Source organism: Sediminicoccus sp. BL-A-41-H5 (genome assembly GCF_050632405.1).
GTDB lineage: Bacteria > Pseudomonadota > Alphaproteobacteria > Acetobacterales > Acetobacteraceae > Roseococcus.
Genome location: NZ_CP192601.1, coordinates 3,893,117 through 4,003,800, shown reverse-complemented (window position 1 = coordinate 4,003,800; position 110,684 = coordinate 3,893,117). Strand labels below are relative to the sequence as shown.

General features: G+C 70.8%; 107 protein-coding genes, 2 pseudogenes and 1 riboswitch (1 of these 110 cut by a window edge). Of the genes and pseudogenes, 49 read left to right on the top strand and 60 right to left on the bottom strand.

Features of this window, described 5'->3' with window-relative positions; genetic code table 11:
* Positions 1-339, bottom strand: the start of a protein-coding gene (locus ACQ860_RS19585; protein WP_431305012.1) for a hydroxymethylglutaryl-CoA lyase. Its footprint begins 618 nt before the window's first position; the window shows 339 of its 957 coding nt (coding positions 1-339); its start codon is at positions 337-339; its stop codon lies off the left edge, out of view.
* Positions 340-342: 3 nt separating this feature from the next.
* Complete coding sequence (locus ACQ860_RS19580) at positions 343-810, bottom strand: DUF3237 domain-containing protein (RefSeq protein ID WP_431305011.1); 468 nt, start codon at positions 808-810, stop codon at positions 343-345.
* A 125-nt stretch (positions 811-935) separates the two neighbouring features.
* Here ACQ860_RS19580 and ACQ860_RS19575 point away from each other — a divergent pair, with 125 nt between their 5' ends.
* The 4 genes from ACQ860_RS19575 to ACQ860_RS19560 all read left to right on the top strand — a co-directional run bounded on the left by ACQ860_RS19575 (position 936) and on the right by ACQ860_RS19560 (position 6,727).
* Positions 936-1,544 (top strand): TetR/AcrR family transcriptional regulator, encoded by a 609-nt coding sequence (locus tag ACQ860_RS19575; RefSeq protein ID WP_431305010.1) that lies wholly within the window; start codon positions 936-938, stop codon positions 1,542-1,544.
* Positions 1,545-1,608: 64 nt separating this feature from the next.
* Positions 1,609-2,685, top strand: coding sequence for an efflux RND transporter periplasmic adaptor subunit (locus ACQ860_RS19570; protein ID WP_431305009.1), 1,077 nt, complete (start codon positions 1,609-1,611; stop codon positions 2,683-2,685).
* On the top strand, positions 2,682-5,780 hold the full coding sequence (locus ACQ860_RS19565) for an efflux RND transporter permease subunit (protein WP_431305008.1): 3,099 nt from the start codon (positions 2,682-2,684) through the stop codon (positions 5,778-5,780). The genes ACQ860_RS19570 and ACQ860_RS19565 overlap by 4 nt, the downstream gene beginning before the upstream one ends.
* Positions 5,781-5,872: 92 nt before the next feature.
* Entirely contained in the window at positions 5,873-6,727 is an 855-nt protein-coding gene (locus tag ACQ860_RS19560) for a TauD/TfdA dioxygenase family protein (RefSeq protein WP_431305007.1), read from the top strand.
* Positions 6,728-6,862: 135 nt separating this feature from the next.
* On the opposite strand, the gene ACQ860_RS19555 is transcribed toward ACQ860_RS19560, so the two are convergent.
* Positions 6,863-7,543 carry an RMD1 family protein gene (locus ACQ860_RS19555; RefSeq protein ID WP_431305006.1) on the bottom strand — a complete coding sequence of 227 codons (681 nt, stop codon included), beginning with the start codon at positions 7,541-7,543 and terminating at the stop codon, positions 6,863-6,865.
* Between the two features lie 95 nt (positions 7,544-7,638).
* Positions 7,639-8,055, bottom strand: coding sequence for a rhodanese-like domain-containing protein (locus tag ACQ860_RS19550; protein ID WP_431305005.1), 417 nt, complete (start codon positions 8,053-8,055; stop codon positions 7,639-7,641).
* Between the two features lie 117 nt (positions 8,056-8,172).
* Here ACQ860_RS19550 and ACQ860_RS19545 point away from each other — a divergent pair, with 117 nt between their 5' ends.
* From ACQ860_RS19545 to ppdK, 12 genes are all read left to right on the top strand, one after another.
* Positions 8,173-9,204: an ABC transporter substrate-binding protein gene (locus ACQ860_RS19545; protein WP_431305004.1), complete on the top strand. Its 1,032-nt coding sequence runs from the start codon at positions 8,173-8,175 to the stop codon at positions 9,202-9,204.
* 142 nt (positions 9,205-9,346) lie between these two features.
* A complete protein-coding gene (locus tag ACQ860_RS19540; protein WP_431305003.1) occupies positions 9,347-10,147 on the top strand; it encodes an ABC transporter ATP-binding protein in 801 nt (266 codons plus the stop codon).
* On the top strand, positions 10,147-10,980 hold the full coding sequence (locus ACQ860_RS19535) for an ABC transporter permease (RefSeq protein WP_431305002.1): 834 nt from the start codon (positions 10,147-10,149) through the stop codon (positions 10,978-10,980). The genes ACQ860_RS19540 and ACQ860_RS19535 overlap by 1 nt, the downstream gene beginning before the upstream one ends.
* Positions 10,981-11,010: 30 nt before the next feature.
* Positions 11,011-11,721: a maleate cis-trans isomerase family protein gene (locus tag ACQ860_RS19530; protein WP_431305001.1), complete on the top strand. Its 711-nt coding sequence runs from the start codon at positions 11,011-11,013 to the stop codon at positions 11,719-11,721.
* Between the two features lie 66 nt (positions 11,722-11,787).
* Positions 11,788-12,267, top strand: coding sequence for a hypothetical protein (locus tag ACQ860_RS19525; protein WP_431305000.1), 480 nt, complete (start codon positions 11,788-11,790; stop codon positions 12,265-12,267).
* Between the two features lie 41 nt (positions 12,268-12,308).
* Positions 12,309-14,411 carry a TonB-dependent receptor gene (locus tag ACQ860_RS19520; protein ID WP_431304999.1) on the top strand — a complete coding sequence of 701 codons (2,103 nt, stop codon included), beginning with the start codon at positions 12,309-12,311 and terminating at the stop codon, positions 14,409-14,411.
* A 46-nt stretch (positions 14,412-14,457) separates the two neighbouring features.
* Positions 14,458-16,113: a gamma-glutamyltransferase gene (gene ggt, locus ACQ860_RS19515; protein ID WP_431304998.1), complete on the top strand. Its 1,656-nt coding sequence runs from the start codon at positions 14,458-14,460 to the stop codon at positions 16,111-16,113.
* Between the two features lie 183 nt (positions 16,114-16,296).
* Positions 16,297-17,154 carry a glycine--tRNA ligase subunit alpha gene (locus tag ACQ860_RS19510; protein WP_431304997.1) on the top strand — a complete coding sequence of 286 codons (858 nt, stop codon included), beginning with the start codon at positions 16,297-16,299 and terminating at the stop codon, positions 17,152-17,154.
* 26 nt (positions 17,155-17,180) lie between these two features.
* A complete protein-coding gene (locus ACQ860_RS19505; RefSeq protein ID WP_431304996.1) occupies positions 17,181-17,429 on the top strand; it encodes a type II toxin-antitoxin system VapB family antitoxin in 249 nt (82 codons plus the stop codon).
* A complete protein-coding gene (locus ACQ860_RS19500; RefSeq protein ID WP_431304995.1) occupies positions 17,426-17,815 on the top strand; it encodes a type II toxin-antitoxin system VapC family toxin in 390 nt (129 codons plus the stop codon). The genes ACQ860_RS19505 and ACQ860_RS19500 overlap by 4 nt, the downstream gene beginning before the upstream one ends.
* Positions 17,815-20,004, top strand: coding sequence for a glycine--tRNA ligase subunit beta (gene glyS, locus ACQ860_RS19495; RefSeq protein WP_431304994.1), 2,190 nt, complete (start codon positions 17,815-17,817; stop codon positions 20,002-20,004). The genes ACQ860_RS19500 and glyS overlap by 1 nt, the downstream gene beginning before the upstream one ends.
* Positions 20,005-20,015: 11 nt before the next feature.
* Positions 20,016-22,691 carry a pyruvate, phosphate dikinase gene (gene ppdK, locus ACQ860_RS19490; RefSeq protein WP_431304993.1) on the top strand — a complete coding sequence of 892 codons (2,676 nt, stop codon included), beginning with the start codon at positions 20,016-20,018 and terminating at the stop codon, positions 22,689-22,691.
* Between the two features lie 18 nt (positions 22,692-22,709).
* Here ppdK and ACQ860_RS19485 read toward each other — a convergent pair whose 3' ends face one another.
* Both ACQ860_RS19485 and ACQ860_RS19480 read right to left on the bottom strand, forming a co-directional pair.
* Positions 22,710-25,409: a response regulator gene (locus tag ACQ860_RS19485; RefSeq protein WP_431304992.1), complete on the bottom strand. Its 2,700-nt coding sequence runs from the start codon at positions 25,407-25,409 to the stop codon at positions 22,710-22,712.
* On the bottom strand, positions 25,325-26,929 hold the full coding sequence (locus ACQ860_RS19480) for a chemotaxis protein CheB (protein WP_431304991.1): 1,605 nt from the start codon (positions 26,927-26,929) through the stop codon (positions 25,325-25,327). The genes ACQ860_RS19485 and ACQ860_RS19480 overlap by 85 nt, the downstream gene beginning before the upstream one ends.
* A gap of 305 nt (positions 26,930-27,234) precedes the next feature.
* Between ACQ860_RS19480 and ACQ860_RS19475 the strand changes: the two genes are divergently transcribed.
* Complete coding sequence (locus tag ACQ860_RS19475) at positions 27,235-27,603, top strand: response regulator (protein WP_431304990.1); 369 nt, start codon at positions 27,235-27,237, stop codon at positions 27,601-27,603.
* A gap of 97 nt (positions 27,604-27,700) precedes the next feature.
* Here ACQ860_RS19475 and ACQ860_RS19470 read toward each other — a convergent pair whose 3' ends face one another.
* The 5 genes from ACQ860_RS19470 to sdhC all read right to left on the bottom strand — a co-directional run bounded on the left by ACQ860_RS19470 (position 27,701) and on the right by sdhC (position 32,952).
* The gene (locus ACQ860_RS19470; protein WP_431304989.1) at positions 27,701-29,284 is read right to left on the bottom strand and encodes an ABC transporter substrate-binding protein; all 1,584 of its coding nucleotides are present in this window, start codon (positions 29,282-29,284) and stop codon (positions 27,701-27,703) included.
* A 96-nt stretch (positions 29,285-29,380) separates the two neighbouring features.
* A complete protein-coding gene (locus ACQ860_RS19465; RefSeq protein WP_431304988.1) occupies positions 29,381-30,163 on the bottom strand; it encodes a succinate dehydrogenase iron-sulfur subunit in 783 nt (260 codons plus the stop codon).
* A gap of 2 nt (positions 30,164-30,165) precedes the next feature.
* A complete protein-coding gene (sdhA, locus tag ACQ860_RS19460) occupies positions 30,166-31,977 on the bottom strand; it encodes a succinate dehydrogenase flavoprotein subunit (RefSeq protein ID WP_431304987.1) in 1,812 nt (603 codons plus the stop codon).
* A gap of 127 nt (positions 31,978-32,104) precedes the next feature.
* Positions 32,105-32,509, bottom strand: coding sequence for a succinate dehydrogenase, hydrophobic membrane anchor protein (gene sdhD, locus ACQ860_RS19455; RefSeq protein ID WP_431304986.1), 405 nt, complete (start codon positions 32,507-32,509; stop codon positions 32,105-32,107).
* Positions 32,510-32,514: 5 nt separating this feature from the next.
* A complete protein-coding gene (gene sdhC, locus ACQ860_RS19450; RefSeq protein ID WP_431304985.1) occupies positions 32,515-32,952 on the bottom strand; it encodes a succinate dehydrogenase, cytochrome b556 subunit in 438 nt (145 codons plus the stop codon).
* A 258-nt stretch (positions 32,953-33,210) separates the two neighbouring features.
* On the opposite strand from sdhC, the gene ACQ860_RS19445 reads away from it, so the two are divergent.
* Positions 33,211-34,269, top strand: a complete 1,059-nt coding sequence (locus tag ACQ860_RS19445; RefSeq protein ID WP_431304984.1) for a Bug family tripartite tricarboxylate transporter substrate binding protein — start codon at positions 33,211-33,213, stop codon at positions 34,267-34,269.
* 61 nt (positions 34,270-34,330) lie between these two features.
* On the top strand, positions 34,331-34,660 hold the full coding sequence (locus ACQ860_RS19440) for a hypothetical protein (RefSeq protein WP_431304983.1): 330 nt from the start codon (positions 34,331-34,333) through the stop codon (positions 34,658-34,660).
* Between the two features lie 184 nt (positions 34,661-34,844).
* On the opposite strand, the gene ACQ860_RS19435 is transcribed toward ACQ860_RS19440, so the two are convergent.
* The 10 genes from ACQ860_RS19435 to ACQ860_RS19390 form a co-directional block, all read right to left on the bottom strand.
* A complete protein-coding gene (locus ACQ860_RS19435) occupies positions 34,845-35,105 on the bottom strand; it encodes a hypothetical protein (protein ID WP_431304982.1) in 261 nt (86 codons plus the stop codon).
* Positions 35,106-35,436: 331 nt separating this feature from the next.
* On the bottom strand, positions 35,437-35,793 hold the full coding sequence (locus ACQ860_RS19430; RefSeq protein ID WP_431304981.1) for a hypothetical protein: 357 nt from the start codon (positions 35,791-35,793) through the stop codon (positions 35,437-35,439).
* Positions 35,790-37,190 carry an amidase family protein gene (locus ACQ860_RS19425; RefSeq protein ID WP_431304980.1) on the bottom strand — a complete coding sequence of 467 codons (1,401 nt, stop codon included), beginning with the start codon at positions 37,188-37,190 and terminating at the stop codon, positions 35,790-35,792. The genes ACQ860_RS19430 and ACQ860_RS19425 overlap by 4 nt, the downstream gene beginning before the upstream one ends.
* A gap of 49 nt (positions 37,191-37,239) precedes the next feature.
* Positions 37,240-37,848: a 2-hydroxychromene-2-carboxylate isomerase gene (locus tag ACQ860_RS19420; RefSeq protein ID WP_431304979.1), complete on the bottom strand. Its 609-nt coding sequence runs from the start codon at positions 37,846-37,848 to the stop codon at positions 37,240-37,242.
* The gene (locus ACQ860_RS19415; RefSeq protein ID WP_431304978.1) at positions 37,845-39,014 is read right to left on the bottom strand and encodes an acyl-CoA dehydrogenase family protein; all 1,170 of its coding nucleotides are present in this window, start codon (positions 39,012-39,014) and stop codon (positions 37,845-37,847) included. Before ACQ860_RS19415 ends, ACQ860_RS19420 begins: the two co-directional genes overlap by 4 nt.
* A gap of 273 nt (positions 39,015-39,287) precedes the next feature.
* Positions 39,288-40,064, bottom strand: coding sequence for an enoyl-CoA hydratase/isomerase family protein (locus tag ACQ860_RS19410; RefSeq protein WP_431304977.1), 777 nt, complete (start codon positions 40,062-40,064; stop codon positions 39,288-39,290).
* Entirely contained in the window at positions 40,061-41,149 is a 1,089-nt protein-coding gene (locus ACQ860_RS19405; RefSeq protein WP_431304976.1) for an acyl-CoA dehydrogenase family protein, read from the bottom strand. Before ACQ860_RS19405 ends, ACQ860_RS19410 begins: the two co-directional genes overlap by 4 nt.
* Positions 41,146-41,790: a 3-oxoacid CoA-transferase subunit B gene (locus ACQ860_RS19400; RefSeq protein ID WP_431304975.1), complete on the bottom strand. Its 645-nt coding sequence runs from the start codon at positions 41,788-41,790 to the stop codon at positions 41,146-41,148. Before ACQ860_RS19400 ends, ACQ860_RS19405 begins: the two co-directional genes overlap by 4 nt.
* Positions 41,791-42,037: 247 nt before the next feature.
* Positions 42,038-42,718, bottom strand: coding sequence for a 3-oxoacid CoA-transferase subunit A (locus ACQ860_RS19395; protein ID WP_431304974.1), 681 nt, complete (start codon positions 42,716-42,718; stop codon positions 42,038-42,040).
* A 432-nt stretch (positions 42,719-43,150) separates the two neighbouring features.
* Positions 43,151-43,903, bottom strand: a complete 753-nt coding sequence (locus tag ACQ860_RS19390; RefSeq protein WP_431304973.1) for an isocitrate lyase/PEP mutase family protein — start codon at positions 43,901-43,903, stop codon at positions 43,151-43,153.
* 222 nt (positions 43,904-44,125) lie between these two features.
* Here ACQ860_RS19390 and ACQ860_RS19385 point away from each other — a divergent pair.
* Both ACQ860_RS19385 and ACQ860_RS19380 read left to right on the top strand, forming a co-directional pair.
* Positions 44,126-44,257, top strand: a pseudogene (locus ACQ860_RS19385) (hypothetical protein); the annotation flags it as partial.
* Between the two features lie 215 nt (positions 44,258-44,472).
* The gene (locus ACQ860_RS19380) at positions 44,473-44,718 is read left to right on the top strand and encodes a hypothetical protein (protein WP_431305813.1); all 246 of its coding nucleotides are present in this window, start codon (positions 44,473-44,475) and stop codon (positions 44,716-44,718) included.
* 8 nt (positions 44,719-44,726) lie between these two features.
* Here ACQ860_RS19380 and der read toward each other — a convergent pair whose 3' ends face one another.
* From der to ACQ860_RS19365, 3 genes are read right to left on the bottom strand one after another with little or no spacing between them, the layout of a single operon-like run.
* A complete protein-coding gene (gene der, locus ACQ860_RS19375; RefSeq protein ID WP_431304972.1) occupies positions 44,727-46,112 on the bottom strand; it encodes a ribosome biogenesis GTPase Der in 1,386 nt (461 codons plus the stop codon).
* Positions 46,113-46,127: 15 nt separating this feature from the next.
* Positions 46,128-47,498 (bottom strand): PQQ-binding-like beta-propeller repeat protein, encoded by a 1,371-nt coding sequence (locus ACQ860_RS19370; RefSeq protein WP_431304971.1) that lies wholly within the window; start codon positions 47,496-47,498, stop codon positions 46,128-46,130.
* Positions 47,499-48,149, bottom strand: a complete 651-nt coding sequence (locus ACQ860_RS19365; protein WP_431304970.1) for a tetratricopeptide repeat protein — start codon at positions 48,147-48,149, stop codon at positions 47,499-47,501. It lies immediately after the preceding gene.
* A gap of 148 nt (positions 48,150-48,297) precedes the next feature.
* On the opposite strand from ACQ860_RS19365, the gene ACQ860_RS19360 reads away from it, so the two are divergent.
* Positions 48,298-48,738 carry a hypothetical protein gene (locus ACQ860_RS19360; RefSeq protein WP_431304969.1) on the top strand — a complete coding sequence of 147 codons (441 nt, stop codon included), beginning with the start codon at positions 48,298-48,300 and terminating at the stop codon, positions 48,736-48,738.
* Here ACQ860_RS19360 and ACQ860_RS19355 read toward each other — a convergent pair.
* On the bottom strand, positions 48,735-49,415 hold the full coding sequence (locus ACQ860_RS19355) for a glutamine amidotransferase-related protein (RefSeq protein WP_431304968.1): 681 nt from the start codon (positions 49,413-49,415) through the stop codon (positions 48,735-48,737). The two genes, ACQ860_RS19360 and ACQ860_RS19355, sit on opposite strands and share 4 nt — an antisense overlap.
* Before the next feature lie 97 nt (positions 49,416-49,512).
* Between ACQ860_RS19355 and ACQ860_RS19350 the strand changes: the two genes are divergently transcribed.
* Entirely contained in the window at positions 49,513-50,046 is a 534-nt protein-coding gene (locus tag ACQ860_RS19350) for a hypothetical protein (RefSeq protein ID WP_431304967.1), read from the top strand.
* Positions 50,047-50,051: 5 nt separating this feature from the next.
* On the opposite strand, the gene ACQ860_RS19345 is transcribed toward ACQ860_RS19350, so the two are convergent.
* Positions 50,052-51,368, bottom strand: a complete 1,317-nt coding sequence (locus ACQ860_RS19345) for a dihydroorotase (RefSeq protein WP_431304966.1) — start codon at positions 51,366-51,368, stop codon at positions 50,052-50,054.
* Positions 51,369-51,527: 159 nt separating this feature from the next.
* On the opposite strand from ACQ860_RS19345, the gene ACQ860_RS19340 reads away from it, so the two are divergent.
* The 3 genes from ACQ860_RS19340 (at position 51,528) to metE (ending at position 54,725) form a co-directional block, all read left to right on the top strand.
* Positions 51,528-51,728: a DUF1289 domain-containing protein gene (locus ACQ860_RS19340; protein WP_431304965.1), complete on the top strand. Its 201-nt coding sequence runs from the start codon at positions 51,528-51,530 to the stop codon at positions 51,726-51,728.
* Positions 51,729-51,735: 7 nt separating this feature from the next.
* Positions 51,736-51,969: riboswitch (cobalamin riboswitch) on the top strand.
* A 125-nt stretch (positions 51,970-52,094) separates the two neighbouring features.
* On the top strand, positions 52,095-52,307 hold the full coding sequence (locus tag ACQ860_RS19335) for a DUF1289 domain-containing protein (RefSeq protein ID WP_431304964.1): 213 nt from the start codon (positions 52,095-52,097) through the stop codon (positions 52,305-52,307).
* A 114-nt stretch (positions 52,308-52,421) separates the two neighbouring features.
* The gene (gene metE, locus ACQ860_RS19330) at positions 52,422-54,725 is read left to right on the top strand and encodes a 5-methyltetrahydropteroyltriglutamate--homocysteine S-methyltransferase (protein ID WP_431304963.1); all 2,304 of its coding nucleotides are present in this window, start codon (positions 52,422-52,424) and stop codon (positions 54,723-54,725) included.
* A 24-nt stretch (positions 54,726-54,749) separates the two neighbouring features.
* Here metE and ACQ860_RS19325 read toward each other — a convergent pair whose 3' ends face one another.
* Positions 54,750-55,703 (bottom strand): Bug family tripartite tricarboxylate transporter substrate binding protein, encoded by a 954-nt coding sequence (locus tag ACQ860_RS19325; RefSeq protein ID WP_431304962.1) that lies wholly within the window; start codon positions 55,701-55,703, stop codon positions 54,750-54,752.
* Between the two features lie 127 nt (positions 55,704-55,830).
* On the opposite strand from ACQ860_RS19325, the gene ACQ860_RS19320 reads away from it, so the two are divergent.
* Positions 55,831-56,589, top strand: a complete 759-nt coding sequence (locus ACQ860_RS19320) for an ABC transporter ATP-binding protein (RefSeq protein WP_431304961.1) — start codon at positions 55,831-55,833, stop codon at positions 56,587-56,589.
* Positions 56,586-57,386 (top strand): ABC transporter permease, encoded by an 801-nt coding sequence (locus tag ACQ860_RS19315; RefSeq protein WP_431304960.1) that lies wholly within the window; start codon positions 56,586-56,588, stop codon positions 57,384-57,386. Before ACQ860_RS19320 ends, ACQ860_RS19315 begins: the two co-directional genes overlap by 4 nt.
* A 1-nt stretch (position 57,387) precedes the next feature.
* On the opposite strand, the gene asnB is transcribed toward ACQ860_RS19315, so the two are convergent.
* Genes asnB through ACQ860_RS19290 form a run of 5 tightly spaced genes read right to left on the bottom strand, consistent with a single transcriptional unit; the run spans position 57,388 to position 62,774 of the window.
* Positions 57,388-59,139, bottom strand: coding sequence for an asparagine synthase (glutamine-hydrolyzing) (asnB, locus tag ACQ860_RS19310; RefSeq protein WP_431304959.1), 1,752 nt, complete (start codon positions 59,137-59,139; stop codon positions 57,388-57,390).
* An 11-nt stretch (positions 59,140-59,150) separates the two neighbouring features.
* Complete coding sequence (locus tag ACQ860_RS19305; RefSeq protein WP_431304958.1) at positions 59,151-60,146, bottom strand: glycosyltransferase; 996 nt, start codon at positions 60,144-60,146, stop codon at positions 59,151-59,153.
* On the bottom strand, positions 60,143-61,102 hold the full coding sequence (locus ACQ860_RS19300; protein WP_431304957.1) for a glycosyltransferase: 960 nt from the start codon (positions 61,100-61,102) through the stop codon (positions 60,143-60,145). The genes ACQ860_RS19305 and ACQ860_RS19300 overlap by 4 nt, the downstream gene beginning before the upstream one ends.
* A complete protein-coding gene (locus ACQ860_RS19295; protein WP_431304956.1) occupies positions 61,099-61,863 on the bottom strand; it encodes a glycosyltransferase family 2 protein in 765 nt (254 codons plus the stop codon). Before ACQ860_RS19295 ends, ACQ860_RS19300 begins: the two co-directional genes overlap by 4 nt.
* Positions 61,860-62,774: a glycosyltransferase family 9 protein gene (locus tag ACQ860_RS19290; protein WP_431304955.1), complete on the bottom strand. Its 915-nt coding sequence runs from the start codon at positions 62,772-62,774 to the stop codon at positions 61,860-61,862. The genes ACQ860_RS19295 and ACQ860_RS19290 overlap by 4 nt, the downstream gene beginning before the upstream one ends.
* Positions 62,775-62,837: 63 nt before the next feature.
* On the opposite strand from ACQ860_RS19290, the gene ACQ860_RS19285 reads away from it, so the two are divergent.
* From ACQ860_RS19285 to ACQ860_RS19270, 4 genes and pseudogenes are all read left to right on the top strand, one after another.
* On the top strand, positions 62,838-63,653 hold the full coding sequence (locus tag ACQ860_RS19285; RefSeq protein WP_431304954.1) for a YgfZ/GcvT domain-containing protein: 816 nt from the start codon (positions 62,838-62,840) through the stop codon (positions 63,651-63,653).
* On the top strand, positions 63,646-64,107 hold the full coding sequence (locus ACQ860_RS19280; RefSeq protein WP_431304953.1) for a methyltransferase family protein: 462 nt from the start codon (positions 63,646-63,648) through the stop codon (positions 64,105-64,107). The genes ACQ860_RS19285 and ACQ860_RS19280 overlap by 8 nt, the downstream gene beginning before the upstream one ends.
* A gap of 75 nt (positions 64,108-64,182) precedes the next feature.
* Positions 64,183-64,353: pseudogene (locus ACQ860_RS19275) on the top strand (transposase); the annotation flags it as partial.
* Complete coding sequence (locus ACQ860_RS19270; RefSeq protein ID WP_431302837.1) at positions 64,332-64,934, top strand: IS5 family transposase; 603 nt, start codon at positions 64,332-64,334, stop codon at positions 64,932-64,934. The pseudogene ACQ860_RS19275 and the gene ACQ860_RS19270, both read left to right, overlap by 22 nt.
* Positions 64,935-65,039: 105 nt before the next feature.
* On the opposite strand, the gene ACQ860_RS19265 is transcribed toward ACQ860_RS19270, so the two are convergent.
* The 3 genes from ACQ860_RS19265 to ACQ860_RS19255 are packed head-to-tail and all read right to left on the bottom strand — an operon-like array spanning position 65,040 to position 71,048.
* Positions 65,040-68,189 carry an efflux RND transporter permease subunit gene (locus ACQ860_RS19265; protein WP_431304952.1) on the bottom strand — a complete coding sequence of 1,050 codons (3,150 nt, stop codon included), beginning with the start codon at positions 68,187-68,189 and terminating at the stop codon, positions 65,040-65,042.
* Complete coding sequence (locus ACQ860_RS19260; protein ID WP_431304951.1) at positions 68,186-69,400, bottom strand: efflux RND transporter periplasmic adaptor subunit; 1,215 nt, start codon at positions 69,398-69,400, stop codon at positions 68,186-68,188. Before ACQ860_RS19260 ends, ACQ860_RS19265 begins: the two co-directional genes overlap by 4 nt.
* A 13-nt stretch (positions 69,401-69,413) precedes the next feature.
* Positions 69,414-71,048 (bottom strand): efflux transporter outer membrane subunit, encoded by a 1,635-nt coding sequence (locus ACQ860_RS19255; protein WP_431304950.1) that lies wholly within the window; start codon positions 71,046-71,048, stop codon positions 69,414-69,416.
* Positions 71,049-71,195: 147 nt separating this feature from the next.
* Here ACQ860_RS19255 and ACQ860_RS19250 point away from each other — a divergent pair, with 147 nt between their 5' ends.
* Positions 71,196-71,951 carry a hypothetical protein gene (locus ACQ860_RS19250; protein ID WP_431304949.1) on the top strand — a complete coding sequence of 252 codons (756 nt, stop codon included), beginning with the start codon at positions 71,196-71,198 and terminating at the stop codon, positions 71,949-71,951.
* Between the two features lie 45 nt (positions 71,952-71,996).
* Positions 71,997-72,419: a DUF1489 family protein gene (locus tag ACQ860_RS19245; protein ID WP_431304948.1), complete on the top strand. Its 423-nt coding sequence runs from the start codon at positions 71,997-71,999 to the stop codon at positions 72,417-72,419.
* Between the two features lie 63 nt (positions 72,420-72,482).
* Here ACQ860_RS19245 and ACQ860_RS19240 read toward each other — a convergent pair whose 3' ends face one another.
* From ACQ860_RS19240 to mdh, 7 genes are all read right to left on the bottom strand, one after another.
* A complete protein-coding gene (locus ACQ860_RS19240) occupies positions 72,483-72,710 on the bottom strand; it encodes a hypothetical protein (RefSeq protein ID WP_213614316.1) in 228 nt (75 codons plus the stop codon).
* Positions 72,711-72,713: 3 nt separating this feature from the next.
* Complete coding sequence (gene odhB / locus ACQ860_RS19235; RefSeq protein ID WP_431304947.1) at positions 72,714-73,949, bottom strand: 2-oxoglutarate dehydrogenase complex dihydrolipoyllysine-residue succinyltransferase; 1,236 nt, start codon at positions 73,947-73,949, stop codon at positions 72,714-72,716.
* 78 nt (positions 73,950-74,027) lie between these two features.
* Entirely contained in the window at positions 74,028-76,907 is a 2,880-nt protein-coding gene (locus tag ACQ860_RS19230) for a 2-oxoglutarate dehydrogenase E1 component (RefSeq protein WP_431304946.1), read from the bottom strand.
* Positions 76,908-77,136: 229 nt separating this feature from the next.
* Positions 77,137-78,033, bottom strand: coding sequence for a succinate--CoA ligase subunit alpha (gene sucD / locus ACQ860_RS19225; RefSeq protein ID WP_431304945.1), 897 nt, complete (start codon positions 78,031-78,033; stop codon positions 77,137-77,139).
* A 4-nt stretch (positions 78,034-78,037) separates the two neighbouring features.
* Complete coding sequence (sucC, locus tag ACQ860_RS19220) at positions 78,038-79,231, bottom strand: ADP-forming succinate--CoA ligase subunit beta (RefSeq protein WP_431304944.1); 1,194 nt, start codon at positions 79,229-79,231, stop codon at positions 78,038-78,040.
* Positions 79,232-79,250: 19 nt separating this feature from the next.
* The gene (locus ACQ860_RS19215; protein ID WP_431304943.1) at positions 79,251-79,988 is read right to left on the bottom strand and encodes a metallophosphoesterase family protein; all 738 of its coding nucleotides are present in this window, start codon (positions 79,986-79,988) and stop codon (positions 79,251-79,253) included.
* A gap of 7 nt (positions 79,989-79,995) precedes the next feature.
* On the bottom strand, positions 79,996-80,949 hold the full coding sequence (gene mdh / locus ACQ860_RS19210; RefSeq protein WP_431304942.1) for a malate dehydrogenase: 954 nt from the start codon (positions 80,947-80,949) through the stop codon (positions 79,996-79,998).
* Positions 80,950-81,233: 284 nt separating this feature from the next.
* Between mdh and ACQ860_RS19205 the strand changes: the two genes are divergently transcribed.
* The 4 genes from ACQ860_RS19205 to ACQ860_RS19190 all read left to right on the top strand — a co-directional run bounded on the left by ACQ860_RS19205 (position 81,234) and on the right by ACQ860_RS19190 (position 83,353).
* Positions 81,234-81,692: a hypothetical protein gene (locus tag ACQ860_RS19205; protein ID WP_431304941.1), complete on the top strand. Its 459-nt coding sequence runs from the start codon at positions 81,234-81,236 to the stop codon at positions 81,690-81,692.
* Between the two features lie 72 nt (positions 81,693-81,764).
* Positions 81,765-82,211: a hypothetical protein gene (locus tag ACQ860_RS19200; protein ID WP_431304940.1), complete on the top strand. Its 447-nt coding sequence runs from the start codon at positions 81,765-81,767 to the stop codon at positions 82,209-82,211.
* A 94-nt stretch (positions 82,212-82,305) separates the two neighbouring features.
* Positions 82,306-82,752: a hypothetical protein gene (locus ACQ860_RS19195; protein ID WP_431304939.1), complete on the top strand. Its 447-nt coding sequence runs from the start codon at positions 82,306-82,308 to the stop codon at positions 82,750-82,752.
* 154 nt (positions 82,753-82,906) lie between these two features.
* A complete protein-coding gene (locus tag ACQ860_RS19190; RefSeq protein ID WP_431304938.1) occupies positions 82,907-83,353 on the top strand; it encodes a hypothetical protein in 447 nt (148 codons plus the stop codon).
* Here ACQ860_RS19190 and ACQ860_RS19185 read toward each other — a convergent pair.
* The 9 genes from ACQ860_RS19185 to pqqA all read right to left on the bottom strand — a co-directional run bounded on the left by ACQ860_RS19185 (position 83,341) and on the right by pqqA (position 90,287).
* The gene (locus ACQ860_RS19185; protein WP_431304937.1) at positions 83,341-84,075 is read right to left on the bottom strand and encodes an L-threonylcarbamoyladenylate synthase; all 735 of its coding nucleotides are present in this window, start codon (positions 84,073-84,075) and stop codon (positions 83,341-83,343) included. The two genes, ACQ860_RS19190 and ACQ860_RS19185, sit on opposite strands and share 13 nt — an antisense overlap.
* 4 nt (positions 84,076-84,079) lie before the next feature.
* Complete coding sequence (locus ACQ860_RS19180) at positions 84,080-85,036, bottom strand: Bug family tripartite tricarboxylate transporter substrate binding protein (RefSeq protein WP_431304936.1); 957 nt, start codon at positions 85,034-85,036, stop codon at positions 84,080-84,082.
* Positions 85,037-85,126: 90 nt separating this feature from the next.
* Complete coding sequence (locus ACQ860_RS19175) at positions 85,127-85,504, bottom strand: hypothetical protein (RefSeq protein ID WP_431304935.1); 378 nt, start codon at positions 85,502-85,504, stop codon at positions 85,127-85,129.
* 197 nt (positions 85,505-85,701) lie between these two features.
* Complete coding sequence (gene zapE, locus ACQ860_RS19170) at positions 85,702-86,865, bottom strand: cell division protein ZapE (protein WP_431304934.1); 1,164 nt, start codon at positions 86,863-86,865, stop codon at positions 85,702-85,704.
* Positions 86,866-86,898: 33 nt separating this feature from the next.
* Positions 86,899-88,026 (bottom strand): pyrroloquinoline quinone biosynthesis protein PqqE, encoded by a 1,128-nt coding sequence (pqqE, locus tag ACQ860_RS19165; RefSeq protein ID WP_431305785.1) that lies wholly within the window; start codon positions 88,024-88,026, stop codon positions 86,899-86,901.
* Between the two features lies 1 nt (position 88,027).
* Positions 88,028-88,288, bottom strand: coding sequence for a pyrroloquinoline quinone biosynthesis peptide chaperone PqqD (gene pqqD / locus ACQ860_RS19160; RefSeq protein WP_431304933.1), 261 nt, complete (start codon positions 88,286-88,288; stop codon positions 88,028-88,030).
* A 175-nt stretch (positions 88,289-88,463) separates the two neighbouring features.
* Positions 88,464-89,177 (bottom strand): pyrroloquinoline-quinone synthase PqqC, encoded by a 714-nt coding sequence (gene pqqC, locus ACQ860_RS19155; protein WP_431305784.1) that lies wholly within the window; start codon positions 89,175-89,177, stop codon positions 88,464-88,466.
* 5 nt (positions 89,178-89,182) lie between these two features.
* Positions 89,183-90,097, bottom strand: coding sequence for a pyrroloquinoline quinone biosynthesis protein PqqB (gene pqqB, locus ACQ860_RS19150; RefSeq protein ID WP_431304932.1), 915 nt, complete (start codon positions 90,095-90,097; stop codon positions 89,183-89,185).
* Positions 90,098-90,134: 37 nt separating this feature from the next.
* Positions 90,135-90,287, bottom strand: a complete 153-nt coding sequence (gene pqqA, locus ACQ860_RS19145) for a pyrroloquinoline quinone precursor peptide PqqA (protein ID WP_431304931.1) — start codon at positions 90,285-90,287, stop codon at positions 90,135-90,137.
* An 83-nt stretch (positions 90,288-90,370) separates the two neighbouring features.
* Here pqqA and ACQ860_RS19140 point away from each other — a divergent pair, with 83 nt between their 5' ends.
* The 9 genes from ACQ860_RS19140 to ACQ860_RS19100 all read left to right on the top strand — a co-directional run bounded on the left by ACQ860_RS19140 (position 90,371) and on the right by ACQ860_RS19100 (position 97,294).
* A complete protein-coding gene (locus ACQ860_RS19140) occupies positions 90,371-91,402 on the top strand; it encodes an aspartate-semialdehyde dehydrogenase (RefSeq protein ID WP_431304930.1) in 1,032 nt (343 codons plus the stop codon).
* 183 nt (positions 91,403-91,585) lie between these two features.
* Positions 91,586-91,732 carry a hypothetical protein gene (locus tag ACQ860_RS19135; RefSeq protein WP_431304929.1) on the top strand — a complete coding sequence of 49 codons (147 nt, stop codon included), beginning with the start codon at positions 91,586-91,588 and terminating at the stop codon, positions 91,730-91,732.
* Positions 91,733-91,836: 104 nt separating this feature from the next.
* Positions 91,837-93,195, top strand: coding sequence for a hypothetical protein (locus ACQ860_RS19130; protein ID WP_431304928.1), 1,359 nt, complete (start codon positions 91,837-91,839; stop codon positions 93,193-93,195).
* Positions 93,192-93,788: a hypothetical protein gene (locus tag ACQ860_RS19125; protein WP_431304927.1), complete on the top strand. Its 597-nt coding sequence runs from the start codon at positions 93,192-93,194 to the stop codon at positions 93,786-93,788. Before ACQ860_RS19130 ends, ACQ860_RS19125 begins: the two co-directional genes overlap by 4 nt.
* Complete coding sequence (locus ACQ860_RS19120; RefSeq protein WP_431304926.1) at positions 93,785-94,681, top strand: peptidoglycan-binding protein; 897 nt, start codon at positions 93,785-93,787, stop codon at positions 94,679-94,681. The genes ACQ860_RS19125 and ACQ860_RS19120 overlap by 4 nt, the downstream gene beginning before the upstream one ends.
* The gene (locus ACQ860_RS19115; protein ID WP_431304925.1) at positions 94,678-95,271 is read left to right on the top strand and encodes a DUF1194 domain-containing protein; all 594 of its coding nucleotides are present in this window, start codon (positions 94,678-94,680) and stop codon (positions 95,269-95,271) included. Before ACQ860_RS19120 ends, ACQ860_RS19115 begins: the two co-directional genes overlap by 4 nt.
* A 27-nt stretch (positions 95,272-95,298) precedes the next feature.
* Positions 95,299-95,751, top strand: coding sequence for a GNAT family N-acetyltransferase (locus tag ACQ860_RS19110; protein ID WP_431304924.1), 453 nt, complete (start codon positions 95,299-95,301; stop codon positions 95,749-95,751).
* Positions 95,751-96,362, top strand: coding sequence for a bifunctional 4-hydroxy-2-oxoglutarate aldolase/2-dehydro-3-deoxy-phosphogluconate aldolase (locus ACQ860_RS19105; RefSeq protein WP_431304923.1), 612 nt, complete (start codon positions 95,751-95,753; stop codon positions 96,360-96,362). The genes ACQ860_RS19110 and ACQ860_RS19105 overlap by 1 nt, the downstream gene beginning before the upstream one ends.
* Complete coding sequence (locus ACQ860_RS19100; RefSeq protein WP_431304922.1) at positions 96,359-97,294, top strand: sugar kinase; 936 nt, start codon at positions 96,359-96,361, stop codon at positions 97,292-97,294. The genes ACQ860_RS19105 and ACQ860_RS19100 overlap by 4 nt, the downstream gene beginning before the upstream one ends.
* Here the strand turns inward: ACQ860_RS19100 and ACQ860_RS19095 are convergent.
* The 7 genes from ACQ860_RS19095 to ACQ860_RS19065 are packed head-to-tail and all read right to left on the bottom strand — an operon-like array spanning position 97,275 to position 104,675.
* Positions 97,275-97,796, bottom strand: coding sequence for an NADH-quinone oxidoreductase subunit B family protein (locus ACQ860_RS19095; RefSeq protein WP_431304921.1), 522 nt, complete (start codon positions 97,794-97,796; stop codon positions 97,275-97,277). The two genes, ACQ860_RS19100 and ACQ860_RS19095, sit on opposite strands and share 20 nt — an antisense overlap.
* Positions 97,796-98,173, bottom strand: coding sequence for a glyoxalase superfamily protein (locus ACQ860_RS19090; RefSeq protein WP_431304920.1), 378 nt, complete (start codon positions 98,171-98,173; stop codon positions 97,796-97,798). The genes ACQ860_RS19095 and ACQ860_RS19090 overlap by 1 nt, the downstream gene beginning before the upstream one ends.
* Complete coding sequence (locus ACQ860_RS19085) at positions 98,170-99,654, bottom strand: NADH-quinone oxidoreductase subunit C (RefSeq protein ID WP_431304919.1); 1,485 nt, start codon at positions 99,652-99,654, stop codon at positions 98,170-98,172. The genes ACQ860_RS19090 and ACQ860_RS19085 overlap by 4 nt, the downstream gene beginning before the upstream one ends.
* Complete coding sequence (locus ACQ860_RS19080; protein ID WP_431304918.1) at positions 99,651-101,066, bottom strand: proton-conducting transporter membrane subunit; 1,416 nt, start codon at positions 101,064-101,066, stop codon at positions 99,651-99,653. The genes ACQ860_RS19085 and ACQ860_RS19080 overlap by 4 nt, the downstream gene beginning before the upstream one ends.
* A complete protein-coding gene (locus tag ACQ860_RS19075; protein WP_431304917.1) occupies positions 101,063-101,731 on the bottom strand; it encodes a hydrogenase-4 component E in 669 nt (222 codons plus the stop codon). Before ACQ860_RS19075 ends, ACQ860_RS19080 begins: the two co-directional genes overlap by 4 nt.
* The gene (locus ACQ860_RS19070; RefSeq protein ID WP_431304916.1) at positions 101,731-102,690 is read right to left on the bottom strand and encodes a respiratory chain complex I subunit 1 family protein; all 960 of its coding nucleotides are present in this window, start codon (positions 102,688-102,690) and stop codon (positions 101,731-101,733) included. The genes ACQ860_RS19075 and ACQ860_RS19070 overlap by 1 nt, the downstream gene beginning before the upstream one ends.
* Positions 102,690-104,675: a proton-conducting transporter membrane subunit gene (locus ACQ860_RS19065; RefSeq protein WP_431304915.1), complete on the bottom strand. Its 1,986-nt coding sequence runs from the start codon at positions 104,673-104,675 to the stop codon at positions 102,690-102,692. The genes ACQ860_RS19070 and ACQ860_RS19065 overlap by 1 nt, the downstream gene beginning before the upstream one ends.
* A 175-nt stretch (positions 104,676-104,850) precedes the next feature.
* Between ACQ860_RS19065 and ACQ860_RS19060 the strand changes: the two genes are divergently transcribed.
* Both ACQ860_RS19060 and ACQ860_RS19055 read left to right on the top strand, forming a co-directional pair.
* Positions 104,851-105,399: a TRAP transporter small permease subunit gene (locus ACQ860_RS19060; protein WP_431304914.1), complete on the top strand. Its 549-nt coding sequence runs from the start codon at positions 104,851-104,853 to the stop codon at positions 105,397-105,399.
* On the top strand, positions 105,399-106,808 hold the full coding sequence (locus tag ACQ860_RS19055; protein WP_431304913.1) for a TRAP transporter large permease: 1,410 nt from the start codon (positions 105,399-105,401) through the stop codon (positions 106,806-106,808). The genes ACQ860_RS19060 and ACQ860_RS19055 overlap by 1 nt, the downstream gene beginning before the upstream one ends.
* Positions 106,809-106,827: 19 nt before the next feature.
* On the opposite strand, the gene ACQ860_RS19050 is transcribed toward ACQ860_RS19055, so the two are convergent.
* Positions 106,828-108,840: a glycosyltransferase gene (locus ACQ860_RS19050; RefSeq protein WP_431304912.1), complete on the bottom strand. Its 2,013-nt coding sequence runs from the start codon at positions 108,838-108,840 to the stop codon at positions 106,828-106,830.
* Positions 108,841-108,847: 7 nt separating this feature from the next.
* Positions 108,848-110,218: an HlyD family secretion protein gene (locus ACQ860_RS19045; RefSeq protein ID WP_431304911.1), complete on the bottom strand. Its 1,371-nt coding sequence runs from the start codon at positions 110,216-110,218 to the stop codon at positions 108,848-108,850.
* Between the last annotated feature and the right edge of the window lie 466 nt (positions 110,219-110,684).

Genomic DNA, 110,684 nt, shown 5'->3' with positions numbered 1-110,684 from the left:
CGTGAAGGCCTCGGAGCCGGTGACGGTGATGGAGCCCTCGATCGTCAGCCGGTCGGCGAAGGACTGGACGCGCGCCAGACCCTTCGCGTTGAACCAGAGCGCGGTGTAGGCGACGCCCGCGCGAGGGGTGAAGCCGGCGACGACCTGTTCCGCATCGGCCCAGCCCGGGACGATCTTGGGGCTCACGAAGCTCGCGACCTGCAACCGCGTGACACCGGTGGCCGAGAGCGCGTCGATCAGCGCGATCTTGTCGGCCGTGGCGATCGGGCCGGGTTCGATCTGGAAGCCCTCGCGCGGGCCTTCCTCGGTGATCTCCACGCGCGCGGGCAGGTCGCTCATCGGTCAGCGCACCGCGTAGACGTCGTAGCGCGGGCCGGAGGGCGGGCGCTGGCCGGTGCCGACGGCCAGCGTGCGGTTCATCCAGGCGAGGTCGGCGGCACCCGTCTGGAAGCGCATGGTGGTGCGGAAGTAGTACTCGGCGGGGTCCACCGCCTCGCCGGCGGCGAGGCGCGCCAGCACCTCGGGCTTGCCGGTGCGGATGCCGGAATACTGCACATAGACCAGGCTGCCGGAGGCCGCCTTGATGGTGAGGCGGACGTCGATATGGGCGGTGCCGTCGGCCTCGACGCGCAGCCAGTCGGCCGCGGTGCCGCCCAGGATCTCGCCCTGGAGCGCCGGGCCGGTGACGGTGCCGCCGGTGACGGCGACGACGCGCAGGTCATGCCCGTCCGGGCCCTTGCCCACCATCTGGGGCGCGCCCACGGTGAGGTCCATCGAGAAGAGATATTCGGTGACGAGCGGCAGCGGCATGGGGCTTCCTCCTGGGGTTTGGGGCAGCATGCCCGGACCGGACCGTTCCGCAAGAGGCTTGCGGCGCGCGGGGTGGTGGCCCAATTTCATCTGAAGCTTTTTCTCATTTCTCTCAGGGACCGACCATGAACGCCATGGACCCGCAAAGCGCGACGCGCGCGCGCATCGCCGATGCGGCCGAGGCGCTGTTCCGCCAGATCGGCTACCAGAAGACCTCGGTGGCGGACATCGCCAAGGCCTGCGCCATGTCGCCGGCCAATGTCTATCGCTTCTTCCCCTCGAAAAGCGCGATCAACGAGGCGATCACGCAGCGGCTGCTGAACACGATCGGCAATGAGCTGGAGGCGATCGCGGCGGGCAAGGGCGGCGCGGGCGAGCGGCTGCGGGCCACGGCCGCGCATCTCTACCGCCGCGATGTCGAGCTCTTCTTCGCCGAGAAGCGCATGCACGACATGGTGGGTGCGGCCATGACCGAGCATTGGGGCGTGATCGAGGGCTTCATCGCCCGTGTTCTCGCCATCTGGGAGGGGCTGCTGCGCGAGGGGATGGCGGCGGGCGAGTTCCGCTCCCTCGACCCCACGGGGATCGCGATGACCTTCAAGCAGTGCCTGCTGCTCTGGACTCACCCGATCCTGCTGGCGGATTGCCTGGGCCGTGGCCAGACGCCGGAGGAGCTGGGCACGCAGCAGCAGGCGGCGCTGGACCTGATGCTGGCGGGGATTGCCAAAAACTGATCTCTGATGATTATTGATTTTCGTCAGTGAATAGTCATTATGGCTCCGATCACGGAGCCCTGCCATGCGTCCCTCGCCCCTCCTCCTGCTGCTGCTGACCGCCTGCCTGCCCGAGGCGAAGACCGCCGCACCCCCGCCCGAAGACGCCCCCCGCCCCGTCCAGGTCGCGGAAATCCGCCATCTCCCGGCCGATGCCGGCCCGAGCTTCACCGGCGTGGTGCGCGCCCGCCGCGAGGCGGATGTGGCGCTGCGCGCCGGCGGGCGGATCGCCGAGCGGCTGGTGGATCTGGGTGCCGAGGTCAGCGCCGGGCAGGTGCTGTTCCGGCTCGACCCGCGCGACCTGGAACTGGCCCTGCGCGCGGCCGAGGCCGATGTGCTCTCGGCCGAGGCCACCGCCGCCCAGGCGGTGAATGACGCCGCACGCTCGCGCGCGCTGGTCGCGGCCGGTCATGTCGCCGCCGCCTTCCATGAGCAGCGCGAGGCGACGGCGCGGGCAGCGACGCAGCGTCTCGCCGCCGCCCGGGCCCAGCGGGATCTGGCGCGCAACCGCCTGGATTACGCCGAACTCCGCGCGCCGGCTGCGGGCCGCGTCACCGCCATCCTGGCCGAATCCGGACAGGTGGTGGCGGAAGGCGCGCCCGTGCTGCGCCTGGCCGACCCCTCGGAGCGCGAGGTGCTGGTGCAACTGCCCGAGACCGCGATCGGCGCGATGGAGGCCACGGCCCGCTTCTGGGCGCGGCCCGAGGTGGCGCTGCCCGTGCGCCTGCGCGAGGTGGCGGCCCAGGCCGACCCCAACATGCGCACCTATGCCGCGCGCTTCGCGATCCCCGATGCGCCGGACTGGGCGCGGCTCGGCATGACGGCGACCATCCGGATCGCGGCCGAGGCGGCCGCACCCAGTGCCCGCATCCCGCTCTCGGCGCTGCATGATCGCGGCCAGGGGCCGATGGTCTGGCGGCTCTCGGCCGGGGGCGCGGTCGAGGCGGCGCCGGTCACGGTGCTGGGCCTGTCGGAAAGCATGGCCACCATCCGCACGGGCCTGCCCGAGGGCACGCGCATCGTGGCGATGGGCGCGCAGCTGCTCGACCCGGACAGCCGCGTGCGGCCGGTGGAGCAGCGCCTGGCGGGGGCGATGCGATGATGGGCCGCTTCAACCCCTCCGAGGGGGCGATCCGCCAGGGGCAGCTTACCCTCTTCGCCATGATCCTGCTGCTGCTGGCCGGCGCCTGGGGGTGGGGAAAGCTCGGCCGTGCCGAGGACCCGGCCTTCACCGTGAAGGTGATGATCGTCTCCGCCGCCTGGCCCGGCGCCACGGCGGAGGAGATGCAGAACCAGGTGGCGGACCGCATCGAGGCGAAGCTCTCCGAACTGCCCTGGCTCGATGTCCTGCAGACCTTCTCGCGCCCCGGCGTCTCCACCATCACGGTCACGCTACGCGACGACACGCCGCCCGCCGCCGTGGCCGGGCTCTGGTACCAGGTGCGCAAGCGCGTGGGCGACATGCGGCAGACCCTGCCCGCCGGCGTGCAGGGACCCTTCTTCGACGACGAATATTCGGACGTGTTCTCCGCCGTGCTCGCGCTGCGCGGCGCGGACAATGCCGAGCTGGTGCGCCAGGCCGAACGCCTGCGTGACCGGCTGCGCCGCCTGCCGGGCATCGAGAAGGTGACGCTCTTCGGCGAGCAGCCGCAGCGCATCCAGGTCGAGATCAGCCATGCGCGGCTGGCGACACTCGGCATCACCCCGCAATCGGTGCTGGACGCACTCGCCCGGCACAATCCGGTGACACCCGCCGGTACCGTGGAGACGGGCAGCACGCGGGTGAATCTCCGCCTGCCCGAGGGGCTGGACGGGGTGGACAGCATCGCGGCGCTGCCGCTGGCGGCCGAGGGGCGCACCATCCGGCTGGGCGATGTGGCGCGCATCACGCGCGGCCTCGCGGACCCGCCGGAGCGCGCGATCCGGCATCTGGGCGAACCGGCCGTGCTGATCGGCCTCACCAAGCAGCCGGGGCAGGATGTGCTGCGCGTCGGCGCCACGCTGCGGGCGGAGCTCACGCGCATCCGCGGCGAATTGCCGCTGGGCCTCAGCCTCGATGCCGTGGCGGACCAGCCGCATATCGTGCGCGAGAGCGTGGACGAGTTCCTCGTGAAGCTGGCCGCCGCGCTGGGGGTGGTGCTGCTCGTCTCCTTCCTCTCGCTGGGCTTTCGCGCGGGCGTCATCGTCGCACTCGCCGTGCCGCTCACGCTCAGCTTCGTCTTTCTCTTCATGGTCTGGCGCGGCACGGAGCTGGAGCGCATCTCGCTCGGCGCGCTGATCCTGGCCTTGGGCCTGCTGGTGGATGACGCGATCATCGCGATCGAGGCCATGGCGGTGAAGCTGGAGCAGGGCTGGGAGCGCACGCGCGCCGCGGGCTTCGCCTGGACCAGCACGGCGGGGCCGATGCTGACGGGCACGCTCGTCACGGTGGCCGGCTTCATCCCGGTGGGCTTCGCCGCCTCCACCTCGGGCGAATATGCGGGCGGGATCTTCTGGGTGGTGGGGGCTGCGCTGGTGGCGAGCTGGCTCGTCGCCGTCACCTTCACGCCCTGGCTGGGGGCGAAGCTGCTCAAGGCCGCGCCGCACAACCCCGCGCATGACGCGCATGACACGCGCGGCTACCGCGCGCTGCGCCGCGGCGTGGAGTGGTGCGTGGATCATCGCGTGACACTGCTGGTGGTGATGCTGGCGGGGCTCGCCGCCGGCATGGTGGGGATGGCGAAGACCAAGAAGCAGTTCTTCCCGGCCTCACAGCGCCTCGAATTGCTGGTGGACATCAACCTCCGCCAGGGGGCGAGCTTCGCGGCCACGGATGAGGTGGCGAAGCGCATCGAGGCGGTGCTGCGCGATGATTTCGACGTGGCGCATTTCACCACCTATCTCGGCGCGGGCGCGCCGCGCTTCTTCCTCGCGCTGAACCCCGACCTGCCGAACGAGGCCTTCGCCAAGATCGTCATCGAAAGCCGCGACGTGCCGGCGCGCGAGGCGCTGCGCGAGCGGCTGATCGCCATGGAGGAAGCGGGCGCCTTCCCCGAGGCGCGCGTGCGCGTCTCGCGCCTGGATTTCGGCCCGCCCGTGCCATTCCCCGTGCAGTTCCGCCTGGTCGGCCCCGATCCGATGGAGCTGCGGCGGCTGGCCGACCAGGCGGTGCCGCTGCTGCGCGGCGTCGCCGGCACGCGCAATGTGCAGACGGACTGGAGCGAACTGGCACCCGCGCTGCGCCTGGAGTTGGACCGCGAGCGCATCGCGCAGATCGGGCTCTCGCCCCAGGCGGTCGCGACCTCGATGGGCACGCTGCTCTCGGGCGTCACCGCCACCACCATCCGCGAGGGCACGCGCGGCGTGGAGGTGCGGCTGCGCGCCGTGCCGGAGGAGCGCGCGGCACTCGACCGGCTGGGCGATCTCTCGCTCGCGACACCGGGCGGGCCGGTGCCGCTCAGCCAGGTCGCCCGCCTGGTGCCGGTGATGGAGGAGCCCATCCTCTGGCGCCGCAACCGGGAGCCGTTCATCACGGTCCGCTCCGACATCCAGCCCGGCTTGCAGGCGCCGGATGTGACGGCGGCCGCCATGCCGGTGCTGGCGCCCTTCATCGCGGGGTTGCCGCCGGGCTACCGGCTGGAGGTGGGCGGGGCGACGGAGCAATCGGGCAAGGCGAATGCGAGCCTGTTTGCGCTGTTTCCCGTCATGGTCGCGGTGATGATGGCGCTGCTCATGCTGCAATTGCGGCATCTCGGCCGGATGGCGCTGGTGATGGCCACGGCACCCCTCGGCATTCCGGGGGCGGCGGCGGCGCTGCTGCTGATGGATGCGCCCTTCGGCTTCGTGGCACTTCTGGGCGTCATCGCGCTGGCGGGGATGATCATGCGCAACACGCTCATCCTGGTGGACCAGGTGCAGCAGGATCTGGAAGCGGGGATCGAGCTGCGCGAGGCGATCATCGGCAGCACGGTGCGCCGCGCGCGGCCGGTGATCCTGACGGCGCTGGCCGCCATCCTCGCCTTCATCCCGCTCACGCAATCGGTCTTCTGGGGGCCGATGGCGATCGCGATGATCGGCGGCCTGAGCGTGGCCACGCTGGCCACGCTGCTGCTGGTGCCGGCGCTGCATGCCCTCGCCCTGCCCTGGCGGAAGCCGCGCGCGGCGACGCCCGCGCCGCTCAGGCCGGAAGCCATCCAGGGGCCGGTGCCGGCGGAATGAGCGCCGCGGGCCTCCTTGCGCCGGGCGGCCGGTGGCCCATACTGCCGGGAAACGCCCGTCATCCGGCCCGCCGCCACGCTCCGGAGTTGAACATGATCCCCTCGATCGCCATCCGCCCGCTGGAGGCGAGCTTCGGCGCGGAATTGTCCGGCCTTCGCATCGCCGGCGACGTGCCGGAGGCGGATTTCCAGGCCTTCCTCGACGCCTTCCACCGCCACCATGTGCTGCTGATCCGCGACGTGCCGAACGACCCGGCGGCGCAGGTGGCCTTCAGCCGGCGCATGGGGCCGCTGGAGCATCACGCCGCCGCTTCCGCCGTGCATCCGCGCTACCCGGAGGTGTTCTGCGTCGGCAATTACGCCGCCGATGGCATCACGGCCAATTTCGCGCGCGGCGTGGAGCAATGGCACGCCGACAGCAGCTTCCGCGAAGTGCCGAGTGCGGCCTCGCTCTTCTACGGCGCGATCTGCCCGCCCGAGGGCGGCGAGACCTGGTTCCTCGACGCCGTCGCCGCACATGAGACCCTGCCCGATGCCACGAAGGCGCGGATCGCGGGGCTGAGGGGCGTGCATTGCCTCTACACGCTCTCCGAATGGAACCGCCGCCACACGCCGGGCCGCCCGCCGATGGAGGAGGCCAGGCGCCGCGCCTTCCCGCCCGTGGCGCATCCGCTGGTCCGCACCCATCCGGTGAGCGGCGTGCGTTCGCTGTTCCTCTGCCCGGCCGTGACCAGCCACATCGAGGGGATGGGCGTGGAAGAGAGCGCCGCGCTGATCGAGGAACTGATGGCGCATGCGACGCAGGAGCGCTTCGTCTATCGCCACCGCTGGCGCGCGGGCGACCTCGTCATCTGGGACAATCGCTGCACGCTGCACACGGCGAGCCTCTTCGACCATGAGCGCTACCAGCGGCTGATGTTCCGCACGACGGTGGCGGGCACGGCCTGAGCGGCCGGCGGCATGCGGCGTGAAACCGGCGCGCCCCAGAGCGTGCGGCGTTCACATGCGTTCACTTCGCTCGCTCCAGGTTTTGCCGAGAGGATGATCCGGCGTTTCGGCGATTCCGCCTCAACGCATCATGCTCTACCGGGCCAGCAGCCCGTAGAGCGTCGCCGCCACCTCGATGAAGATGAAGCTGGCGACGGCCAGTTCCAGCAGCAGCGAACGCTGGCCCTGGATGACGGAGAGCAGCGTCTGCATGATCTCGCCCACCATGACGAGCTTGCGCTCCAGCGCGGCGCAGCGCTCGGGCAGTTCGAACTCGTCGCTGAGGCGCTGATGCAGGCGCTCCAGCTCCGGGTGTTCCCAGAGCTGGTCGGGCTTGTCGGCGGCCTGGATGCGGGCATTCGCGCGGCCGCGCGCGGAGAGCGCGGCACCGATCGCGCGCATCAGCCCGCGTGAGAGGAAGCCGAGGCGCCCCCGCTCGCGCAGCCGCGCCACCACCGGCTCCATGCCGTCCAGCGTGCGGTCCAGCGCCATTTCCTGATGGCTGAGGGCGGCGCTCTTCGCCAGGGCATCGGCCAGCAGGCCGAGGCGCGGCAGGCCGAGATCCATGAGGCGGATCTCGCCCGTCTCGCTCACCTCGTCGCGCTCGGCGCCGCCCGAGACCTGGGCGGTCTCGATCAGCGGCTGGGCGAGGGGCGCCGTGATGCGGCCCGAAAGCCGGGCCACCAGCGCGGCGCGCTCCGCCTCGCCGGCACCGAAGGTGACGAGCGCGCCCCAGCGGAAGGCGAAGGCCGGATGCGCGCCACCGGTCAGGATCACCGGCTCCGCGCCGCCGCCCGCGCCGCGGGAGAGGCCGCGCAGGTCCAGGCGCTCGCCCAGCAGCAGGGCGGTGGCGGTGAGGGGCGGGGTTGGCGTCAGCGCTGCCGCCAGGGCAGCTTGTCGGCCTTCCAGCCGGCGACGGTGCCGCGATGGCCCTCATGGTCCACCGGGCCTTCGAAGCCATCGGCCACGTTATAGGCGTGCGGGAAGCCGCCATGCTGGGCCGCCTGGCCGGCGGCGAGGCTGCGCGCGCCGGAGCGGCAGATGTAGAAGACGTGGCTCTCGGCGGTCACGCCCGCCTTGCGGAGATGCTCCACGAAATGGCCGTTCACCTGCATCCCCGGGAAGACCTGCCAGGGGATCAGCACCACCTGCTTGCCCAGGGCCGAGAGGTCCGGCACGCCCACGAAATTCCATTCCGCATCGGTCCGCACATCCACCAGCAGCGCGTTGGGGTCCTTTTCCAGCGCGGCCCAGGTGTCGGTGGGCGAGATGTCGGGCACTCCGGTCATGGTGTTCTCCTCATGGTTGTCCTCACAATGGGGAGTTGCGCGCGCCGCAGCAATGAGGGGGATGCGAGGTCGCGGGGCTCCTGCTAGAGGGGCGCCTCGCCTTCAGGGGAAAACGCCATGACGCCGCGCCGCCATCTGCTCCTCGCCACCGGAACCGCCGCCCTCGCCGCCCCCTTGGCCGCGCCCTCCGTGCTGCGCGCCCAGGCGCCGACCCGCCTGCGCCTGACGCTCGACTGGGCCTTCCAGTCGCCCAACGCCTTCGCCCTGGTGGCCCGCGAGCGCGGCTATTTCCGCGAGGCGGGCATTGATGCGCAGATCGATCGCGGCCAGGGCTCGGGCGGTGTGCCGCCGGCGCTGGCGGCGGGCAGCCATGACATGGGCTATGCCGACATCAACCCCGCCATCCGCTTCCTCGCGCAGAATCCCGACAGCGGGCTGATCTGCGTGGCGGTGCTGCATGACCGCGCGCCGCTCTGCGTCATCACCCGCGCCGATGGGCCGATCCGCACGCCGAAGGACCTGGAGGGACGGCGTCTGGCCGCGCCCGATTTCGATTCCGGCCGCCAGCTCTTCCCCGCCTTCGCCCGGGCCGCCGGGGTGGATGCCTCGCGCGTCACCTTCCTCTCGGTCGCGCCGGCGCTGCGCGAGCCCATGCTGGTGCGGCGCGAGGTGGAGGGCGTGACGGGTTTCGTCACCACCTCGGCCCTCGCGCTCAAGGGCATCGGCCTGCAGATCCCGCAGCAGCGGATCATGATGTATTACGACCACGGGCTGGACCTCTATGGGGGCGCGCTGCTCACCACCCGCGCCTTCGCCGAGCGGAACCCCCAGGTGCTGCGCGGCGCGGTCGCCGCCCTGATCCGCGGCTTCCGCGACACGCTGAGCAACCCCGCCGGGATGATCCAGGTGCTGCGCCAGGTGGAGCCGCTGACCGATGCGGCGCTCGAGATGGAGCGGCATCAGCTCAATGTCGAGCGCGTGATCATGACCGACAATGTCCGCGCCCATGGGCTTTCCGCCGTGGACATGGGCCGGATGCAGACGGGCATCGCGGCCGTGGAGGGCGCCTTCAACCTGACGCCGCGCCTCCAGGCGGCGCAGTTCTACGTCCCGGACTTCCTGCCGCCCGCGGAACAACGCCGCATCTGAATGCTTCCCGGGCGGTGGCGGGAGGCTGCCGCCCGATTCCGAGGCAGGCCGGGTGCGGCGGACGCATCGCCGCACATGCATGCGGTGGGAAGCGCCGCCCCGGGCTGCTAGCTGAACATGCCAGGACAGCCCGGAGGCCCGCATGACCCGCCCCTTCGTCGAGATCGATCGCGTCGCCATGCGCTATGGCGGGGTCGAGGGCACGCTCGCGCTCCAGGATTGCAGCCTGAACGTCGCGAAGGGCGAGTTCATCGCCGTCGTCGGCCCCTCGGGCTGCGGGAAATCCACGCTGATGCGCCTCGTCTCCGGCCTCTGGCCCGCGACCGACGGCAATGTGGTGGTGGCGGGCGAGGAGGTGGACCGGCCGCTCAGCCTCGTCGGCATGGCCTTCCAGAACCCGACGCTGCTGCCCTGGCGCACCATCCTCGACAATGTGATGCTGCCGCTGGAAGTGGTGCCCGAGCACCGCAAGCGCCTGCGCGCCGAGCGCGCGAAATACGAGCAGAAGGCGCTGGACCTGCTGAAGCTGGTTGGGCTGGAAGGCTTTGGCGCGAAATATCCCTACCAGCTCTCGGGCGGCATGCAGCAGCGCACCAGCCTCTGCCGCGCGCTGATCCATGAGCCGCCCCTGCTGATGCTGGACGAGCCGTTTTCGGCCCTCGACGTCTTCACGCGCGAGGATCTGTGGGACGTGCTGCAGCAGGTCTGGATGGCGCGCCGCCCCACCGTGGTGCTGGTGACGCATGACCTGCGGGAGGCGTGTTACCTCGCCGACCGCGTGCTGGTGATGTCCGCCCGCCCGGGGCGCATCATCGCCGAGCGCACCGTGCCCTTCGCGCGGCCGCGCACGCAGGAGACGATGGTGGAACCGGAATTCACGAAGCTGGTGGCCGAATTGCGCGGCTTCATCGCGCTGGCCCGCAAGGGCGAGGAGGTCACCTGATGGCGAGCAAGGCGCAATCCCGCATCGAGGCGCTGGCCGCCTCGGCCCGCCGCCGCCGCACCCTGCAGGCCTGGCTGCCCTGGCTGGTCATCGCCGGCACCTTCATCCTCTGGGAGCTGGCGACCGACCTGTTCGGCATCTCCACCTTCATCCTGCCGGCACCCTCCGACGTCTTCGCGGCGGCCGTGAAGTGGTGGAAGCCGCTGCTGGATGACAGCCTGCACACGCTGCTCTCCACGCTGGCGGGCTTCGGGCTCGCCGTGGTGGCGGGGCTGCTGCTGGGGGTGGCGATCGGCTCCTCCACCCTGGTCTACAAGGGGCTCTACCCGCTGCTGATCGCCTTCAACTCCATCCCCAAGGTGGCGGTGGTGCCGGTGCTGATCATCTGGTTCGGCATCGGCGTCTGGCCGGCCATCATCACGGCCTTCCTGATCAGCTTCTTCCCCATCGTGGTGAATGTGGCGACCGGCATCGCCACCGTGGAGCCCGAGTTGCGGGACGTGCTGCGCGCGCTGGGGGCCAAGCCGTCGGACATCATCCGCAAGGTGGGGCTGCCGCGGGCGATGCCCTATTTCTTCGCCTCGCTGAAGATCGCGATCACGGTCGCCTTCGTCGGCTCGATCATCGCGGAGAGTGTCGCGCCCAATGCGGGCATCGGGCGGCTGATGATGGTGGCCTCCTCGCGCTTCGACGTGCCCCTGGTGTTTGCCGGGCTGATCGTGACGGGGATGATGGGCATCATGCTCTACTGGATCGCGGAGTTCATCGAGCGGCGGACCACCGGCTGGGCGACGCGCGGGCAGGACGCGCAGAACTTCACGCCCGGTGGTTGAGACGGGGGGGCTAAACGGTTAACGGGGCGCATGCGCCTCGGATTCCTCACCCCCTCCTCCAACACCGTCCTCGAGCCGGCCATGGCCTGGCTGCTGCGGGACAGCCCCGGCATCACCGCGCATTTCGCGCGGTTCCGCGTGCTGGCCATCAATCTGGGCCAGGCGGCGAACCAGCAATTCGACCCCGGCCCGGTGCTGGCGGCGGCCGAGATGCTGGCCGATGCGAAGGTGGATTCCATCTGCTGGGCCGGCACCTCGGGCTCCTGGCTCGGCTTCGCGCAGGATGAGGCGCTCTGCGCCGCCATCACGGCCCGCACCGGCATCCCGGCGACGACGGCGACGCTGGCGCTCCGGGATGCGCTGCGTCTGGCGGGGATGACGCGCCTCGCGCTGGTGACCCCCTATCTCGCCGATGTGCAGGCGGCGATCCTGGCCAATCTGGCGCGGGAGGGCTTCACCGTGACGGCCGAGCGCCACCTGGAAGACCCCGGCAACTACAGCTTCGCGCTGCATGACTCGGCGAAGGTGGGGGCGCTGATGGAATCCGCCGTGGCCGAGGCGCCGACCCAGGCGGTGGCGATCCATTGCACGAATTTCCGCGGCCTGCCGGCGGCGCGGGAGATCGAGGATCGGCATGGCGTCATGGTTGTGGATTCGGTCGCCGCCTCGCTCTGGGGTGGCGTCCGCGCGGCGGGCGGGGCGCAACCGACACGCGAGGATCGGCTGTTTCGACTCGGATAACGTGAATAATCTCTTTTTTGGTTAAAAATTGGTTGCGGAATGCAGGCCCGGGTTGTATCCAGGGCCATGCTTTTCGCCCAGACCCCTCGCCTCGCCTGGTCCTTCGGTGCGCCGCAGGACCTCTCCTTTCTCTGGGCCACGCCGGAGCCCGCGCCCGTCCCGGCGACCCCGGCCTTCACGCCGCCCGCCTTGGCCATGCCCGGGCTGATCGCCCCCCTGCCCCCGGCAGGGCAGGAGGCCCTGCCGCCGTTGGCACCCGTCACCCTCGCGCCGCCGCCGGTCGAGCGTCCCGCCCTGCCAGAGCCGCCCGCCGCGCCGGAGCCGGCCCTCACGCTCCCCCTGCCCCCCGCCGACACGCTGGCGGCGCCGCCCCCCGCGCTGGAGCCGCCCATCACGCCCCCCGTCATCCCCCCCATCACACCCCCGGGCCCCAATCCCCTGGCGCCCGATCCGGCCGCCTGGCTGGACGCGCTCTGGGCCGCGCGGCCGGACCTGCCGGACATCCCCGCACCGCCGCCGCCACCCCCCTTGGCGTGGTTTATGTAATAACATAACGTTTCGGGCGACCACCAAAGTGAGCCCGCCCGATGCGCCCTGCCCTCCGCCTCTCCGCCGCCGCCCTCGGCGCCGCCCTCCCCCTGGGCGCCAGCCTTCTCCCCGCCCGCGCGGAGGAGCCACAGGAGGTGCCGGATACGGTGGTGCAGGCGCGGCGGCTGGATGCGGCGCGCAACACCATCTCCCCCACGCTCGGCGCCACCGTCTCGACGCTCGACCGCAACGCCATCGAGGGCCTGCCCCAGGGCGTGCAGGCGCCGATCAACGAATTGCTGCTCACCTTCCCCGGCGTGGTGCAGGACAGCTTCGGCGAGATCCACATCCGCGGCGAGCACCGCAACCTGCAATACCGCATCAATGGCGTGACCATCCCGGAGGGCATCCAGGGCTTCGGCGCCTTCCTGGATGCGCGGGGCGTGCGCTCCCTCTCGCTGCTGACCGGCTCGCTGCCCGCGCAATTCGGCTATCGCACGGGCGGCGTGGTGGATGTGAACCTCATCTCCGGCACCTCCAATCCGGGCGGCTGGGCCAGCGTCTATGGCGGCAGCTTCCGCACCTTCCAGCCCTCCATCGGCTATGCCGGCGTGTTCAATGGCTGGGACGTCTTCGCCATGGGGACGACGAAGCAGAGCCTGCAGGGGATCGAGCCGCCCACCGGCTCCTATGATTCCATCCACAACCGGACGAACCAATATCGCGGTCTGCTCTCCGTCTCACGGCCCGTGACCGATTCCACGCGCATCAGCGTCATCGGCGGCGCCTCGGCCAACCGCTTCCAGATGCCGAACAATCCGGGCCAGCCGCAGGAATATCCGGTGAACGGCCTCACGGATTTCAACAGCGCCCGGCTCAACGCGCATCAATGGGAGCGCAACCAGTTCGGCATCGTGGCGCTGCAGGGCAGCGAGGCCGCGCTGGACTGGCAGGTGGCGGGCTTCGCGCGCCGCTCCTCCACCAAATACATCCCCGATGTGCAGGGCGAGCTCGCCTTCAATGGCGTCGCCACCGGGCTGCAGCGCCTCTCCCAGGCGGCGGGGGTACAGGCCGATGCCTCCTACCGCCTCAATGCCGAGCACACGCTGCGCTTCGGCCTGATGACCATGGCCGAGCGCGTGCGCGCCTGGAACACGAGCTACGTCTTCCCCGTGGACGCGGATGGCGAGGTGTTCGACGCGGCCTTCCCCGTCATCAACAACAACAGCCGCACCTCCTGGCTCTACGGCATCTACCTCCAGGATGAGTGGCGCATCACCGACCGCTTCACGCTGAATTTCGGCCTGCGCGGCGACTATGCCGACCAGGCGGTCCAGGCGGGCCAGGTCTCGCCGCGCATCAACGCCGTCTGGCGGCCCTGGGACGGGACGACGCTGACGCTCGGCTATGCGCGCTACTTCACGCCGCCCGCGCAGGACCTGATCACGCCCTTCACCGTCAGCCAGTTCGCGGACACCACCGGCGCGCCGCCCGGCACATACGGCGCGACACCGCGGCCCGAGCGCAGCAACTACTTCTCGGCCGGCATCTCGCAGCGCGTGACACCGCAGCTCACGCTCGGCAGCAACGCCTGGTACAAGCAGGCGACCGACATGCTCGATCTCGGCCAGTTCGGCCGCGCGCTGGTCTTCACGCCCTTCAACTACGCGCGCGGGCAGAGCTACGGCATCGAGTTCACCGGGCAATGGACGACGGAGCGGCTGAGCGTCTTCGCCAACCTCACCCTCTCGCGCGCGGTCGGCACCAATATCCGCAGCAGCCAGTTCAACTTCGACCCGGAGGAGCTGAGCTACATCGCGGGCAAATATGTCCGCACCGACCATGACCAGCTCATCACCGCCTCGGCGGGTGCCAGCTATCGTCCGTGGGAGGGGGCGCGCGCCTCGGCCACGGCCTACTATGGCAATGGGCTCCGGCGCGGCTTCGCGAACAGCGAGAAGCAGCCGGCCTATGCCACGATGAATCTCGGCTTCGCGCAGGAATTCCGCGCCTTTGACGGCGGCGCCTGGACCGCGCGGGTGGACCTGATCAACGTGACGGACCAGGTGGTGCAGCTGCGCGACGGCTCGGGCATCGGGGTCGGCGCGCCGCAATTCCTGCCGCGGCGCGCCATCTATGCGGGGCTGTCGCGGGCCTTCTGAGGCGCGCCCCCTTGCCGCCCGGCCGGCATCGCGCGAGCCTTCGCGCATGAGCGATTGGCAGGCCCGCGCGGGCACCGTCTTCACCCCCCGCAAGCAGCCGGCCACCGGCGCGCGCGGCATGGTCGTCACCAACCACCCGGCGGCGAGTGCCGCCGGCGCGCAGATGCTGGCCGAGGGCGGCAATGCCGTGGATGCCGCCGTCGCCGCCATCCTGGCGCTCTCGGTCTGCGAGCCGATGATGGTGGGCCTCTTCGGCGGCGGCCTGATGCATCTGGCGCATCCGGACGGGACGCATGAGGTGCTGGACGGCATGGCCTGCGCGCCCTTCTCGGCCCGGCCCGAAATGTTCGAGGGGCGCGAGCCGCATCGCCAGTTGCGCGGCGGGCAGTCGGTCGCGGTGCCGGCGAACCTGCTGGCCTGGGAGGCGGCGCTGACACGGCATGGGCGGTTTTCCATGGCCGATGTGGTGGCGCCCGCGATCCGGCTGGCCGAGCGCGGCTTCACCGTCTCGGGCTATCTGAACGAGTGCATCCAGGAGACGGCGGCGGATCTGGCGCTCGATTCCGGGATGGCGCGGCTGTTCCTGCCGGATGGCGCGCCGCTGGCGGTGGGCGCGCGCCTCGTGAACGGCGCGCTGGGCGAGACGCTGCGGACCATCGCGGCGGAGGGCGCGGATGCGCTGCACCAGGGCGACCTCGGCACCTCGGCCAGCCATGACCTGGCGCGCAAGGGCGGCATCATCACGACGGATGACCTGGCCGCCGCCCGCGTGATCCGGCGCGAGGCGGTGCGCGGCACCTATCGCGGCATCGAGGTCTATGGCCCCCCGCCGCCCTCGGCCGGGGGCGTGCATGTGCTGCAGATGCTGAACCTGCTGGAGGCCTATGACATCGCGGCCAGCGGCTTCGGCACGCCGGCCACGCTGCACCTGATCGCCGAGGCGCTCAGGATGGCCTTCGCAGACCGCGCGGTGGCCACGGCCGATCCGGCCTTCCTCAAGGTGCCGGTGGCGAAGCTGATCAGCAAGGAATACGCGGCCGAGCGGCGCGGCTTCCTCGACCTCGCGCGAGCGCAGGTCTGGACGGCGGGGCTGACCAACCGGGAGAGCGCGAACACCACCCACATCACGGTGGCTGATGGCGAGGGGCGGATCGCCTGCTGCACGCACACCATCAACAGCCTGTTCGGCGCCAAGATCCTGCTGCGCGAGAGCGGGCTGATCCCGAACAACTACATGGCGCTCTTCGACCCGCGCCCGGGCCTCGCGCAGTCCATCGAGCCGGGCAAGCGCGTCACCACCTCCATGTCGCCGCTGATCCTGCGGCGCGACGGGGCGCCTTACGCGGCGCTGGGGCTGCCGGGGGGCCTGCGCATCTTCGCCTCGACCTTCCAGGCGGTGATGAACCTGGTGGATCACGGCATGTCGGTGCAGGAGGCGGTGGAGGCGCCGCGCGCCTGGACCATGGGCGGCCCGCTGGAGATGGAGCCCGCCTTCGGCGCCGCGACGCGCGAGGCGCTGGCCGCGATGGGGCATGAGCCGCTCGCCGTGCCGCATGTGGCGGGCGGCATGGGGGCGATCCGCTTCCACGCGGATGGGATGATGGAGGGCGCCTCCTGCTGGCGGGCGGATGGCGCGCCGGTGGGGATTGGCGGCGGGCCGGCGGCGAGTGGGGTGCGCTTTTTTCCCGACGTGACGCGGTAGACGTTTTTGATGCCCTCAGGCGCCGGGCGCGCGCTCCGCGCGCTTGGCTTCGCCGCGCCACGGGCGCACTGGGCGACACGGGCTCGTGGGCGGCGCCGGCCGCCATGCGGCCGGGTGATTCCGGCGAGGCGGGCATGCGCGCCGCCCGTTGGAGATCGCGGCGCGCGGCGCTAGAAGCCCCGCATGACCAAGCCGCTCAGCTTCCAGGACATGATCCTCACCCTGCACCGCAGCTGGGCGGCGCAGGGCTGCCTCATCCTCCAGCCCTATGACATGGAGATGGGCGCGGGCACCTTCCATCCGGCCACCACGCTGCGCGCGCTGGGGCCCAAGCCCTGGTCGGCCGCCTATGTGCAGCCCTCGCGCCGGCCCTCGGATGGCCGCTATGGCGAGAATCCGAACCGGCTGCAGCACTATTACCAGTACCAGGTCATCATGAAGCCCTCGCCGCGCGACCCGCAGGCCCTGCTGCTGGAGAGCTACAAGGCGCTCGGCCTCGACCCCGCGCTGCATGACATCCGCTTCGTGGAGGATGACTGGGAAAGCCCGACGCTGGGCGCCTGGGGCCTGGGCTGGGAGGTCTGGTGCGACGGGATGGAGGTGACGCAGTTCACCTATTTCCAGCAGGTGGGCGGCATCCCCTGCGAGGTGCCGAGCTGCGAGCTGACCTACGGGTTGGAACGCCTGGCCATGTACATCCAGGGCGTCGAGAACGTGTACGACCTCGACTTCAACGGCCGCGGCGTGACCTATGGCGATGTCTTCCACCGCGCCGAGGTGGAATACAGCGCGCATAATTTCGAGCACGCCGACGTGGCGCTGCTGAAGCGGCAATTCGAGGAGGCCGAGCAGGAATGCCATGCGCTGGTGGCGCGGCACCTGGCCCTGCCCGCCTATGACCACTGCATCAAGGCGTCCCACCGCTTCAACCTGCTGGATGCGCGGGGTGCGATCAGCGTGACCGAGCGCGCGGCCTATATCGGGCGCGTGCGGGCGCTGGCGAAGGCCTGCTGCGAAAGCTGGCTTCGGGAACCGGTCTAGGGTAGAATTTCATCGGAGATTCTACCATGGGGCAGCTGAACATCAAGGACGAGGCGCTGATCGAGAGGCTTCGCCGCATCGCGGCGCGGCGCCAGACCAGCGTCACCGATGCGCTGCGCCAATTGGTGGACGCGGCCGAGGCGCAGGAGGAGGAGCGGGTGGCCGAGCGGCTGGCCGCGATCCGGGAGATCACGCGCAACGCCTCGCGCCTGTTTCCGCCGGGCACGACGAGCGATCATTCCGACCTCTATGACGAGAACGGCCTGCCGAAGTGATCATCGACACCTCGGCCCTCTGCGCCATGCTCTACGAGGAGGAGGATGCGCCCGACATGGAGCGCGCCCTGGCCTTGCGCGGCGAGTGCGGGATCTCGGCGGCCACGCTGGTGGAGGCCTACATGGTCTGCGAGGGCCGCGGCGGGGCGGATGCGGCGGCGCGGCTGGATGCCCTGTTGGGGCGTATCTCGGCCAGGGTCATCCCCTTCACGGCCGAACACGCGGCCCTGGCGCGCGAGGGGTTTCGCCGCTTCGGCAAGGGGCGCCACCCGGCCGGCCTGAATTTCGGCGATTGCTTCGCCTATGCGCTCGCGCGCGCCCGCCACGAACCCCTCCTCTTCAAGGGCGATGATTTCGCCCAAACCGATGTGAAAGCCGCCCTCTAGTGCCCGAATTGCTGATCGAACTCCTCACCGAGGAAATCCCCGCGCGCATGCAGGCGCGGGCCGCCGAAGATCTTTCGCGCCTCATCAAGCCGGCGCTGGCGCCGCTCTTGCAAGGCGAGGCGCGGGGCTTCTACGGCCCGCGCCGCATCGGCCTGGTCGCCGAGATGGCGCTCTCCGCCGAGACGGCGGCGAAGGAGGAACGCGGGCCGCGCGTGGGCGCGCCCGAACAGGCGCTGGCGGGCTTCCTCAAGAAGCACAGCGCGACGGCGGATATGCTGGTGGAGCAGAACGGCTTCCTGGTGCTGGTGAAGCCGGGCGAGACCATCACGGCCGAGGCGCTGCTGACGCGCGCCCTGCCCGAGCTGCTCTGGGCCTTCCCCTGGCCCAAATCCATGCGCTGGGGCGTCAGCCAGTTCAACTGGGTGCGGCCCTTGCAGCGCATCCTCTGCCTGCTGGATGGGCGCGTGGTGCCGGTACGCCTCGCGCGCGGCGAGGATGCGGCGCATGGGCTGGTGGCGGCCGACGTGACCGAGGGCCATCGCGTGCATGCGCCCGGCGCCGTGGCCGTGACGGGCCATGCCGATTACCTGGCCAAGCTGCGCGCGCATTACGTGATCGCCGATGTGGCGGAGCGGATGTCGCTGATCCGCGATGGCGTGGCGAAACTCGCCGCCGAGAAGGGCCTGGAGGTGGTGCCCGATGAGGGGCTGCTGGCCGAGGTCGCGGGGCTGGTGGAATGGCCGGTGCCGCTGCTCGGCCGCATCGACGACGCCTTCATGGACCTGCCGGCCGAGGTGATGCGGACCTCGATGCGCGTGAACCAGCGCTACTTTTCCCTGTGCCATCCGGATGGGCGGGCGGCGCCGTTCTTCGGGATCGTGTCCAACATCGCCGCTTCCGATGGCGGCGCCGCCCTGGTGGCGGGGAATGAGCGCGTGCTGCGCGCGCGGCTCTCGGATGCGCGCTTCTTCTGGGACCAGGACCGCAAGCAGAAGCTGGAGGAGTTCCTGCCGAAGCTCACGGGCGTGGTGTTCCACGCCAAGCTCGGCACCCAGGCGCAGCGGGTGGAGCGGATCGCGAAGCTCGCCGCGCATCTGGCGCCGATGGTGGGGGCGGATGCCCAGCTCGCCGAGCGCGCGGCGCGGCTGGCCAAGGCGGACCTCGCCTCCGGCATGGTGGGCGAGTTCCCGGAATTGCAGGGCATCATGGGCGGCTACTACGCGCGGCTGCAGGGCGAGGATGCGCGCGTCGCGGACGCCATCGCCCAGCATTACCGGCCACTCGGGCCCACCGATGAGGTCCCGCGCGAGCCGGTGGCGGTGGCCGTGGCGCTGGCGGACAAGATCGACCAGCTGGCCGGCTTCTTCATCATCGGCGAGAAGCCGAGCGGCAGTGGCGACCCCTATGCGCTGCGGCGCGCGGCCCTCGGCCTCATCCGCATCATCCGCGAGGCGCGGCTCCGGCTGCCGCTGCGCGTGCCCTTCCTGGAGCACAGCGCGGCCGTGATCGGCCAGATCTACAACACGCACGTCTCCGCCGCGCAGCATGAGCTGGACCGGCTGGACGAGGCCTTCCCATGGCTGGGGCTCAAGGCCCTATCCGTGGGCGACAAGGCCGTCGCGGAGGAAGAGGGGCACGGCCCGCTCTACCGCTACGCGGAGTATCGCGATGCGACCAGCGGCGCGCTGCGCGAATTCATCGCCGAGCGCCTGCGCGTCCAGCTCCGCGCCGAGGGCGCGCGGCACGATATCATCGCCGCCAGCCTCATCGGGGATGACGACATCCTGCGCATCCTCGCCCGCGCGGATGCGCTCCGGGCCCTGGTCGAGTCGGAGGACGGCACCAACCTTCTCGCCGCCTACAAGCGCGCCCAGAACATCCTGCGCATCGAGGAGAAGAAGGACGGCCCGCATGACGGCCCGGTGGACGAGGCCCTGCTGGCCCTGCCGCAGGAGCAGGCGCTGAACGCCGCGCTCACCACCGCCGAGGGGGCCGTCACCCAGGCGCTCGCGGCCGAGGACTTCCCCGCCGCCATGGCCAGCCTCGCCGCCCTCCGGACCCCGGTGGATGCCTTCTTCGAGGGCGTGATGGTCAATGACCCCTCGTTACGCCAGAACCGTTTGCGGCTATTGTCACGCCTCAGGCGCGCCATGGATCAGGTGGCGGACCTGTCAAAGATCGAATCCTGAAGGAACCTCGCATGACCCAGTGGGTGTACAGCTTCGGCGCCGGGCACAATGAAGGCCGCGCCGACATGCGCAACCTGTTGGGCGGCAAGGGCGCCAACCTGGCCGAGATGGCCAGCATCGGCCTGCCCGTCCCCCCCGGCTTCACCATCACGACCGAGGTCTGCACCTACTACTACGACCATGGCCAGCAATACCCGGCCGACCTGAAGGCCGCCGTGAACGCGGCGCTGGCCCGCGTCGAGGCCGCGGTCGGCCTGAAGTTCGGCGACACCGAGAAGCCGCTGCTGGTCTCCGTCCGCTCCGGCGCGCGCGTCTCCATGCCGGGCATGATGGACACGGTGCTGAACCTCGGCCTGAACGACCAGACCGTCGAAGGGCTCGCCCGCGCCTCGGGCGATGCGCGCTTCGCCTGGGACAGCTACCGCCGCTTCATCCAGATGTTCGGCGCGGTCGTCCTCAACGTGGACCACCACCAGTTCGAGGACATCATCGAGGGCGTGAAGCTCGACCGCGGCGTGGCGGAGGACACCGCACTCACCGCCGAGGACTGGAAGATCGTGGCGGCCGGCTACAAGGACGTGGTGGCGGAAGCGACCGGCAAGCCCTTCCCGCAGGACCCGCATGACCAGCTCTGGGGCGCCATCGGCGCCGTCTTCGGCTCCTGGATGAATGCGCGGGCCAACACCTATCGCCGCCTGCACGACATCCCCGCGAGCTGGGGCACGGCGGTGAACGTCCAGGCCATGGTCTTCGGCAATATGGGCGAGGATTGCGCGACGGGCGTCTGCTTCACGCGCGACCCCTCCACCGGCGAGAACATGTTCTACGGCGAATACCTGGTGAACGCCCAGGGCGAGGATGTGGTGGCCGGCATCCGCACGCCGCAGCCCATGTCGTCGCTCCGCGCCAAGCCCGGCGAGAAGCCGATGGAAGAGGTGATGCCCGCCGCCTACCAGGAACTCGTCCGCGTCCGCGACGTGCTGGAAAAGCACTACAAGGACATGCAGGACATCGAGTTCACGGTGCAGCAGAACAAGCTCTACATGCTGCAGACGCGCAACGGGAAGCGCACCGCCGCCGCCTCGCTCAAGATCGCGGTGGACATGTGCGCCGAGGGGCTGATCGACCAGAAGGAGGCGATCAAGCGCGTCGCCCCCGGCTCGCTCGACCAGCTGCTGCACCCCACGCTGGACCCCAAGGCGCCGCGCAAGCTGCTCTCCAAGGGCCTGCCCGCCTCGCCGGGTGCAGCCTGCGGCGTCGTCGTCTTCTCCTCCGACGAGGCCGAGATGCGCTCGCAGAAGGGCGAGAGCGTCATCCTGGTCCGCATCGAGACGAGCCCCGAGGATATCCATGGCATGCACGCGGCGCGCGGCATCCTCACCACGCGCGGCGGCATGACCAGCCACGCTGCCGTGGTCGCGCGCGGCATGGGCCGGCCCTGCGTGGCCGGCGCCGGCGGCATCGCGGTGGATTACGCGGCGCAGGCGCTATCGGCCGGCGGGCATGTGGTCCGCGCGGGCGACACCATCACGCTGGATGGTGCGACGGGCGAGATCTTCCTCGGCTCCGTGCCGATGATCGAGCCCAAGCTCTCGGGCGATTTCGCCAAGCTCATGGAATGGGCCGATGGCGTGCGCCGCATGAAGGTGCGCGCCAATGCCGAAACCCCGCTCGATGCGGAGACGGCGCGCAAGTTCGGCGCCGAGGGCATCGGCCTCTGCCGCACCGAGCACATGTTCTTCGACCCCGCGCGCATCGGCGCGGTGCGCCAGATGATCATGGCCGAGCATGAGGAAGGCCGGCGCGCGGCGCTCGCCAAGCTGCTGCCCTTCCAGCGCAGCGACTTCACCGAGCTGTTCCGCATTATGGCGGGCCTGCCGGTGACCATCCGCCTGCTCGACCCGCCGCTGCACGAATTCCTGCCGCACACGGAGGAGGAGATCGCGGAAGTGGCGGTCGGCCTCGGCGTGGAGGCGAGCGCCATGCAGCGCCGCGCGGCGGATCTCTCGGAAGCCAACCCGATGCTCGGCCATCGCGGCTGCCGCCTCGGCATCTCCTTCCCCGAGATCTACGAGATGCAGGCCCGCGCCATCTTCGAGGCGGCCATCGCGGTCGCCAAGGAGACCGGCACGGCCCCCATCCCGGAGATCATGATCCCGCTCGTCATGTCCAAGCGCGAGTTGGACATCACCCGCGCGCAGGTCGAGGGCATCGCCGCCAAGGTCTTCGCCGAGGCGGGCACGACGATCGAGTACATGATCGGCACCATGATCGAGCTGCCGCGCGCCTGCCTCACCGCCGATTCCATCGCGGAATCGGCCGATTTCTTCTCCTTCGGCACCAACGACCTGACGCAGACCACCTTCGGCCTCTCGCGCGACGATGCCGGCAAGTTCCTGCCGGCCTATGTCGAGAAGAACATCATCCCGAAGGACCCCTTCGTCTCGATCGACCCGGAAGGTGTCGGCGCGCTGGTGAAGATCGCGGCCAAGAAGGGGCGGCGCGTGAAGAACGGCCTCAAGCTCGGCATCTGCGGCGAGCATGGCGGCGACCCGGCCTCGATCCAGTTCTGCGAGACCGTGCAGCTCGACTACGTCTCCTGCTCGCCCTACCGCGTGCCGGTGGCCCGCCTGGCGGCGGCGCAGGCGGCGCTGGACAGCGCGGGCCGGACCGACCGGACCGCCTGAGGGACGAAGCGCGCGGCCCTACCCCTCGCCGCCTGGAACGGTCGGGGGGGCCGCGGCCGCGAGCGCGAGTCGCGCCAATTCCGGCAGCGACCGCACGCCCGCCCTGCGCATGATCGTCGCCCGGTGCGTCTCCACCGTGCGCTGGCTGATGCCGAGATGGGCCGCGATGTTCTTGTTCGCCTGGCCGGCCAGGATGCGGTCCATGATCTCACGCTGGCGCGGCGTCAGCGCGGCGATGCGCTCGGCCGCCGCGCGCTGCCACTCCGTTAGCTCCACGGCATCGCGTGACCGTTCGATCGCCCGCTCCACGCATTCCAGCAAGGCGGCCGCCTGCACCGGCTTCTCCAGGAAATCCGAGGCGCCGGCGCGCATCGCCTCCACCGCCGCTCCCACATCGCCGAAGCCGGTGATCACGATGGCGGGCGTCGCATCGCCGGCCAGGCGGAGCCGCCGCAGCAGATCGAAGCCGCTCATCCCCGGCAGTTGCGCGTCGAGCACGATGCAGCCGCCCGGCGCCGGACGGTAGGCGGCGAGGAAGGCCTCGGCGCTCGCGTGATCGGCGACGGGCCGCCCCGGCCCTTCCAGGATGCGGCGCAGCGCGACGCGGATCTGCCCGTCGTCATCCACCACATGCAGCCCCCCAGCGACCACGGGGCCGGCCGGGAGGTCGGGGGCGGGTTCCTGCTCCAGCAACGTCCGCACCGCGCCGATCAGCTCCGTCGGCAGGATGGGCTTGCGCAGCCGGGTCCATGGCGCCGTCCCCGCGTCCGGTTCCCCCTCGACGGCGGTCAGCAGGAGCACCGGGAGGGCGCCTCCCAGTTGCGTCCGAAGGCGCAGCGCCAGGGCCGGGCCATCCAGCCCGCCGGGCAGCGCATGGTCGGTCAGGAGGAGGTCGGGCCGGATCGCCCCGCGGGAGACCAGGCTCAGCGCCTCCGGCCCAGTGGCCACGGACAGCACCTGGTGCCCCTCCGCCCGCAGCAGGCTGACGAGGAGGTCGCGGAGGTCGGGGTCGTCCTCCACCACGAGGATGGCCGCCCGGGGGCCCGGACGTTCGGGGGCGGTGGTCACGTCGGCCCCGTCCGACCCGGCCACCATCGGGACTTCGATGGAAAAGACCGAGCCGCGCCCCGGCTCGCTCCGCACGCGCAGCCGGTGGCCGAGCAGGTCCGCCAGGCGACGGACGATGGCGAGGCCGAGGCCGAGGCCCTTCGCGCGCTCACGCGCCGCGTTGTCGAGCTGGCGGTACTCCTCGAACACGGCCGGAAGATCCTCGGCCGGGATGCCGATGCCGGTGTCCCACACCTCGATGGCGAGCGCATCGCCGCGCCGCCGGCAGCCCACCAGCACCCGCCCCGCCCGCGTGTATTTCAGCGCGTTGGAGAGGAGGTTGCGGAGGATCTGCCCGAGAAGCCGCGGATCGCTCCGGACGAAGCGACTGCAGGGCACCGAGCGCAGCATGAGGTCCCGGCCCGCCGCGAGATAGCCGAACTCGGCGACGAGGCCCTCCAGCAGCGGCCCCACCTCGAACTCGGCGGGCTGCGGGATGAGCGCGCCCGCCTCGATCTGGTTGAGGTCCAGCAGGCCATCCAGCATGCCCGCCATAGCCGACACCGTGGACCCCATCAGGACCACCAGCCGCCGCTGCTCCTCGCCCTGGACCATGCGGGCCTGGAGCGCCTGCAGCAGCGTCAGGGTCTGCAGCGGCTGGCGCAGGTCGTGGCTCGCGGCGCTCAGGAAGCGCGACTTCGCCGCATTCGCCTCTTCCGCGCGCCGGGTCGCCGCCGCCAGCGCCTCGAGCGCGGCGCGCCGGGCGGTGATGTCGGAATAGGTGATGACGACGCCGTCCACCCCGTCCGCACGGCCGCGATAGGGCAGGGCCCGGCGGCTGAACCAGACGTTCCCCGGGGCCTCCACCTCCTGCGGCGGGGGAGCATCGCCCCGCAGGACGGCCGCGGCGTCCTCCAGCAGCGCGGGGTCGGACGCCAGGGGCCGAAGGTCGGCCAGGGGGCGGCCGACATCCCCGGGCAGGACGCCGAACACCGCCCGCGTGGCGGGCGTGAAGAACCGGATGCGGAGCTGACGGTCGAGGAAGAGGGTCGCGACGTCGGTGCTGTAGAGCACGTTCTGCAGGTCATCCGAGGTGGTGCGGCTGGCCTCGAGCGTCTCCTGCAGCTGCCCGTTCAGCACGGTCAGCTCCTCGTTGAGCGATTGCAGCTCCTCCTTCGAGGTCAGCAGCTCCTCGTTGGTGGATTGGTACTCCTCGCTGACGGACAGCGCCTCGTCGCGCGCGGTGCGCTGTTCCTCGCCGGCCGCTTCCAGCTCCTGGATCGCGCCGCGCAGCTCGGCGCGCGTGACCTCCAGTTCGCGTTCCAGCGCGGCGATCTGGGATTCGGGATGCGCCGGGCGGCCCTTCGGGACCGGCGCCACCTCCGTCGCATCGAGGAAGCTGACGAGGAGCATCGCCTCGCCCTCATCCGTCACGGCGCGCACCTCGATGACCGGCGCCGCCGTGGCATCCCGCGTGAGGCCGTCCCCCTTGCCGCGCATCAGCTCCATCGCCGCGCGCAGCCGGCCGCGCAGCGCCGGGCGGACGAGAGTGATGATGTCCTGCGTCGCCGGCCCGCGCGCATGGATCAGGTGCCGCTCGATCGGGCCCAGCGCATGGAGGCAGCGCCCCGCCACATCCACGAGGACGCAGGCGGGGGCGTGGTGGAGCACGACGAGGCGCCGGCACAGCTCGGCCAGCCGGCCTCGCGATGCGCGGCGGCCGGGCGGGGCGCGGGCCGGACGCCATCCGCCGCGCGGGCGAGCAGCCCGGGCGGCGGCAGGGGCGCGGGGCCGGTGCGCCGCCACAGGCGCTCGCCGGCCGCGGCCACTTCGAAGCCGGCCGCCTCGGCGATCGTCTCCGCCGCGCCGAGCAGCAGGAGGCCGCCCGGGCGCAGCGCGAAGCGGAAGAGCCCGATGACGCGCGCCTGCGATTCCGGCCTCAGATAGATGAGGAGGTTGCGGCAGGAGACGAAATCAATGCGCGAGAAGGGCGGATCGGTGATCGCGTCCTGCACGCTGAACACCACCTGCGACCGCAGCGCGGTCGTGATGCAGAAGCCATTCTCCTCCGGCACGAAGAACGCCTTGAGCCGCTCGGCCGAGACCTCGCCCGCGATGCTGGCGGGGTAGAGGGCCTGGCGCGCCTGCGCCACCGCGTCCGCATCCTTGTCGGAGGCGAAGATCTGCAGCTGGATGCCACGCCCATCGGCCGCGATCGCTTCCTGGAACAGCATGGCCAGGGACCAGGCTTCCTCACCCGTGCTGCAGGCGACGACCCAGACCCGCAAGGGGCGCGCCGGCGCATGCGCGGCGACCAGATCGGGGATGGCGCGGGCCGCCAGGACCTCGAACACCTCGGGGTCGCGGAAGAAGCTGGTGACGTGGATCAGCAGATCCTTGACGAGTTGCGTCTGTTCCGCGGGGTCCTCCCGCAGGCGCGCGGTATAGGCCGCGCGCGTCGCGCAGCCGACGAGGGCCATGCGGCGCTCGACGCGCCGCATCAATGTGCCGGGCTTGTAGGGCGTGAAATCCTGCCCCGTCCGCTCGCGCAGCAATGCGACGATCGGCGTGAGGTCATCCTCCGCGGGCTGCGGCGCCTCGCGCAGGCGCCGCAGCAGCGCCTCCGCCATGGCGGCGACGGGGAGGACGGCGTCAACCGCCCCGGCCGCGATCACGGCGCGCGGCATGCCATCGAAATCCGCCTCGGCCGGGTCCTGCGCCAGCACGAAGCCGCCGCGCGTCCTGAGCGCGAGCGCGCCTTCCTTCCCGTCCTCGCCGGAGCCGGAGAGCACGACGGCCATCGCACGCTCGGGCGCCGGCCCCTGCGCGAGCGAGCGCAGCAGGAAGTCGAAGGGCAGGCGGGCGCCGTGGCGTTCGGCGGGCGCGGAGAGGCTCAGCATTCCCCCGCGCACCGCCAGAGCGGCCCCCGGGGGGATGATGTAGAGATGCCCCGCCTCCACCCGCATGCCGTCGGCCGCCGTGTGCACGACGAGCGAGGTGTGGGGTGCCAGCAGTTCCGCGAGGAGGCTGTGGTGATCGGGATCGAGATGCTGGACGAGGACGGCGGCGAATTCCACCTCGGCGGGCAGCGCCTCCAGGAAACCGCGATAGGCCGCGAGGCCGCCGGCAGAGGCGCCGATCGCCAGGATCGGCGGGGCGGCTGACGCGGGATGGGGCGATGATGCAGGCACGGCACACTCCCGCTGCATCGCACCGGGGGCGCGAGAATTGCCAGGGTGAAATATAACATGGGTCATGCGTGGTGTCATCCATCCGGTGACGATCCGGCCCCGGGGAGAAGGTTGGACCACGCTGCGTTCACATGCGTTCACGCCGCGCGGTCCAGCCTTTGCTGAGAGGATGATTCAGCGTCTCGGCGAAAACGCCTCAACGCATCATGCCCTAGGTGTATTCCGAGGGGATACCGATGCCTCCGCTGCCCTAAGCTGCGCACCGGGCAGGTGACGCCCAGGGCTGGACCGGCGGAGATGTTTCGGTGCTGAACGTGCTCATCATCGAGGATGAACCTGTGATCGGCCTCCTGCTGCGGCACCTCCTCGCCGAGATGGGGCATGTCTGCGTCGGCGTCGAGGGCACCGAGGCGGGCGCGGTGGCGGCCGCGGCGCGGCTGCGGCCCACGCTGCTGCTGGTGGATTCGAAGCTGCGGCAAGGCACGGGCGGCGGCGCCCTTCGCCAGATCCTGGCGACCGGCTTCGTCCCGCATATCCTGATGAGCGGCGACAGTCAGGCCGCGGCGACGCCCGCGGAACCGGCTAAGGTCCGGATGCGAAAGCCGTTTACCGACCGGGACCTGGAGCGCGCGGTCGCCCAGGCGACCGGCGTCAGCTCAGCCGCCCGCGCATGAAGGCGGGGCGCATGGCGTAACGCCCTTCACGCGCGGGGCCGGGTGCCTTTCGGCGTGCCCGAATGGTCCATCATCGGCCGGCCCCGGCGCGGTCCGGTCAAACGCGCCGCACGTTCCAGAAGACGGGGATGCCGCCCGGCTGCATCACGCCCGTCAGGTTGCGCCGATGCGCCAGCGGCTGGAAGAACTGGCCGAGCGGGATATAGGGCACGTCCTCCAGCATCTGGCGCTGCATGTCGGCGGCGATGCGCTGCTGGGCCGGCAGGTCGGGCGCTTCGAACCAGGCGTCGCGGAGCGACTCCAGGCGGGCGCTTTCGGGCCAGCCGATGAAGCCCGCGCGCCCCTGGCCGCGCAGCATGAGGTGGCCGGCGGGGTTGAGGTGATCGAGGCCGCCCCAATTGGTGCAGAAAGCGCTCCAGCCGCCCTGGTCGATCGGGTTCTGCTGGGCGCGACGCTGGACGACGGTGCCCCAGTCCATGGACTGGAAGTCGATGTTGACGCCCAGGCGCCGGAACATGTCGGCGGCGACCTGCGACCAGGCGGCGAGGCTCGCGATGTCGGTGGTACCGAGCAGCACGATGCGCTCATTGGCATAACCGCTTTCGCGGATCATGCGGCGCGCCACGTCCATGTTGCGCTCGAACACCTCGAGGCCGACGGTGCTGGCGAGCGGCGTGCCGGGGGTGAAGGCGCCCACGCCCGACTTGAAGCCGGCGGGGTCGGTGCCCATGAAGGCGGTCATGTAGCTTGCCTGGTCCACCGCGCGCAGCAGGGCGCGGCGGAAGGCCGGGTTGTTCATCGGCGCGTGCAGGTGGTTGGGGCGCATCACCGCGATGGAGCCGAGCGGATCGGGCTGCACCACGGCGACGTTGCGGTTGCGGCCGAGCATGGGGGCGAGGTCGGGCGTGACCGTCTCCCACCAGTCCATCTCGCCCGAGGAGAGCGCGGCGGCGGCGGTCGCGAAGTCGGGCATGATGTGCCACTCGACGCGGTCGAAATGCACCACCTTGGGGCCGGCCGTGCCGGAGGGCGTGCCGCCCTGGCGCGGGCGATAGCCGGCGAAGCGCTCATAGACGACGCGGCTGCCGGAGACGAGCTCATCGCGCTTGAAGCTGAAGGGCCCGCTGCCGATCACCTGATCGGGGCGGATCTGGGTGAAGGCGTCGGTGGCCGCGATGCTGGCCGGCATGATGAAGGGCGCGTTGCTGGTGGGCTTGGCCAGGCTGTCCAGCATCAGGCCGAAGGGGCGGCTCAGGCGGATGGTGAAGCGGCGGTCGTCCAGCGCCACCATCTCCTCGGTGAGTGCGGCGAGGCGCGCGCCCATGGCGTCGCGCTTGCCCCAGCGCGCCAGCGAGGCGACGCAGTCGGCGGCGCGGACGGGTTCGCCATTGTGGAAGCGCAGGCCCTCGCGCAGGGTGAAGGTCCAGAGCTTGCCGTCATTCTCGACGGTGTGGCCTTCGACCATCTGCGGCTGCGGGCGGTATTCGGCGTCCAGGCCGTAGAGCGTGTCCCACACCATGAAGCCGTGGTTGCGGGTGATGTAGGCCGTGGTCCAGACCGGGTCCATCACGGTGAGGTTCGCGTGCGGCACCATCTTGAGGGTGCGCGCGGATTGCGACTGCGCGATGGAAGGGGCGGCGGCGATGGCGGCGCTGGCGCCCAGGAACTGACGACGATCCATGCTTGGTTTCCCGACATGCTGTGGTGTGCGGCCGCAGCATGGCGAGAAGGTTAACCGCCTGTCCACCAAAAATGGGACAGGCGGACAGGCGCCGGATCAACCCTGGCGGGCGACCATCATGGACTTGATCTTGCCGATCGCCTCGGCCGGGTTCAGCCCCTTCGGGCAGGTCCGCGTGCAGTTCATGATGGTGTGGCAGCGATAGAGCCGGAAGGGGTCTTCCAGATTGTCCAGCCGCTCGCCCGTCGCCTCGTCGCGGCTGTCGGCGATCCAGCGATAGGCGGCCAGCAGGATGGCGGGGCCCAGGTAGCGGTCGCCATTCCACCAGTAGCTGGGGCAGGAGGTGGAGCAGCAGAAGCACAGGATGCATTCCCACATCCCGTCCATCTTCGCGCGCTCCTCCTTGGACTGGCGGCGCTCCTCATCGGGCGGCGGCGGCGTGTCGCTCTTCAGCCAGGGCTCGATGCTGCGATACTGCGCGTAGAGCTGCGACAGGTCGGGCACCAGATCCTTCACCACCGGCAAATGCGGCAGCGGGCTGATGCGGACATCGCCCTTCACCTCGTCGATGGGCTTGAGGCAGGCGAGCGTGTTCAGCCCATCGATGTTCATCGAGCAGGAGCCGCAGATGCCCTCGCGGCAGGAACGCCGGAAGGTGAGCGTGCTGTCCACCTCGTTCTTGATCTTGATGAGCGCGTCCAGGACCATCGGGCCGCACTTGTCCATGTCCACCTCGAAGGTGTCGGTGCGGGGGTTGGCCCCGTCATCCGGATCCCAGCGGTAGATCTTGAACGCCTTGACGTTGGTGGCGCCTTCCGGCGCCTTGTGCGTCTTGCCGCCCTGGACGGTCGAGTTCTTGGGGAGGGTGAAGGTCGCCATCGTTAATAAACTCGCGCCTTGGGCGGGAAGACCTGCACCTCGTTGGTGAGGGTGCGCATCTTCACGCCGCGGTAATCGAGGCTCACCTCGCCCTTCTCGTTCATCCAGGCCAGGGTGTGCTTCATCCAGTTCTCGTCGTCGCGGTCGGGGTAGTCCTCCTGCGCGTGGGCGCCGCGGCTTTCCTTGCGGGCCTCGCCACCGACGATGGTGGTCAGCGCATTGCCGACGAGGTTGTCGAGCTCCAGCGCCTCCACGAGGTCGCTGTTCCAGATCAGGCTGCGGTCGGCCACCTTGAGGTCGCTCATGCCGGCATGCACGCCCTGCATCTTCTCCACACCCTCCTTCAGCGAGGCGGAGGTGCGGAAGACGGCGGCATGCGTCTGCATGGTGCGCTGCATGGCCAGCCGCAGCTCGGCCGTGTTGGTGCTGCCCTTGGCGTGGCGCACGCGGTCGAAGCGATCCAGGCTGCTCTCGCCCGCGCGCGGCGGCAGCGGCGGCTGGGAGGCCCCGGGCTTCACCGTCTCGGCGGCGCGATGCGCGGCGGCGCGGCCGAAGACCACGAGGTCGAGCAGGGAGTTGGTGCCGAGGCGGTTCGCGCCATGCACCGAGACGCAGGCCGCCTCGCCCACCGCCATCAGGCCGGGGACGATCGCGTCCTCATCCGCGCGCGTGGGGCGCAGCACCTCGGTGTGGATGTTCGTGGGGATGCCGCCCATGTTGTAGTGGACGGTGGGGAGCATCGGGATCGGCTCCTTCGTCACATCCACGCCGGCGAAGATGCGCGCCGTCTCGGAGATGCCGGGCAGGCGCTCATGCAGGATGTCCGCCCCCAGATGCTCCAGGTGCAGGTGGATGTGATCCTTCAGCGGGCCGACGCCGCGGCCCTCACGGATCTCGATCGACATGGCGCGGGAGACGACGTCGCGGGAGGCGAGGTCCTTCGCGGTGGGCGCGTAGCGCTCCATGAAGCGCTCGCCCTCGGAGTTGGTGAGGTAGCCGCCCTCGCCGCGCGCGCCCTCGGTGACGAGGCAGCCGGCGCCGTAGATCCCCGTGGGGTGGAACTGCACGAATTCCTGGTCCTGCAGGGGCAGGCCGGCGCGCAGCACCATGCCGCCGCCATCGCCGGTGCAGGTGTGGGCGGAAGTGCAGGAGAACCAGGCGCGGCCATAGCCGCCGGTGGCGAGGACCACCTTCTGCGCGCGGAAGCGATGGATCGAGCCATCCTCCAGGCACCAGGCGGTCACGCCACGGCAGACGCCCTCGTCATCCATGATGAGGTCGAGCGCGAAATACTCCACGAAGAACTCGCAGCCATGCTTGAGCGACTGCTGATACAGGGTGTGCAGGATGGCGTGGCCGGTGCGGTCGGCCGCGGCACAGGCGCGCATGGCGGGCGTCTTGCCGTAATCCTGCATGTGGCCGCCGAAGGGGCGCTGATAGATGCGGCCATCCTCGGTGCGGCTGAAGGGCACGCCGTAATGCTCGAGCTCGATGACGGCCGGGATCGCCTCGCGGCACATGTATTCGATGGCATCCTGGTCGCCCAGCCAGTCCGACCCCTTCACGGTGTCGTACATGTGCCAGCGCCAGTCATCCTCGCCCATGTTGCCGAGCGCCGCACCCACGCCGCCCTGGGCCGCGACCGTGTGGGAGCGCGTGGGGAAGACCTTGGTGATGCAGGCGGTCTTCAGCCCCGCCGCCCCCATGCCGAAGGTGGCGCGCAGGCCGGCGCCGCCGGCGCCGACCACGACCACGTCATAGGTGTGGTCCACGACCCGATAGGCCCCGAAGGATGGCTTGCTGATGGCGTTCATGCGACCCGGTCCGCTCCGCTCAGGCCCGGGGCATGGTGCCCGGGCGGAATGTCATGCCGGGCATTCGTCCCGGCTTCTTTGGTGGAGCTTGGTGGTTCCGGTAGAACCGCAAGCCCCGGATGGCGCGCTAAAGCGCGAAGGCGATCCGCAGCACGGAGAAGGCGCTGGCCAGCGCCATCAGCAGCGCCGCCGCCTTGATCAACAGGACGTAAAGGAGGCGCCGGAACTCATCCCGCACGTAATCCTCGACCACGACCTGCAGGCCGGCCGCCATGTGGTGGAAGGTGAGGCCGATCAGCACCAGCAGCAGCACGGCGTTGAGCGGCTGCGCGATCCAGAGCAGCGTCTCGAGATAGGAGGCGCCGGCCAGGCCGATCATGCTCACGACGAACCACAGCGTGAGCGGCAGGAGCGCCACGGAGGTGACGCGCTGCATCCACCAGTGATGCGTGCCCGACTTGGCCGAGCCCAGGCCGCGCACGCGGCCCAGCGGCGAGCGCAGGGAGGTTTGGGTGATGCCGTCCTTTGCCATGCGCGTCAGCCCCAGAACATCAAGGCGAGGATCCAGGTGAGGATCGTGAGCACGGCGGTCCCGATCAGGACGAGGCGGCCACTGCGATACATCGAAGGCAGGTCGAAGCCGCGGCCGGCATCCCACACCAGGTGCCGGATCCCGGCCAGGGTGTGGTACCAGGCGGCGATGGTGAGGCCGAAGAGCACGAGGAGGCCGAGGAAGGAGCCCATGAACCACTGCACCTTGGCGAAGGCGGCCTCGCCCGTGGCGGCGGCCATCAGCCACCAGACCAGCAGCACGGTGCCCACCGACCAGGCGGCCCCGGTGATGCGATGCATGATGGAAAGCGCGCTCGTCATCTGCATCATGTCATAGGCTTGCAGATGGGGCGAAAGCGGCCGGCGGATGATGGTGCCGTCGGAACGGCGGGCGATCATCCCGGCTTCGCGCGGATCGCTCATGCGCTGCGCGCCTTCACGGCTTCGCGCATCGTCACGGCTTCAACATCCATGAGACTTGACCCCAACCTCTGGCCTTGCGGCCTGAATTCTTGCGGGATGTTCTAGGCGTCTCTTCGCAGTTGCGTCAATCCGAGTAACGGCGCCGGGACCGCCCGTGATCATCACGGTTTCGCATCGACCGGCCCGCCGCGCAAAAAGTGGATTGACCCGCTTGGTCTCTGCCGCGACTGTGGCGCGTTTTCTGGCCATACGGCCCCGATGAGCGGGCCGGGGGAAGCGCCGGCAGGGCAGGAATTACGCGTGATCTCAATTCAGCGCCTGTTGCATTGGGGTGGCCGCCTGGGCGCGGCCTGTCTCGCCACGGGCCTGCTCCTGGCCGGGCCGGCGCAGGCGATCGCCCAGACGCCGGGCCCCTCGCCCGCGGAGCAGGATGGACGCGAGCCCATCCGCGTGCTGATCGGCCTGCCGCCCGGCAGCGGGGTGGACCAGGTCTCCCGCCTTTTCGCGGAGGCGCTGAGCCAGCGCCTGTATCGCCCCGTGCTGGTGGAGAACCGCACCGGCGCCCGCGGCAATGTGGCGGGCGAGGAGGTGGCGCGCGCCACGCCCAACGGCAATACGCTCGGAATCGTGACGGCCACGACGCTGCTGCTGAACCGGCATTTGTCCCGACAAATGGGCTATGATCCACAAGCAGACCTGACCCCCATCAGCCGCTTTGCAGCCCTGCCCTTCCTGGTGCTGGGCGCGCCGGGGCAAGGGGTCAGGACGATCGGTGACCTCGTTGAGCTTTTGAAAGCGCGTCCAAGCACTTGCGGGACGCCGGGCGCCGGGACGGCGCAGCATCTGGCGCTGGAATTGCTGATCCGCTCGGTCGGCGCGCGCTGCGATTTCGTGCATTTCCGGGGCCTGTCCGGTGCGCTTCCGGAATTGCTTAACGGGGGGGTCCAGGTCTATGTGGAGTCCGCTGTCATTGGATTGCCATTGGTCCGGGAAGGCAGGGTTCGCCTGCTTGCCGTGACCTCGCGGAACCGCTCTGCGCTGTTTCCCGAGACCCCGACAGTCGCCGAGACGGTCTCCGGCTTCGAAGCCGAGACCTGGCTGGCGCTGATGGGGCCTCGTGGACTGCCGGATTCCGTGCTGGCGAAGCTGGAGACGGCGGCCATGGCCGTGGCTCGTGACGCGGCCCTGGTCCATCGGTTGCGGGCTCTGGCGGCGGAACCCATCGTGGGTTCGCGGACGGAGCTGGCGGCCACCATTCGCGCGCAGGATTCCATTTGGGGGCCGGTGGCTCGCGCCGCCGGGTTGACCACTGATTGACGTTGCCATTCAAGCCACCATTCCCCGCAAGCTCGGCTTCAAGCCCGGGATGGTGTGCGCCGTGCTGGAACCGCCGCCGGGCCTGAAGCACGGCCTGCCCGCGACCTCGGCCTCCGAGCCGGAACTCATCCTGGCCTTCGCGCCGGACCGCGCCTCGTTGAGCCGCGTCGCCGCCCGCGCGCTGGATCTCTACGGCGTCGGTGGCCGGCTGTGGTTCGCCTATCCGAAGAAGACCGGCCCCGTGCGCTCCGACCTGGACCGCGACCATGGCTGGGAACCGCTGACCCAGGCGGGCCTCCTGCCGGTGACGCAGGTGGCGCTGGATGCCACATGGTCCGCGCTGCGCTTCCGCCTGCGCGAGGAAATCCCCACCCTCACCCGCAAGGCCTGAGCGCGGCGCAAGCCCCGCGCCGGCAAAGGCGGCGGGGCCTTCCCGATGCGGCGGGCCACGCCCCGTCGCGCGCCCGGCGCGGCTGGGTCCCGATCCGGGCCATGCGCGGGGTTGGTTCACCGCTCCACTGATGCCACCCCGGCGGATCGCCCGCGCCCGATGGGGCGGTGCCGGGCAGGCGCCGTCAGGGCGCGTCGCAGCCGGTGGGGGGAAGCTTGCCCTTGGCGGCCGCCAGGCTGCCGCGCCAGGCCAGGACCAGGGCGCTGTCCTGCCAGCCCTTCAGGCTCCCCATCCAATCCCGCGAAACGGCCATGGGGCTCTCCTGCCGCGCCAGGCAGGGGGCGCCGCGCTCACGCGCCCCCGCCACCACGGGGGCGGCGGGGGCGAGGAGCGGCAGAAGCGCAAGGGAGCCACCGGCGATGAGAAGGGGAAGCGCGCTACGCATGGCACCTGCCCGCCCGCGCGCGGCGCTGGGCGAAGGGGGTGCCCCCATCCCGCGGGGGCGCGATCTGGACTGAGAAGCCGGGCATCCACTCTCTCTTTTTGAGATCCGATCATCGCTTTTTCAGCGTTCACGGCCATTCGCTCGCAGATTGATACATCATCCCGCGATCACCCTCAAGAGAAATCATCAAATCTCGGTATTTTCTCTTTTTTAGGATGCTTCCATCGCAACCGGGCGGCGCGCGAGCGCAACCGCCGGACGCGAAGGCGCGCCGGGGGCGTGATCTCAGGCCTGAAGGGGAGCGTGAGAGGCGGGGCCCCTCGCCGGCCGGTCAGCGGCTGGCGATGAGTTCCGTGGGCGCGATGCTCAGCGTCGGCGTCGTGCAGACATCCATGGCCGGCATCTCGGCGGCGCGGCCATTGGCGAAGACGATCCGCACCGCGTTGCGGCCGGGGGTCGCCATCACCGCGCGGTCGCCGCCGGGCGGGATGTCGCCGGCGGTCAGCAGATCCGGCCCCCAATTGCCGGGGCCGGCGGCGCTGAAGAAGGCCTGCTCCACCGCCATGTTGCCGACATTGCGCAGCCGCACCTCACCCGAGCATCCCAGCGTGGCCGCGGGGCTTCCCGCATCGCGCCCCGCGCAGGCGGCCGCGAGCAGGGGCAGCAGGAGGAAAAGGCGATGCGTCACCATGTCGGGTCCACCGGGCTCGGGGGTGTGCCGGCGGCGGCGATGGCCTCGCCCGCCGCCAGGAGAAGATCCTCGCGATAGCGGCCCGCCACCAGCTGCACGCCGACCGGCGCGGTGCCGACCATGCCGGTCGAGACGGCCAGGCCCGGCAGGCCCATCAGCGGCAGGCCGACCTGGGTGAGCTGCGCCTCGATGATGGCGGTGAAGGCCGCCTCGCCCTGCTGGTCGGCATGGTCGGCGAAGGGCAGTTCACCCGAGACGGGCATGAGCACCACCGGGTAGCGCTCGAAGAAGAGGTTCCAGGCGCGCAGGAAGCCGAGGCGCGCGGTCAGCGCATCCTGGTATTCGGCGAGGTCAGGGGGCGCGGTCAGCTTCTGCATATGGCCATAGACGGCGAGCGAGCGCGCCTCGGCCTCGCGCTCGGCGGCGGCGAGCCCGCCGCGCGGCAGCATGGAGAGCCAGAGCTGCGCCTGCAGGCGGGCGGGTTCGCGCAGCGGCGGCAGGCTCGCCATCTCCTCCACCTCCCAGCCGGCCGCGCGCAGGCGCCCCGCCGCATCCCGCAGCGCGGCGGCGACTTCGGGGGCGACCGTCATGCCATCGGGTGCCACGCAGAGGGCGGCGCGCTTGGGGGCGGGCGGGCCTTCCAGCGGCGCCGGCACATACCAGGGGTCGCGCGGATCGGGCGCGCTCATGGCGGCGAGCGAGAGGCGCAGATCCCGGATGCTGCGCGCCAGCGGGCCGCTGACGGCCATGAGCTGCGCGCCGATGTCACGCTCGGGCAGGCAGGGATTCCAGGCGGGGATGCGGCCGAGCGTGGGGCGCAGCCCGTGGATGCCGCAGGCATAGGCCGGGTAGCGGATGGAGCCGCCGATATCCGTCCCATGGCCGATGGCGCCGATGCCGGCCGCCGTCGCCGAGGCCGCGCCGCCGGAGGAGCCGCCGGGCGTCAGCCCCTTGTCGCGCGGATTGTAGGTCTCGCCATGCAGGTCGTTGGCGGTGAACCAGCGCAGCGAGAAGGCGGGCGTGTTGGTGCGGCCGATGATGACCGCGCCCGACTTGCGGAAATTGGAGACGACGGGGTTGTCCTCCGTCGCCACCGCATTCGCCTGGATCTTGAGACCGTTGGTGGTGGGAAAGCCCACCTGGTCGAGGTTCACCTTGATGGTGACGGGCACGCCGGCCAGCAGGCCCGGCTCCTCGCCCCGGGCGATCTGCGCATCCACCGCATCGGCCGCTTCCAGCGCCTGTTCCGGCATGAACTGGATGACGGCGTTGAGCTTGGGATTCACCGCATCGAGCCGCGCCAGCGCCGAAAGGGCGACCTCGCGCGCCGAGACCTCCTTCGCATGGACGCGGCGCGCCACTTCCGTCGCGTCCAGTCGCCAGAGATCGGTCATCGCGCGCTCCTTGCTTGCCGTGGGATTCTTTCGCCTGGGCGCGCGGAGGTCAACCGCGGCGGCGCTCGATTCCGGTGGGGAGCGTGGCGAGACGCGCCATCTCGCCGCGCGTGAAGAGGGTGGGGTCGGCGAGGAAGGCCTCGGCCATGGGCATCGCATCGGCGCCCCAGAAGAGCTCCCCGCCCACGGCGAGCGTGGGGACGCCGAAGATGCCCGCCGCGATGGCGGATTCGGTGGCGGCGCGGAGTTCGGCCTTGGCGGATTCCAGGGCTTCGTCGCTCACCGGGGAGAGGCGTTCGCGAAGGGCGGCGAAGTCTTCATGCGGGTCCCTCCCCTCGCTCCAGACGAAGGCGAAGGCGGCCCGCACCGCGTCGCGATCACCCCGCAGCGCCGTCAGCAGGCGGAGCGCGTCGAGCGAGCGGAAGGGATGGCGCGGCGGGTAGCGCATCGGGATGCCGGCGCGCTCCGCTTCGAATTGCGTCTGGCGATAGGTCTGCAGGCGCTTGGGTTCGATCTCGGCGGGACCGAGCTGGCCCCAATGGGACAGCACGGCGCCGAAGACGATGGGCTTCAGCTCCACCTCGCCCATCCGCAGCACCCGCGGGAGCGCGAGGTGGGCGAAGGGCGAGACGAGGTCGAAATACCAGGTGAGCTTCAACCAGGCAGGTCCAGCACGTTCTTCGAGATGATGTTGCGCTGGATCTCGTTGGTGCCGCCATAGATCGAGGTCGGCCGCGCCTGGATGTAGAGCGCGCCGGGGTTGAGGTTCCGGTTGCCCTCCATCGGGCCGAAGAGGCCGGCATTCTCGCCCGCGACTTCCAGCATCGTCTCGGTGATGCGCTGGAAGAGCTCGGACTGGATGACCTTGAGCTGGCTGACATCGGCGCCGAGCGGGCGGCCCTGCTTGAGCACCTCGACATAGCGGCCATAGAGCGCCTTCAGATCCTCCAGGTCGCAGCGGTGGCGCGCGTAGCGCTCGGCGAAGAGGGGCTCGTCGGCCACACCCATCCGCTCAGCGAGCTGCTTCAGGCGCGTGAGCGCATAGGCCGACTGGCGCGGGGAGCCGAGATAGATGCGCTCGAAGCTGAGCAGCGCCTTGGCCATGTCCCAGCCCTTGTTGAGCTGGCCGACCAGGTTCTCCTTCGGCACCTTCACATTGTCGAAGAAGACCTCGCAGAACTCGTCATGCATCTCGAGGTTGATGATGGGACGCACGGTGATGCCGGGCGTGTTCATGTCCACCAGCAGGAAGCTGATCCCCTCCTGCTTCTTGGCAGCCTTGTCGGTGCGGACGAGCAGGAAGATCCAGTTCGCATCCTGCGCCAGCGTGGTCCAGATCTTCTGGCCGTTCACGACGTAATGGTCGCCCGCATCCACCGCCTCGGTGCGCAGGCTCGCGAGGTCGGAGCCGCTGTTGGGCTCGGAATAGCCCTGGCACCAGATGTGCTCGCCGCTCAGGATCTTCGGCAGGAAATGCTGCTTCTGCGCCTCGGTGCCATAGCGGATCACCAAGGGCCCCAGCATGATGATGCCGTGGTCGTTGCAGCGGGCGCAGCCATGGCGCTCCAGCTCCTCGGTGAAGATGATCTGCTTCGCGGGCGCGAGGCCGAGGCCGCCATATTCCCGCGGCCAGCCGGGGCAGAGCCAGCCCTTCTCGGCCAGCTTGAAGTACCAGACCTTGTTCTCCTCCCAATGGAGGCGCTTCTCCGGATTGCGGATCTCGGCCGGGTAGTTCGCCTCGATCCAGGCGCGGATGTGCAGCCGGAACACCTCGTCCGGCAGCAGGTTCAGATCCTCAGGCTCACGGCCGGTGATGGCGTTCATGCCAATCCTCCATGGGATGGTTGTGATCCGGGCTGGCGATGCTTGGGGAAGGCCCTGCCTTCCCCAAACCCCATCCGCCAGGGGCCTTGGTCCCTGGACCCGGGCTTGTGGTCGGGTTGGGAGGGAGGGGCGTGGCGTGCCCTGGATCGAGGGAACGCCCGTAACGCCCCTCCCACCCAACCCAACAAAATTCTCGAGGGGTCCGGGGACCCAAACTCCCCGGCGGGAGGGTTCGGGAGGGCATCGCCCTCCCGAGGACCGCCACCCCGCATCTCACCGCCCTTGGAAGACCGGCTTGCGCTTGCCGAGGAAGGCGGCCTTGCCTTCCTTGTGGTCTTCCGTGACGAAGAGGGCGGCCTGGAAATCCGCCTCGCGGGCGAGGGCGCGTTCCAGGTCGTCGGCGAACCATTGCTTGGTGTAGGCGACGGGCAGCGGGGCTTCCATGGCCAGCGCCTGGGCCTTTTCGAGGGCCGCTTCCAGCGCCTTCCCCTTGGCGACGACGTAGTCCACCAGGCCGATCTTCAGCGCATCGGGGCCAAGATATTGCGTGTGGTGCAGCAGCATGTCGCGCGCGCGGCCGACGCCGATGCGGGCGGGCAGCGTGGCCGGCATGCCCATGTCGCTCATCAGGCCGATCTTGTGGAAGCCCGCCATGAAGCGCGCATCATCGGCGGCCACGATGGTGTCGCAGAGCAGCGCCATGGAGAGGCCGGCGCCCACGGCCCAGCCCTCGACGGCGGCGACGATGGGGATGTTGCCCCGCGCCATGAGGCGGACGAGGCGATGCGTGCGGCGCATGCGGTCGCGCCCGTCATAGGCGGTCTCGATGTTCATGCCGGAGATGTCGCCGCCGGCGGAGAAGACGCCGCCGCTGCCGGTCAGCACGATGGCGCGGGTCTGCCCATCCACGCTGGCGCGTTCGAGGGCGTGCTCCAGCTTCTCGCGCAGCGGCACGGCCAGCGCGTTGCGGCGCGCGGGGTAGTCGATGGTGAGCACCAGGACGGCGCCGTGGCGCTCCTCCAGGATGTTCATCTGCGGCGTGTCGCTCATGCGTCTTCCAGCTCCGGCGAGAGGTCCATGAAGCGGCGGCGATGGAGGGCCGCGCCGCCGAAGGCGGGCACCAGCACCATGGCGCGGCGCATATGCAGGCCGACATCGTAGTCGTCGGTGTAGCCGATGCCGCCATGCAGCTGCACGCAGGCCTGCTGCACGAGCATCGCGGCCTCGGAAGCACGGGCCTTGGCGCGGCTGACGAGGTGCGAGGGCGCGCCCTCATCCAGCGCGGCGGCGGCCTGTTCGACGGCGGCGCGGGTCAGCGCGATCTGCATCTTGGCGTCGGCCGCCTTGTGCTGCAGCGCCTGGAAGGTGCCGATGATCTTGCCGAATTGCTGCCGCGTGCGGAGGTAGTCGAGCGTCATGGCGAAGGCCGCCTCCATGCCGCCGAGCAGGGCGGCGGCGGTGGCGAGTGCGGCTCGGTCCAGCCCCTCGGTCAGCGCGGCGCCGATGTCGTCGGCGATGTGGCGCCCCGGGCCGTGGCCCGTGTAGGGGAGCGGGCGGACGGTGCCGAGATGGCCGCCATCCTGCGTGGCTTCCGTGGTGATCTCCACCTGCTCGCGCGTCAGCACATGGAGCGCCACGCGGCCATTCTCGGCCACGGGCCAGAGGATATGCGTCGCCCCCCCGGCGGCGAGGACGAAGCCGCGCGCGCCATCGGCCGTGCTGGCGAGGTGGAGCGTATTCGCGCGGTCCTGCCAGGCGGTGAGCACCACGGCGTCACCGGCCAGGAGCTGACCGAGCAGTTCGGATTCCCCCGCGGCGGCCAGCAGATGCGCGGAAAGCGCGCAGCCGATCAGCGGCTCGGGCGCGCTGGCGCGGCCGATCTCCTCGGCCAGGGCCACCATCTCGGCCATGCCGAGGCCCGTGCCACCCGCATCCTCGCTGACGGCGAGGCCGATCCAGCCCGCTTCGGCCATCTGGCGCAGCAGCGCGGCATCGAAGCCCGGCTCGGTGAAGCGCAGCTTGCGAATGCGGGCCATGTCGGCGCCCAGCAATCCGCGCGCTGAATCGCGGATCATCTCGATGCTCTCGGCGCGGTCGCCCGTGAAGGGGGCGACGCCGGCGGCGGTGGCGCTCACGACTGCGTGTGCAGCTTGGCGCCGCTCTTGGCCTGGAGCTCTTCCAGGCTCATCCCCGGCACGATGTCGCGCACGACGAAACCCAGGCCCTGGACCACGTCCAGCACGGCCAGGTTGGTGTAGACGCGGCTGACGGAGCCCAGCGAGGTCAGCGGATAGCCGCAGCGCTCGACGATCTTGGGGCGGCCATCCTTGGTGGTGTGGTCCATCACCACCCAGAGGCGCTTGGCGCCGGCGCCGAGATCCATGGCGCCGCCCACGGCGGGCGCCGTGTCGTTCTCGCTGGTCGCCCAGTTCGCGAGGTCGCCATTCTCCGCCACCTCGAAGCCGCCGAGGACGCAGAGATCAATGTGGCCGCCGCGGATCATGGCGAAGCTGTCGGCATGATGGCAGATCGAGCCGCCCGGGCGCAGCGTCACCATCTGCTTGCCGGCATTGATCAGCCAGGGGTTTTCGCGGCCCTTCTCAGGCGCCGGGCCCATGCCCAGCACGCCGTTCTCGGACTGGAAGATCACCTCGCGCGAGAGGGGGACCTGGTCGGCGATCAGGGTCGGCATGCCGATGCCGAGGTTGACCACCCAGCCCTCGGGAATGTCGGCGGCGGCCTTGGCGGCCATGTCAGTGCGGCTGAAGCTCGGCATGACGTTTCTCCTTTGCAGAGAGGCTAGAAGGATGAAGGGGCGAGGTCCAGAACGAGGGCGGGCCGCTGCCATGCGGAAAGCGCGGCCCGTAGCCAATCCGGACCGCCCCCAAAGAATGCGGCCGCAACGCGGCCGCCGCGCCCAGGCTGCGCGTGCGGCCAGCGCGCCACCGGCGGCGCGAAGCCGAGCGGCCGGAGGCCGCGCGTCGTGCGGACAGCACGCCTCCGGCGTGACACGTCTGAGGGCATCAAACCCAAGGCTCGCCGCGGTCCACACGGACGACGCGGTTCACGAAGATGCCGGGCGTCGCGACACGCTCGGGGTCGATCGCGCCCAGATCCACGATGTGCTGCACCTGCGCGATGGTCAGGTCCGCCGCCATCGCCATCACCGGATTGAAGTTCCGGCCCGAGAGATTGTAGGTGAGGTTGCCCCAGCGATCGGCCTCCCAGGCCTCGATCAGCGCGACATCGGCCTTGAGCGCGTGTTCCATCACGTATTTCCGGCCGTTGAATTCGCGCTCCTCCTTGCCCTTGGCCAGCAGCGTGCCGTGCGAGGTCGCGGTGTAGAAGGCGGGGATGCCCGCACCCGCGGCGCGCATGCGCTCGGCCATGGTGCCCTGGGGGACGATCTCCAGCTCGATCTTGCCCTCGCGATACAGCTCCTCGAACACCACGCTGCCGGCGCTGCGCGGGAAGGAACAGATGATCTTCCGCACACGGCCGAGTTCCATGAGGCGCGCCAGGCCCACGCGGCCGGTGCCGGCATTGTTGGCGACGCAGGTGAGGTCGGTCGCCCCCTGCTCGATCAGCGCCTCGATCAGCGCATCCGGCTGGCCCACGCTGCCGAAGCCGCCGATGAGGACGGTGCTGCCATCCTTCACGCCCGAGAGCGCCTCGGCCAGCGTGTTGACGATCTTGTTGATCATGAGTGTTTTCCGCCCTCAAGCGCCGGGCGCCGCCTCCGGCGGCTTGGCTTGCGCGCCGCAGGGCTGGTGTTCCCGGCATTGCGGTTGCGCACCGCGCGCCGCCGCTCTTCGCGGCGGATACTGCGTTGTCGGCGCGGGTTCTGGAAGGGGGGTGCGGGACGGTGACAGGGTTCCGGGATGCGCGCGACGCTCACCCCCGATGACGCGCTGGTGGCCCGGGCGCGCGCTGACCGGCATCGGCGGGACGTCCGCGCTCGTCCGGGCGGCGCTGACGGCGCTGGTCGCGCGCGGGACCGAGCCCGATCTGGCGCGCACCCCGCGTCGGCCTGCGCCCAGAGCATGATGCGTTGAGGCGGAATCGCCGAAACGCTGAATCATCCTCTCAGCAAAACCCAGAGCGAGCGAAGTGAACGCATGTGAACGCAGCACGCTCTAGCGCGGCAGCAGCGCGGTGATTTCGGCGCTGCTCGGCGCGGCCCCCATGATGTCGAAATCGCCGACCTTGAGCCGCCGCGCGGCGGAAACCAGGCTGCCCATCGCCTGGCGGTAGAGCGCGCCGCCCAGCGAGACGCGCTTCACCCCGGCCGCCTCCAGCCTTGCCAGCGGCACCGGGCCGGTGCGGGGGCCGAAGACGACGTTGACCGGCCTGGGTGCCACGGCGCGCACCACCGCCTCGATGCTCGCCATGTCGGGCAGGCCGGGGGCGTAGAGGACATCGGCGCCGACCTCGGCGAAGGCCACGAGGCGGCGGATCGTGTCGTCCAGGTCCGGGCGGCCATGCAGGAAATTGTCGGTCCGCGCGGTGAGGAGGATGCGGCCCTTCGCGGCCTTGGCGGCGGCGGCGATGCGGGCCACGGCGTGGTCGAAATCATGGATGGGGCTGGCGGGGTCGGCCGTCGTGTCCTCGATGCCGAGGCCCGCGAGGCCGGCCGCGATGGAGGCCTCGACCGTCGCCACCACATCCTCGGGCGCGGGGCCGAAGCCATCCTCCAGATCGCCATTCACCGGCAGGCCGGAGAGACGGGCGATCATCGCCGCGTGCTGCACCGAAAGGTCACGCCCCAGGGCGGCGGCGGCGTCCGGCAGCCCCAGGCCGAAGGCGAGGCCGGCGGAGGTGGAGGCCAGCGCGGGAAAGCCCTCGCGCTTCAGCAGCAGGGTGGAGGCGCCGTCCCAGGGGTTGGGCATGACGAAGATGCTGGCGATGCAGGTCGCGGAAGGTCTCGTAGGCGGCGGACATGGGCGCGGCTCCGTGGGGGTGGACGAGCCTAGGCGCGAAACGGCGGCGGATGCTTCGGCGAATTGCGAAGGGCTGGGTTGCCGCAGGGGTTCGGGGAGCCCGTGGCTCCCCGATTTCCTTGACTTTTGCGGGCATTTAGGACTATTTTCCCTGTTTTTCGGAGTGTGGCCATGAAGCAGCGCGTCCCCTTCACCGCCCTCTCCGACCGCCAATGGGAGGCGCTGCGCCCCTATGTGCTGGCGCAGAAGACCAGCCCCGCCGGGCGAAAGCTCCCGGACCTGCGCGAGCGCATGAACGCCATCCTCTTCCTGCTCTCCACCGACGCGCCCTGGCGGGAATTGCCGGAACGCTATGGCCCGTCCGTGCACCGTCTCGCGCCATTTCCGGCGGCTGTGCCATGGCGGGCTCTGGGAACATCTTCTGGAAGCGCTGCACGACCTCGGGCCGCGCCATCCCCTCCAGCAGCTCCGCCGCGTGATTTTCCGGGGGGCCAGACGGGCCGCGAAACTCGTCGGACTTGCGCATCATTGTGCTGGCGCGACGGTTGCAGCTTCTCGAAGCCCTGCCTGGGCCGCCCTGGCTGCTGCCCGATCCGGATTTGTCCAAAACCCTGGCGGGCATCTTCCAACGCGAATTCGAAGATCCGGACCCCAACCGTTTCCGCCGCTGGTGGCGGCGCATGGGCCGCACCTACATCAAGCTCTTCGCCAATGCGGGCGGCCGGCGCAGCATCCCGCGCTCCGTCCGCCTCGCCATGGCATGAAAAACCCCTCAGTCCGTCTCCTCGGCGTAGGGGTTTTCCGTGCCCCGCAGCTGCAGGCGGATGGGCACGCCCGGCATGTCGAATTCCTCGCGGAAGCCGTTGAACAGATAGCGCTGGTAGTCGAGCGGCAATTGCTCGGCGCGCGTGCCGAAGATCACGATGGTGGGCGGTCGTGCCTTCGGCATGGTGGCGTAGCGCAGCTTGAGGCGCTTGCCGTCCACCAAAGGCAGCTGGTGCCGCTCCAGCATCTGCGCGAACCAGCGATTCAGCGCGCCGGTGCCGATGCGGCGGTTCCAGCGCTCATGCGTGCGGCGGACGGCGGGCATGAGCTTGTCCACGCCCGCGCCGGTGGCGGCCGAGATGGTCACCACCTCGATGCCCCGCAGCTGGTTGAGCGAGGTTTCCAGCGTATCGGCCACGCGGTTGCGGGCGGCGGCGCGATCCTCCACCGAATCCCACTTGTTGAGTGCGATCACCACCGCGCGGCCCTCGCGCTCGGCCAGGCGGGCGATGCGGATATCCTGCTCCTCGAGGCCGAGATTCGCGTCCAGCACCAGGATCACCACCTCCGCCTCGCGCAGGGCGGAGATGGAGGAGGCGACGGACATCTCCTCCAGCCGGTGCGTGATGCGCGCGCGCTTGCGCATGCCGGCCGTGTCCACGATGCGGATGGGGCCCACCTCGTCCTGGAAGACGGCGGCGATGGCGTCGCGCGTCAGGCCCGGCTCGGGGCCGGTGATCATGCGCTCCTCGCCCAGCAGCGTGTTCAGCAGGGTGGACTTGCCCGCGTTCGGGCGGCCGAGGATGGCGAGGCGCAAGAGCTTGGCCTCGCCCTCCTCCGGCTCGGGCACCTCTTCGGGCAGGTGTTCGCCGATGGCCTCCATCAGGCCCGCGATGCCCTCATTATGCTCGGCCGAGACGGCGATGGGGTCGCCCAGGCCCAGCTCATACGCTTCCATCGCGGCCTGGGCGCCGCCCCTTCCCTCGGCCTTGTTGGCGACGAGGATGACGGGCCGGCGCGCGCGGCGCAGCCAATTGGCGAAGGCGCGGTCCGACGCCGTGATGCCGGATTTCGCATCCACGACGAAGACCGCGACATCGGCCTGTTCGAGGGCCGCCTCGGAGCTCGCGCGCATGCGGCCGAACAGCGTCTCGGGGGCCGCCTCCTCGAGGCCGGCGGTGTCCACCAGCAACAGGTTGCGGCCGGCGATCTGCGTCTCGGCTTCCTTGCGGTCGCGCGTCACACCCGGCGTGTCGTCCACGATGGCGATGCGCCGCCCCACCAGCCGGTTGAACAGCGAGGACTTGCCGACATTGGGCCGGCCGAGGATGGCGACGACGGGCAGGCCGGAGGTGTCGCGGTGCCGGGCCGGGTTCTCGGGGTCACGCGCCATGGTTGAAGCGGCCCATCAGCCGACCCCGCGCAGGGCCACGGCGTTGCCGCCATCGGTGATGAGATACACGCTGTTGTTCACCACGACCGGCTGCAGGCTGCTGCCATCGGGGATGCGCGAGCGGGCGAGGATCTCGCCATTCTCGGCATTCACCTCGAAGAGCTGCGCGTGGCTGCCGGTGATGAGCAGGCGCCCGCCCGCCACCACGGGCGGCCCCCAGGAGATCGGGTCGCGGTTGCGCGCCTCATTGGCGAAGGCGGGCAGCGGCGTGATCCAGCGCACCAGGCCCTCGTCGCGCGTCATGCAGATGAGCGAGCCCGCGCGCGTCAGCAGGAACACCCAGTCGCCCGCGACGGCGGGGGTCTGGGTGCCGCCCACCTCGCGCTCCCAGACGCGGCGGCCGGAGCGGAGGTCGAGCGAGGTGGAGGCGCCGGCCATGCCAACGGCGAAGACGCGGCCGCGGTCAATGACGGGCAGCGCCGTGATGGCGCCGATATCGGCGATGGAGACGCCGCCGCGGCTGGTGCCCAGGCTCTCGCTCCAGAGCACGCGGCCATCGGCGACGCGGAAGCAGACCACCTCCCCCGAGGGGAAGCCGCCGACGGCGACATCGCCCTCGACCGCCGGGCTCGGCAGGCCGAGCGGCAGGGCCTGCACGGGTGTGGCGCGGAAGGTCCAGGCGCGGGCACCGTCCTCGGCGTTGAGGCCGAGGAGCTGGTTCTCGATGGTCGGCACCAGGATGCGGTTGCCGGCGACGGCGAGGCCGCCGCGCGCCGGCGCGGGCAGGGACGCGCGCCAGCGGATCTCGCCCGAGGCCGGGTCGAGCGCCATGATCTCGGCGAGGCCGGTCGCGCAGTACAGCGTGTCATTGGCATAGGCGATGGCGCCGCCCACCGCGCCGTCGCGGTCGCGCCGGGGGCGGGTGTCGGTCTGCCAGCGGCGGCCGCCGCGCGCGACATCCACCGCCGTCACCCAGCCGAAGGCATCCACGGCGAAGAGCGTGTCACCCACCACGCGGGCGGAGGCGGTGAGGCGCTGGCGATACCCGGTGCCGGAGCCGATGGAGGTGTTCCACACCTGGCCGATCGGGCTGGGCAGGGAGAGGTGGCCCGGCGCATGGCCCGCATTGCCGCCGGCGGTGGTCCACTCGGTGTTGAGCGTGGGCGCGGGCAGGGCGAAGGGCCGGTTCACGGCCGAGGCGTCCACCGAGAGGCCGCGTTCCACCGCCATGACGGGCACGCGCTCGCCGGGCAGCGGCGTCTTGCTCTGGCCAAGGGCGGAGTCGAACCAGTCGCGCATCGTGTCGCAGCCGGCGAGCAGCGTGGCGCTGCCGAGGAGGGCGGCGCGGCGGCCCAGGGCGCCACGGGAGGGGGTGCGGTCTTGCATCTAGCTTCCCAATCCTTGCAGCAGGCGGCTCGCGCGGTCGCGCAGGCCCTGCGGCGTGGTCGCATCGGCCAGCACCGCCTGCAACGCGCGGCGGGCCTGTTCGGTGTTGCCGCGCTTCAGCGCCGCCAGCGCCAGCACCTCCTGCGCGGAGGCGCGCCAGGGGGCGCCGGGCGCGGCGAGCGGGCCCATGCGGGCCTCGATCACCGCCGCATCGCCCGCGTCCAGCGCGTGCAGGCCCCAGAGCACGGTCGCGAGATCGCGGTAGAGCGGGTCGGTTTCGTTGTCTCGGGAGATCGCCTCCCAGGCGGCGAGGGCCGCGTCGAGCTGGCCGGTCTCGGCCAGCAGGGCGGCGGCGCGCAGGCGGGCGAGCGTGCGGTAGCCGGCGGGGGCGGCCTGGGCGAGGCCGGCGAAGCGCTCGGCGGCGGCGCGCAGGTCGGCGCCCTCGGCCGCCGCGTCGCGCGTGGCGGTCAGGAAGGCCTGGCCGGCCTGCGCCGCCTCGCGCCGCTCATACCAGCGCCAGCCCTCCCAGCCGCCGACGCCGGCGATGGCGAGCAGCAGCGCGCCCGTGGCGAGGCCGCCGTAACGCTGGGCGAGCTTCTTCGCCCGCTCGGCGCGAAGCTCCTCATCCACTTCATCGATCAAGTCCGGCAAGGTCACGCGCCTTCTGGTTCAGGGCCCCAGGGTATCGGGCCCCAGCATTCTGGGCCCTGGGGTATAGAGCATGATCGCCGCGCCGTGAAATCTCGGGCGGCCCCTCCCCTTCACCAACGGTCAACCCGCGCGGGCGATGCTGGCCGCGATGCGTGCCGCCCTGCCCCCGCCCCTGACGCTGATCGCCTTGCTGGCCGCACCGCTGCCGCTGGCGGGCTGCGACACCGCGAGCCTGGCGATCGCGGGTGCCGCGAGCGTTGCCTCCATCACCCTCACCGGGCGCGGCGTGCCGGACATCCTGGTCTCCGGGCTGAGCGGGCGGGATTGCTCGATCGTGCGGCTGGACCGTGGCCTCTCCTATTGCGCGCCCGTGCCGCCGCCGCCCGGGCCACCGCCCTATTGCACGCCGAGCCTGGGCCGCGTGGATTGCTGGGTGACGCCACCGCCCAGCGTCCCCATGCAGCGCGGCGTGGTGGATGGGCCGGTCTATCTGACGCCCGCTCAGGAGGCGAACCGCACGGCCTGGTGGCCCGGCATCCCGGCCGACCTGCTGCCGCGCATCGAGCCGATGGCGCAGGCTTCGCCCTAACCCTCGAGGAACCTCGCGATCCAGGCGCGCATCCGCGCCGCGTCATCCGGCCTGCGCAGCGATTCCATCGCCGCCTCGCCCGCCGCGCCATGCATCTCGCGCCGGCCCTCGAGGAGGGCGATGGAGAATTCGGGCGTGAATTCGGGGTGGCATTGGAAGGAGATGGCATCGCCATGGTCGAGGCCGGCGAAGGGCGTGAAGTCGCTGGCGAGGCAGACCCGCGCGCCGGGCGGCGGCGCCACCACCTGGTCCTGGTGGGAGGCCGCGATGCGGATGGGCGCCGGGCCATCCATCCAGGCGGCGCCGGCCGTGACGTCGTAGCGGTGCAGGCCGATGCCCCAGCCCTTGTCGGACTTCACCACCCGGCCGCCCAGCGCCTCGGCCAGGATCTGGTGGCCGAAGCAGATGCCGACGAGCTTCGCCCTGCCGCGCGCCGCGACGAGGAAATCCTTGAGCGGCGCGATCCAGGGCAGGTCGTCATAGACCCCGGCCGCCGAGCCGGTGATGAGCCAGGCGTCGCAGGCGGTGGGGCTCTCCGGCATGCGGCCGGTGGTCACGTCATGCGGCACGGCTTCGTGCCCTGGCGGGACCAGGCGGCGGATCATGTCGGCCATGCCGCCATGTTCGGGGATCAGGGCCTCGGGGATTTCCCCGCATTGCAGGATGCCGATTCGCATGGGGCGAGGAGACCAGCGGCGACGCGGCCTGTCCATGACGGCAACCCCAGGGCGGATCGGCGGTTTGAAAGGGCGAGTGATCCTGAAGGAGGATGCCATGAAGCTTCCGCACATCGCCGCCGCCGCGCTGCTCGCGACCCTCGGCGCGGCCCAGGCCCAGCCGGCCAGCGAAACGCCCGGAATGTCGCGCGACGCCGCCCGGCCGAACATGCCGCCCGCCCCCGGCACGAACACGCCGGCCGGCGTGGTGCAGGGCACGGTGCCGCCGATGACCGGCCAGGGTGGGCAGCAGGGCACGGTGCCCATCGCGCCCTCGCCCGGCGTTCCGCCGCAGGGCGAGGCCCGGGGCACGCGCCAGTCGGCGCAGAGCGGGCTCGCGCCCGGGGACAGGGCGCGCGACGCGCAGGGGATGGGCGCGGGCAAGCCCGCCACCTCCATGCCGCAGGGCTCGGTCGCGGGTCAGGCACCGGGCATGGGCTCGACCGGCGCGGCCAGTGGCGGCACGCCGGGGAGCATGCAGCCGGGCCTCACGGGCCAGGGCCGGATGGCGCCGGGGAGCACCGGCACGCCGCCGTCACGATCCGGCGCCACGCCGGGCGGAACGACGCCGGGAACCGCGCCGACCCGCTGAAGCGTCTACCGGAACTTCACCGGGCGGCCGACCGGGCCGCCCAGCACCTCATCCTCGCGCATGGCCACATGCCCGCGGATGATGGTGCCGACCGGCCAACCCTGGCAGCGATAGCCGTCGAAGGGCGTCCAGCCGCAGGGGCTCGCGATCCAGTCATTGGTGATCTCGCGGGCCTTCGCCATGTCCACCAGCGTGAAGTCGGCGTCGTAGCCCACCGCGAGGCGGCCCTTGTTCACCGCGCCATAGATGCGCGCGGGGCCGGCGCACATCAGGTCCACCAGGCGCATCAGGCTGAGGCGCCCGGCGCTGACATGGTCCAGCATCACAGGCACGATGGTCTGGATGCCGGTCAGCCCCGCCGCCGTATCGGGCCAGGGGCGCTCCTTCGCCGCGCGGGAATGCGGCGCGTGGTCGCTGCCCACCACGTCCACCGTGCCGTTGCGCACCGCGGCCCAGGCGGCCTCGAGGTGGCGCTGGTCGCGGATGGGCGGGTTCATCACGGCATAGCCGCCGAGGCGGTCATAGGCCTCGTCCGTCTGGGTGAGGTGGTTCATCAGCACCTCGACCGAGCAGATGTCCTTGTAGTCGGCGAGGTAGGCGAGTTCCTCGGCCGTGCTCACATGCAGGATATGCGCGGGGCGGCCGGTCTTGCGGGCGATCGCCATCAGGCGCTTCGTGCCGAGCATCGCGCATTCCACATCGCGCCACTCCATGTGGTTCCGGTGCGGCATGCCCGACGTGTAGTTGGGCTTGCGCGCCTGCAGGCGATACTCGTCCTCCGAGTGGTAGCAGATGCGACGGCGGCCGGAGCGCATCACGGCCTCCAGGCTCGCATCATCCTCGATCAGCAGGTCCCCGGTGGAGGAGCCGGCGAAGACCTTCACCGCGCAGACATTCTCCTCCGCCTCCAGCGCCGCGAGGTCGGGGATGTTCTTCTTGGAGGCGCCGACATAGAGGCCGACATCGCAATAGGCGACCTCGCTCACATATTTCCGCTTCCAGGCGAGCTGCGCGGAATCCGTGATGGAGGGCGCGGTGTTCGGCATGTCGAAGACGGCGGCGAGGCCGCCCAGGATCGCGGCCTTCGTGCCGGTCGCGATGGTCTCCACCGCCGCGTCACCCGGCTCGCGCAGATGGACATGGGCGTCGATCAGGCCGGGCAGCACGTGCAGGTGGCGGCAATCCACCTCCTGCGTGGCTTCGGCGGTGCGCAGGTTGCCCATGGCGGCAATGCGGCCATCGCGCACGCCGATGTCCAGCGGCTCGATGCCCCAGGGGAGCACGGCCTGGCCGCCGCGCAGGATGAGATCGTAATGGGGCATGGACATCTCCGTCGAACAGGGCGCCAATCTGACGCGTCCGCCTTGAGAAGCAAGACGGGGGGCAAGACGGGTACTGGACGCGGGGCCCCGGCCTGGGGAAGGATGGGCGCAAAGCGGCCCAAGGCCGCGGCCGCCGGGTGGTTCCTCTGGAGTTGCCCCATGCGCGATGCCCCACCCTCCCCCTGCCGCAATCTCTGCCGCCTGGAGGCGCATGTCTGCGCCGGCTGCGGCCGCACCGGGGCCGAGATCGCGCAATGGCCGGCCGCCACGGCGCCCGACAAGCGCGCCATCCTGCAACGCAGCGCGGCGCGCTTGGCGGCGCGATCGGATAGGGTGGAGATTTGTCTTGACGCGACATGACATAAGGATATGTTGATGACGTGTTGGTCCGGCGCGAGCCGGTGAAAAGGGAACGCCGTGCGGCCCCCTCCCCTCCAAGGGAGGTCAGGCCAAGTCGGCGGCTGCCCCCGCAACTGTCAGCGGCGAGCTGACCCTGCTTCGCCCCGTTTCGGGGCGCGCCACTGGGGATTCCTCCCTGGGAAGGCGGCAGGGCCGGCATTGACCCGTGAGCCAGGAGACCTGCCAGCGCATCGACCCACCCAATCCCGGCGCGGGGTGCCGCCGGACAGGAGACATGACCATGCGCCTTCACCGCGCCCGACTGCCCATCCCCAGACCCGGCCGAAGCCGGCGGAGCTGTCCCGGCCGCGCGCCGGGCTGACCGCCATGCCAGCCCTTCCCGACCAAGCCGAGGCGCCCGCCTCGCCCTGCGTGCAGATCTGCGCGCTGGATTCCGCGGGCATCTGCATCGGCTGCGGCCGCAGCCGCGATGAGATCACCCGCTGGATGCGCGCCTCGGCCGCGGAACGCCTGGTGATCTGCCGCGCGGCGCGGGAGCGGCTGGCGCTTCGACACCTTCCGCCAACCCCAGGGCGCTGACGCGGCCCCCGCCATCGCGCGGGGCCCGATCCGGCTGCACGCCCCCCGCCCCGCCACGGGGGCGAAGGGCGAAGGCCGCGCCACGCCCGGACCTTGTCTCAGGGATGACATCACATGACAGCCTATAATCTCGGCTTTCCGCGCATGGGCCTCCGGCGCGAACTCAAGACCGCGCTCGAGGCCCATTGGTCGGGACAGGCCGATGAGGCCGCGCTGCTCGCCACCGCCGCCGAGCTGCGCGCCCGTCATTGGGCCCTGCAACGTGCGGCCGGCATCGCCGTGCCGCCCAGCAACGACTTCGCGCTCTATGACCATGTGCTCGACCACGCCTGCGCCTTCGGTGCGATTCCCGAAGGCTATGGCTGGTGCCGGGGCCAGTCGGTCTCGCTCGCCACGCGCTTTGCCCTCGCCCGCGGCGCGCGCGGCACGGCGGGCGAGCGCCTGGCCGGCATCGCCCCGGGCGCGCCGGCCCTGGAAATGACCAAGTGGTTCGACACGAACTACCACTACCTGGTCCCCGTCTTCCGCGCCGGCCAGGAGTTCGTGGCGACCGGCTTCCCGGCGGTGGAGGCCTTCGAGGAGGCGAAGGCGCAGGGCGTCCAGACGCGGCCCGTGCTGCTGGGGCCCGTCTCCTTCCTGCTGCTGGGCAAGATGGCCGATGGCAAGGGCGACCCGCTGGCGCTGCTGCCCGGCCTGCTGCCGCTCTATGCCGAGACGCTGCGCCGGCTCGCCGCCGCCGGCGCGCGCGAGGTGCAGATGGACGAGCCCTGCCTGGCGCTCGACCTGACACCCGCCGCCCGCACCGCGCTGCGCGCCGCCTATCTGGTGCTGGCAGGTGCGGCGCCGCGCCTCTCGATCATGCTTGCCGCCTATTTCGGCGACCTGCGCGAGAATCTGGAGACGGCGCTCACCCTGCCCGTCGCCGGCCTGCATCTCGACCTGGTGCGGGCGCCGCGCATGCTGGATGTGGCGCTGCGCCACGCGCCGCCGCGCATGATGCTCTCGCTCGGCGTGGTGGATGGGCGCAATGTCTGGGCGACGGATCTCTCCCGCGCCTTCCGGCTGGTGCGCGCCGCCGCCGCCGCGCGGCGCTTCGAGCTGCTGCAGGTCGCCCCTTCCTGCTCGCTGTTGCACAGCCCGATGGACCTTACGGCTGAGACCGGCCTCGACCCCGAGCTGCGCGGCTGGATGGCCTTCGCGCGGCAGAAGCTGGAGGAGGTGGCGATCCTCGCGCGCGGCCTCACCGCCGGTCGCGGCGCCATCGCGGAAGAGCTGGCGGCGAGCGATGCGCGCCAGGCGGCGCGGCGCGGCTCGCCCCGGCTGCATGATCCGGCCGTGGCGGCGCGCCTCGCCGCCGGCCGCGCCGAGGATGCGGCGCGCGCGCCCTTCGATGAGCGGCGCCTCGCGCAGCAGGCGCGGCTCCGGCTGCCGCCCTTCCCCACCACCACCATCGGCAGCTTCCCGCAGACCGCCGAGATCCGCGCCGCCCGCGCCGCCCGCAAGCGCGGCGAGGTGACGGCGGCGGGCTATGACGCCTTCCTCACCGAACGCATGGCGGAGGCGATCCGCTGGCAGGAGGAGATCGGCCTCGATGTGCTCGTGCATGGCGAGTTCGAACGCAACGACATGGTGGAGCACTTCGCCGATTTCCTCGTGGGCTTCGCCGTGACGAAGAATGGCTGGGTGCAGAGCTATGGCTCGCGCTGCGTGAAGCCGCCGGTCATCTTCGGCGACGTCTCCCGCCCCGCGCCGATGACGGTGGAATGGGCGCGCCGCGCACAGGCGCTGACCGCGCGGCCGATGAAGGGCATGCTCACCGGCCCGGTCACCATGCTGCAATGGTCCTTCGTGCGGGACGACATTCCGCGCGCGGTGGTGCGGCGGCAGCTGGCCTATGCGATCCGCGACGAGGTGACGGATCTGGAGGCCGCCGGCATCCCCATCGTGCAGATCGACGAACCCGCCTTCCGCGAGGGGCTGCCGCTCCGGCGCGACGAATGGGACGCCTACCTGACGGATGCGGTGCAGTGCTTCCGCATCTCGGCCAGCGGCGTGCAGGCCGAGACGCAGATCCACACCCACATGTGCTACTCCGAGTTCAACGACATCATGGACCGCATCGCGGAGATGGATGCCGACGTGATCTCGATCGAGACGGCGCGCAGCCGGATGGAGCTGCTCGCCGCCTTCGTGGATTTCGCCTATCCGAACGAGATCGGGCCGGGCGTCTATGACATCCACGCGCCGCGCGTGCCCGAGGCGGCGGAGATGGAGCGCCTGCTGCGCATCGCGGCGCAGCGGGTGCCGGCGGAGCGCATCTGGGTCAATCCCGATTGCGGGCTGAAGACCCGGCGATGGGAGGAGGTTCGCCCCGCGCTGCAACGCATGGTGGAGGCCGCGCGCAGCCTGCGCGGCTGAACGGCACCGCCGCGCCGGGGAGGCTTACCCGGCGCGGCGGGCCACGCCCGAGCCGCGGATCGCTGCCTCCACGCCCGGCCGCACCTGCTGGATGAGGGCCGCGGTCTGCGCCCCATCCAGCACGCGCGAGGCGATGCTGGCGTTGTTCTGCCGGGCCTGGACCTCCGGGTCGCGCGCCGCGGCCAGCAGGGCGCCGGCCAGGCGTTCGCGGATGGGTGGCGGCAGGCCGGCGGGGCCGGCCCAGATGATGGGCTGGCGCGTCGCCGTCTCGAAGCCCTGCTCGATCAGCGTCGGCACCTCGGGGAATTCGGGCCAGCGATCCACGCTGGCGCTGGCCAGCATCCGCAGATTGCCGGCGCGCACCAGGCCGATCATCTCCGGCGTGCCGGTGTAGGTGTCGATATGGCCGCCCGCCACCTGCGCCGCCGCATCGGTGATGCTGCCGAACTGGATGTAGTTCATCTCGAAGCGCGCGAGGCGCTGGAACTCGAACATCGCCACCGCCGAGCCCGGGTTGGTGCTGGCGAAGGTGACGGGGCGGCGCCGCGCCTCGGCCACGAAATCGGCGATGCTGCGGACATTGGGCATGGAGGGGCCGACGGGGAAGCCGATGCGAAGCTCGGAGGTGGTGCCCAGGATGTCGAAGCTCTCGAAGGGCCGGTAGGGCACCTCCATCGTCAGCGGCGCCACCACCAGCGCGGAGAGGCCGACGAGGCCGAAGGTGTAGCCATCCGGCCGCGAGGCCGCGATGCGCGCGGGGCCGAGCGTGCCACCCGCGCCCGGCGTGTTGCGGACGATGACGCTCACCCCCAGCGCGCGTTCCATGTGGGCGGCGATGGAGCGCGCCACCACATCCGTGCCGCCGCCCGGGCCGAAGCCGGTGACGAGCTGGACCTCCCGCGTGGGCCAGGCTTGCGCGCTGGCCTGCAGGGCGGGAATGGCGAGGCTGGCGCCCGCGAGCAGGCTGCGGCGATGCATGGCGTGTCTCTCCCCGGGGTCGCGGCCCTTCATGGGGCGGCGATCCCTCGCGCAAGCCTCCCTGGCGGGGCGGCGTGCTGTCAACGAAAACCATGGAGGGGGTGACGATGCGCCCCGGGGGCCGCATATGCGCGATGTGACCCAGGCCCTGATCGTCGAGAATCTCGTGAAATCCTATGCGCCCGACCGTCCCCCGGCGGTGGATGGGCTGAACTTCACCCTCGCCCGGGGCGCGACGATGGGGCTGCTGGGCGGCAATGGCGCGGGTAAGACCACGACCATCGCCATGCTGCTGGGCCTGCTGGTGCCGACATCGGGGCGCATCACCGCCCTCGGCCATGACATGGCGACGGACCGCTTCGCCGCGCTGGCGCGGATGAATTTTTCGTCCCCCTACATCTCGCTGCCGCATCGCATATCGGTGCGCGAGAACCTGACCGTCTATGGCCATCTCTACAACGTCGCCGGCCTCAAGCGCCGCATCGCGGAACTGGCCGAGGAACTGCAGCTCACCGATTTCATCGACCGCCCGGCGGGCGAGCTTTCGGCCGGGCAGAAGACGCGCGTCGCGCTCGCCAAGGCGCTGATCAACACGCCCGAGCTGCTGCTGCTGGACGAGCCCACCGCGAGCCTCGACCCCGATACGGGCGACTGGGTGCGGAGCAGCATCGAGCGCTACCGCGAGGCGACCGGCTGCGCGATCCTGCTGGCCAGCCACAATATGGGCGAGGTGGAGCGGCTTTGCGGCCATGTGCTCATGCTCAAGCAGGGGCGCGTGGTGGATCAGGGCGCGCCCGCCGATCTCGTCGCGCGCTATGGGCGCGAGGATCTGGAGCAGGTGTTCCTCGACATCGCGCGGGGCACGCGGGCGGAGGCGCTGTCTTGACGCCGTCTCTTCGCCGCGTCTGGGGCCTCGTCTATCGCCACCTCGCGCTCTACCGCCGCTCGCCGCCGCGCGTGATCGAGCTGATGTACTGGCCCATCCTGCAGATGATCGTCTGGGGCTTCATGACGACCTATCTCACGGGGCTTCAGAACAACGTCGCGAGTGCCGCCGCCGGCGTGCTCCTGGGCGGCGTGCTGCTGTGGGAGGCGGCTTTGCGCAGCCAGATGGGCTTCTCCATCTCCTTCCTGGAGGAGATCTGGTCCCGCAACCTCGGCCACATCTTCGTCTCGCCGCTGCGCCCGGGCGAGCTGGTCGCGGGGCTCATGGCGATGTCGGTGCTGCGCACATTGATCGGCGTGGTGCCGGCGATCCTGCTCGCCTGGCTGCTCTATGCCTTCAACGTCTTCGACATGGGGCCGGCCATGGTGCTGTTCTTCACCGCCCTCATCCTGATGGGATGGGCGGTGGCGCTGGGCTGCACCTCGCTCATCCTGCGCTACGGCGCGGGCGCCGAGAGCCTCGCCTGGTCGGTGCTGTTCGGCATCGCGCCTTTCGCCGCCGTCTTCTATCCGGTGAGCACCCTGCCCGTCTGGCTGCAGCCTGTGGCCCTCGCCCTGCCGGCGGCGCATGTCTTCGAGGGGATGCGCGCGGCGCTGATGGAAGGGCACGTCGCCTGGGGGCATCTGGCCGCCGCCTACGCGCTGAACGCGCTCTGGCTCGCGGGCACGGGGTGGCTGTTCATGCGGCAATTGCGCGCGGCGCGGGTGCGCGGCGCGCTCTTGAACATCGGCGAGTGAGTTAGGCCAGGACGTCGAACACGTCGCCCTCGGCGGCGAGCCCCTCGATGTGGCGGCGGTGCCAGAGCGCGTAGAAGAGCAGGTGCCAGGCCGCCGCCCCTGGCTTCTTTTCGCCCGCGCGGCGGAAGATCTGCTCGACGCGGCCGGGCTTGCAGATCTCGGCGATGCCGGGCTGGCTCGCGACGAGAGGCCCCAGCACATCGGCCCGGCGTTCGATCCAGGCGCCGACGGGCACGGTGAAGCCCTGCTTCGGGCGGAAGGGCTCGCTCGCAGGGAAGTGCCTGGCGAGCCAGGCGCGCAGCAGATACTTGCCCTGGTTGTCACGCACCTTCAGCGCATCCGGCAGGCGGAAGGCGGCCTCGGCCACGCCGGAATCGAGGAAGGGCGTGCGGCCCTCCACGCCATGCGCCATCAGGCAGCGGTCGAGTTTGGTCAGCAGGTCATTGGGCAGCCAATCCGCCACGTCCAGCGCCTGCGCCGCCTGCAGCCGCGTGCGCCCGCCGCGCGCGGCCTCGCTCTCGGCCGCCGCGATGCCGTCACGCCAGAAGCGCGGTTCGTTCCGCAGGACGTCCATGCGGTCGAAGGTGCCGCGCGCACGCATCGCACGCCCCCAGCGCCACCAGGGCCGCATGGCCGAGCGGTAGCGGCCATAGCCGCCGAAGATCTCGTCACCGCCCTCGCCCGAGAGCACGACCTTCACCTCCTCCCGCGCGCGGCGCGCGAGGAACCAGGTGGGGATGATGGCGTAGTCGGCCGCCGGGTCATCCATGCAGGCCACGATCTCCGGCAGATGCCGCCAGACCATCGCCTCATCCACCATCACCTCGACATGGCGCGCACCCGCGGCCTCGGCCGCGCGGCGCGCGGCGGCGCGTTCATCGGCGGCCCCCTTCACATCGAAGCCCGCGGTGAAGGCCATCACCGGCTTCTCGTTCAGGCGGGCCATCATGGCGAGGATGGCCGCGCTGTCCGTGCCGCCTGAGAGGAACAGACCATAGGGCACGTCGCTGCGCTGATGCAGCGTGACGCTTTCCTCCAGCGCGGCGTCGAGGCGGGCCAGCGCCGCTTCCTCCGTGATGGCTTCCGGCGGGCCCTCGGGCAGGGCCATGCGGCGGTGGCGCTCGACGATCTTGCCATCGGCGATGGTCAGGCTCTCGCCGGGCAGCAGGCGGCGGATGCCCTGGAAGATGGTCTCCGCCCCCGTGGTGAATTGCAGCTGCAGCAGCTCATCCCGCGCCTCGGGGCGGATGCGGGCCTGGGCGAAACCGCCCGCGATCAGCGCCTGCGGCTCGGAAGCGAAGGCGATGCCCGCCTCGGTCTCGGCGATGTAGAGCGGCTTGATGCCGAAGGGGTCGCGGGCGAGGACCAGGCGCCGCGCCGGGCGGTCATGCAGCGCGATGGCATACATGCCGCGCAGCGTCTCCACGAAGCCAAGCCCATCGCGGCGATAGAGATGCAGCGGCGGCTCGCAATCGGATTGCGTGGCGCAGAGGAGCTGGTTGACCTCGCGCAGCTCGCGGTAATTGTAGATCTCGCCATTGGCGACGAGCGCAGCGCCGCCGGCGAAGAGCGGCTGGTCCCCGGTGACGAGATCAATGATCGAGAGGCGGGTGTGCGCGAGGGCGACGGCACCCGCCACATGCTGGCCCGAGCCATCCGGCCCGCGATGGGCGAGGGCGGCGACCATCGCATCCAGCGCGCCCTCGGGCGCCTGGGCGCCGGGGCGCAGCGCGAGGCCCGCGAGGCCGCACATCTATCGATTCCTCATCGCTGCACCTTGTGCAGGAAATCGCGCCACTGTGCGAGGACTGTCGCCTCCGCGAAGTCGCGCTCGAAGGCGTCGCGGCCGGCGGCGGCGAGGCGCGCGGCGCGTTGAGGGTCCGCCAGCAGCGCACGGATGGCCTCGGCCATGGGCTCCGGCGCGTCCACCGGCACCAGCAGGCCGGTCTCGCCATCCTCGATGAGCTCGGAGGGGCCTTGCGCGGCGGCGGCGATGACGGGCCGCGCGGCGGACCACGCCTCCAGCACCACATTGCCCAGGGGTTCGTGGCGCGAGGGGCAGAGGAAGAGGTCGCTGCCCGCCAGCAGCGCGCCGGTATCCTCGCGCCAGCCCAGCAGCGCCACACGGTCCGCCACGCCGCATTCCCGCGCCAGGGCTTCGAGGGCCGCGCGTTCCGGCCCCTCGCCGGCGATGCTGAGATGGGCACCCGGCACCAGGGCCATGGCGCGGATCAGCGTGTCGAAGCCCTTGTTCGTGTGAAGGCGGCCCATGGCGAGCAGCTGCACGCCGGGCGCCGGCGGGACACCCGCGAAATCGGTGACGAAGTTGGGCAGGAAATGGACGCGCTCCTCTGGCCAGCCCTGGCTGATGATCCAGCGGCGCAGATCGCGCGTGTTGCCCACCAGGTGGTCGCAGTGGCGGTAATATTTCAGGTCGTAATAGCCGCCGAGCCGTCCCACCAGCGTCCAGTCGCCACGTGGCGTCATGCCCGCCGCGCGGTTCATCCAGGCCATCGCCACACGCGGCCGCCAGTCGCTGAGGATGCGGTTCAGGCGCATCGGCGTGAGGATGTCGAGCGCGCCGCCGAAGCGCAGCTGCACCGGCTGCGTCGCGGCGAGGCGCGCCGCACGGCCGGGATCACGGCGGATCACGGGCAGCACCGCCTCGCCCGCGCCATGCAGAGCCAGCGTCAGCCGTTCATAGAAGGCCTCGGCCCCGCCCTGCGGCGCGCCGGCCATGATGTTGGCGAGACGAATCATGCGAGCGCCTCGAAGGCCTGCGCCACATCGGTCCAGTTGGGCCCGGGGCCGCGCGCCAGCGCCGCGCGATGCATGCGCAGCCAGAGCGCGTCATCCTGCAGCAGCGCCTGCGCGGCGGCGACGAACTCCGCCTCGTTGCGCGCCACCATGCCGGTCAGCCCATCCTCGATGCGCTCGGCGACGGCACCGCGGTCCATCACCACGCAGGGCAGGCCCGCCGCCTGTGCTTCCGCGACGGCCAGGCAGAAGGTCTCGCCCGGGTCGCCGAGGTAGAGCATGCAGCGCGCGCTCATCAGGCGCGCGAGCAATTCGGGGCGCGCCACCGGGTCAAAGAGCGTGATGCCCGGCACCGCGCCCGCACGCGCCAGGATGGGCGCGGCGCGGGCAGCCAGGCGCGGGTCATGGCCATAGGTCGCTGCCCCCGAATAGGCGTGCAGCTCGCCCAACCCGATGCGCGGCCAGAGCCGCGCCAGCTCATCCAGGCCGCGCAGCGGGTTGGAGGTGAAGATCGCAACCGGCGGCGGGGCCGCGCGCTCGGGCGGCGAGGCGTCGAAGGGCGGGGCGACGGCCAGCGGGATGTCCACGCGCAGCCCGGGCAGCCAGCGCGGCAGTGTGGCCATGTGGTGCGGACCCAGCGTCACCAGCGCCGGGCGCGCCAGCAGCAGCGGCCAGGCGTGGCGTGGCTTGTTCAGGTAGCGCGCCGGATTGTGCAGCCAGAGCACGCGCCGCCCCGGCGGCAATTCGCGGAACAGGCGCGGCACGCGCGTCGCGATGACCAGATCCGCGCGATCGGGCAGCGTCCCGCGCTCGTCCTCGAAATGCAGCGTCAGCTCATGCCCGCGCCGCGCGAAGGACTGCGCGAGCAGCGCCACCGCCGTCTCCACGCCGCCCAGGGGCCGCTCTCCGATCGCGTCCGCCTCGATGCGCGGCCCCTCATTGGCCAGCACGATCTTCACGGCCGGTGCCGCTCCGGCTCCAGCTTGGCCTTGAGGTAGGAGAGCAGCGGAAACAGCCCGGCGCAGAGCGCGATGAGCAGGCCCCATCCGCCCTCCTTGTAGCCCTTGCGCCCGATCAGGCATTTGAAGGTGCGCGAGATGAAGCGCCGGACGTTGTTGCCCAGCGTGCCGATGTCGCCCTCAGCCAGCAGATCCGACGCCTTGGCGCTGCTGTAGCGGTCGAGCCGGCGCAGCATGTCGGAGATGTCGCGGTCCAGCTCATGGCGGATGCCGTGCGCGGTCAGCCGCTCGCCTTCGGAACCGGTCCAGTCGAGCCCCGGATGCACGCGCTGCGCCCGCCAATGCTTGGCGCCGCGGCGGAAGAGGATGGGCTTCAGCGTGGTGCCGAAGCTGCCGCCCCAGCCGTGGAGGATCAGCCGCTCGCCCACGTAGTTGTCGATGCGCACGCGGTGGAAGGCGGCGCTGCTCCGTTCGATCAGCGCGCGGATCTCGGCCCCCAGTTCCGGCGGCACGCGCTCATCGGCATCCACCTCCAGGATCCAGTCGCCCGAACACGCCGCGATGCCGGCATTGCGGCGATCCCCCTCCAGCGCCCAGCCGCCCTCCAGCAGCACCGCACCGGCGGCGCGGGCGATCTCCGCACTCGCATCCGTGCTGCGGTCCAGCACCACCACGATCTCATCGGCGAAGCCGAGGGTGGCGAGGCAGGCGGGCAGCCGCGCCGCCTCATTGCGCGCGACGACGAGGGCGGAGAGCTTCATGCCGGCACCGGCAGCGCCAGCACGCGCTCCGTCGCCTCCACCACCTGCTCCACCGCCAGGCGCTGCATGGGCGTATTGGCCGGCGGCCCCTTGGCCAGCACGGCCTGGGCGCGGGCGCCGATGGGCGCGTATTCGCTGGCCGGCGTCGGGCCGAACAGCCCCAGCGTCGGCGCGCCGGTCGCGGCGGAGAGATGCATCAGCCCGGAATCATTGCCGATGAAGAGGGCGCCGCGCGCCAGCACCGCCGCCGCCTCGGGCAGGGACAGCTGGCCCACGAGATCGAGCGCCTCCGGCAGCGCGGCCAGCACGGGTTCGGCCATCTGCCGCTCCGCCGCCCCCGGCCCGCCCAGGATGGCGAGCCGCGCGCCGGGCAGCAGCCCCTCGGGCGCGGTCAGCTTCTGCGCGAGCGCGATGAAACGCTCCGCCGGCCACATCTTCACCCGCCAATTCGCCGTGGGCCCCAGGATCAGCCAGGGCCCGCCCGGCAACAGGGCCTCGGCCTTCGCCGCCTCCGCTTCGCCGAACCAGGCGACGGGGCGCGGCGCAGGGGTGACGCCCAAGGTTTCCGCGATGTGCAGCAGCCGGTGGCCCGAGCGCCGGCCGCCCTTCATGACCGCGCGCTTCCGCGTCAGCAGCGTCCAGGCGATGGCCGAGCCGCGCAGATCCACCACCAGGTCCCAGCGGCGGAACGCCACCTGGCGCCACAGCTCCAGCCAATGCAGCGACCAGCGGCGCTTGGTGACGGGGATGATGCGCTCCAGCCCCGGCATGCGGGCGAAGACGCCCTCGGCCACCGTGCCACAGGCGATGGTGACGCGCGCGCCCGGATTCTCGCGCAGCAGGTGGTCGAGCAGGCCCGTGGACAGCACGGCATCGCCGATGCGGGTGGAGGTGATGAACAGGATGCGCACGGGAGGCGTCTAGCAGAAACGACGCGGCTTGAACCCCCTCGGCGAAACCGCCACATCCCCCCCATGCCGATCGCCACCTTGACCGACCGCGCCGTCCTCGAAGTGACGGGCGAGGACCGCCTCGCCTTCCTCCAGGGCCTGGTGTCCAATGATGTGACGGAGGCCGCGCCAGGCCGCGCCGTCTGGACCGCGCTGCTGACGCCGCAGGGCAAGTGGCTGGCCGATTTCTTCCTGACCGCCGACGGGGACCGCCTGCTGCTGGATGCTGAGGCGGCGCAGGCCGACATGCTCATGCAGAAGCTGCTGCGCTTCCGCCTGCGCTCCAGGGTGGCGATGGCGCCGCTCGCCGGCTGGGCGGTGCAGGCCGGCTGGGGCGGGGCCGCGATGCCGGATGGCGCGACCCCCGACCCCCGCCTGCCCGAGGCCGGCTGGCGCCGGATGACACCCAGGCCCGCGACGCCCGACGCCACGGAAGATGACTACGACGCGCATCGCCTGGGCCTCGGCCTGCCCGACGGCTCGCGCGACATGCAGGCCGAGCATTCCGTGCTGCTGGAAGCGGGCTTCGACGAGTTGCACGGCGTCTCCTGGTCCAAGGGCTGCTACATGGGCCAGGAACTCACGGCGCGGACCAAGTATCGCGGCCTGGTGAAGCGCCGCCTCGTGCCCGTCGTCGTGGAGGGCCCCCTGCCCGCGCGCGGCACGCCCGTCATGCAAGGCGCCGCGGAGGTCGGCGAGATGCGCTCCGGCCGCGAAGGCCGGGGCCTGGCGCTGCTGCGGCTCTCGGCGCTGGGGGCCGGCCCGCTCGAATGCGGCGGCGCGCGGCTCCTGCCGCTGTTTCCCAGCTGGATGAAGCTGCCGGAGGCGAGCGATGCCTGAGACGGATCACGGCCCCGGCGTGCGCATCCCGCCGCCGGTGATGGTGGCGGTCGCGCTGGGCTTCGCCTGGGGCCTGCAGAAGCTGCTGCCCGTCCAGCTTGGCCCGCCCGCGGTCGCGCTGGGGGGCATGGTGATCTTCCTCGCCATGGGCTGGGTGGGCTGGGCGCTGCTCGTGCTGGTCCGCGCCGGCAATGACCCCCGGCCGGACAAGCCGGACACCGCCTTCGTGGCCGCCGGCCCCTACCGCTTCGGCCGCAACCCGATCTATTTCGGCTTCCTGCTCTTCCTCGCCGGTGTCGCGCTGAGCTGGGGCACGCTCTGGGCCTGGCTCGCCGTGGGGGCGACCTTCATCGCCCTCGACGTGCTGGTGGTGCGGAAGGAGGAGGCCTATCTCCGCACCCGCTTCCCCGAGAGCTACCCGGCCTACCTCGCCCGGACGCGGCGCTGGCTTTAGGCTCCAAACCCAATCAGGTCTGGCTTCGACACGTTGCGATGTGATTCGCTGCCTTCGTTCAGGGGGGCGACGCGGATGGCGCATGGGTTTTGGCTGACGGATCGGCAGTGGGAAGCGATCGCGCCGCTCCTGCCGCAGAACCAGCCCGGGGCACGTCGGGTGGACGACCGGCGTGTGCTCAGCGGGATCGTGCACATGCTCAAGCATGGCGGCCGCTGGCAGGATTGCCCTCGGATCTATGGCCCGCCCACCACGATCTACAATCGCTATCACCGCTGGTCGCAGCGCGGCATCTGGACGCAGATGTTGACCGCGCTGGTACAGGCGACGCCAGGTGGTCTGCAGTTGATCGACAGCACGACAGCCAAGGCACAGCGCGCGGCGGCGGGCGGAAAAGGGGGGCCGAGTTCCAGGCCATTGGCCGCTCCCGCGGCGGTCGCGGGACCAAGATCCACCTCGTAACCGATGGCACGGGCCGCGTTCTCACCTTCGTCGTGACGCCCGGCCAGATGGGCGACATGCGCCCCGCTCACGACCTACTCGCCCGCCTGCCCCCGTCAGCCAAGCTCCTGGCCGACGCGGCCTATGACAGCAACGGCCTGCGTGCGTTTCTCGCCGAGCGGGGCACCCTGCCGGTCATCCCGAACAACCCCACCCGCAGGCGGTTCCATCCCTTCGACAAGACTGCCTACCGAGCGCGAAACGCCATCGAGCGAACCTTTAGCCGGCTGAAGGACTGGCGCCGCATCCACACCAGATACAACAAGCTCGCCAACAACTTCGCCTCGGCCGTCGCCATCGCAGCCGCAATCATCTGCTGGTGCTGAATGAGTCTCGAGCCTAGAGCATGATGCGTTGAGGCGGAATCGCCGCAGCGGTGAATCATCCTCTCAACAAGGCGAGACCGTGATCCAGCGATAGCGGATCACGGTCTAGCCCGGTAGCGTCTTCTCGGCCGCGGCCTTCGGCTTGCGCTTCCGCTCCTCCCAGCGCTGCAGAACGGTGAAGAAGGCCGGCACGAAGAGCACCGCGAGCCCGGTATTCGCCAGCATGCCCGACATGACCGCGATGCCGATGGAGTTGCGCGCCGAGGCGCCCGCGCCCGTCGCCATCGCCAGCGGCAGAACGCCGAGGATGAAGGCGATGGAGGTCATGATGATGGGCCGGAAGCGGACCCGCGCCGCCTCGATCGCCGCTTCCTCGATCTCCATGCCCTTGGCCCGCAATTCGCGCGCGACCTCGACGATGAGGATGGCGTTCTTGGAGCCCAGCGCCACCAGCAGCACCAGGCCGATCTGCGTGTAGAGATTGTTGGCGATGCCAAGCCCGATCAGCGCGCCAGCCGTCCCCAGCAGCGCCAGCGGCACCGCCAGGATGACGCCGATCGGCGCCAGCCAGCTCTCATACTGCCCGGCCAGCACCATGTAGACGAGCAAGAGCGCCAGCGCGAAGACCAGGTACATCTGGCTGCCGACCTGCGCCTCCTGGTAGGAGAGCGCGGTCCAGTCGAAGCCCGTCCCGCGCGGCAGCACATGCCCGCCGATCTGCTCCATCAGCCCCATCACCTCGCCCGAGCTGAAGCCCTGCGCCGGGATGCCGCTGATCATGGCCGCCGGATAGAGGTTGTAGAGGTTGATGAGCGAGGGGCCGAGCTCCATCCGCCAGGAGGCGAGCGCGCCCACCGGCACCATCTGGCCCTGGCGGTTGCGCACATGCAGCTGGCCGATGTCGTCCGGGTTCACCCGCGCCTCGCCATCCGCCTGGACATAGACCTGGAAGGTGCGGCCGAAGCGGTTGAACTGGTTGACGTAGGTGGAGCCCAGATAGCTCTGGATGGTCGAGAAGACATCGGCCACGCCCACCTGCAGGGCCTCGGCCTGCACGCGGTCCACCTCCACCCGCAGCTGCGGCACCTCGGCGCGGAAGGTGGTGAAGGCGCGGTTGATCGCCGATTGCGAGGAGGCGTTCTCGACGATCGTGTCGGTCAGCCGCTGCAGCTTGGTCCAGTCGAAGACGCCGTCCCGCAGCTCGACCATCATGGAGAAGCCCGAGGCATTGCCGATGCCCTGGATGGGCGGCGGCGGCAGGACGCTGATCGCCGCATCCTGGTAGGTGCTGAAGCGCCGCAGCATCGTCGCGTAGAGGCCGCGCAGATCCCTCCCGCTGCTGGGCGGCCTGAGCGACCAGTCATCCAGGATCACGTAGATCACGCCCGCATTCACCAGCGTGGCGTTGTTGTCCAGCACGGAGACGCCGGTGATGACGATGGTCTGCGCGACGCCGGGGATGGCGCGCACCTCGGCCTCCACATCGCTCAGCACGCGGTGCGAGCGTTCGAGCGAGGCGCCGTCGGGCAGCTGCACGCTGAGCAGCAGGTAGCCCTGGTCCTCGGTCGGGATGAAGGCCGTGGGAATCCGCGTCAGCCCCCAGCCGGCAAGCCCGATCATGCCCAGCGCCAGCACGACCGAGACGCGCGCATGCCGCACGATGACGGAGACGACGCGCGTATAGCCCCCCTCCACCACGCCGAAGCCGCGGTTGAAGACCCGGCAGAAGATGTTGCGCTGCTCGGGCGGCTTGGCGGGCTTGAGCCACATGGCGCATTGCGTGGGCTTCAGCGTCGCCGCGTTGATGGCGCTGATGAGCGCGGTGGCGGCGATGACGAGGGCGAACTGGCGATACATCTGCCCGGTCAGCCCGGGCAGGAAGGCGGCCGGCAGGAAGACCGCCATCAGCACCAGCGTGATGCCGATGATGGGGCCGAAGAGCTCGTCCATCGCCTTGCCCGCGGCGACGTGCGGTTCCTCGCCCTTGTCGATGTGATGGGCGGCCGATTCCACCACCACGATCGCGTCATCCACCACGATGCCGATGGCCAGCACGATGGCGAAGAGCGTCGAGAGGTTGATGGTGAAGCCGAGTGCGGCCATGGCGGCGAAGGCGCCGATGATCGTCACCGGCACCGTCGTCGCCGGCACCAGCGTGGCGCGCCAGTCCTGCAGGAAGACGAGGATGACGGCCAGCACCAGCACGCCCGCGATGATGAGCGTCACATAGACCTCATGGATCGAGGCCTGCACGAAGACGGTCGTGTCGAAGGGAACGGCCCAGGTCATGCCCTCGGGGAAATCGCGCGAGAGGCGTTCCATCGTCGCCTTCACCTGCGCCGCCACCTCGAGCGCATTGGCGCCGGGCAGCTGGAAGATGCCGAGGCCGGTGGAGGCCTTGCCGTTCCAGTTGAAGATCTGGCTGTAGGTCTGCGCCCCCAGCTCGACGCGGCCCACATCGCGCACGCGGATGAAGCGCCCGCCCGGCTCGGCCTTGATGACGATGTCCTCGAATTGCGAGACATCCTCGAGGCGGCCCAGGATGTTCAGCGTGATCTGGAAGGCCTGGCCCGAGGGGGCCGGCTGCATGCCGAGCTGCCCCGCCGCCACCTGCTGGTTCTGCTGCTGCAGCGCCGTGATCACATCCGCCGGCACCAGGCCGCGCGCCTGCATCTGGTCGGGGTCGAGCCAGACGCGCATGGCGTATTGCGCGGCGCCGAAGACGCGCACCTGGCCCACGCCGGGCAGGCGCGCCAGCTCCTGCATCAGGTTGATCGTCGCGTAGTTCGCCAGGAACAGCCCGTCATGCCGCGGGTTGCTGGAGGCGAGGGTGACGATCTCCAGGATCGAGCTCGCATGGATCTGCGTGGTGACGCCCTGCGCCGCCACCGGCGCGGGCAGCTGCGCCAGCGCGGCCGAGACGCGGTTCTGCACCAGCACCTGCGCCATGTTCGGATCGGTGCCGATCTCGAAGGAGACGGTCAGCGTGTAGGAGCCGTCCGCCGCCGACTGGGACTGCATGTAGATCATGCCGGCCACGCCGTTGACCTGCTGCTCGATCGGCAGCGCCACCGTATCCACGATGGTCTGCGCCGAGGCGCCCGGATAGCTGGTGGTGACGGTCACCGTGGGCGGCACGACGTTCGGATACTGCGCGACCGGCAGGTTGAAGACCGAGACGGCGCCGATCAGCACGAAGAGCATCGCGATGACGTTGGCGAGGATCGGCCTCGCGATGAAGAAGCGTGAGATCATCGGGCGGGCGCCGCCGCGGGGGCAGGAGCGGCGGTGGGCGCCGGATTGGCCACCGTGCCAGTGACGGGCTCGGCCGGGGGCGGCGCGATGGTGCCGCGCTGCACCGTGACGCGCGCTCCAGGGATGGCGCGCTGCAGGCCGGAGATCACCACCTGGTCATCCGGCTTCAGCCCCCCCTCGATCACGCGCAGCGTGCCGATGCGCTGACCCAGCACCACCGGCCGCTGCTCGATGGTGGAATTGGCGCCGACCACGAGCAGATAGGAGCCGAGCTGGTTGGAGCCCAGCGCCGCCTCCGGCACCATCAGCGCATCGGGCCGCGTGCGGATCGGCACGCGCACCCGCACGAAGAGGCCGGGCAGCAGCGTCTGGTCGGCATTGGCGAAGAGGCCGCGCAGCTGCAGCGTGCCGGTTGCGGCGTCGAGCTGCGGCGCGATGTAGTCGAGCCGCCCGGCGATGCGGAACTGCGAATCCCCGGCCAGCGCGATCTGCACCGGCGGCGCGTTCTCGCCCAGCTGGTCCGGCCGGCGGATGCCGCGTCCGTCCAGCTCGCGCCGGATGCGCAGCAGGTCGCGCTCATTGACCGAGAAGTTCACATGGATGGGCGAAAGCTGGACCAGTGTGGCGAGCCGCGTCGGCGTCGAGGCGCCGACCATGGCGCCCACATCCACCATATGCGCGCCGGCCACGCCATCGAAGGGCGCCGTGACATCCGTGTAGCCGAGGTTGATGCGGGCCAGCGCCAGATTGGCCTGCGCCTCCGCCAGCGTCGCCTGCGCCTGGTCGCGCTGGGACTGCCAGCGCTCCAGATCGGCCTGGGCGGTGGCGTTCTGGCTGATCAGGCGCTGCTGGCGCGAGAGCTCGGCATTGGCGCGGTCGAGCAGCGCCTGGTTCTGCTGCACCTGCGCCTCGGATTGCTGGACCTTGGCGCGATACTGGTCCGGCTCGATCTGGAACAGCCGCTGGCCGCTGCGCACCACCGCGCCGTCGGCATAGTCGATCGAGCGCAGGAAGCCCGGCACGCGGGCGACGAGGTCGATCACGCTGACCGCGACGGCGCTGCCCGTGGCCTCCAGATATTCGGTCGCCGGCGCCACCGCGGGCGTCGCCGCCGTCACGGGCGGCGGGGGCGGCGGCACGAAGGTGTTGTCCTCCTTGCAGCCGAGCAGCACGCCCGTGATCAGCAGCAGGCTGGCATGACGTCGGATCATCGGGATGCTCACGCTAGAAGGTGGGTTGGGGCAGCAGACCCTGGGTCCGCGGCGGGGTCAGGCGGCCATCATCGTAATCCAGCAGCGGGCCCCAATCGGTGCGCAGCGCCATCTGCCGCCGCGTCGCCTCGGTGACGAGCGGCCGGCCCTCGCGGATCTCCCAGCCGCCGCCCAGCGCGCGATAGACGGAAATCAGCCCCTGCGGGATGTCGGTCTCCGCGATGGCGAGCTGGTCCTCGTATTCCAGCAGGATGCGCTGGCTGAGCAGCACGGTCGTGTAGTCCGTCTGGCCCTGCTCATACTGCGTGAGGGAGACGGCGGCCGCGCGGCGCGAGGCGGCGACGGCGCGCCGCAGGGAGACGGCGGCCTGCTGCGCGCCGGCAAAGGAGACGAGCCCGTCCTCCACCTCGCGCTGCGCCTGGAGCACGGCCTGCTGGTAGGTGAGCAGCGCCTGCTGCAGCACCGCATCCTGCGCGCGCACCTGGTTGGTGATCTGCCCCCAGTTCAGGATGTTCCACACCACCGAGGGGCCGGCGGTGAAGCTCGTGGAATTGCGCCAGGCGCCGCCGGAGTTGAGGCGCAGGCTGCCCGCATCCGTCGCCAGGAAGCCGAAGCTGCCGCTGATCGAGAAGGCGGGAAACAGATCAGCCCGCGCCACGCCGATCCGCGCGCTCTGCGCCGCCGCATTGGCGATGGTGAGGCGCAGGTCCGGCCGGCGGCGCAGCAGGTCGGCCGGCACGCCGGTCGCCACCATCAGCCGGGGGCGCGGGATCGGGCCCGGCTGGAGCATGGGCCGGATCTCGGCGGGCGTCACACCCAGCAGCACGGCCAGCGCGTTGCGCGCGCGCTCGATCTGCGCCTCGAGGCCGGGCACCAGCGCCTCGGTGCCCGAGAGCTGCGACTGCGCCTGGTCGGGATCGCGCTCGCTCGTGGCACCCTCGCGGAAGCGGACGCGCGCGATGCGCAGCGATTGCCGCTGGAGGTTGATGTTGGCCTTGGTGATGGCCAGCCGCGCCTCCAGCCCGCGCAGGTTCACATAGGTCGCCGCCACGTCGCTCAGCAGGCTTACCATCGCGTTGTCGTAATCGGCGATGGAGGCGACGAGGTCGGAGTCGGAGGCCTCGATGGCGCGGCGGAACCGGCCCCAGAAATCAATCTCCCAAGCCGCGGTGATGCCGGCGCGGCCCAGGTTGTAGGCGCGCGTGCCGCCCGCGCTGGTGCCCGCATTGTTGCTGTTGGCGCGCTCGGTGAGCAGGAGGCCATAAGCCTGCTGCTGCTGCGGGTAATAGGCGCCGACGGTGGCCGCCAGCACCGCGCGGGCCTGCAGCACACGCACGCCGGCGCGTTGCAGCGTGAGGTTCTGCGCCGCCGCCGTCTCGATCAGGCGGTTCAGCGTGGGATCGTTCAGGCTGCGCCACCAGGCGGTGTCGGCGGGCGGGCAGGTGGTGGTGGCGCTCGGCACGCAGGCGGCGACGGGCAGGTTGGGGGCCGCGGCCCAGCTTGTGTCCAGCGGCGCGGGCGGGCGGGAGAAATCCGGCCCCACCATGGTGCAACCACCCAGCAGCGGCAGGGCCAGGGCCAGCACGGCCCGGCGGCCCGGCGCTTCGGCTCGGATGGTCTCGCCGGGCCCCGCGGGACGCCGCGGCATTGTTTCATCAGACGGCACGGGCACCCATCCTCGTTCGATTCATTCAATTCGGGTTTGAACGATATGGACCAAGCGCCCGGCTGAGAAGGGCTATCACGCGGCGCGCGCCTTCATCGCGCGTTAATCCTCCATGGCAATGATCGGAGCGTGGAACCACTTGCCGCCCTCCCTCCCATTCCCGCCCAGCATCCCGCTCAGGCGCCCCGCGCGCGCCAGCCTTTGCCGGGCGGCTTTGCCGTCGCGCTGGCCACCGCGCAGGAGGCGACGCCCCGCGTGCGGGGCGTCGCCCTCTCCGGCACCGGCCCGCGTCCCTGGGAGGCCGCGCCCAATCCCGAATTCCGCCAGCGCATTGCCCAGGCCGAGCGCAGCGCCGAGCATGCGCGGGACGGCTATGGCGTGCGCAACCCCCGCTCTGGCGCGTTGGGGCGCTATCAGTTCCTGCCCGGCAGCCTGCTCGACCTCGGCTGGAAGAACGCCCAAGGCCAGTGGACCCCCCTCGCCGAGCGCCACGGCGTCCGCAGCGAGGCCGATTTCCTGGCCAGCCCGGCGGCGCAGGAGGCCGCGATGTCCCACTTCCTCCGCCGCGTCGAGGTGCAGCTGGAGCGCAACGGCGTGATGTCGCGCCAGGGCGGCAGCGTGCGCGGGCTGAACGGACAGGAGGTCACCCTCACCGAGGGCGGCATGGTCGCCGCCGCGCATCGCCGCGGTTCCGGCATGCTGGCGCGCTACCTGGCCCACCGGACCACCACGCCGGATGCGCCGCTCTCGGCACGGGAGCGTTCGGCCTTCCAGGCGGTGGAGCGGCGGCTGCAGGATTTCGGCCCGGTCGCCTATGCCAGCCTGCGCCCGCAGGCGAACCGCGCGCTGGCGGCCGCGCCGGGCGCCTCGGCGCCGCCCTCATAAGCTCCCCGCTTGCCCGACTCCGGTCCGGGGCCACATGCAGGGGCGATGCTGCATATGCTGAAGCTTTCCGTCGGCCCCAAGGATGTGGCGCAGCTGCGCGCCATCCAGAAGCTGCGCGCCGTGGCCGACCCGCCCCTGCGCCACCAGACCCGGATGATGCCCAAGCGGCGCGAGGAGATCCTCGATGGCGGCAGCATCTACTGGGTGGTGTCGGGCTTCCTGCAGGTGCGCCAGCGCATCCTGGACATCATCGAGGATGACTGGGGCGACGGCACGCCCTGCTGCGGCCTGGTGCTGGACCCGAAGCTGGTGATGGTGGAGGCGAGGGCGACGAAGGCCTTCCAGGGCTGGCGCTACCTGTCGCCGGAAGACGCGCCGCCGGATGTGGTGGAGGGTGTTGCGGCGTCCGGGATGGAGGCGCTTCCTCCGGCGCTGAAGGCCGCGCTCCGGGAAGCGCGGCTCATCTGATCGGGGACCGGGGCCTTTCGGCCCCGGCGGGTCCGGGCCAAGGGCGCGGGGGGAGCCCCGGCCTCAAAACTCCCGGCGCGGCGGCCTACGGTCGCGCGGCGGCGGCGCCGGCTGGGCCAGATCCGCCTCGAGTTCCTTGATCTTCGCCTTCACGGAATCGCGCAGCGCGGGGGTGGCGTGCGCCTTCATCCCCGCCAGCACTTCCTTCAGGTCGCGCAACTGCTTTTCCTTCTCCGGCCGCGTGCGGGAGATGGGGCGATTGTCGCTGAGCTGGCCTTCGCGCGAACGCATGGCTCAGACCCCCAGCATCAGGCGGCGCGGGTCCTCAAGGGCCTCCTTGACGCGCACCAGGAAGGAGACGGCCTCCTTCCCGTCCACGATGCGGTGATCATAGGACAGGGCGAGGTACATCATCGGCCGGATCTCGACCTTGCCGCCGACCGCCATCGGCCGGTCCTGGATCTTGTGCATGCCCAGGATGCCCGACTGCGGCGGGTTCAGGATCGGCGTGGACATGAGCGAACCGTAGATGCCGCCATTGGTGATGGTGAAGCTGCCGCCCGCCATCTCCTCCAGCTTGAGCTGGCCGTCGCGCACGCGCTTGCCGAAATCGGCGATGCGCTTCTCGATCTCGGCGAAGCCCATGCCATCCGCGTTGCGCAGCACCGGCACGACGAGGCCCGAGGGCCCGCCCACCGCGATGCCCATATGCACGAAGTTGCGGTAGATGACCTCGTCACCCTCGATCTCGGCATTGACGGCCGGGAATTCCTTCAGCGCGGCGACGCAGGCGGTCACGAAGAAGGACATGAAGCCGAGCTTCACGCCGTGGCGCTTCTCGAAATGGTCCTTGTACTCGCCGCGCATCGCCATGACGGCGCCCATATCCACCTCGTTGAAGGTGGTGAGCATGGCGGCGGTGTTCTGCGCCTCCTTCAGGCGGCGCGCGATGGTGGCGCGCAGGCGCGTCATCTTCACCCGCTCCTCGCCGGCTTCGAGCGAGCGCGCGGGCTTCGCGGAAGCGGCCGGGGCGGAAGCCGCGGCGGGGCGGCTCAGGAAGTCCAGCACGTCGCCCTTGGCGATCCGGCCATCCTTGGCAGAACCGGCGCCGATCTGCGCGGCGGAGACGTTGTTCTCCGCCATCAGCTTGGCGGCGGCGGGCAGCGGCCCGGGCGCGGCGGCCGGCGCATGGCCGCCCGGGGCCGTGCCGTGCTGTTCGGCCGAGGCGACGGAACCGCCCCCGGTGCCGACCGGCTTGGCCGCGGCGGTGGAGGGCGCGGCGGGCTTGCCCGCGCCGGCGGCGATGCTGCCGAGCACGGCGCCCGGCTCGACCTCGGCGCCGGTCTGGGCGGCGATGGCCTCCAGCACGCCGGCGGCGGGGGCATTCACCTCGACCGTGACCTTGTCGGTTTCCAGTTCCACCAGCGGCTCATCGGCGGCCACCGCCTCACCGGCCTGCTTGAGCCACCGCGCGACGGTCGCGGTGCTGACGCTTTCACCCAGGGTGGGCACGAGAATGTCGGTTGCCATGGTTTTCCGCTTTTTCCTGGAACTCGTCTTAATCCATTTGGGCCCGGAGCGTCACGCGGTGACACCCCGGGATTCACATCAGAGGCCGAGGGCCTGGCGCACCAGCGCATCCTGCTGGGTCTGGTGCACCTTGGCGAGGCCGGTGGCGGGGCTCGCCGCCGCCTCGCGGCCGACGAAGACCGGGCGACGGCCGGGCGCGCCCAGGTCGCTCAGCACCTTCTCGATCCGGCGGTCCACGAAATGCCAGGCGCCCATGTTCTCGGGCTCCTCCTGGCACCAGACGATCTCGGCGTTCTTGTAGGGGGCGAGCGCCATGGCCAGGCTGTTCGCCGGGAAGGGATAGAGCTGCTCCAGGCGGATCAGCGCCACATCGTTCACGCCCTTGTCGCGCCGCTCCTGCAGCAGGTCGTAATAGACCTTGCCGGTGCAGAGGACGACGCGCTTCACGCGCTCCTCCGGCGCGATCGCGTCCACCTCGGGGATCACGTAGCGGAAGGCCGAACCCGGGCCGAACTCGGCCAGGCTGCTGACACAGAGCTTGTGGCGCAGCAGGGACTTCGGCGTCATCACCACCAGCGGCTTGCGGTAGTTCGCCTTGAGCTGGCGGCGCAGCGCATGGAAGTAGTTGGCAGGCGTGGTGAAGTTGCAGACGCGCATGTTGCGCTCGGCGCAGAGCTGCAGGTAGCGCTCAGGCCGTGCGGAGGAGTGTTCCGGCCCCTGCCCCTCATGCCCGTGCGGCAGCAGCATGACGAGGCCCGACATGCGCAGCCACTTCGTCTCGCCCGAGGCGATGAACTGGTCGATGATGACCTGCGCGCCGTTCGCGAAGTCGCCGAACTGCGCCTCCCACAGCACCAGCGTCTTCGGGTCGGCCAGCGAATAGCCGTAGTCGAAGCCGAGCACGCCGGCCTCGGACAGCAGGGAGTTGAAGGCCTCGAAGCGGGCCTGGCCCTCACGGATGTGGTTCAGCGGCGCGTATTCGCGCTGGTCGTTCTGGTCCACCAGCACGCAATGGCGATGGCTGAAGGTGCCGCGCTGCACATCCTCGCCCGAGAGACGGACGCGATGGCCTTCCAGCAGCAGCGTGCCGAAGGCCAGCGCCTCGCCGGTCGCCCAGTCGATGCCCTCGCCCGTCTCCACCGCGGTCTTCTTGGCTTCGAGCTGGCGGACGATCTTGGAATTGGCGTTGAAGCCCTCCGGCACGCGGCAGAGTGCCCCGCCCACCTCGCGCAGCGTATCGAGGTTCACCGCCGTGTCGTGCAGCTGCTCCACCTGGTCGGTGCTGCCCACGGCCTTGAGGCCGGTCCAGTGCCCTTCCAGCCAATCCGCCTTGTTCGGCTTGAAGCTGGCCGCGGCCTCGAAGGCCTCCTCCAGCTTGGCGTTGAAGGCGTCCTGGATGGATTGCGCGTCCTCGGCCGTGACGGAGCCCTCGGCGGCGAGGCGCTCGGCATAGAGGGTGCGCGTGGTCTTCATCTGCCGGATGCGGCTGTACATGGTGGGCTGCGTGAAGGCCGGCTCGTCGCTCTCATTATGGCCGTGGCGGCGATAGCAGACGATGTCGAGCACGATATCCGCCTGGAAGCGCATGCGGAACTCGGCGCAGAGCTGCGCGCACCAGACCACCGCCTCCGGGTCGTCGCCGTTCACATGCAGGATCGGCGCCTGGATCGCCTTGGCGACATCCGTGCAGTAGAGGCCCGAATAGGCGTGGGCCGGCACGGTGGTGAAGCCGATCTGGTTGTTGGTCACGATGTGGATGGTGCCGCCCGTGCGGTAGCCGATGAGCTGGCTCATCGCGAGCGTCTCATAGACCAGGCCCTGGCCGGCGAAGGCGGCGTCGCCATGCAGCAGGATGCCCATGACGCTGGACCGCATCTTCACATCACCCGCCATGTCCTGCCGCGCGCGCACCTTGCCGGCGACGACGGGGTTCACGGCCTCGAGGTGCGAAGGGTTGGGCTGCAGCGAGAGATGGACGCGCCGGCCCTCGATCTCGACATCGGTCGAGGTGCCCAGGTGATACTTCACATCGCCCGAGCCCTGCACGTCATCCGGCTTGAAGGACGAACCCTTGAACTCGGAGAAGACCTGCATGTAGGGCTTCTTCACGACGTTCACGAGCACGTTGAGGCGCCCGCGATGCGCCATGCCGATGGCGATCTCCTTCACGCCCTCGCGCGCCGCGGTCTCGATCACGGTCTGCACGGCGGGGATGGTGCTCTCGCCGCCCTCCAGGCCGAAGCGCTTGGTGCCGACATACTTCTTGGCGCAGAAGGCCTCGAAGCCCTCGGCCTCGGTGAGCTGGAGCAGGATCTGGCGCTTCTGGGCGGGGGTGTAGCCGTTCACCCAGGGCGCGCCCTCGACGCGCTGCTGGATCCAGGACTTCTGGTCCGGATCCTGGATGTGCATGAACTCCACGCCGATCGGCCCGCAATAGGTGGCGCGGACGCGCTGCATGATCTCCCGCACCGTGGCGGTCTCAAGCCCCAGCACATTGTCGATGAAGATGCGGCGGTCGAGATCGGCCTCGGAGAAGCCCCAGAAGGCGGCGGAGAGCTCAGGATGGGCTGGCGGCACCTGCAGGCCGAGCGGATCGAGCTTCGCTTCCAGATGGCCGCGCACGCGGTAGGAGCGGATGAGCATCAGCGCGCGGATGCTGTCCAGCACGGCGCGGCGGGTTTCCTCGGGGTCGGTCGCGCGGTTCTGGGCGGCGGCACCGCCCTTGGGCGTGGGCTTGGCATCCTCGGCCGGCGCGAAGCCACCGCGCGGGCGCGGCGCCCAGGAGGCGCCCATCGCGTCGGTCAGGACGGCGCGGGCATCATCGTTCAGCGCGGCGAAAAGCTCGGCGAAGGAGGCGTCCACGGAACCGGGATTCTCGACCCAGCGGGCGTAGGTGTCGGCGAGATAGGCGGCGTTCGCGCCATTCATCGCACTCGCGAGGATGTCCACTCCGGCCATTCTTTTTCCACGGGCGCGTCTTGCGGCGGCCCGGCCCTTCCTTGTTCACGGCATTCCAGCACCAGCCTGAAGCTGGGCGGATTCCAGTGAACATAGACCTAAGGATGGGACAGGGGCAGCCCCTCTCCGCATGGGAGCGTTGAGGAAAATGGCGTTCTGAAAATGCAACAATAACAACGCAAAAGGGCCGGACGAATCCGGCCCTTTCCTTACTCCTGATGTCAGGAATTCAACCCTTCAGCGCGCGCACCATGGTCGAGCCCAGGCTCGCCGGCGTGTCGGCGATGTGGATGCCCGCCTCGGCCATCGCGGCCATCTTCGCCTCGGCCGTGTCGCGGCCGCCGGAGATCACGGCGCCGGCATGGCCCATGCGGCGGCCCGGAGGGGCCGTGGCGCCGGCGATGAAGCCCACCACCGGCTTGTTCGGCTTGCCCGGCCCGAAATTCTCGGACTTCAGGAACTCGGCCGCCTGGATCTCGGACTGGCCGCCGATCTCGCCGATCATGATGATGGACTTGGTCTCGTCATCCGCCAGGAAGAGTTCCAGCACATCGATGAAGTCCATGCCCTTCACCGGGTCGCCGCCGATGCCGACGCAGGAGGACTGGCCAAGCCCGGCCGCCGTCGTCTGCGCCACCGCCTCATAGGTCAGCGTGCCGGACCGGCTGACGATGCCCACGGAGCCGCGGCGATGGATGTGCCCCGGCATGATGCCGATCTTGCACGCATCCGGCGTGATGACACCCGGGCAGTTCGGCCCGATGAGCAGCGAGGAGGAGCCATCCAGCGCGCGCTTCACCTTCACCATGTCGAGCACGGGAATGCCCTCGGTAATGCAGATGATCAGCGGCATCTCGGCATCGATGGCCTCCAGGATGCTATCCGCCGCGAAGGCCGCCGGCACGTAGATGACCGAGGCATTGGCGCCGGTCGCTTCCTTGCACTCGGCCACCGTGTTGAAGACCGGCAGGTTGAGCGTCGGGTGCATGGTGCCGCCCTTGCCCGGCGTCACGCCGCCCACATAGGTGCTGCCATAGGCGATGCCCTGGCTGGCGTGGAAGGTGCCCTGCGCGCCGGTGAAGCCCTGCGTCATCACGCGCGTGTTCTTGTCGACGAGAATGGCCATGGACTTAAGCCCCCTTCACGGCGGCGACGGCCTTCTGGGCGGCGTCGGCAAGGTTGTCGGCCGCGATGATCGCAAGCCCGGATTCCGCCAGGATCTTCTTGCCCAGCTCCACATTCGTGCCCTCGAGGCGCACGACCAGCGGCACCTTGAGCGAGAGGTTCTTCGACGCCTCGACGATGCCGGTCGCGATCATGTCGCACTTGGCGATGCCGCCGAAGATGTTGACCAGGATGGCCTTCACATTCACGTCCGAGGTGATGATGCGGAAGGCCTGCGTCACGCGCGCGCTGTCCGCCGTGCCGCCGACATCGAGGAAGTTCGCCGGCGAGGAACCGTAGAGCTTGATGATGTCCATGGTCGCCATGGCCAGGCCGGCGCCATTCACCATGCAGCCGATCTCGCCGTCGAGCGCCACATAGTTCAGGTCATTGTTGGTGGCGTCGAGTTCCTTCGGGTCCATCTCGCTGTCATCGCGCAGCGCTTCCAGATCCTTGTGGCGGAACAGCGCGCTGTCATCGAAGGAGACCTTGGCGTCCAGCGCCACCACATCGCCGCCCTTGGTGACGACCAGCGGGTTGATCTCGACGATGGCGCAATCGAGCTCCAGGAAGGCCTTGTACATGGCGTCCACGAACTTCACGAAGCTGCCGACCTGCTTGCCCTCAAGGCCCAGGCCGAAGGCCAGCTTGCGGCCATGGAAGCCCGAAATGCCCGAGGCCGGGTCGATCGCGACCTTCATGATCTTCTCGGGGTGGTGCTCCGCCACCTCCTCGATCTCCATGCCGCCCTCGGTGGAGGCCATGATGACGACGCGCGAGCTGTCGCGGTCCACCAGCAGCGAGAGATACAGCTCACGCGCGATGTCGCAGCCCGCTTCCACATAGACGCGGCTCACCACCTTGCCCTCGGGCCCGGTCTGCTTCGTCACCAGCGTGGAGCCGATCATCGCGGCGGCGGCCGCCTTGGCCTCTTCCGGCGACTTGGCGAGGCGCACGCCGCCCTTGCCGTTCGGATCATTGGTGAAGCGGCCGGCGCCGCGGCCACCCGCATGGATCTGGCTCTTCACGACATAGATCGGGCCCGGCAGCTTCTTCGCCGCCGCCTCCGCCTCGTCGGCGTTCCAGGCCACATGGCCTTCCAGGACGGCCACGCCGTAGCGGCGCAGCAGCTCCTTCGCCTGGTATTCGTGGATGTTCATGCTCGGGTGGTCCTTCGGGTCAGCTCAGATTTCCTGTGGCGAGCGCGCGCGACCAGTCATCCCGGCCGTGGCGCGCCGCCTCGGACGCGGCGGCGTCCCAGTCATACTCGATCGCGTGGAAGTTGACACGCCACGCATTTCCGCGCTGCTCCAGCAGAGCCCAGCGGGCATGGGGCGTGCCGGCCTGCATCACATGCGGAAAGGGCGTGCTGTCGGTATAGGCCGGCTGGCCGACGGAGCCTGGGTTCACCACAAGGCGCCCGTCCCGCAACCGCACCGCATGCGCACGGTGCGTGTGCGCCGTCAGCACCAGGCTCTCGCCCGCCGGCTTCGGCAGCAGCGCCTCCACCTCGCCCGGCACGCGCTCGCGGATGCCATGGCGGGTGGATTCATGCATCACATAGGTCAGGTCATCATCCGGCAGGCTATGCATGGCGAGGATGCCCTCGCCGCGCCAGCTCATCGGCCGCGCGCCCAGCGCCGCGCGCTGGGCTTCCGAGAGGCGCGCCTGGGTGAAGCGGTCGGTGGCGCCCAAGGTCTCGGGCGCGTCCAAGGCGACCCAGCGGTCGTGGTTACCCCGCACCGCGACGGCGCAGGTCGCCGCCAGCATCTCATGGGTCTCGGCTGGCCAGAGCGGCCCCGAGACCGCGTCGCCCAGCTCGATCAGCAGATCGGGCCGGGCGGCGGCGACGGATTCCAGAACCGCCGCCAGGGCCAGGCGGTTGCCGTGCACATCGGCGATCACGGCAACCCGCATGGGGTGCTCAGACGCCCAGCGCCTTGAAGTCCTCGACCAGCTTCTTCACAGCGTCGCAGGACTTCACGAAGGCGGCCTTCTCCTCCGGCAGGAACTCGACCTCGACGATCTTCTCCACGCCGCCCGCGCCGATCACCACCGGCACGCCGACATAGAAGTCGCTCATGCCGTATTCGCCGTTCAGCATCACGGCGCAGGGCAGGACGCGCTTCTTGTCCTTCAGGTAGCTCTCCGCCATCGCCACGGCCGAGGCCGCCGGCGCGTAGAAGGCCGAGCCGCGCTCCAGCAGCTTCACGATCTCGCCGCCGCCATTGGCCGTGCGGTGCACGATGGCGTCGATCTTCTCCTGCGTGGTCCAGCCCATCTTGATGAGGTCGGGAACCGGGATGCCGGCGACGGTGGAATAGCGGGTCAGCGGCACCATGGTGTCGCCATGGCCGCCCAGCACGAAGGCCGTCACATCCTCGACCGAGACCTTGAACTCCTCGGCCAGGAAGAGGCGGAAGCGGGCGCTGTCCAGCACGCCGGCCATGCCCACCACCATGTGCGGCGGCAGGCCCGACTTCTGCTGCAGCGCCCAGACCATGACGTCGAGCGGGTTGGTGATGCAGATCACGAAGGCATTGGGCGCGTAGGTCTTGATGCCCTCGGCCACCTGCGCCATCACGCCGGCATTCTTGGTCAGCAGGTCGTCGCGGCTCATGCCGGGCATGCGCGGGAAGCCGGCGGTGACGATGATCACGTCCGCCCCCGCGATCGCCGCATAGTCGCTGCCGCCGCTCAGCGCCGCGTCAAAGCCGTCCACCGGGCTCGACTGCGCGATGTCCAGTGCCTTGCCGGCCGCGACGCCGCCGAAGACGTCGAACATCACGACGTCACCGAGCTCCTTCAGGCCGATGAGGTGGGCGAGCGTACCGCCGATGTTGCCGGCGCCGATGAGGGCGATCTTGTTGCGGGCCATGGGGATTCCCTGTTCTTTGGCCACACCCGTGCGGCCTTCCTCGATGCTGTGCCCCGGCTTGCTTCCCGGTTCAGCCAGGAAGGTTTCCGCCTTGGAGCGCGGCAGAGTTACCGCGTTGCAGGAGGCCTGGAAAGACCCGCCATCGGCCGCAACGATCACCCCCATCGCCACTGGCCGATTGCTGGGCACCCCGCTCTCGCGCCAAAAACCCGACGTCGCGGGGCCTCCCCGGACGTCCCGCACCAGCCCGATGAGCGGCCCCGCCGCTGAGACCGAGACCACAGATGCCGCGCCTCTCCGCCCTCGCGCCCCTCGCCCTCCTCGCCCTGACCGCCGCGGCCTCCCCCCACGGATCCGCGGGAAGCGCATGGGGGGCCTGCCTGCCGCACCGCAACAACGAGGTGCGGTGCGCGGTGCGCCTCGACGTCCCGCCGAGCGGCCACCGCTACACGGTCCGGATCCAAGGCTTCGACATCAGCCACGCCTCGGCCACGATGACGACCGACACCTATGTCAGCATGTGCGGCGCGCCCGGGCGGATGGTGAGCCGGCAAGTCGGTCCCGTGCAGGGCGTGCGTCAGATCGCGTCCTTCACCAATGAACCGGGCTCGATCACCGCCGAAATGAGTGTCGGTGCCGGCCTCTGCGTCGAGACCTTCATCTACAACTGCACCGCCAATGCGCGTCCCTCTGGCTGCCAGGCGGTGATGAATCTCGTTCTCAGCCAGATCGAGGTGAGGTGAGCCCCGGGGCCAGGCCCCGGCCCGCTTGCCCGCCCGATTCCTCCACCTCCAACCCCAGGAAGAAAGACCCTGATGCTTCGTCCCGCCGCCCTGACCTTGCTGGCCCTGATGGCCGCCGCCCCCGCCTCCGCCCAGACGGTCGGCCGCGGCGATTGCCAGCCCCACCGCAATGGCGAGGTGCGCTGCGCCGTGCGCGTGGACATCCCGGGCGGCAATCGCCCCTACAGCGTGTTCATCACCGCCACCCGTGCGGGCAATACCGAGGCGCGGATCGTCGCGGATACCTACATCAGCACCTGCGGCACGGCCGGGCAGCTGGTCGGGCGCAGCAACATCGCCAATTCGGGAACCAGCCATGTGGCGGGCTTCACCAATGAGCGCAGCCAGGCGGGCGCCGTCACGCAGGGCGTCCTCGGCTTCTGCGTCGAGACCTTCCTGACCACCTGCAGCAGCGGCGGCCAGGCGGCGAATTGCCAGCAGGTGCTCAACCTCGGCGCGACGAAGATCGAGGTGCGCTGAGGGCTCAGCCTTGGCGCCGCCGCGTTGGGCTGATGCGCGGCAGGCCCCTCCCCAACACATCATCAGACGCGAAACGCAGCTTCAGGAGTTGCCCATGTTCCGAACCCCCATTGCCTGCATGCTCACCCTCCTGGCGGCCTCCCCCGCCTCGGCACAGCTCGCCACCAATGCCTGCTGGCCGCATCGCAATGACGAGGTGCGCTGCGCCGCTCGGGTGGATATTCCCGCCGGCACCCGGTTCGACGTCACCATCAATGCGACGCGCGCCGGTGCGGAGGCGCGCATGCAGGCCGACACCTATGTCAGCATCTGCGGCAGCAGGGGGCGGATGGTCGGTCGCACCAATATTCCGAACTCAGGCACCAGCCGCGTGGCGACCTTCACCCATGAGCCGAACCCGGTCGAACACTCGGTGCAGAGCGTGGTGGGCTTCTGTGTGGAGGTTTTCCTGGTGAACTGCACCGTGGCCGGCCGACCCGAGAGCTGCACGAATGCCCTGCGTATCGGCCCAAGCCGCGTCGAGCTGAACTGGGCGAATTAGCCATAGCGTCGCAGCGCCGGGCTGATGCGCGGCGGGCCTGGACGGGCCCGCCATCGGCCGGGCCGATCATCACCATCGCGCGCGCCCGGTTGATGCGCCGCGAGCCCCTCCCCTCCACATCATCAAACGCGAAACGAAGCTTCAGGAGATCCGCATGTTCCGAACCGCGATCGCTTTCATGCTCACCCTCCTGGCGGCCGCCCCCGCCTCGGCACAGTTCACCGCCGGCACCGCCTGCCGGGAACATAACAACGGCGAGGTCCGCTGCGCCGTCCGGTTGGACAATGCCGCCTACATCTCGTTCAACGTCCTGATCAATGCCACGAGTGTTCGTGGCGATGCGCGGGTGCAGGCTGACACCTATGTCAGCACCTGCGGCAGCCCGGGGCGGATGATCGCTCGCACCAACATCGCCAATTCCGGCACCAGCCTCGTGGCCAGCTTCACCCATTCGCCCAACACGGTGGAGTTTGGGGCGCAACTCTTGGCGGGCGCCTGCGTGGAGGTCTTCCTGCTGAACTGCATCGAGGCCGGCCGACCCACGCCCTGCAAGAATGCCGTGCAAGCCTTCGCGTCTCGCGTCGAGGTTCACATGAGGTAGCGGCGCTGCGCCTCCCGCACATGGCCCGAGGGCAGCGCCTCCAGCCCCGGATCGGGTGGCAGCTCCACGCCGAAGTGGCGGCCCAGCACCTCCTGGATCAGCTCATAGCAGCTGCCGATCCGCACCACCTCCATGGTCGAGAAGTCGATCATGGTGGAGGAGCGCTTGTACTGGTGGAATTTCTGCAGCCCGTAATCCACCACGATCTCGGCGCAGGCGCGGATCTCGGGCTGGATGTCCACGGCACGGAACTTGGTTCCCGTCCCCGTCAGATTGGCGGAGGAGCCGAACAGCGGCTGCCCCTCCTCGGCCGCAAGTGTGGCCATGCGGTGCTCCAGCGCGCCCACATTCATCAGGATGGCGACGGTGCCGCCCTCGGTGCTGGCGGAGAGCGCGGGCTCGCCCAGCTTGCGCAGCAGGGGGTGATCCGCGCGGAACGGCCCGATGGCCGAGATCGGCAGGTCGTAATCCTCCACCAGGCAGCGGATCATGGTGTTGGCGCGCGCGGAGAGGGTGTGGACGTCCTCATGGATGGCAAGGCTGCCCAGCATGGCGTTGCGCTTGTGGGCGCCGCGGCCCTTGGCCAGGAAGAAGCGCATCAGCGCCGCCTCGCAGCCCGCCGCCCCGGCATAGCCGACATCGGTGGGGAAGACGGCGACGCCGCCCGCCTTCACCACATCCACGATCCGCCGGGCGTCGCCGGCAATGTCCAGTCGTTCCATGGGTTCAATCCAGTCGGAGGTTGAGGCCGGGCAGGATGGGCGCCCAGCGCTGGAATTCGGCGCGGAGCATGGCGGCCGCCTGCTCCGGCGTCGTGGTCATGATGTCGAAGCCCGCCCGCGTCAGCTGCTCGCGCAGGCCGGGTTCGGCCAGCGTCTCCACCGTCGCGGCATGCAGCGCCTCGATGACCGGGCGGGGCGTGCCGGCGGGCGCAAACAGCAGGAAGCGCAGCGCGTTCACCACCAGCGGGAAGCCCTCCTCCGCCGTGGTCGGAATATCGGGGGCGGCGGCCGAACGCTCGGGCGAGAGCAGCGCGAGCGGCCTGAGCGTGCCGGCCGCGAAGTGGGAGCTGACAGCGCCCAGGCTGAAGACGCCAAGCTGCACATGGCCGGCCAGCACGTCGTTGAGCGCCGGCCCGCCGCCGCGATATTCGGCCTGGATCATCCGGATGCCGGCCTCGCGCGCCAGCAGCTCATAGCCCAGGTGATGCGGCGAACCGATGGAGGGGTTGGCGAAGGAGTACCTCTCCGGCTGGCGTCGCAGCAGCGCCACGAATTCCCGCAGGTTCCGCGCCGGCACATTCGGGTTGATGCCGAGCACCAGCGGCGACTGCGCGAGGTAGGTGACGGGCGCGAAATCCCGGAACAGGTCGTAGCTCAGGCGCTGATAGAGATGCGGGAAAAGCGCCACATTGTCCGCGTTGATGATCAGCGTCTGGCCATCCGGCGTGGCGCGGGCGGCCATCTCCATGCCGATATTGGTCGCCGCCCCGCCCCGGTTCTCGATGACCAGCGGCTGGCCGAGCCGGTGCCGCATCCGCTCGGCCCAGGGCCGCGCCAACGCATCCGTCCCGCCACCGGGCGGATAGGGAATGATCAGGCGGATGGGGCGACTGGGGTAGGCCTGCGCCCGGGCGAGCCCGGGCAGAAGCGTCAATGCCGTGAGTGCGGTCCTGCGGCGCATCCTGCTTCCTCCCCCAAGACCCCGAACCGGGGTTCATGGCAGGAGGCTAGATCGCCTTGTCCGGACAATCTAGTCCGGGTGGCGCGTTCCTCAGAGCGGAACGCAGCGGGTGATGTCATTGTGGCCGATCGCCATGGTGGCGATGGTGCCATCCGGGCAGCCCGTCTGGCTGAAGGCGGCCGGGGCGAGGCCACCGGTCCAGCTCATGCCGCTGGTGCGGGTGGCGCCGGGCGTGCAGGTCCGGCGACCATTGCGCGTCGTGCAGTTCGCCATCGCCGTCTGGCGCAGACCGCGCGCGTTGCTGGCGGCCGGCTGGCGGGCATAGGGCACCGCCGCCTGGCGGGTATTGCCCGAACGCGCCGCACTCCGGCTGGACGCCGTGCCGAGCGGCGCCAGCGCCTGGCGCTGCGTCGTCGTCGTGGCGTGGCCTGCCGTCGTGCTGCGGCTCGCGGTCGTCGTGCGCGTCACGCCGGGGCGCGGCGTGGCCGGCCGGCTCGCGGCCGCGCTGCGGCTGGACTGGGAAGATTGCGCGGAAGTCCGGGAATCGGTCCGGGCCGAAGCATCTTGCGGCAGAAGGGCAAGCCCGAGGCAAAGGCCCAGAAGGCCCCCGATGAAAGAGCGCATGAAACCCCCGTTTTCCGTCTCTCCTGTTACGGCGTATTACGTCAAGGGAGATGAGGCAAGCCCAAATACTCCTGGCTCTGCATTTCCATGAGCCGTGAGGCGGTTCGCTCGAACATCGCGGCGTTGTCGCCGCGCTCGTAAAGCTCGTCCGGGCCGGTCTCGGCCGAGGCGACCAGCTTGCAGCGATGCTCGTAGAGCGCGTCCACCAGGGTGATGAAACGCCGGGCGCGGTCGAAATTCTCGGGCCCCAGGCGCGGGATGCCATCCAGCACCAGCGTGTGGAAATGGGTCGCGATCGCCAGGTAATCCGCCGGCCCCAGCGCCTGGCCGCAGACGGCATCGAAATCCAGTCGCGCCACGCCCCGCGCGGCTTCCGCGATCGGCACCGGCCGGCCCAGGACCTGGAGGCTCATGGCCGTGCCGCGCGCGGTGCCGGTGAGTTCCAGGAAGGCCGCGTCCAGCGCGCGCTCGGATCGTCCATCCAGCGGGTGGTGCCAGGTGGGCATGCCGCGGATGCGCTCGCGCCGGTAATCCTGCGCGGATTCGAGGTGCAGCACCTCCACGCGGGACTGGATGAGGGCGATGAAGGGCAGGAAGGCATCCCGCCCCGGCTTGCCCTTGAAGAGGTCCTGCGGGGCCGTGTTGCTGGTGGCCACCACCACCACGCCGCGGGCGAAGAGCGCCTCGAAGAGGCGGCCCAGGATCATCGCATCCGTGATGTCATGCACCTGGAACTCGTCGAAGCAGAGCAGCGCCGCCTCGCTGGCGATGGCATCCGCCAGCGGCGGGATCGGGTCGTCCGAGCCGGGATGCGTCTGCTTCCAGCGATGGATGCGCTGGTGCGCCTCCTGCATGAAGGCGTGGAAATGGATGCGCCGCTTGCGCGCGACCTCGGCCGTGTCGAAGAAGAGGTCCATCAGCATGGACTTGCCGCGCCCGACCGCGCCGACGAGGTAGAGCCCCTCCGGCGTCCCCGGGGGTGCGGCGAGATCGCCCGAACCGCGCTTGGCCCCGAAGAGCCGGCCGAACAGGCCGCGCGGCGCGCTCAGCGTGGGCTGCGGGTCATAGCCGCGCAGGATGCGCCAGAGGTTCTGCAGGGTCTCGGCGGCGTGGGCCTGGGCGGGATCGGCATGCAGCAGGCCCTCGGCCACGCGCGCGCGATAGGCCGGAAGCGGGCCCTGGTTGAGGGGCGACAGCGAATTCATGGACGAAACCGATAGACCCGAAGGCCGCGCGGCTCAACCGGCGATCCCGCTGAATTCGCGGTAGCGGAAGGCGCTCTCCCCCGCCTCGGCCAGGGCATCCGCCAGCATCCCGTGATGCGGCGAAAGGGCGCAGGCCGGGTCGGTCGCGGCCGCGTCGCCCGTCAGCGCGAAGGCCTGGCAGCGGCAGCCGCCCCAGTCGCGCTCGGCATGTTCGCAACCCCGGCAGGGCTTGGGCATCCAGCCGGTGCCGCGGAAGGCATTGAAGGCCGGGCTGTCAGCCCAGGCCGCGGCGAGCGAGGTTTCGCGCACATTGGGGAAGACCATGCCCGCTATGGATTCCGCCGCGTGGCAGGGCAGGATGTTCCCGGCCGGCGAGACGCCCAGGAAGCGCCGCCCCCAGCCGCCCATGCAGGCCTTGGGCCGCGCCGCATGGTAATCCGGCACGACATAGTCGATGACGAGCCGCCCGCGATGCGCCGCCCGCGCCGCCTCCACGATGCGCGTCGCCTCATCGAGCTGCGCGCGCGTCGGCAGCAGGGCCGCGCGATTGGCCAGCGCCCAGCCGTAATACTGCACATGTGCGACTTCGAGCCGCCCTGCCCCCCATTCCAGCGCGATCTCGATCAGGCGCGGCAGGTTGTGCAGGTTCTGCCGATGCACCACGGCGTTGAGCGTGAGCGGCAGCCCCGCCGCCGTCACCAGCGCCGCCGCCGCGCGCTTCTTCGCCTGCGCGCCCTTGAGGCCGCCGATGCGCTCCGCCCCCGCTTCCTCGGCGTCCTGCACGGAGAGCTGCACGTGATCCAGCCCCGCATCGACCAGCCGCCCCATCAGGCCCGCATCCAGCAGCACGCCCGCCGTGATGAGGTTGGTGTAGAGCCCCGCCGCCCGCGCCGCCGCCACGATCTCCACGATGTCCCGCCGCGCGGTCGGCTCGCCGCCCGAGAGATGCACCTGGAGGCAGCCCAATGCCGCCGCTTCGTTGAACACCCGCGCCCATTCGGCGGTGGTGAGCTCGCCCGCCGCGCGGGTGAGTTCCGTGGGATTGGAACAGTAGGGGCAGCGCAGCGGGCAGCGATGCGTCAGCTCGGCCAGCAGCGCGAGCGGCAGGTCAGCCCCGCCGCGGAGCGGCAGATCAACCGCGGCCCCGCCGCGGAGCGGCAAATCAACCACGGCGAAGCGCACCCCGGGCGATCAGGTCATCCAGCATCGCCGCCACATCGGCGCCGATCACCTCTTCCGGCGCGTTGAATTTCTCGACCAGCGCGGCCACGATCGCCGCCTCGTCCCGCACGCCATCCACCAGGCGCAGCACCTCGAGCGCGATCTCGTCCGGGATGAACATCAGCTCCGGCGCCATGATGATCCAGCGCCCGCGCGCCTTGTCCTCCTGCAGGCGGACGCCGGGGGCGAAGCGGATGGTCATGCCGCCTCCGATCGCCGGAGGGCGCATGCCCGAAGGCGTGAATCGGAGGCGCAGCGATCAGCTTCCTCCGATCGCCGGAGGGCGCATGCCCGAAGGCGCGAATCGGCGGCGCAGCGATCCGCTTCCTCCGATCGCCGGAGGGCGCATGCCCGAAGGCGTGAATCGGCGGCGCGGATCATGGCCGGAACGCTCCCGGCGGCACGAGGCGCGGCTCCACATAGGCCAGGTGCAGCGCATCGAGCTGCGCCCAGAGCAGGTCGCATTTGAAGCGCAGCGCGGCCAGGCATTGCTCCTGCTTCTCGCGCGTATCGGCGTGTTGCTTCACATAGCCGAGTGCGAAATCCACATCCTGCGGCGCCTGGGTCAGGCGCGGCTTGAAGTAGGACAGCGTCTCCTCGCTCACGAAATCATAGTTCCGCAGCATGCCCGAGACGCGCTGCTGGATGATGTTGGGCGAGAACATCTCGGTGAGCGAGGAGGCGATGGCCTCCAGCAGGCTCATCTCGCGCACGAAGCGCACATAGGCATCCACGGCGAAGCGCGTCGCCGGCAGCAGGCCGCGCAGCGACGTCACGTAGTCCCGGTCCAGGCCCAGCCCGTCCGTCAGCTTCAGCCAGCGCTCCACGCCGCCCGGCTTCACGCCGTCGCCATCATGATCCTCGAGGCGGCGGCGCCATTCGCGGCGCAGCTCCGGCGTGGGCAGGCGGGCGAGAAGCGATGCATCCTTCGCGGGGATGCTCGCCTGGTAGTAGTAGCGGTTCAGCGCCCAGGCCTGCACCTGGCCACGGTCCAGCTTGCCGTTGTGCAGCAGGTGATGGAACGGGTGATGGATGTGGTACCGTTCATCACCGATGGCGCGCAGCGCGGCCTCGAATTCCCCAGGCGTCATCAGGCTCACAGCGAAATCTCCATCCCGTCCTCCGCGACCTCCCAGCCGGCGGCGGCGAGTTGCGCGCGCTCCGGGCTGTCGTCCAGCAAGGCGGGGTTGGTATTGTTGATATGGATGAAGACGCGTCGCGCGACACCCAGCGCCGCGAATTCCTGCACCGTGTCGCGCATGGACATGTGACCCATGCGCCGCCCGGTCTTCGGCCCGGCGCCGGCCAGGATCATCTCGTCATCGGTGAAGAGCGTGCCGTCGAACATGACGCAGGCGGCACCCATGAGGCGCGCCCGCAGCGCATCCGTCATCATCGCGCAGCCCGGGATGTAGTGCAGCGCGGCCTCACCCGCCGAAATGGCAAGGCCCAGCGCCTCCCCATCCTCGGCGAGGCCCGGATCACCCGCGCCCTCGGCGAAGAGCGGCACCTTGCCGGGCACCGGATAGGCCTCGATGGTGAACCCCAGGGGCGCGCCCGCGCCATCGCATGGCGCGAAGCGCGTGCCGAGCGGCATCGCCTCGCGCGTCACGAAGTCCGGATTGAGCGCGCGGAAGATGGGATTGGCGTCCAGCACGGCGAGGCTCTGCGGCGCGCCATAAAGCCGGAAGGCCTGGCGCTCCCGCAGGTTCAGCAGCCCCGCGATGGTGTCCACCTCTGCCCCGGTCAGCGCGACTGCCGCGATGGGCGAGTTGCGCAAGGGTTCGGTTCGGGGATGCAGGGCGGGTGTGGCGGCGATCTGCGCCCGAAGATCGGGCGAGGCATTCACCAGCAGCCAACGTTCGCCATCGGCGCTGACGGCCAGCGAGGCCTGGCTGCGCGGCTTGGCGCGTGGGTCACCGGCCCGCGCGCGCTGGCAACCAGGGCCGGCGGAATTCCATTGCGGAAAGCCGCCACCGGCCCCCGCGCCCAAAACGATGACGCGCAGCATGGGAAAGGCCTGGGCTGAACCAGCCCAGGCGAATGCTTCAGCCGATCTCGGCGCAGGCGTAGCTGTTGATTTCGAGCGCGAGCGAGACGACGGTCACGCGAGGGGTCTTCCAGGCCATTTGGATCTTCCTTCCCGAATTGGACCGGCCCAGCGCCGGCTCCCGTAACATGGCGGCGGAACGAGCATCCATCAAGCGGGGGTTTCTCCGTGCTTTGCTGGACGCGGCCCCCCCCAGCGCCTACATCCCCAGGCCAGAGTGGAGAGAGCATTCCCATGGCCTATAAAATCGCCGTCGTGGGCGCCACCGGCGCCGTCGGGCGCGAAATCCTGAAGATCCTGGCCGAACGGAACTTCCCGGTCAGCGAGGCCTTCGCGCTCGCCTCCCCCCGCTCGGCCGGGCAAAGCGTCAGCTTCGGGGAGAACCAGGTGCTGAAGGTCAGGAACCTCGAGACCTTCGATTTCTCAGGCCTGGACCTCGCCCTCTTCAGCCCGGGTGCGGCGGTGTCGGCCATCCACGCCCCCCGCGCCGCGGCCCAGGGCTGCATCGTCATCGACAACACCAGCCAGTTCCGCATGGACCATGACGTGCCGCTGGTGGTGCCGGAGGTGAACCCCCAGGCGCTGGCCCGCTTCAGGAAGCGCCGCATCATCGCCAACCCCAATTGCAGCACCATCCAGATGGTGGTCGCGCTCAAGCCGCTGCACGAGATCGCCCGCATCAGGCGCGTCGTCGTCTCCACCTACCAATCCGTCTCGGGCGCGGGGAAGGAGGGCATGGATGAGCTGTTCAACCAGACCAAGGGCAGCTTCGTGAACGACCTGCCGACGGTGGAGCAGTTCACCAAGCCCATCGCCTTCAACGCCATCCCCCACATCGACAAGTTCATGGAGGATGGCGCCACGAAGGAGGAGTGGAAGATGTCGGTCGAGACGCGGAAGATCCTCGACCCGGACATCCAGGTCATCGCCACCTGCGTGCGCGTGCCCGTCTTCATCGGCCATGCCGAGGCGGTGCATGTGGAGTTCGAGAGCCCGATCACCGTCGCCGAGGCCCGCGCCGCGCTCAACAAGGCGCCGGGCGTGCAGCTTTTCGACAAGCGCGAGGACGCGGGCTACATCACGCCCATCGACGCCGCCGGCGAGGACGAGGTCTTCATCTCCCGCCTCCGGCGCGACCCCACCGTGCCGCATGGCCTGGCCTTCTGGTGCGTGGCCGACAATCTCCGCAAGGGCGCGGCGCTCAACGCCGTGCAGATCGCGGAGGAACTGCACCGCCAGGGCCTGCTGGTGCGTCAGGCGGCCTGACCGGGAGGGTGAAGCTGCGCGGAACCCCTTGACTGCTGGTCGCTGCCGGCCTGCTGCTCGCGCCCGGCGCGGCCAAGGCGGCGCCAGAGGCCTGCCCGCCCGGCGAGGCCGCGCGTCACCGAATAGCCGCTGCCACGCCCGGGAAGCCTCCGCGCCGAGGCCGATCTGCGGGAGGGGCCGGCCATGGATCGCCCCATCCTCGCGCGGACCGGGGAGGAAGCGACGGTCACCCTGCTCGGCGAATTCGGCCCGTGGCGGCTGGTCCGCACGGGCGCGGGCCAGAAAGACTGGACGCACAGCGCCATGCTGCGGGTGCGCCAACCCGGCTGATTTTCCTGCGATTTTGACAGGGTATTAGGACCATGGTCCTTTTTTGCTTGCAAATAAGAACAAAATAAGAACATATGAGGGACCATGCTCGGAGGTCCCCCGCCTTGCCCAGCTTCCTCATCCCCCCCATCGCCATCCTCCTCAGCGGCCTCGCGGCCGTCGCCGTGCTGTTCGCGGCGCGGATGGCGGGCATCACACCGCTCGCCGCCGCGCCCGCCAGCCTGGCCGCCCTGCTCGTTTTCCTGGTCGGCCTCGGCTTCGCCGGCTTCCTGTGGTGGCTGGCGTCGCGCTGCTTCACCCTGCTGCGCGATCCCGCCACCACGCCCGAGCAGCTCTCCGCCCTGCGCGACCTGCCACTGGCCCTCCCCGAGGGCACGGTGCGCGCGCTGCTGGCCCTCATCGTCGGCGTCATCGGCCTGCCGCTGCTGCTCTTCAGCCAGAGCCTCGCGCTCAATGACGCCATCGCCGGCTATGTGAACGGCATCATCGCCGGCGTCTTCGGCTATTATTTCGGCGCGCGCTCCACCGGCCCCGAGGCCCAGGCCGCCCGCCGGCTGGGCGAGGCGCTGGAGGGCCAGACCCGCGCCAACCAGGCGCTGCGCGAAAGCGAGGCCGCCGCGCGCGAGGCCGCCGCCCAGGCCGCGCAGCCCGCGCTCGCCAGTGATGCCATCGCGCGTCTGGAAGCCCAGCTCAACATCGCCCGCGTCCTGGTCCAGCGCCTCGGTCCCGCGCTGCCCGCCGGCCTCATTCCGCCGCAGGCGGGAGGGCTGATCGCCCAGGCCGAGCAGGCGCTGGCCGCCGCCCGGACCCTGCCCGATCTCGGCGCCCTCCAGGCCGCGACCGCGGCACTGACCGGCCGCGACGGCCCGCTGCCCGCCCTGCTGCGCGCCGCCGCCCCCCTGCTGCCCGCCGCCGTCGGTGGGCCGCTCGCCGGGGTCGCGCTCCTGCTCGGCCTCGGCTGGAACCTGGGTGCGGCCGCCTGGCGCCGCTTCCGCGCCCGCCTGCTCGACGCACCGCATGACCCGGCGCTCTTCGACCCCGGCGCCATCACCCCCGCCTCGGCGGAGCTGCGCCTGGCCGAGGCGCCGATCTTCGCGCGCATCTTCACGCCGCGCCTGGCCGAGCCCGGCTTCCTCGCCACCCTGCTCGACACCTGCCTGCGGCCCGATGCGCCTGCCCTGCTCTGGGCTCGCTTCCCCGGCTTCACCAGCCCGGCCGAGGCGGAGGCCGGCCTCGCGGAATTCCGCCAGGCCCTGCTGGAGGATCGCGTCCAGGCCGATCTCCCGCCCGAACTCATCGGCCGAATCGCCGCCGGTCTCGGCCAGCCCGTCACCACGCCCATCCTGCCGCAGGACGGGCCGGAGGAGGCCAAGGCGGCGCTGCAAGCCCTCACCCTCCTGCTGGCCGAGCTGCGCGAGGCCCGCACCGACCCCGTCCCCCTGCTGCGGGAGGTCGCGCCATGAGGCTCGCCCTGCTGCTCCTGCTGGCCGGCTGCACGCCGGTCGCTTCCCTGCTCGACCCGCCTTTGGCGCAGCTCGCCCGCTGGGAACAGGCCACGCCCGCCGAGATCGCCGCCGAGCCCGTGGCCTGCCCGCCCGGCCACCCGGCCTGCGCGCGGCTCCATGCCCGGCGCGCCGAGGCCTGCCTGGGCCTCGCCATGGCCAGCCGCGCGCCCGGCGCGGCCTGCCCCGGAACCGCCGGGCCTCTGCCCTGCGCGGCGGAGTCCTACGCCGCCGCCCGCGCGCTGACCCCGAGCCCCGCACTCGCCGCGGGCGAGGCGCAGGCCCGCCTTTGCCTGGCCGAATTCCTCGCCCCCGCCGAGGCCGCGGCCGAGGTCGCGCGCGCCGCGCCGGCCATCGCGGCCAGCCCCGCCTCCCGCGCCACGCTGCTCGGCGCCCGGGCCGCGCTCATCGCCGCGCGCCCCGGCGCCGGCAGCGACGCCCAGCGCTGCGCCGCCACCCGCGCCGGTCTCGCCGTCGCACCGCCCGCCTCGCGCGAGGCGCGGGACCTCGCCCTGCGCCTCACGACCCTCCCCGCCTGCGGAGCCACGCCATGATCCTCGCCCGCCCCCTCGCCTTCCGCCTGCCGCTCGCGACCGGCCCCGAGATCCGCGCCGCGCAGCTCGCCCTCATTCGCCAGGGCGCGCTGCGCGGCGAGGCGGATGGCGTCTTCGGCCCCGTGACGCGCGACGCCGTGCTCGCCTTCCAGCGGCGCGAGGGCCTGGCCGCCGATGGGATCATCGGCCCCGAGACCTGGGCGCGCCTCACCGCGCAACCCGCCCTGGGCCGCCCGCGCCCCTGGGCCGAGGCGCTGCGCCCCTACCTGCCACCGCTGCGCGAATGGCACGGCCACCGCGGCACGCGCCGCTGGCGGCTCACGCCGCAGGGCATCGCCATCGAGGGCGAGCCCATGCCCGGCAACACGCCCGCCCGCCTCGCCGCCACCTGCTGGGCGCGGCACCAGGCGCCGCTCGAGGCCGCCGCCCGCCGCTTCGCCGTGCCGGTGGAACTCCTGCTCGCCACCACCTGCACCGAAAGCGGCGGCCGGGCCGAGGCGGTGCGCGAGGAACCGGGCTTCACCTCCGACGCCGCGACCCCCCACCGCGTCTCGCCCGGCCTGATGCAGACGCTGATCTCCTCCGCGCGCGAGGCGCTGGGCGACCCCCGGCTGGACCGTGCGGCGCTGCTCGATCCCGGCGTCTCGGCCGCCGCGGGGGCGGCCTTCATCGCCCGCCAGGCGCGCATCACGGGCTTCGACCCGCCACTCGTCGCCATCGCCTACAATGCCGGCAGCCTGCGCCCCGCCTCCAACCCTTGGGGCCTGGTGCAGACCCAGCGCGGCCAGGGCCATTTCCACGCCGACAGCTTCTGCGCCTTCTTCAACGACGCGCTGGCCGTCATCCCTGCCCCCGCCGCGGACGTGCCGAATTTCCGGGCGCTGCTGTCATGAGCGCCTGCGCCCTGGCGCTGGTGCTCCTGCTGGACGCCAGCGCCTCCATCTTCCCCGCCGAATGGCAGCTCCAGGCGGAAGGCCACGCGGCCGCCTTCGAGGATGCCGCCGTGCAGCGCGCCATCACGCGCGGCCCCGGGGTTGCCGTCATCGCCCTCTCCTTCAGCGACGAGGCGCGGGAGATGGTGCCCTGGCGCATCCTGCGCGGCGCGGCGGATGCGGAAGCCTTCGCCACGGCCCTGCGCGAGGCCCCGCGCGGCGCGGTGGCCGGCACCGATATCGGCGGCGCGATCTTCGCCGCGCTCGACGCCCTCGCCAGCGCCCCCTGCGCACCGGAGGAGGAGGTGATCGACCTCGTCACCGATGGCGAATCCGCCGAGGCCCGCACCCACCAGGCTCGCGCCTATGCCGAGGCGCAGGGCGTGCGCGTGAATGCGCTCGGCGCGGGCACGGAGGATGCCGGCGACTGGCTGCGCGAACACGCCATCACGCCGGGCGGCTTCGCCATGGCGGCGCCCGATTGGGCGAGTTTCGCCGCCGCCATCCGGCGCAAGGTGACGCTGGAACTGGCGCAGGCGGGGCTTCGATGATCCAATGCGGGCTGCAAGGAGACCCGCATGCTGACCATCCGTCCCATCCGGCGCGAGGACCACGCCGCCTGGCTGCCGCTCTGGGCGGGCTACAACGCCTTCTACGAGCGCGTGGGCCCGACGGCGCTCGACCCAGCCATCACGGCGATGACCTGGGCGCGGTTCTTCGACCCCTATGAGCCGGTGTTCGCGCTCGTCGCCGAGCGCGAGGGCCGCATGCTGGGCCTGACGCATTTCGTCTATCACCGGACGACGACGGCCATCGCGCCCAATTGCTACCTGCATGATCTGTTCACCGTGCCGGAAGCGCGCGGCCAGGGCATCGGCCGCGCCCTGATCGAGGCGGTCTGCGCGCGGGCGAAGGAGGATGGCGCGGCGCGCGTCTATTGGCAGACGCAGACGACGAACACGGCCGGCCGCCTGCTCTACGACAAGGTGGCGAAGCATCTGGGCTTCATCGTCTACACGCGGTTTCTCTGATGCATCCCGTCGTCACGCAGCTCCGCGCCGCGCGAATCATCCCGGTGATCCGCACCAGCACGGCCGCCCTGGCCGCCACCGCGGTGGACTGGCTGCGCGAGGTGGGCATCACCACCATCGAGATCACGCTGACCACGCCCGATGCGGTGGCGCTGATCCGCGACCTCGCGGCCGATCCCGCGCTGTTGGTGGGTGCGGGCACCGTGCCCGATGCGGCCGCGGCGCAAGCCTGCCTGGAGGCGGGTGCCAAATTCCTCGTGACCCCCTGGGTGGACCCGGAGGTCTGCGCCGTCGCGCGCGCGGCGGGGGCGGCCATGCTGCCCGGCGCCTTCACGCCGACCGAGGTGCGCGCGGCCCTCCAGGCCGGCGCCGATGCGGTGAAGATCTTCCCCGCCTCCAGCGGCGACCCCGCGCATCTCAAGGCGCTGCGCTCCGTCTTCCCCGGCGTCTCCTTCTGCCCGACCGGCGGCGTGGATCCGCGCAACACCGCCGAATGGTTCGCCGCCGGCGCGGCCTTTGTCGGCATGGGCGGCAAGCTCGCCGATGAGGCGCTGATCGCGGCCGGCGACAAGGCGGCGCTCCAGGCCGCGGCCCGGGCCGCGCTCGCGTGACGCCCGAGCTTCTCTGCCTCGGCGAACCCATGCTGGAGCTGAACCGCCAGCCGCCCGACGCGGCGGGCCGGTCGCTCTATCTGGAGGGCTTCGGCGGCGACACCTCCAACGCCGCCATCGCCGCCGCACGCCAGGGGGCGAGCGTCGGCTACATCTCGGCGCTGGGCGATGACCCGGCGGGCCGCGCCTTCCGCGCGCTCTGGAGCGAGGAGGGCGTGGACCATCGCTGCGTCCGCACCGACCCGGCCGCGCCCACCGGCCTCTACCTCGTCACGCATGACGCGTCAGGCCACCACTTCGCCTTCTTCCGCAGCGGCTCGGCCGCCAGCCGGATGGGCCCTGACGACGTGCCGGCCGAAGCGATCGCGGGGGCCCGCATCCTGCACCTCTCCGGCATCAGCCAGGCCATCTCCAACACGGCCTGCGACGCCGGCTTCCGCGCCATCGAACTGGCCCGCGCGGCGGGTGTGCGCGTCTCCTACGACACCAATCTGCGCCTGCGCCTCTGGCCCGCCGCGCGCGCCGCCGCCGTGATCCATGCGGCCATCGCCAGCGCCGATATCGCACTGCCCTCGCTGGAAGACGCGACGGCGCTGACCGGCCTGACTGACCCCGACGCGGTCGTGGATTTCTACCTCCGCCTCTGCCCGCTGGTGCTGCTGAAATGCGGCGCGGCCGGCGCGGTGGTGGCGACGCGGGAGGCCCGCCATCGCATCCCGGCGCATCGCGTGGAGAGCGTGGACGCGACCGGCGCGGGCGACACCTTCTGCGGCGCCTTCCTGGCCCGCACGCTCGCCGGCGACGATCCCCTCACCGCGGCGACCTACGCGAACGCCGCAGCCGCCCTGGCCACAACCGGCTATGGCGCCGTGGCGCCCATCCCGAGGCCGGACGCCGTGCGCGCCCTGCTCCTCAGCCATTCGCCTCGATGAGGGCGAGCAGCCCTTCCAGGATCTGCTCCGGCGCGGGCGGGCATCCCGGAATCACAAGGTCCACCGGCAGCGCGGCCTCCACGCCGCCCAGCACGGCATAGCTGCCGCGGAACACGCCGCCATCCGCGGCGCAATCGCCCAGCGCCACCACCCAGCACGGGTCGGGCGTCGCGGCGCGGGCCTTCAGCAACGCCTCGGCCATGTTGCGCGTGAGCGGGCCGGTGACGAGCAGGATGTCGGCATGGCGGGGGCTCGCCACGAAGCGCAGCCCGAAACGCTCCAGGTCATGTGCCACATTCTGCAGCGCATTCACCTCCAGCTCGCAGCCATTGCAGCTGCCCGCATCCACCTGCCGGATGGCGAGCGAACGGCCGAGCCGCGCCTCGGAGACTTCGGCCAGGCGCGCGCGCAATTCCTCCACGACCTCGGGCGGTGTGGGCGCCGGCGCCGCATCGGTGAGCGGGCGGGAGACGAGGTTGCGCAGCAGTCGGGGGATCAGCATCAGGCGCCCTCCATCGCTTCCGTGAAGACCAGGCGATTGCCGAAGGGGTCCGCCACCTCCATGTCGCGCCAGCCCCAGGGCTGCGCGACGAGGCCAGGGCGCGCGTGACGGTAGTGCTTCGCCGTCAGTTCCGCATGCAGGGCATCGAGCCCCGTCATGCGCAGCAGCAGCTTCGTCCCCGGCGTGCCGTCGCCGAAATGCTCGCTCAGGAAGAGCAGCAGCGCGCCGCGCGAGACCTGCGCGAAGACCGGCGCCTCCGGGTCGAAGCGATGTTCCCAGTCCCAGCTCATGCCGAGGAAATCCACGTAGAACTCCCGCGCCTTCGCCAGGTCGAAGATGCGGAGCACGGGGATGGTGGCGTCGAAGCGCGGCGTCACAGATCCACCCCGCTATAGCTGCCATTGATGCTTTTGTTGATCAGCGGAAAGTCGGCCACGATATTGCCGATCACGGCGGCCTCCAGCAGCGGCCAATGCAGCCAGGAGGGGTCGCGCAGCATGCAGGCCTCGATGCCGCCTGCGCCATCGAGGCGCAGCCAGGCCAGGCATTCGCCGCGGAAGCCCTCCACCAGCGCGATGCCCTCGCCGCCGCGCGGCGGGAGTTGCACCGTCAGTTCCCCCTCCGGCAGGCGCGGCAGGATGTCGCGCAGGAAGGCCAGGGATTGCAGCGCCTCGGCGTAGCGCTGCCGCCAGCGCGCATCCACATCGGCGCCCGGTTGCGTGGCCACCGCCCCGGGTGCGAGCTCACCCGTCAGCAGCCGCGCATCGAAGGCGCGGCCCGCGGCGCGCCCCACCACGCCACCCGGCGCGAAACCCGCCACCAGCCAGGGCTCCATGATGCCGGTGCCGAGCACGCGGTCCTGCAGGCTCGCATGGCCTTCGTAGAGCGCGAGGATCGCGGGCAGTTCCGCCTCGATGGCGCCCAGTGCCGCCAGCAGCGCGGCGACTCCCTCCGGTGTCAGATCGTGGGAGATGCCGCCGGGCAGGACGCGGTCCATCATCAGCCGGTGGCCGAAGGCATCGCGCTGCGCCCGCAGCAGCCCCTCGCGCAGCCAGCCGCAGCGCGCATGGATCGCGGCGAAGGCCGCGTCATTCGCGATGAAGCCGAGGTCGTTCAGGTGATTGTGCAGCCGCTCCAGTTCCAGCATGGCGGCACGCAGCACGAGCGCGCGCGGCGGCGCCTCCACCCCCAGCGCCGCCTCGGCCGCGCGGGCGAAGGCCAGCGAATGCGCGACGGTGGTGTCGCCCGAGAGGCGCGCCGCGAAGCGCGCGGCGGCGCGCGGCGGCTTGCCCTGCATGAGCGAGAGCGTGCCCTTGTGCACATAGCCCAGCCGCGCTTCCAGCCGGACGATGATCTCGCCCTGCACATGGAAGCGGAAATGCCCGGGCTCGATCACGCCCGCATGGATGGGGCCGACCGGGATGACGTGAATCCCCTCGCCCGCCACCGGCAGGAACTCCATGGGCAGGGCGTCCGGCGCCTGCGCGGCAGGGCGTGCCGAAAGCGGCGCCAGCAACGGCCAGCGGCCATGATCCAGGAAGGGGCGCTGATCCGTGCCGCCCTCGGCCGCGATGCCCCAGAGGTCCGTCAGCGTCCGCTCGAACAGCGCGGCGGAGGGCCAGAGCGGCGAGAGGGCCGGGATCCGCCCCTCCTCCGAGGGCACGGAGGCGAGCAGCACCTCCAGCCGCGCCTCATCCAGGACGGCCGCATGGGCGAAGCCGGGCTCGCCCCAGAGGCCCAGCAGCGCATAGCCCGGCGCGGGCGCCAGGGCGGACCAGCGCCGCGCATCCAGCAGGTAACGCGGCCAGGGCGTGCAGCCGATCCGCTGACCGGCTTCGATGGTGGCGCGCAGCGTCATGTGAGCGCCCTCGCCGCTTCCAGCAGCATGGCGGAGAGCGGCGCCGGCAGCGCCACACCCAGCACCATCGCCAGCAGCAGATGCCCCCAGACCGGCAACAGGGTGGGCAGCCCCGCCGCCATCGGCGCCGGCTGCGGGGTGGGCAGGCCAAAGCAGAGGCGCTGCATCGCATGCAGCAGCGCCGTGCCCGCCACCAGCAGGCCCAGGATCAGCAGGGGCAGCAGCCAGGGCGCCTCACGCCCCATGGCGGTGGCCAGCAGCAATTCGGAGGCAAACAGGCTGAAGGGCGGCAGCCCCGCCAGCGCCGCCATGGCCAGCGCCAGGCCCCAGCCCAGCGGCGGATGCGAGGTGGCCAGCCCGCCGATCGCCGCCATGTGCTGCGCGCCCTTGATCCTGACCGCGCGGCCGATGGCGAAGAAGGCCGCCGACTTCACCAGCGAATGGCCCCAGAGATGCAGCAGCCCCGCCATGTGCCCGGCCACACCGCCCACCCCGAAGGCGATGGCGGTGATGCCCATATGCTCGATGCTGCTCCAGCCAAACAGCCGCTTCGCATCGCGCCGCCGCCAGAGCGAGAAGCCCGCCAGCAGCAGCGTGACCAAGCCCATCACGATGAGAAAAGGCCCGGGCGGAATGGCGTCGGGATGCGCCGCCACGATGGTCTTGCCGCGCAGGATGCCGAGCATGGCCGCATTCAGCAGCAGGCCCGAGAGCACGGCGGCGATCGGCGTCGGCCCCTCGGCATGCGCGTCGGGCAGCCAGGAATGCAGCGGCGCGAGGCCCGCCTTGGTGCCGAAGCCCACCAGCAGGAAGATGAAGGCGAGGTTCAGCAACCCCGCATCGGCCCGCGGCGCCAGCGCCCGCAGCGCGCTGTAGGAGAGCTGCCCCTCCGCATGCCCCGTCACCGGCTGCGCCGCCAGCGCCAGCACGATCAGCCCGAACAACGCCAGCGCGATGCCCACACCGCAGAGGATGAAAAACTTCCACGCGGCCTCGATCGCGGCCGGCGTGCGGTGCAGCGCCACCATCAGCACGCAGGCCAGGGTGCCCGCCTCGATCGCCACCCACATCACGCCGAGGTTGTCGGCCAGAAGGGCGAGGAGATGCGCCGCCATGAAGCCCTGGAAGGCGGCGTGATAGGCGCGGTTCTGCCCCGTATCGAAGCCCTCGCCCGCGATGTCCTGCGCCGAGAAGACGGCCGTGCCGAAGCCCACGATGGCGGCGATCAGCACGAAGGGCGTGTTCAGCGCATCGGCGCGCAGCCAGCCCGTGCCCGTGGGCTCGCCCAGCAGCAGCAGCGCCAGCAGCAGGGTGACGCCGGACGCCAGGATGTTCAGCCGCGCCGCCTGCGCCGGCAGCGCGGCGCACAGGCCGGCGGCCAAGGCCGGGACCAGGATGAGCCAGAGCGTCATGCGCCCTCGCCCCGATGCGGGTCGAGCACGGAAGTGTCCAGGCTGTCGAAGCGCTCATGCAGCACGCGCGCGAAGACGCCGGCGATGACGGCGATGACCAGCACGAGGCCGGCGGTGGAAAGCTCCACCACCAGCGGCATGCCGGCCACGCCCACGGCCGCCAGCACCAGCCCGTTCTCCAGCGTCATCAACCCCGCGATCTGTGCCAGCGCCGTGCGCCGCGTGACCATCATCAGCAGCCCCAGCAGCACGACGGAGAGCGCGATGGCCAGGTCCTCGCGCGCCAAGGCCCGCGCCCCCGCCGTGACCGGCAGGACGACCAGGATGCTGAGCCCCACCAGCAGGAAGCCCGCGATCATGCTGGTGCCGATGCCCGAGGCGGGCTCCGCCCGCCGCGCCGGCGGCAATTGCAGCACGAGGCGCCGCAGGTAGATCGGAATGAGCACGCCCTTGGCGGCCAGCGCGATAGCGGCGGTCAGGTAGAGCTGCGGCGCGCCCTGCACATGCCCCTGCCAGGCCGCCGCGAGCGCCAGCACCAGGCCCTGCAGCGCCAGCGCATTCACCAGCGCGAAGATCCGCCGCTGATAGAGCAGCACGAAGGAGATGAGCAGCATCGCGCCGCCCAGCACATGCGCCACGTCGTAGGAGGTATCGCCGAAGCCCATCAGGCCAAACCCGTCGAGACGAAGATCAGCGCCGCCGCCAGCAGGGCGAGCATCAGCGCCCCGCCCAGGAATTCCGGCACACGGAACACGCGCATCTTGGCGATGGCGCTCTCGAACACCGCCAGCGCCAGCGCCAGCAAGCCGATCTTCGCCACCCACAGCAGCAGCCCCATGCCCCAGGCGAAGGGCCCGCTGCCGGGCGCGGCCGTGCCATAGGGAACGAACAGCGTGGCCAGCAGCCCGAGCCAGACCAGCAGCTTCAGCGCCGCCTGCATCTCCCAGAGTGCCAGATGCCGGCCGGACGCCTCCAGCAGCATCGCCTCATGCACCATCGTCAGTTCCAGGTGCGTCGCCGGGTTGTCCACCGGCACCCGCGCATTCTCGGCCAAAGCCACCGCGGCCAGCGCCACGGCGGCGAAGAGCAGCGAGACGCGCAGGCCCAACTGCCCGTCCGCGAGGCCGAAGCCGATGGCGTTCAGGTTGGTGCTGCTGATCAGCACCGCGAAGACCATGACGCAGACCATCAGCGCCGGTTCGGCGAAGACGGCGAAGGTCATCTCCCGCGCCGCGCCCAGGCCTCCGAAGGGCGTGCCCGCGTCATGCCCGTTGAGGGCGAGGGCCACGCGGGCGAGGGCCAGCAGGCCGCCGATCAGCAGCAGGTCCGCCATGGGCGCCAGCGTCATGCCGAAGGCGAAGCTCGGCACCAGCGCCGCCGCCAGCACCGTCGCGCCCAGCGCCACATAGGGTGCGACGCGTGAAACGAGGCTCGCTCCATCCGCCAGCACCGGTCGCTTGCGGAGCAGCTTCAGGAGGTCGCGCCAGGGCTGCATCGGATGCGGCCCGCGCCGGCCCAGCAGGCGCGATTTCAGCCAGCGCACCACCCCCACCAGCAGGGGGGCGGCCGCCAGCATCAGCGCGATGTGCAGCACTTGCGTGAGGAACCCGCCCAGCGCCGCCATCACCCGTGCTCCAGGATGGCGACCAGCGCCAGCAGCGCGACCAGGGTGCCGAAGGTCAGGCCCAGATAGAAGCGCAGGCTCAGGCCGCGCAGCTTCTCCGCCTCGCGCGAGAGCGCCCGCCGCGCCCGCGCCAGCGGATGGAGCAGCCGCGTGAAGCCGCGATCCCGCCCCTCGACGCGCAGCATGGCCGGGGCGGGCGAGCCGGGCGGCTGGTTCGCCAGCCACTCGCGCGGCGCGATGGCAAGGTCGCCCAGGCTGCGCCGGATCGGCTGGCCCAGGCCCATGGCACTCACCTGGCTCAGCGGGTCACCGAAGGGCATGTGCGGCGGCGGCGGGAGGAAGCCGCAATCCCAGGCGGGCCCGCGCGTGGGCTCCCGCGGCGAGCGCAGGCGCACCGCCAGCACCAGCCCGCCCACCGCCAGCGCGAGCAGCAGTGCCGCCAGGCCGGGCAGGTAGCGCGATCCACCATCGCCCAGGGCGAGTTCCAGCCCGAAGCGCGGCGCCGCCGCCTGGGGGCCCAGCACCTGCCCGATCGGCGCGTCCAGCAGGCCGAGCGCCACCGCGGCCAGCGGGCCGAGCGCCAGCGTCAGCAGGCTCGGCACCACCAGCGCCACGCGCATCAGCCCGCTGGCATCGGGCGCGCCCGCCACGCGCGGCGTGCGCGGCCGGCCGAGGAAGACCAGGCCGAAGAGCCGCACCATCGCCGCCGCCGCCAGCCCCACCGCCATGCCGACCGCGGCCAGCGACACGGCCGCGATGAGCTGCACCGACATGTCGGCGGCGCGGAACCCCTGGATCAGCGCCTGCAGCAGCAGCCATTCGCTGGCAAAGCCCGAGAGCGGCGGCAGGGCGGCGGCGGAGAGCGCGCCCAGCAGGGCGCAGCCCGCCACCCAGGGCATGCGGTGGATCAAGCCGCCCAGCCGGTCCGGATCGCGGCTCCCGGCCAGGCTGTAGACGGCGCCGAGGGCGAGGAAGAGTTGCGTCTTGAAGGCCGCGTGGTTCAGCGCGTGCAGCAGCGCCGCCGCCAGCGCCACGGAGGCGAGCGGCAGAAGGTCCGCCCCGCGATAGGCGAGCGCCAGCCCCAGCCCCGCCACCATCAGCCCCATATTCTCCAGCGTGGAGCAGGCGAGGATGGCCTTGGTGTCGCGCTCCAGATTGGCCCGGAGGGCGCCGATCAACGCGGTGGCCACCCCGAGGCCCACCAGCGGCAGCCCCCACCAGGCGGGCTGCGCCGGGCCCGAAAGGTCGAAGATCAGGCGGATCATCACATAAAGCGCGATCTTCACCATGGCGCCCGACATCAGTGCCGAGACCGGGCTCGCCGCGGCCGGATGGGCGAGCGGCAGCCAGACATGGAAGGGCACGAGCCCCGCCTTGGAGCCGGCGCCGACCAGCACCAGCGCCAGCACGGCCGCAGCCCGCCAGCCCTCCGGCGGGGCCGCGCGCATGGCGCCGAAACCAAGCCCTCCGCCGGCCGCCAGCAGGCCCACGGCGCCGATCAGGCAGAGCCCCGAGAAGGCGGCGAAGGCAAGGTAGAGCCGCGCCGCCCGCCGCCCCGCCCCCGTCGCATGCCGCGCCGCGACCAGGGCCCAGGAGGCGAGCGACATCAGCTCGAAGCCGAGCACCAGGGTGAAGCCATCCGCCGCGATCAGCGTCAGCGCCATGCCGGCCAGGAAAAGCGGGAAGGCGGCGCCCTCGGCCCGTGGCGGCGGCGGCGAGGCGGCGGCGAAGAGGCAGGCCGGCACCGCGGCCACCGCCAGGATCACCAGGAACCAGCCGGCCAGCGCGTCCACCGCCACCTGCGCCGCCCCCCAGGGCGGCCCGAAGGCGAGCGCGGTGGCGGGCAGCCCCACCAGCCCCACCAGGCCGAGCCCCGCGCCGGCCAGCGCGCTGCCCAGGAAGACCCCGCGCGGCGCCCGGCCCGAGGCGCCCAGCGCGGACAGCGCCAGCAAGGCCAGGAAGCAGGCGCCGAGCAGCGTCAGCACGGCCGGCCCCAGGGCACCCGGTTTTCGATTCGCCTTGCCATCCGGCAGAGCTTAACAGTCCGGGCGGGGAGGGCGAGGGGCGAAACGAGCCGGCCTCCAGGCTGGACAAGCCAAAACTTATCTTTAGGGAGCGTCCATCAAGCGTGCGGGGCGCTTTTCCAGCGGGGAGGTCGCGATGGGTGTGCTCCTGGCCTTCAGCCGGGGCGTGGACTGGATGAACGAGAAGTTCGGCCGCCTGGCCGACTGGTGCATCCTCCTCGCCTGCGCCATCAGCGCCGGCAACGCGATGAGCCGCTACGGCTTCAACTTCTCCTCCAACGCCTGGCTCGAGGTGCAATGGTATCTCTTCGCCGCCGTGGTCATGCTGGGCGCCAGCTACACCCTGTTCCGCAACGAGCACGTCCGGGTTGACCTCTTCTACGGCTGGATGAGCGAGCGCAGCCGCCTCTACGTGGACATCTTCGGCATCATCGTCTTCCTCCTGCCGGGGATGATCCTGCTGACCTGGATGACCTGGCCCTTCTTCCTTGACAGCCTGATGCGCCATGAGATCTCGGCGAGCCCGGGCGGCCTGGTCCGCTGGCCGGCCAAGATCCTGCTGCCGCTCGGCTTCTTCCTGCTGGTCCTGCAGGGCCTGTCCGAGCTGATCAAGCGCATCGCGCTGCTGCGCGGCCCGGTGCAGGGCGTGGATGTCGTCACCGAATACCAGCGGCCCGAACAATAATGACCCTCGACCTCATGCCCCCGCTGATGTTCGGCGGGCTCGTCCTCTTCCTGCTGCTGGGCTTCCCGGTGGCCTTCTCGCTCTGCGCGGTGGGGCTGTTCTTCGGCTTCCTCTCGATCGAGCTCGGCTTCTTCACCGCCGCCTATCTGGGCAACCTGCCGTTGCGCGTCTTCGGCATCCTGTCCAACGACCTTCTGCTGGCCATCCCCTTCTTCACGCTGATGGGGGCCATCCTGGAGCGCTGCGGCCTGGCGGAGGACCTGCTGGAGGGGACCGGCCAGCTCTTCGGCAAGATCCCGGGCGGCCTCGCCTATGCCGTCATCATCGTGGGCGCCGTGCTGGGCGCCATCACCGGCACGGTCGCGGCCTCGGTCATCGCCATGGGCATGATCTCGCTGCCGATCATGATCCGCTACGGCTACGACATGCGGATCGCGACCGGCGTGATCGCGGCCTCGGGCACCATCACCCAGCTCATCCCGCCCTCGCTCGTGCTGATCGTGCTGGGCGACCAGCTCGGCAAGAGCGTGGGCGACATGTATGCCGGCGCCATCGGCCCCTCCATCCTGCAGATCCTGCTCTTCATCGCCTTCATCGCGGTGGTGGCGATCGTCGCCCCGCACAAGGTGCCGCCTCTCCCGCCCGAGGCGCTGATGCCGCGCGGCTGGCCGCTTTATCGTCGGGTCCTGAAGGGCATGGTGCCCTCCATCGCGCTGATCTTCCTCGTGCTCGGCACCATCTTCATGGGCCTCGCCACGCCGACGGAAGCCGGCGCCATGGGGGCCGTGGGCGCCGTGGCGCTGGCGATGATGAATGGCCGCTTCACCTGGAAGCTGCTGCGCGAGGCGATGGGCAACACGATGCGGATCACCTCCATGGTGATCTTCATCCTGATCGGCGCCACGGTGTTCAGCCTGGTCTTCCAGGGCGTGGACGGCTCGCACTGGGTCGAGCACCTGCTCAGCCACCTGCCCGGCGGGCAGACGGGCTTCCTGATCTTCGTCAACATCTTCATCTTCTTCCTGGCCTTCTTCCTCGATTTCTTCGAGATCGCCTTCATCGTGGTGCCGCTGCTGGCCCCCGTCGCCGCCAAGCTCGACATCGACCTGATCTGGTTCGGCGTGCTGCTCTGCATCAACCTGCAGACCAGCTTCATGCACCCGCCCTTCGGCTTCGCGCTGTTCTACCTGCGCTCCATCGCGCCCAAGTCGGTGCTGACGAAGGATATCTACCTCGGTGCCATCCCCTGGCTCTGCCTGCAGCTCATCCTGGTCGCCATCGTCATCTTCTGGCCGGAAAGCGTGACCTACTTCATCCATGGCGGCACCGGCGTGGACCCCGCCTCGGTCACGATCGAGGTGCCACCGCTGCCACCCGTGGATGACGACGCGGTGCCCGTCTTCAGGTAGACGGTGTTCAGGTAGCGGGTCAGCTCCGCCAGTCGGGGTTGCGGATACGGCCCCAGAGACCCAAAAGCGCCCGCCGGAAATCGCCCGTGCCGGCGATGTTCTCCGGCGCCTGGGAAAACAGCGCGGCGATCAATCGCCGCCGCTCGCCCTCGTCGAGCTCCCAGCGCAGCCCAAGCATGCCGCCCGCCGTCACCCGCACCACCCGGGCGCGGAGTGGGTCGAGTTCGGGGAAATCGCACCAGATCAACCCGCCCACCGCGGGGGCGGCCAGCCCCTCCGGCAGCGCGATGCGCGCCCCCCCGGCGGAGATGTCGCACAGTGTCGCGCCCTCCCAATGCTTCCCCTGCGGCCCCTCCAGCCAGAGCCGTGTCGGCCAGTGCAGGTCGAAGCGTTCATCCTGCCGCGGGCGCGGCAATTCGCAGCAGACGAGCAGGCAGACGATGGCGAGGATGATGGCGATGGAGGCCCAGACGATGTTCATCACATCCTCCGCCGGCACCTCCACCGGCTGATCCGGCCCCAGGAGCGACCAGGCGATGCCCCCCAGATTGGCGAGGATGATGGCGCCGAAGCCGAAGGCGAAGTTGCGGTTGAAGCGCATCGCGGTGCGGGAACTGCCCTTGGCCGTCACCTTGAAGGGCCGGCCGAAGGGGCGCAGCAGCCCCGAGGCGAGCGCGATGGAGACCGGCAGCGCCGCCACCGCATGCGCCGCCTCGGTGAAGATGGGCAGGGAGCGCCCGCGCGAGATCCAGGCGCTGTGCAGCCAGAAGCAGATCAGCGCGGGCAGGCCGTAGCGCACGAAATCCACATGGTCCGTCTGGAAGGCCGGCACGCCGAAGACCCAGTAGATGGCGGGCCCGATCAGCAGCAGCGGCAGGAAGGGCTTGGAGAGCCAGTGCAGCAGCCCATGCAGGTAATGCAGCCGCTGGTTCAGCGTATAGCCGCGCCCGCGCATCGGCCCGTCCGGCAGCATCGCCACCTGGATGGTGCCCAGGCACCAGCGCGCCCTCTGCGTGCAGTATTCCGCGATATCCTCGGCCGAGAGCCCGATGGAGAGCCGCTCGTTCAGCCAGCGCGTCTCATAGCCGTGCCGCATCAGGCCGTAGGTGAGGTAGATGTCCTCGCTCACCGCGCCTTCCGGGAAGCCGCCCAGCCGGTCCAGCAGGTCCCGACGCACCATGAAGCCCGTGCCCACGCAGAAGGCGCAGCCCCAGGCATCCTTCGCCGGCTGGAACAGGTCGAAGAACATGCGCTGGTCATCCACCCAGGCGCTGGTGACGCCCAGATTGTGCTGGATCGGATCGGGGTTGTAGTAGAACTGGGGGGTCTGGACGACGCCCACGCGCGCATCGCGGAACAGCCCCACCATCCGCCGCAGCATGCGCCGCTGCGGCGCGAAATCGGCGTCCAGCACCAGCAGCAGCGGCGCATTGGTCTCGCCCGCCGTCACCCGCCAGCCATTGTTGAGGTTGCCCGCCTTGGCGGCGCGGTTGTCGGCCCGCGTGATGTAGCGGGCGCCGACCTCGGCGCAGTAGTCGCGCAGCCAGGCCCGACGCGTGTCGTCCAGCACCCAGATGGTCACGCGGTCCTTCGGATAATCGAGCGAGAGCGCGGCGAGGATGGATTTCTCCAGCACCGGCAGCGGCTCGTTATAGGTGCAGATCATGACATCCACGGCGGGCCATTCGCCGCTCGCGGTCAGCGCCGCCTCCGCCGCATCGGCCTCGGCCTTCACCCGCGCTTCGGAATTGCGGAGCGTGATGAGCACCGCCCCCAGCGAATAGAGGATGGACAGCGCCTCGAAGGTGAAGAAGAGCCGCGCCCAGATCGGCTCGAAGGCGAAGTCATAGGCCGGCAGCGTCTGGGTGTAGCGCCAATGCAGGTAGATCAGGATGGGCGGCGTGGTGACAAGCGCCATCAGCCCCCGGTCGAAGGCGCGCCGGGGCGTGAGCAGCAAGGCCAGGAGTGCCACGGCGATGAAGACGCCAAGGCCCGCCCGCAAGGCCTCCAGCAGGTCGGGCGGGCCGGGCATGGCGGGTTCAGCCGCCCTGGGTGGCGCGGGCCTGGCCGAGCATCATGGCCAGCGCATTACGGGAGAAGCGCAGCGCGGCGCTGGCCATGCCGGCCAGCACTCCGCCCTCGATCTCGACGCTGACCCAGCGGCCGATGTCGCAGGGCACGGCGGGGCGGCCGCCACGCGCGGCGCGCGCGGGCAGGGCGGGCTCCAGGTCGATCAGCACATACATCTCGCGCCGCTCCATCGGCGGGAAGGGCACGGCGTAGTTGGTGTCCACGCGGTCGGTCGTGCGCGGCAGCACCTGGCGCACGCGACCATAGCGCGCCTCGGACCAGCCCTCCGCCTCCACCACCACCGGCGCGCCGACGGCCAGCCGGTGCGCCTGCCGCACCGAGAAGATGCCGACGACGAAGGCGTTGCGGCACTCCACCATGCCCGCGATGGTGTCGCCCGCGCTGAGCCGCTGCCCCGGGCTCGCGAAGGCGCGCAGCACATGGCTGTTGCTGGGCGAGGGCACATCGGCATCCAGCAGCCGGGCAAGCCGGGCCGTCTCGCTCGCCGTCTGCGCCGAGAGCGCGGTGAGATTGTTGTTGAGCTGCGCCTCATCCACCCTCAGGCGCGAGAGTTCCAGCGCCGCATCCCGCCGCCTCTCGATCAGCGCGCCCAGCGCGCTTTGCGATTCCCCCGCATAGCTCCCCATCTCGATCGAGCGCCGCTCCGCCTCCCGCCGCGCGAGCGAGGCCTGGGCGGCCAGCAGGTCCTCCTGCGCCGCGCGCTCGCGATGCAGCGCGATGATCAGCACCTCGCGGCTCACCACGCCCGCCTCCAGCAGGCGGCGCTGCCGGGCGACGAGGGTGCTCTGCTCGGCCAGCGTCGCGGCGGCGCTGGCGGCCTTGGCCCTCGCCTCGCGCTCCACCTCCTGCGCCACGCTCAGCGCCACGTCGCGCTGCTCGCGGATCGAGGCGTCCAGCGTCTCGAGCCAGTTGGCCAGCACGCCAATGCGCTCGCGCAGGCCGTTGAGGCTGATGCGCGTGCCCTGGGTCTGGTTCTCGAGGCCGATCAGCGTGGAGCGGTCCAGCCGGTCATTGCGCATGCGCGCCAGCACCTCGCCGCCGCCGACCGGATCGCCCGGCTCGGCCAGCAGCTTGTCCAGTTCGCCATCAATCGGCGCGGTGACCAGCACGACGGGCGCGTTCACCACGGCGCGCGTGCTGGTATCGGCCAGGATGGGCGGCAGGCTGGCCAGCAACAGGCTGCCGGCGAGCAGGATGGCGCCGCCATAGGTCACGCCCCGCAAGGCATTGCCGGCCCAATCCGGCCCGCCCAGCCCATGCCGGCGCCAGGCCTCGCGCCAGGCGCCGGCGCGGAGCGTGGCATCACGCAGGCGGGGCATGGCCTGCTGCCACAACCGCCCCCGGAACCAGGGCTCGCCCGCGGAGGATGCCTCCGCCTCGTGGGACGTGGGGCCGAGGCGCGGCGCAGCCATCGGGGGCACGGGACCAGGTGGAGCCAGCGGTGCCAAGCGCGGCGAACTACCAGCCGAAGCCTGGGCGGCGGCCAAAGGCGCGGGCCTCGCCACATCAGCCGGGGCCACCGAAGGCGGCTTCGTGGGGGCGGCGGGAGCCGGCGCCGGTGCCGCTCCGCCGGTGGCGGCTGCGGCCAAGGGCGCCGGCATCGCCGCGTCCTCCGGGGCGGCCACCGCCGGCGTCGCGGAGGCTATCGGAGGCGGCGACGTCGCCCCGCCCGTCGCGGCTACGGCCAAGGGCGCCGGCATCGCCGCATCCTTTGGGGCGGCCACCGGCGGCATCGCGGAAGCCATGGGAGGCGGCGATGTCACCCCGCCCGTCGCGACTGCGGCC

What these genes read in the sequence shown, in the direction of transcription:
- ACQ860_RS19580 (WP_431305011.1), bottom strand. Translation starts at nt 810, where the DNA reads ATGCCGCTGCCGCTCGTCACCGAATATCTCTTCTCGATGGACCTCACC.
- ACQ860_RS19575 (WP_431305010.1), top strand. Translation starts at nt 936, where the DNA reads ATGAACGCCATGGACCCGCAAAGCGCGACGCGCGCGCGCATCGCCGAT.
- ACQ860_RS19570 (WP_431305009.1), top strand. Translation starts at nt 1,609, where the DNA reads ATGCGTCCCTCGCCCCTCCTCCTGCTGCTGCTGACCGCCTGCCTGCCC.
- ACQ860_RS19565 (WP_431305008.1), top strand. Translation starts at nt 2,682, where the DNA reads ATGATGGGCCGCTTCAACCCCTCCGAGGGGGCGATCCGCCAGGGGCAG.
- ACQ860_RS19560 (WP_431305007.1), top strand. Translation starts at nt 5,873, where the DNA reads ATGATCCCCTCGATCGCCATCCGCCCGCTGGAGGCGAGCTTCGGCGCG.
- ACQ860_RS19550 (WP_431305005.1), bottom strand. Translation starts at nt 8,055, where the DNA reads ATGACCGGAGTGCCCGACATCTCGCCCACCGACACCTGGGCCGCGCTG.
- ACQ860_RS19545 (WP_431305004.1), top strand. Translation starts at nt 8,173, where the DNA reads ATGACGCCGCGCCGCCATCTGCTCCTCGCCACCGGAACCGCCGCCCTC.
- ACQ860_RS19540 (WP_431305003.1), top strand. Translation starts at nt 9,347, where the DNA reads ATGACCCGCCCCTTCGTCGAGATCGATCGCGTCGCCATGCGCTATGGC.
- ACQ860_RS19535 (WP_431305002.1), top strand. Translation starts at nt 10,147, where the DNA reads ATGGCGAGCAAGGCGCAATCCCGCATCGAGGCGCTGGCCGCCTCGGCC.
- ACQ860_RS19530 (WP_431305001.1), top strand. Translation starts at nt 11,011, where the DNA reads ATGCGCCTCGGATTCCTCACCCCCTCCTCCAACACCGTCCTCGAGCCG.
- ACQ860_RS19525 (WP_431305000.1), top strand. Translation starts at nt 11,788, where the DNA reads ATGCTTTTCGCCCAGACCCCTCGCCTCGCCTGGTCCTTCGGTGCGCCG.
- ACQ860_RS19520 (WP_431304999.1), top strand. Translation starts at nt 12,309, where the DNA reads ATGCGCCCTGCCCTCCGCCTCTCCGCCGCCGCCCTCGGCGCCGCCCTC.
- ggt (WP_431304998.1), top strand. Translation starts at nt 14,458, where the DNA reads ATGAGCGATTGGCAGGCCCGCGCGGGCACCGTCTTCACCCCCCGCAAG.
- ACQ860_RS19510 (WP_431304997.1), top strand. Translation starts at nt 16,297, where the DNA reads ATGACCAAGCCGCTCAGCTTCCAGGACATGATCCTCACCCTGCACCGC.
- ACQ860_RS19505 (WP_431304996.1), top strand. Translation starts at nt 17,181, where the DNA reads ATGGGGCAGCTGAACATCAAGGACGAGGCGCTGATCGAGAGGCTTCGC.
- ppdK (WP_431304993.1), top strand. Translation starts at nt 20,016, where the DNA reads ATGACCCAGTGGGTGTACAGCTTCGGCGCCGGGCACAATGAAGGCCGC.
- ACQ860_RS19470 (WP_431304989.1), bottom strand. Translation starts at nt 29,284, where the DNA reads ATGGATCGTCGTCAGTTCCTGGGCGCCAGCGCCGCCATCGCCGCCGCC.
- ACQ860_RS19465 (WP_431304988.1), bottom strand. Translation starts at nt 30,163, where the DNA reads ATGGCGACCTTCACCCTCCCCAAGAACTCGACCGTCCAGGGCGGCAAG.
- sdhA (WP_431304987.1), bottom strand. Translation starts at nt 31,977, where the DNA reads ATGAACGCCATCAGCAAGCCATCCTTCGGGGCCTATCGGGTCGTGGAC.
- sdhD (WP_431304986.1), bottom strand. Translation starts at nt 32,509, where the DNA reads ATGGCAAAGGACGGCATCACCCAAACCTCCCTGCGCTCGCCGCTGGGC.
- sdhC (WP_431304985.1), bottom strand. Translation starts at nt 32,952, where the DNA reads ATGAGCGATCCGCGCGAAGCCGGGATGATCGCCCGCCGTTCCGACGGC.
- ACQ860_RS19445 (WP_431304984.1), top strand. Translation starts at nt 33,211, where the DNA reads ATGAGCGGGCCGGGGGAAGCGCCGGCAGGGCAGGAATTACGCGTGATC.
- ACQ860_RS19435 (WP_431304982.1), bottom strand. Translation starts at nt 35,105, where the DNA reads ATGCGTAGCGCGCTTCCCCTTCTCATCGCCGGTGGCTCCCTTGCGCTT.
- ACQ860_RS19425 (WP_431304980.1), bottom strand. Translation starts at nt 37,190, where the DNA reads ATGACCGATCTCTGGCGACTGGACGCGACGGAAGTGGCGCGCCGCGTC.
- ACQ860_RS19415 (WP_431304978.1), bottom strand. Translation starts at nt 39,014, where the DNA reads ATGAACGCCATCACCGGCCGTGAGCCTGAGGATCTGAACCTGCTGCCG.
- ACQ860_RS19410 (WP_431304977.1), bottom strand. Translation starts at nt 40,064, where the DNA reads ATGAGCGACACGCCGCAGATGAACATCCTGGAGGAGCGCCACGGCGCC.
- ACQ860_RS19400 (WP_431304975.1), bottom strand. Translation starts at nt 41,790, where the DNA reads ATGCCGAGCTTCAGCCGCACTGACATGGCCGCCAAGGCCGCCGCCGAC.
- ACQ860_RS19395 (WP_431304974.1), bottom strand. Translation starts at nt 42,718, where the DNA reads ATGATCAACAAGATCGTCAACACGCTGGCCGAGGCGCTCTCGGGCGTG.
- ACQ860_RS19390 (WP_431304973.1), bottom strand. Translation starts at nt 43,903, where the DNA reads ATGCCCAACCCCTGGGACGGCGCCTCCACCCTGCTGCTGAAGCGCGAG.
- der (WP_431304972.1), bottom strand. Translation starts at nt 46,112, where the DNA reads ATGGCGCGTGACCCCGAGAACCCGGCCCGGCACCGCGACACCTCCGGC.
- ACQ860_RS19370 (WP_431304971.1), bottom strand. Translation starts at nt 47,498, where the DNA reads ATGCAAGACCGCACCCCCTCCCGTGGCGCCCTGGGCCGCCGCGCCGCC.
- ACQ860_RS19360 (WP_431304969.1), top strand. Translation starts at nt 48,298, where the DNA reads ATGCGTGCCGCCCTGCCCCCGCCCCTGACGCTGATCGCCTTGCTGGCC.
- ACQ860_RS19355 (WP_431304968.1), bottom strand. Translation starts at nt 49,415, where the DNA reads ATGCGAATCGGCATCCTGCAATGCGGGGAAATCCCCGAGGCCCTGATC.
- ACQ860_RS19350 (WP_431304967.1), top strand. Translation starts at nt 49,513, where the DNA reads ATGAAGCTTCCGCACATCGCCGCCGCCGCGCTGCTCGCGACCCTCGGC.
- ACQ860_RS19345 (WP_431304966.1), bottom strand. Translation starts at nt 51,368, where the DNA reads ATGCCCCATTACGATCTCATCCTGCGCGGCGGCCAGGCCGTGCTCCCC.
- ACQ860_RS19340 (WP_431304965.1), top strand. Translation starts at nt 51,528, where the DNA reads ATGCGCGATGCCCCACCCTCCCCCTGCCGCAATCTCTGCCGCCTGGAG.
- ACQ860_RS19335 (WP_431304964.1), top strand. Translation starts at nt 52,095, where the DNA reads ATGCCAGCCCTTCCCGACCAAGCCGAGGCGCCCGCCTCGCCCTGCGTG.
- metE (WP_431304963.1), top strand. Translation starts at nt 52,422, where the DNA reads ATGACAGCCTATAATCTCGGCTTTCCGCGCATGGGCCTCCGGCGCGAA.
- ACQ860_RS19325 (WP_431304962.1), bottom strand. Translation starts at nt 55,703, where the DNA reads ATGCATCGCCGCAGCCTGCTCGCGGGCGCCAGCCTCGCCATTCCCGCC.
- ACQ860_RS19320 (WP_431304961.1), top strand. Translation starts at nt 55,831, where the DNA reads ATGCGCGATGTGACCCAGGCCCTGATCGTCGAGAATCTCGTGAAATCC.
- asnB (WP_431304959.1), bottom strand. Translation starts at nt 59,139, where the DNA reads ATGTGCGGCCTCGCGGGCCTCGCGCTGCGCCCCGGCGCCCAGGCGCCC.
- ACQ860_RS19305 (WP_431304958.1), bottom strand. Translation starts at nt 60,146, where the DNA reads ATGATTCGTCTCGCCAACATCATGGCCGGCGCGCCGCAGGGCGGGGCC.
- ACQ860_RS19295 (WP_431304956.1), bottom strand. Translation starts at nt 61,863, where the DNA reads ATGAAGCTCTCCGCCCTCGTCGTCGCGCGCAATGAGGCGGCGCGGCTG.
- ACQ860_RS19285 (WP_431304954.1), top strand. Translation starts at nt 62,838, where the DNA reads ATGCCGATCGCCACCTTGACCGACCGCGCCGTCCTCGAAGTGACGGGC.
- ACQ860_RS19280 (WP_431304953.1), top strand. Translation starts at nt 63,646, where the DNA reads ATGCCTGAGACGGATCACGGCCCCGGCGTGCGCATCCCGCCGCCGGTG.
- ACQ860_RS19265 (WP_431304952.1), bottom strand. Translation starts at nt 68,189, where the DNA reads ATGATCTCACGCTTCTTCATCGCGAGGCCGATCCTCGCCAACGTCATC.
- ACQ860_RS19260 (WP_431304951.1), bottom strand. Translation starts at nt 69,400, where the DNA reads ATGATCCGACGTCATGCCAGCCTGCTGCTGATCACGGGCGTGCTGCTC.
- ACQ860_RS19255 (WP_431304950.1), bottom strand. Translation starts at nt 71,048, where the DNA reads ATGCCGCGGCGTCCCGCGGGGCCCGGCGAGACCATCCGAGCCGAAGCG.
- ACQ860_RS19245 (WP_431304948.1), top strand. Translation starts at nt 71,997, where the DNA reads ATGCTGCATATGCTGAAGCTTTCCGTCGGCCCCAAGGATGTGGCGCAG.
- ACQ860_RS19240 (WP_213614316.1), bottom strand. Translation starts at nt 72,710, where the DNA reads ATGCGTTCGCGCGAAGGCCAGCTCAGCGACAATCGCCCCATCTCCCGC.
- odhB (WP_431304947.1), bottom strand. Translation starts at nt 73,949, where the DNA reads ATGGCAACCGACATTCTCGTGCCCACCCTGGGTGAAAGCGTCAGCACC.
- ACQ860_RS19230 (WP_431304946.1), bottom strand. Translation starts at nt 76,907, where the DNA reads ATGGCCGGAGTGGACATCCTCGCGAGTGCGATGAATGGCGCGAACGCC.
- sucD (WP_431304945.1), bottom strand. Translation starts at nt 78,033, where the DNA reads ATGGCCATTCTCGTCGACAAGAACACGCGCGTGATGACGCAGGGCTTC.
- sucC (WP_431304944.1), bottom strand. Translation starts at nt 79,231, where the DNA reads ATGAACATCCACGAATACCAGGCGAAGGAGCTGCTGCGCCGCTACGGC.
- ACQ860_RS19215 (WP_431304943.1), bottom strand. Translation starts at nt 79,988, where the DNA reads ATGCGGGTTGCCGTGATCGCCGATGTGCACGGCAACCGCCTGGCCCTG.
- mdh (WP_431304942.1), bottom strand. Translation starts at nt 80,949, where the DNA reads ATGGCCCGCAACAAGATCGCCCTCATCGGCGCCGGCAACATCGGCGGT.
- ACQ860_RS19205 (WP_431304941.1), top strand. Translation starts at nt 81,234, where the DNA reads ATGCCGCGCCTCTCCGCCCTCGCGCCCCTCGCCCTCCTCGCCCTGACC.
- ACQ860_RS19200 (WP_431304940.1), top strand. Translation starts at nt 81,765, where the DNA reads ATGCTTCGTCCCGCCGCCCTGACCTTGCTGGCCCTGATGGCCGCCGCC.
- ACQ860_RS19195 (WP_431304939.1), top strand. Translation starts at nt 82,306, where the DNA reads ATGTTCCGAACCCCCATTGCCTGCATGCTCACCCTCCTGGCGGCCTCC.
- ACQ860_RS19190 (WP_431304938.1), top strand. Translation starts at nt 82,907, where the DNA reads ATGTTCCGAACCGCGATCGCTTTCATGCTCACCCTCCTGGCGGCCGCC.
- ACQ860_RS19185 (WP_431304937.1), bottom strand. Translation starts at nt 84,075, where the DNA reads ATGGAACGACTGGACATTGCCGGCGACGCCCGGCGGATCGTGGATGTG.
- ACQ860_RS19180 (WP_431304936.1), bottom strand. Translation starts at nt 85,036, where the DNA reads ATGCGCCGCAGGACCGCACTCACGGCATTGACGCTTCTGCCCGGGCTC.
- zapE (WP_431304934.1), bottom strand. Translation starts at nt 86,865, where the DNA reads ATGAATTCGCTGTCGCCCCTCAACCAGGGCCCGCTTCCGGCCTATCGC.
- pqqD (WP_431304933.1), bottom strand. Translation starts at nt 88,288, where the DNA reads ATGACCATCCGCTTCGCCCCCGGCGTCCGCCTGCAGGAGGACAAGGCG.
- pqqC (WP_431305784.1), bottom strand. Translation starts at nt 89,177, where the DNA reads ATGACGCCTGGGGAATTCGAGGCCGCGCTGCGCGCCATCGGTGATGAA.
- pqqB (WP_431304932.1), bottom strand. Translation starts at nt 90,097, where the DNA reads ATGCTGCGCGTCATCGTTTTGGGCGCGGGGGCCGGTGGCGGCTTTCCG.
- pqqA (WP_431304931.1), bottom strand. Translation starts at nt 90,287, where the DNA reads ATGGATGCTCGTTCCGCCGCCATGTTACGGGAGCCGGCGCTGGGCCGG.
- ACQ860_RS19140 (WP_431304930.1), top strand. Translation starts at nt 90,371, where the DNA reads ATGGCCTATAAAATCGCCGTCGTGGGCGCCACCGGCGCCGTCGGGCGC.
- ACQ860_RS19135 (WP_431304929.1), top strand. Translation starts at nt 91,586, where the DNA reads ATGGATCGCCCCATCCTCGCGCGGACCGGGGAGGAAGCGACGGTCACC.
- ACQ860_RS19125 (WP_431304927.1), top strand. Translation starts at nt 93,192, where the DNA reads ATGAGGCTCGCCCTGCTGCTCCTGCTGGCCGGCTGCACGCCGGTCGCT.
- ACQ860_RS19120 (WP_431304926.1), top strand. Translation starts at nt 93,785, where the DNA reads ATGATCCTCGCCCGCCCCCTCGCCTTCCGCCTGCCGCTCGCGACCGGC.
- ACQ860_RS19115 (WP_431304925.1), top strand. Translation starts at nt 94,678, where the DNA reads ATGAGCGCCTGCGCCCTGGCGCTGGTGCTCCTGCTGGACGCCAGCGCC.
- ACQ860_RS19110 (WP_431304924.1), top strand. Translation starts at nt 95,299, where the DNA reads ATGCTGACCATCCGTCCCATCCGGCGCGAGGACCACGCCGCCTGGCTG.
- ACQ860_RS19105 (WP_431304923.1), top strand. Translation starts at nt 95,751, where the DNA reads ATGCATCCCGTCGTCACGCAGCTCCGCGCCGCGCGAATCATCCCGGTG.
- ACQ860_RS19095 (WP_431304921.1), bottom strand. Translation starts at nt 97,796, where the DNA reads ATGCTGATCCCCCGACTGCTGCGCAACCTCGTCTCCCGCCCGCTCACC.
- ACQ860_RS19085 (WP_431304919.1), bottom strand. Translation starts at nt 99,654, where the DNA reads ATGACGCTGCGCGCCACCATCGAAGCCGGTCAGCGGATCGGCTGCACG.
- ACQ860_RS19080 (WP_431304918.1), bottom strand. Translation starts at nt 101,066, where the DNA reads ATGACGCTCTGGCTCATCCTGGTCCCGGCCTTGGCCGCCGGCCTGTGC.
- ACQ860_RS19075 (WP_431304917.1), bottom strand. Translation starts at nt 101,731, where the DNA reads ATGGGCTTCGGCGATACCTCCTACGACGTGGCGCATGTGCTGGGCGGC.
- ACQ860_RS19070 (WP_431304916.1), bottom strand. Translation starts at nt 102,690, where the DNA reads ATGGCGGCGCTGGGCGGGTTCCTCACGCAAGTGCTGCACATCGCGCTG.
- ACQ860_RS19060 (WP_431304914.1), top strand. Translation starts at nt 104,851, where the DNA reads ATGGGTGTGCTCCTGGCCTTCAGCCGGGGCGTGGACTGGATGAACGAG.
- ACQ860_RS19055 (WP_431304913.1), top strand. Translation starts at nt 105,399, where the DNA reads ATGACCCTCGACCTCATGCCCCCGCTGATGTTCGGCGGGCTCGTCCTC.
- ACQ860_RS19050 (WP_431304912.1), bottom strand. Translation starts at nt 108,840, where the DNA reads ATGCCCGGCCCGCCCGACCTGCTGGAGGCCTTGCGGGCGGGCCTTGGC.
- ACQ860_RS19045 (WP_431304911.1), bottom strand. Translation starts at nt 110,218, where the DNA reads ATGCCCCGCCTGCGTGATGCCACGCTCCGCGCCGGCGCCTGGCGCGAG.